Below are 110126 nucleotides of genomic sequence, written 5' to 3' on the forward strand. Positions count from 1 at the left end.
ATGGCGCTATCGGCTACGGGATCGATCGCCCCGCCGTCCTCGTTCTCCGGCTCCAGGCTCCCGCCCGCCGCTCCTCCCGCGCCCGCTCCTCTCGCACCCAGGCCCGCTCGCTCCGCGCTCAGGCCCGCTCGCCCCGCACCCAGGCCCGCTCGCTCCGCGCCCAGGCTCGCTTCCCCCGCACCCAGGCCCGCTCGCTCCGCGCCCAGGCTCGCTTCCCCCGCACCCAGGCCCGCTCGCTCCGCGCCCAGGCCTCCTCGCTCCGCACCTGGGCGCGCTTCCACCGCACCCGGGCTCGCCTCGGACAAATCCGAAATTTCGGGTTCGGGGGACGCATCCGATTCCGCGGGCTTCGTGGGTGTGGAAGGGCGGGGGGAAGCCAGGTCGGCTCGGGCGGCGATCAGGTCGGGGCGGGGGGTCACGGTGCGGGCGGCGGCTAGGCCGGCCGCGACGGCGTTGGTGATCTCTTCGGCGTAGGTGCCGTCGGGGTCGTAGTCGGGGTCGAAGACGGTGATCTCGACGCCCAGGCAGTGCGGCGACTCGACCAGTCCGGCCAGCAGCAGCTCTAGCTCGGGGAAGGCGATGCCACCCGGCGACGGCGCGTCGACCGCGGGCATCACGGCTGGGTCGAGCACGTCCACGTCGACGTGCAGCCAGAAGCCGGCGCAGTCGACCAGCTGGTCGCGGGCCCACTGCGCGCTGCGGGCCGCACCCTCGGCGCGCAGGGCCGGCACCGGGCGGGTCACGATGCCGGCGGCCTGGAGGTCGAGGCGGTATTCGTCCTGGGCGCGCATGCCCAGCACCACCACGTCGATGTCGCGGAAGTAGGGCCGGCGGCCCTCGATCGACGCCAGATCGGCCTGGCCGCGGCCGGTGACCAGCGCGAGGTCCTCCCCCGCCGCGGCGCCCACATAGGACGCGTTGCCGGGGTGGCGGAAGTCGGAGTGACCGTCCACGAAGACCAGCCCGATGCGGCCGCCGACCGCCTCGCCGAGCCGGTGCATGGCCAGGCCCGAGCCGAGCAGGATCGAGCAGTCGCCACCGAGGATCACCGGGAACTCGCCGGCGTCGAGGATCGCGCCGATCCGGTCGGCCAGCTTGCGCGAGTACGCCGCAATCTGCGACGCGTGCGCGACGCCGTCGCCCGGGCGCCAGTCGCCCGGGTCGTACCGGGGCGGGGTCAGGCAGCCGGCGTCGCGCGCGCCGAGCCTGGTGAGCAGGCCGTGGTCGCGAAGCGCTCCGGGCGCCTTGGCGCAGCCCGGCACCGAGGTCGCGGTCGGCGGACGCAGACCGAGATTGGACGGTGCGTCGAGGACTGCGATCCGGCGCACGGAGCCTCCCGTCTAGAAGAGTGCGCTGGCCAGCTGGCGGCGGGCCACGGCCACCGCCGGGTCGTCCGGTCCGGCCACGCTGAACAACGACAGCAGGTGCTTGCGTACGGCGTCGCGGTCGTCCCCCGACGTGCGCTTGACCAGCGCGACCAGCCGCTCGTAGGCCCGGTCGGCCTGACCGGAGAGCACCTCGATGTCGGCCGCGAGGCGCTGGGCGTCGAGGTCGTCGGGGTTGGCCTCGGCCGCGGCCAGCGCGGCCGACGGGTCGTTGCCGCCCACCCGGCGGTAGAGATCGACCTGGGCGAGGCCCGACTCGGCGGCGGCGTCGGCCGGGGACTCGGCGAGGATCTTCTTGTACGCCGCCTCGGCCGCCTCGAGGTCGCCGACCATGAGCGCGTCGTCGGCCGCGTCGAGCCGGGGGTCGGCCGCCGCCTCGACCGTCACGCCGCCGGCCTTGAGCACGGCGTCCACGTACTGCTTGACCTGGTGCTCGGGCAGGACGCCGGTGAAGCCCTCGACGAGCTGGCCGCCCACGACCGCGACCACCATCGGGATGCCCTGCACGCGCAGCGCCTGGGCGAGCCGCGGGTTGGCGTCCACATCGACCTTGCCGAGCACCCAGCTGCCGCCGCCCGCTTCCGCGAGCCGCTCGAGCACCGGGGAGAGCTGTTTGCACGGCTCGCACCAGTCGGCCCAGAAGTCGAGGATGACCGGCGTGCTCAGCGAACGCTCGAGGACGGCGGTCTGGAAGTTGGTCTCGGTGACGTCGATGATCGTCTCGGGCCCGCCGCCCGGGAAGCCCGCGGACGGTGCGCCGCTGTGGGGTGCGCCGCCGCCGGGTGCGCCACCGGCGGGTGCGCCGGTCGAGGCCGGGCGGCTCGGGGCCGGCGCCGGGGTGGAGGCCGGGGTGCGCAGCGCGCTGAGATCGACCGCGCCGCGGGTGAAGATCGACGGAGTGGTCCGTGGGTCGCTCATGGTTACCTAGTCTCGCACGCTGACAAGGCGGTTCGTCGTGCCGCGCGGTGGTCGATATCGGAGGTCACAACAGCACGTCGTTCCCGATACTCAACGCCGCCGCACGGTTATGCAAGATCCCACAAGCGCCCCACGGGTGCCAGATGGCCGACCGGCGCCGAAGTACGCCCTGTCGACCGATTTGCGAGGTTGGCGCGCCGGGGACGGCTCAGAAACGGGCCGGCTCGCGGTAGATGCCCCACTCACCCTTCAGCGCGCCGCAGATCTCTCCGAGGGTCGCCTCGGCCCGTGCCGCCTCGAGCATGACGGAGATCATGTTCTCGTCGGTGCGCGCGACGGACACCAACCGGTCGAGCGCCGCTCTCACGCGTACGGGATCCCGGGAAGCCCGGCGATCACCCAGCTCGCGCCGCTGCACCACCTCGACCTCGTGGGAGACCCGCATGATTTCGAGTTCTTTCGCCACCGTGCCGGTGTGCGCGTTCACGCCGACGATGCGCTTCTCGTCCTTCTCCAGCGCCTGCTGGTAGACGAACGCGGCCTCGGCGATGTTCGCCGTGAACCAGCCGTCCTCGATGCCGCGCAGGATGCCGGCGGTGACGCTGCCGTCGGAGCCGAGCTCGCGGATGCGCGCGAAGATCTCCTCCGCCTCGGCCTCTATCCGGTCGGTGAGCGCCTCCACGTACCACGAGCCGCCGAGCGGGTCGGCCACGTTGACCACGCCGGTCTCCTCCATCAGCACCTGCTGGGTGCGCAGGGCGATCTCGGCCGACTCGTCGGTGGGCAGCGCGAGCGTCTCGTCGAGCGCGTTCGTGTGCAGGGAGTTCGTCCCGCCGAGCACCGCGGCCAGCGCCTCGACGGCGGTGCGCACGACGTTGTTGACCGGCTGCTGTGCGGTGAGGCTGACGCCGGCGGTCTGCGTGTGGAATTTCAGCCAGAGCGCCTTCTCGCTGGTGGCGCCGTAGTCGTCGCGCAGGTGGCGGGCCCAGATGCGGCGGGCGGCCCGGAATTTCGCGATTTCCTCGAAGAAGTCGATGTGCGCATCGAAGAAGAAGCTCAGGCCGGGCGCGAACTGGTTGACGTCGAGGCCCCGGGAGAGACCCAGCTCGACGTAGCCGAAGCCGTCGGCCAGCGTGTACGCCAGTTCCTGCGCGGCCGTCGAGCCGGCCTCGCGGATGTGGTAGCCGCTGACCGACAGCGGCTTGTATTTCGGGATCTCGCGAGCGCAGTACTCCATGAGATCGCCGATCAGGCGCAGGTGCGGTTCCGGCGCGAAGAGCCACTCCTTCTGCGCGATGTACTCCTTGAATATGTCGGTCTGCAGCGTGCCGTCCAGCCGGCTCAGGTCGGCGCCCTGCCGCTCGGCGGCCACGAGGTACATACAGAAGATCGGCACGGCCGGGCCGGAGATCGTCATGCTGGTCGTGACGTCCTGCAGCTTGATGCCGTCGAAGAGCACGTCCATGTCGGCGGCCGAGTCGATCGCCACGCCGCAGTGCCCCACCTCGCCGAGCGACTGCGGCTCGTCGGAGTCGCGCCCCATCAGCGTCGGCATGTCGAACGCGACGCTGAGCCCGCCCCCGCCGGCCGCGAGGATCATCTTGTACCGCTCGTTGGTCTGCTGGGCGTTGCCGAACCCCGCGAACTGGCGGATGGTCCAGGTGCGTCCGCGATAACCGGTGGGATAAAGACCACGGGTGTACGGAAACTCGCCCGGCCACCCGATCCGCGAGAACCCGGGGTAGGCCGCTCCGCCGGGCGGCCCGTACACCGGATCGACGGGCGACCCGGAGAGCGTGGTGAAGTCGGCTTCCCGCTTGCGAGAGGCGTCATAGCGCCGTTGCCAGCGCTCCCGGCCGGCCGCGATGTCGGCAGCATCCATGCAGTCATCGTAGAGGCAGTCCTGAACGATCCCTAAGGCGAACGAGGCTCTTCCCCAAGCCATGCTCTTTCGCGGGCCGCGGGGCGCTGGGAGCATCGGGCCATGGACGCGGCCGAACTTGACGCGCTCGCGGGCGCCGCTCATCACGGGCTGGTGGCGACGCGCCGGCATCTGCACGCGCACCCGGAGCTGTCGAACCGGGAGGTGCGGACGGCCGCCTTCGTCGCCGCGCGGCTGCGCGCGGCGGGGCTCGACGAGGTGCGCACGGGGATCGCGGGGCACGGGGTGATCGGCGTGCTGCGGGGCGGGCTCGGCGGGGACCGGGTCGCGGCCCTGCGGGCGGACATGGACGCGCTGCCCGTGGCCGAGACGACCGGCTTCGACTTCGCGTCGACCGCGGTGGACCGGGACTATCCGGGTGGACCCTTCCCCGTGTCGCACGCCTGCGGGCACGACTGCCACACGGCGACCGTGCTGACCGCCGCCGAGGTGCTCGCCCAGGTGCGGGGCCGGCTGCCGGGGACCGCGCTGTTCGTGTTTCAACCGGCCGAGGAGGGACCGCCGGTCGGGGAGACCGGCGGGGCCCGGGCGATGCTCGACGCCGGGGCCTTCGACGAGCCGGCGCCGACCATGGTTTTCGGGATGCACGTGGGACCGCTGCCCAAGGGCATCGTGGGTTACCGGATCGGCAGCCAGTACGCCGCGTCGTGCCTCGTGCGGATCATCGTCACCGGGCGGCAGGTGCACGGGTCCACGCCGTGGTTCGGCGTCGACCCGATGCCACCGGCGGCCGCGATCGTCACCGGGTCGGCGCAGCTGTATCGGCAGGTGCCCGCGACCAGCGCGGTGACCGTCTCGATCGGGCACGTGGAGGACGTGGGACGTTTCAACATCATCGGGGAACGGGTCACGCTGTGGGGCACGATCCGCTGCCTCGACCAGGGCGACATGGCGACGATGCAGGACGGGCTGCGGCGGATCGCCGAGCACCACGCCGCCGCTTTCGGCGCGACGGCGGATGTCTCCTACCTGCAGCCGGTGCCGCCGGTGACGAACACTCGGGAGTGGATGGAGGCGCTGCTGCCCACGATCGAGCGGGTCGTGGGCGCCGAGCGGGTCGTGGAGATCCCCGGCGTGCTGGGTTACGACGACGTCTCGGTCTTCACCGACGCCTTCGGCGGGGCATATCTGTCTTACGGCGCGCAGGACACCCGCTTTGCCGGGGAGTCGCTGGCGCCGGTCGAGGGTGGACGCGGGCTGGTCATGAACCACCACCCGGGCTTTTACGTCGACGAGGGCGCCCTGCTGGACAGCCTGCGGATCCACCTGCACGTGGCCCACGACCACCTCACCGAGCTGGCCGCGCCGTAGCAGGAGCCGGCCACGCCACAGCACGAGCCGGCCGAGCCGCAGCAGGCGGGATCTCAGACGCGGTGGTCGAGGATCCATGACTGTGGGTTTCCGCGGCGGTAGGCCATCTTGAGGATCGTCGGGAGCATCGCGTCGCGGATGGTGGCGGCGATCGGGCCGGCCGTCTTGCCGCTGCCGTTGCGGCGGCCGACGGCGACCACCTTTTCCACGCGGGGGCGGCGGACCTCCTCATAGGCGGCCAGCGCGCCGGGGACGTCGTCGGGGTGGGTGGCGAGGCAACGGCCGAGGACCACCGCGTCCTCGATGGCCATGGAGGCGCCCTGGCCCGACGACGGGGCGACCGCGTGGGCGGCGTCACCGGCCAGGACGACCCGGGACGAGTGCCAGATCGGGACCCGGCGCAGATCGTCGGTGTTCCACGGGCCGATCGCCGTGCCGGTCGCCCGGATGATCGCGGCGGCGGGGAAGGCCTCGTCGGCGAACAGGTCGATCAGGTGGGAGCGCCACGACTCGGGAGTGAAGTCGCCGGGGCGCACCGGGCGCTTGCTCGGCGGGTTGGCGAACCACCACACCGCGCCGCCGGGGGCGGTGGCCCAGCCGAAGAAGGCACGGCGGCCGAAGGCCATGTGCATGAGGCCGGGCGTGCGGTCGAAATCGGCCTCGACCGGGCGGTCGGTGAAACCGCCGGCGTTGAGCAAGCCCAGGTAGGTGGGGGCGGGACCGCCGGGGTTGAGCACCTCGCGGACCCGGGAGCGCAGGCCGTCGGCGCCCACCAGCAGGTCGCCCTCGGCGGTGGCGCCGTCGGCGAAGGTCACGGTGACGCCGGCGGAGTGCTCGGTGTAACCGGAGAGACGGCGCTCGTACTCGATCGGGATGCCGCGCTCGGCGGCGACGGCGCGGAGGGAGGAATAGAGGTCGGCGCGGCGGATGGTGGTGGTGACCGTGCCGTCGGCGGTGGGGCCGCCGAGCGGGAGCAGCGCCAGGCGGCGGCCGGCGCCGTTGCTCATGGCCAGGGTCGGGGTGGCGAAGCCGGCGGCCAGCACCCGGGCCGGGTCGAGGCCGAGGGCGCGCAGGGCGGTCAGTCCGTTGACCGCGACGGTCAGGAAGGCGCCGCGCTCGTCGGCGACGCCCTCGGGGCGGGACTCGAGCAGTCGCGGCTGCCAACCGGCACGCTGCAGGGCGATGGCGGCGACGGTGCCGGCGATGCCACCGCCGGCGACGAGGGCTTGTTTAGTCATGTTCTGACTATACATACTATGACTATGAATCGTCAAGCCCGTAAGCTGATCAAATGCAGGGAGAACCGCGCCGCTCGACGCTCGGCCTGGTGCTGCTGGCGCTGCTCATCGAGGCGCCCATGCACCCGTACCGGATGCAGCAGGTCATCAAGGAGCGCGGGCAGGACCAGTTGGTCAACGTCGCCCAGCGCAACAGCGTCTACCAGGCGCTCGACCGCCTGGTCCGCGACGGTCTCGTCCGTCCCGCGAGCGTCACGCGCGAGGCGGGGCGGCCCGAGCGCACGGTCTACGAGATCACCGAGGCCGGCGCGGAGACCATGCACAGATGGCTGACCGAGATGCTGCCGGCTCCGGCGCGCGAGTTCCCCGAGTTCCCGGCCGCGCTGGCGTTCCTGCCCGTGCTGGCCCCGGCCCTGGTGCGCGACCTGCTGGTCGTGCGCATCGAGGCACAGGAGGAAAGGCTCGCCGGCATCCACGAGCAGGCGCCGCCGGGCCTGCCCCGCCTGTTCCTGGTCGAGGACGAGTTCCGCGCCGCCATGCTGACCGCCGAGATCGCGTGGCTGCGGTCGCTGGTCGCCGACCTCGAGAACGGCACTCTGACCTGGGACCGCGAGATGATCGAAAAGACCCTGGAGGCGTACGGCTAAAGGCCCTTGATGAGTTCCTCGGCGGCCGCGTAGGGATCGAGCTCACCCGCCGCCACCGACGCGGCGAGCGTGCTCAACGCCGTACCCTCTCGAAGGTCGCCGATGCGGGAACGGAGCGTGCTCAGGGCGATGGCCTCGACCTCCACCGAGGCCCGCCGCTGACGGCGGCGAGTGAGATTGTCCGTCGACTCGAGCCAGGCCCGGTGCCGGCCGATCGCCGCCACCACGTCGTCGATGCCCTCGCCGCGAACGGCCGTGGCCCGCACCACCGGGGGCCGCCAGTCGCCTGCCTCCCGCTCGCCCAGCGCGAGCATCCCCTGGATGTCGCGGTACGTCGCGTCGGCGCCGGGCCGGTCGGCCTTGTTGATCACGAAGATGTCGGCGATCTCGAGCACGCCCGCCTTGACCGCCTGGATCGCGTCGCCCATGCCCGGCGCGAGCAGCACCAGCGTCGTGTCGGCGAGCGAGGCGATCTCCACCTCGGCCTGGCCGACGCCGACCGTCTCGACCAGGATCACCTCGCAGCCGGCGCCCTCCAGCACGCGCACCGCCTGAGGTGCGGCCGCCGACAGGCCGCCGAGCTGGCCCCGGCTCGACATCGAGCGGATGTAGACGCCGCGGTCGACGGTGTGCTCCTGCATGCGCACCCGGTCGCCGAGGATCGCACCGCCGGTGAACGGGCTGGACGGGTCGACCGCGAGCACCCCGACCCGGCGGCCCTCCGCGCGCAGTGCCCGCACCAGCTCGTTGGTCGTGGTCGACTTGCCCACCCCGGGCGAGCCGGTGAGCCCGACGATCTGGGCGTGGCCGGCGTACGGCGCGAGCGCCGCGGCGACCTCGGGCAGTGCCGGGTCGCCGTTCTCGACCAGGCTGATCAGCCGGGCCACCGAGCGGGGATCGCCCTCCCGCGCCCGCGCAACCAGAGTGGGCACATCGGGCCGGCGAATCACGCGGTGGGCACCTCGATGATCAGCGCGTCGCCCTGGCCGCCACCGCCGCACAGGCCGGCCGCGCCGAGGCCGCCGCCGCGGCGCTGCAGCTCGAGCGCCAGGGTCAGGACCAGCCGGGCGCCGGACATGCCGATCGGGTGGCCGAGGGCGATCGCCCCGCCGTTGACGTTGACGATGTCGCCGGAGACGCCGAGCTCGCGCATCGACTGGATGCCGACCTGGGCGAACGCCTCGTTGATCTCGATGAGGTCGAGGTCGGCCACGGTCTTGCCGGCCTTGCCCAGCGCGTGCTTGATCGCGTTGGACGGCTGGGACTGGAGCGAGCTGTCGGGGCCGGCCACGTTGCCGTGCGAGACGATCTCGGCGAGCCAGGTGAGCCCCAGCTCCTCGGCCTTGGCCCGGCTCATCACCACGACCGCGGCGGCGCCGTCGGAGATCGGGGAGGCGCTGCCCGCGGTGATCGTGCCGTCCTTGGCGAAGGCCGGGCGCAGCTTGGCCAGCGAGGCCGCGGTCGTGTCGGGGCGTACGCCCTCGTCGGTGTCGACGACCAGGTCACCGCCGCGCTGGGCGATGGTGATCGGCGCGATCTCCTCGGCGAAGTGCCCGTTCTTCTGTGCGGCGGCGGCCCGCTGGTGGCTCAGCGCGGCGAACTCGTCCTGCTCCTCGCGGGAGATGCCGAGCTTGGCGCCGCTGCGCTCGGTGGACTCGCCCATCGGGATGCCGTCCCACGGGTCGGTGAGGCCGTCGAGCGCCATGTGGTCGCGCACGGTCACGTCGCCGAACTTGACGCCCTGCCGCTGGTTGATCAGGTGCGGCGCGTTGGTCATCGACTCCATGCCGCCGGCCACCACGATCTCGAACTCGCCGGCCCGGATCAGCTGGTCGGCCAGGGCGATCGCGTCGAGGCCGGAGAGGCACACCTTGTTGACCGTCACGGCCGGCGTGGTCATCGGGATGCCGGCGGCCACGGCGGCCTGGCGGGCGGTGATCTGGCCGGCGCCCGCCTGCAGCACCTGGCCCATGATCACGTACTCCACCTGGTCGGGGCGGACGCCGCCGCGCTCGAGGGCGGCCTCGATCGCGTGGCCGCCGAGCGTGGTGGCCGGAAGGGATTTCAGGTTGCCGAGCAAGCGGCCCATGGGCGTGCGGGCGCCACTGACGATTACCGAGGTGGTCACGATGATCGCTTTCGTCCTGAACGGTGGTTCAAGTAAGACTAGTGGCATGACTGAGGCCTCACCTAGCGCCCCTGCGAATGTCACATCCCTCGGCGTCGACCTCCTGCGCATCGATCACGTGGGCATCGCGGTGCCCGATCTCGACGCCGCGAAGGACTTCTATGCCGAGACCTTCGGCATGCGGGTGGTGCACGAAGAGACGAACGAGGAGCAAGGCGTCCGCGAGGCCATGCTCGCGGTCGGCGACGGCACCGGTCCCCGGCTGCAGCTGCTCGCCCCGGCCCGGCCCGACTCGGCCATCGCGAAGTTCCTCGATCGCAGCGGCCCCGGGCTGCAGCAGCTGGCCTACACGGTGGCCGACGTCGAGGCGGCCTCGGCCGCGCTGCGGGCCCGCGGCCTGCGGCTGCTCTACGACACCCCGCGGCGGGGCACGGCCGGCTCGCGGATCAACTTCGTGCACCCCAAGGACGCGGGCGGAGTTCTGGTGGAATTGGTGGAGCCAGCCTGATTGATCCGTCTTACGGGTGAATCATCCTGTCGGACGGCCCGGCGGCCTGGCAGGATCAGGGACATCGAGCGGCGCGACCGCGCCGCCGATCGCCCCGAACCCGGATACAGCAGGTGACGGCCCGGCGAACAGGGATCGCCAGGTGGCTCGCGTTCGCTGCCCGAATGGCCGAGGTCGTCACTCAGCGGCAGCTCAAAGCTGATCTACGTGTCTTTTCTGATGCCGGTCCGCTCTTGCGTGGCTGGTGCGTCTTCGCCAGGATGGCCCAATGCCTCAGCAGCAGGATCAGAATTTGGCATTTTTCGACGGCGCGAACTCCCAGCACGACTTCACCGTCGTCCTGCGCGGTTACGACCGCGGTCAGGTGGATGCGCACCTGGGCCGGCTCATCGCCGCGCTCAACCAGTCCCAGCAGGCCCAGGGCGAGGCCGAGCAGCGGATGAACGACGCGCAGCGCCGTCTGCGCCAGGCCGAGCAGCGGCTCAACGCCGTGGAACAGAAGCTCGCCGACAGCAACAAGCTGCTGGAGGAGAACAACCGGCCGACGCTCTCCGGGCTGGGCACCCGGGTCGAGCAGATCCTGCGGCTGGCCGAGGAACAGGCCAACGACCACCGCAGCGAGGCCAAGCGGGAGTCCGAGGGCATCCTCTCGGCGGCACGGCTCGAGGCTCGCGAGATCACCGACAAGGCGCGCGCCGAGGCCGCCGCCATGAAGGCGACCGCCGAGCGCGAGGCCGGCCAGATGCGCACCCACGCCGAGCGGGAAGCGGCCGAGGCCCGCGTCCAGGCCCGGCGCGAGGCGGACACTCTGCGGTCCGACGCCGACCGCGAGACCAAGCAGTTGCGTACGGTGACCGCCCACGAGGTCGCCGAGCTCAAGTCGACCGTGGAGCGTGAGGTGGCGTCGCTGCGCGCCACCGCCGAGCGCGAGATCACCCAGCTGCGGGCCAAGGCCTCCCGCGAGGCCGAGGAGAAGCGCGCCGAGGCGACCAAGCTGCTCACCGACGCCCGCGACAAGCGCGACAAGGACCTCCAGGCCCTGGCGATGGAAATCGCCGAGCGGCGGGAGAAGGCCGAGCGCGAGGAGTCCCAGCGGCACGCCGCCCAGGTCAGCGCCACGCAGAAGATGGTGGCCGAGGCCGAGCAGCGGGCCAGCGCCGCGGAGGACCGCTCCAAGGAGATCGAGCAGCGCGCCGAGCAGCGCCGGGTCGAGTCCGAGCGCAACGCGATCGAGACCACGGAAAAGGCCCGCGCCCTCGCCGAGAAGACGGTCTCCGAGGCTCGCACCGAGGCCCAGCGCCTGATGAGCGAGGCCCGCACCGAGGCCGAGCTGACCACCCAGGCCGCCAAGCGCGAGGTGGACGACCTCACCCGTCAGAAGGACCAGGTCACCAACCAGCTCGGGCAGATGCTCTCCGGTCTCTCCGGCCTGGTGCCGGGGGTCGGGGGCGCGGCCAAACCGGCCGCCGCCGAGGCCGCCAAGCCGGAGACTCCCGCCCAGCGGGCGCCGGAGCCGGACAAGAACGGCGCCGGCGACAAGCCGGTGGCAGCCAAGACCAACTCCTGAGTCGTTCGCCACTGACCTCTCCGGTTGCGTCATCCTTCCGGGTGCGCGACGGTGGATCGGTCGGCCGCTACATATCGATACGGGCCGTACCGGAGTTTCTCCGGTGCGGCCTGGCTCGTTTTGCGCGCGTAGCCTTGCTTCTGCAGGCCGGCTTCAGACAAATCACAACTAGACGCATACTCCGGCCAGGACGGTGTGTATCCGTCCTTGACGGGACGATGCGTATGTGAGGATGGACAGCATGTCGCACGGCGGTGAAATCTTCGGTCTCGGCGGAGACGCGGCCACCGAGCCCAGCTTCGAGACCGCCCTGCGGGGTTACGAGAAGAAGCAGGTCGAGCGGTACGTGGCTCGTGCCGAGAACGAGATAGCCGCCCTGGCCTCCGAACGCGAACAGGCGTACGCGCAGATACAGGCCATGTCCGCCCAGATCGAGCGCCTCCAGCAGGAGATCACCCAGACCCGCCGACAGGGCGGGATCGGGCCCGAGGTCTCCTTCCGCCACCTGGGCCCGCGGGTCGAGCAGATCCTCGCGCTGGCCGAGGAGCAGGCCGAAGCGATCAAGGGGTCCGCCACCGACGACATCGCCACCCGGCTCGCCGAGGCCGAGCGCATCCGCGCCGAGGCGGAAAAGCACGCCCGCGACGGCGTCCGCGACTTCGAGATCGCCCTGGCCGCCCGCCGTGCCGAGGAGGAGCGGGCCGACGCCGCCAAGCGCTCCGCCGCGGAAAAGGCGCTGGCCGCGACCCGCCAGTCCGTCGAGCAGATGCGCGCCGAGGCGGAAAATGCCCTCGGCCGCGCCCGCGCGGACGCCCAGCAGGTCGGCGAGCAGACCGCACGGGAGGCGCACCGCGTGCGCGCCGAGGCCGACGGCTACGCCCAGTCCACCCGGATGCAGGCCGACCAGGAGAGCAAGGCCCTCCGGGAGAAGACCCAGCAGGAGATCACGGCCCACCGGGCGAACGCCGACCGCGCCCACAATGAGCTGAAGGCCAGTGTGGAGCAGGAGCTCGCGCAGCGCCGCCAGGCCGTCGCGCAGGAGCTCTCCCAGCAGCGCTCGGCCGTCGAGAAGCAATGCGCCGACCTGCGTAGCGAGGCCGACAAGTACGCGGAGGAGGTCCTGCGCCGCTCCGACGACCAGGCCACCGCGGTCCGCAAGGAGATCACCGCCCAGCAGGAGAAGATGGCGCAGGCCGCGGCCGACCTCGAGACCGCGCAGGCCAAGGTCGCCGAGGCCGAGCGGCAGCTGACCGAGGCGCAGGAACGCGCCCGCTCCGGCCGGCAGGAGACCGAGCAGGTCCAGCAGCGCCTCGCCGAGGTGCGCAAGGAGCTCGAGGCCGAGACCGAGCGGGTCGCCGAGGCCAAGCGGGCCGGCGAGGCGGCCGAACGGCACGCCAGCGACGTCCGCCGCCAGGTGCAGAAGGAAGCCAAGCGGGTGGCCGAGCTCGCCGCCGCGGCCGTGCTCGCCGCCGCCGGTCCCCCCGACGAGAGAGACGAGCCCGACTCCGCCGAGGCGGAGGAGGAGAAGGCGGTCGCCGGCGGACCGGTCGGGGCGCACGCGGCGTCCGAGCCGGCCGGCCAGCACGCCGCCGGCGCCGGCAAGGTCACCGCGTCGGCCAAGGTCACGGTGCCGCCCGCGAGCCGGGTAGGCGCCGACGCCGAGTAGCCGGGTGATAGCCTCCGCCGAATAGATCGGCGGGAGGAAATACCCCGGTGGCCGCAGACGACCAGACCAAGCACGAGACCGAGGCGCCCGCCGAGGATTCGATCGAGCAGGACGAGCGCGAGGGCCGGTTCGGCCGCCCCGGGCCGCCGGTCGACCGGCGCAACCCGTTCATGATCGGCCTGCTGGGCGGGCTCGGCGTCATCGTGGCGTACGCGATCTTCCTGGGCGTGCGCAACGCCGCCTCGATCCTCGTGCTGATCTTCATCGCGGCGTTCCTCGCCATCGGGCTCAATCCCGCGGTGAGCTGGCTGCGCCGGCGGGGCGTCCCCCGCGCCGCGGCGGTCGCGATCGTGGCGCTGGTCGTGCTGGGTCTGCTGATCGGCGGTCTGATCGCGCTGATTCCGCCGCTGGTGACGCAGACCAACGAGCTGATACACAACGCGCCCGGCTACCTCCAGCAGCTGCAGCGCAACAAGACCGTCAACGACCTGGTCGAGCGCTACGACATCATGGAGAAGGTCACCAGCGCGGTCAACGCCGGCACGGTCGGCAACGCGGTCGGCGGCGTGGTGGGCGGCGCCAAACTGATCTTCGGCACGATCTTCAACACGCTCACCGTGCTGGTGCTGACGATCTACTTCATGGCGGCCTTCGACCGCCTGCGTGAGGCGGCGTACTCGTTGGTGCCGGCCTCGCGCCGCACGCGGGTCCGGCTGCTCACCGACGAGATCCTGACCAAGGTCGGCGCGTACATGGTGGGCGCCCTGTCGATCGCCGTGGTGGCCGGGTTCAGCTCGTTCGTGCTCGCCATGATCCTCGGCCTCGCGTATCCTTTCGCGCTGGCCGTGGTGGTCGCCCTCTTCGACCTGATCCCGCAGATCGGCGCGACCCTCGGCGCGATCATCGTGAGCCTGGTGGGCTTCGCCTCGTCGCTCACCGACGGGATCATCTGCGTGGCCTTCTTCATCGTCTACCAGCAGGTGGAGAACTACCTGATCTACCCGACCGTGATGCGCCGGTCGGTGAAGGTGAGCGACGTGGCCGCCGTGGTGGCGGCCCTGCTCGGCGTCGCGCTGTTCGGCGTGATCGGGGCGCTGGTGGCGATCCCGATGGTGGCCGGCATCCAGCTGATCATTCGCGAGGTTGTGGTGCCGAGTCAGGAGAGCCGCTGACCAGCGGGCCCGGCACGGGTACGTCGGCGAAGGCGGCGACGGTGCGGTCGGCGTACGCGTTCATGTCTCCGCTGTCCATCGGGCCGTCCCAGGTCCGCGGCAGCGGGACCGGGGCCTCGGGCGCGACGCGCCGCACGATCTCGTCGAGGACGCGTTCGGCGTCGCCGACCCAGAGGTGCTTGGCTCCGTCGACCGTGACGATCTCGCCATAAGAGAACTTTTCGGCCGCCGCGGCCGGGCGCAGATAGTCGTCGAACTCCGGGATCAGGGCGGTCAACGGCTTGCCGCTGTCCTTCCAGGCCGCCAGGTGCTCGGGCGACGAGTACCGGAGCGGCGGCGAGAGCAGGATCGCCCCCACGATCGCCGGGTCGAGGCCGTGCATCAGGGTCAGATCGGTCCCGAACGACCAGCCGAGCAGCCAGATATTCGGCAATTCCGAAAATTCGGCAAATTCTATGGCGGCGGCTACGTCGTACCGCTCGCCCACCGCGCCGTCGAAGGCGCCCTCCGACTTCCCCCGCACACTGCTCGTGCCGCGGGTGTTGAAGCGCAGCACGGCGATGCCGGCCAGCGCCGGAAGCCGCCACGCCGCCTTGCGGAAGACGTGGCTGTCCATCATGCCGCCGTGCGTGGGCAGCGGGTGCAGGCACACCAGCGTGGCGACCGGGTCGCGGTCGAGCGGGCGGGCCAGCTCACCGACCAGGGTGAGGCCGTCGGCGGTGTGCAGCTCGATGTCCTCCCGATCGGCCGGGAGGATCGAGTTGGCACGGATCGGGTTGTTGCTCGGCATCGCGGCCTTCAGTCCTTCTTTGGGTGGCGGGCGGGGCGGTTGGAGGGCTTACCCATAGCGCGGGGCGTTGCGCGAGCGCTCCACCCCGGGGGCACGCCGGTCACGCGCCTTCCAGCAGCCGGTGTGCCAGTGCCGGCGGTCGGTGAGGTCTCCGCTGCCGTCGACCGGCCAGGCCACCACGTGTGCCACGCCCGGGCGGATCTCCTGCATGCAACCCGGGCACCGGTACGTCTTGACGGCCGCCCCGCCGAAGATCGAGCGCACCATCCACTCGCCGTCGCGCCACTGCTGGACGGCCTCGACGCCCTTGCGGACACGCTCGTCCGTCAGCTCGGCGGGCTCGGACGGAGATCGGCGTCGGGGGTTGTTACGGCGGGGCACAGGTTCAAGAGTACGTAGTGACTGAGCAGTAACAAGCGCCGTAGACTCCGCACATGACGGCTACTCGCGTTCCCGGCGTGCCGGTGATCGAAGACGGCGTGCTCATCTCGACGAACCCCGCCACGGGCGAGGAGGCCGGCCGCGTGCCGGTCGCCTCGGAGAAGGATGTCGCCGCCGCCGTCGAGCGCGCGAGGGAGGCCGGCGCCTGGTGGCTGGCCCTCGGGTACGAGGGACGCAAGGACCGTCTGCTGCGCTGGCGCTCGCTGATCGTCCAGCGGATCGAGGAGCTGGGCCGGCTCACCAGCCTCGAGACCGGCAAGCCGGAGACTGACGGGATCATGGAAACGGTCGCCGCCGTCGAGCACCTCGACTGGGCGCCCCGCAACGCGAAACGGGTCCTCGGCCCGCGCCGCGTGCGCACCCGCATCCTGCTCGCCGAGCACTCCGGTCACCTGGAGTACCAGCCGTACGGCGTGATCGGCGTGATCGGACCGTGGAACTATCCGATCGTCACCCCGATCGGCCCGATCAGCGGCGCGCTCGCGACCGGCAACGCCGTCGTCTTCAAGCCCAGCGAGTACACCCCGATCGTCGGCCAGTGGCTGGTCGACACGTTCGCCGAGGTGGTGCCCGAGCAGCCGGTGCTGCAGGCGGTGCACGGCCTGGGCGACGTGGGCGCCGCGCTGTGCCGCTCGGGGGCCGACAAGATCGCGTTCACCGGCTCCACCGCCACCGCGAAGAAGGTCATGGCCGCCTGCGCGGAAAACCTGGTCCCGGTGGTGATCGAGGCCGGCGGCAAGGACGCGCTGATCGTCGACGCCGACGCCGATGTCTCTGCCGCGGCCGAGGCCGCCGTCTGGGGCGGCATGACCAACGCCGGTCAGACCTGCATCGGCATCGAGCGGGTGTACGCGGTGGCCCCCATCTACGACCGCCTGGTGAAGGAGATCGTGGCCAAGGCCGGCAAGCTGCGCACGGGCGAGGAGATCGGCCCGATCACGATGCCCCGCCAGATCGACATCATCCGCGAGCACATCGACGACGCGCTGGCCAAGGGCGGCACGGCGGTGCTCGGCGGGGTCGACGCCGTCCAGCCGCCCTACGTGGCGCCGACCGTGCTGGTCGACGTGCCGGCCGACTCGACCGAGATCCGCGACGAGACGTTCGGCCCGACGCTGACCATCACCAAGGTCGCCGACGCCGACGAGGCGATCCGGCTCGCCAACGACACCCCGTACGGCCTGGGTGGTGCGGTCTTCGGAAAGAGGAACGCGGTCCGCATCGCCCGCCGCCTGCGCTCCGGCATGGTCTCGGTCAACTCCACGCTCACCTTCGTCGGCATGGGCAACCTGCCGTTCGGTGGCGTCGGCGACTCCGGCTTCGGCCGCATCCACGGCGAGGACGGCCTGCGCGAGTTTGCCCGTCCCAAGGCGATCACCGTCCGCCGGGCGCGGTCGCTGCTGCCGTCGACGACCTTCGAGCGCACTCCGGCCCAGGTCAAGCAGATCGTCAAGGCCGTACGGATGCTCTACGGACGCCGCTCGTAAGCTGTCCGGGTGGTAGATCACCCCGCGGTCGAGGTCGAGGACCTGCACGTCAGCTACGGCTCCACGCCCGTGCTCGTTGGCGTCGCGCTGACCGTCCCGGCCGGCACCGGCGTCTGCGTCACCGGCGAGAACGGCATCGGCAAGTCGACGCTGCTGCGCTGCGTGAGCAGCCTCCAGCAGCCCGACTCCGGGGAGATACGGGTCTTCGGCGCCAGGCCGGGCTCGACCCCCGAGTTCTGGCGGGCCGTGGTCACCACCGTCGAACCCCCGACGTGGTACCCCGGACTCACCGTCCGTGAGCACGCCGAGCTGGTCTGCCGCGCCCACGGGCAGGATCCCGAGGAGGCCGGCATCGACGAGGCCCTCGAGCGCTTCGGCCTCGGCGGGCACATCGACGCGATCCCGCCGTCGCTCTCCTCCGGCCAGAAACAGCGGCTCACGCTCGCGATCGCGCTGATCCGCCCCAGCTCGTTGCTGATACTCGACGAGCCCGAGCAGCGCCTCGACCCGGACGGCCGGCAGGAGGTGGCGTCACTGCTCGCGCAGTACGTGGCCGGCGGCGGCTCACTGCTGATGGCCAGCCACGACGACAAGTTCGCGACGGCCTCGGGCGCGCAGGTCACCACGATGGAGTCGCTGAGCGCGGACGCCTCATGACCACGACCACCGTCCCGCTCGCCCCCGTCCGCCGCTGGATCGGCCGCCGCCAGTCGGCGCATCGCGAGCGCGGCGCGACCGCCGGCAACATCTACTTCGCGTTGCTGTTCGTGGCCATCGTCGGCGGCATGGTGCACAAGCAGTTGGCCGTCGTCTTCTGGCCGCACTCGCCGAACGCCTCCCGCTTGGTCGCCGCGTCGCTGGTCCCGGTCCTGTTCGGCCTGCTCTACCTGGCATTGCGCCGCTTCGGCCCGCTCGCGCTGAGCCGTCCGGCGGCGTCCTGGCTGCTGCCCGCGCCGGTGAGCCGTCGCCGTCTGTTGCTGCCGTCGCTGCGACTGACCGCGATCGTCGCCGCGATCGTGGGCGCGCTGGAGGGCATCGCGATCGTCGGGCACGCGGCGCCGCGCACGCTCGGCGGTTCGTCGGTGGCCCTGCTGGCCTCGGGCGCCGGCCTGACCGGCATCGCGCTGCTGCTGGTGGCCCTGGCGGCCCAGGCCGGCGGACGGTGGGGCAATCGGCTCGACGCCGTGGTCTCGCTGCTCCTGGCGGCCGGCCTGGCCGGGCTGGTCACCGACGCGACCACGGACCAGCCGGTCGCGGCGAGTGGGTGGCCCACCACCACGGCGCTGCTTCCGCTGGTGGGTGCCCTCGCGCTGGTCGTCGGCGTCCTCTTCGCCCTGTCCGTACGGGGGTTGGCGCGCACGCCCAACGAACGGATCCTCGAGGCGGCGAAGACGGCCGGCACCCTGTTCGACTCGGCGTTCGGCATGGAGCCGTCCTTCCTCACCGACATGGTCGAACGGCGCTACTGGGCCCGGCGCCACCTGCGCTCGGTCCGCTTCCCGGCCCGCCTGCCCGTCCTGGTCACCCAGGACCTCCTGCTGGTGGCCCGCCGCCGCGGCCGCCTGCTCTGGCTGGCGCTGGCCGCCGCCCTCCCGGTCCTGCTCAAAGACGCCCCCGCCTGGCTGACCGGCGTGGCCATCCTCATCGGCATCCTGCTGGCCGCCGCGACCCCCGCCGGCAACGTGAAGACCGACGCCGGCAACCCCGTGCTGCTGCGCATGCTGGGCCTCAGCTCCCGCCAGGCCATCCTGCAGCGCCTGTGGGTCCCCGGCGTTCTGGCCGCCGTCTGGTCGGCGCTGGCCCTCGGCCTGCTCTCCGCCCTGAACGAGCTGCCGCCCGGCCCGTGGTGGGCGCTCGGCCTCACGCTGGGCCCGGTCGGCGCGGTCGCCGCCGTCCGCCGAGCCCGTGTCGGCTTCGTCCGCAACGAGCTGCTCCCCCTGGACACCCCGATGGGGACGGTCTCCACGGGCCCCCTGGTCAACGCCGCGATCGGCCCCGACGCCCTGCTGCTCGGCCTGCCCGTCCTGGTCCAGATCGCCCAACACCACCCCCTCTCCTGGACAACCGTCCTGGTCCAGGCCGTGGTCGGCGGCGTCGGCGCCCGCGCGTACCTCGTCGGCAGCACCTCACCCGACCGGGTAGAGCTGAACGCCCCCCGCTGAAGCCCTCAGAAGAGGGTGAGCTCGTCTCGGGTCATGCCTCGTAGTTTGTCGTAGTCGACCACTACGCAGCGGATGCCTCGGTCGGTGGCCAGGACCCGGGCCTGGGGCTTGATCTCCTGGGCGGCGAAGATGCCCTGGACCGGGGCGAGCAGCGGGTCGCGGTTCATCAGTTCGAGGTAGCGGGTCAGCTGCTCGACGCCGTCGATTTCGCCCCGGCGTTTGATCTCGACGGCTACCGAACGGCCGTCGGCGTCCTTGCAGAGGAGGTCGACCGGGCCGATCGCGGTCATGAACTCGCGGCGGACCAGGGTCCAGCCGTCGCCGAAGGTCTCGGGGTGTGCGGCCAGCAGCTCCTGCAGGTGGGCCTCGACACCGTCCTTGACCAGGCCGGGGTCGACGCCGAGGTCGTGCGAGGTGTCGTGGAGGATCTCCTCGAGGGTGATCCGCAGTTCCTCGCCGGCCTTGTTCACCACCTTCCACACGCCGGGGGCCTCCTGCAGCTTGCAGGGCGGGCTCATCCAGTTCAGCGGCTTGTAGGCGCGGTCGTCGGCGTGGATCGAGACCGAGCCGTCGGCCTTGACCATCAGCAGGCGGGTGGCCGGGGGCAGATGGGCGGACAGCTTTCCGACGTAGTCGACGGAGCACTTCGCGATGACCAGACGCACCGGACGACAGTAGCGGACGCGAACCGACGAGCGCGTGAGTGCCATGCTGGGTTCGTGCTCGAAGCATTGACCGGCACCGGTCTCGCCGCATCGGCGGGCCTCAATGCCTACATCCCGCTCATGGTGATGGGCCTGCTCGCCCGCTACACCGACGTGATCGACCTGCCGCAGGGCTGGAGCTGGCTGTCCAACGGCTGGGTGCTGGTCATCCTGGCCGTGCTGCTGGCCGTCGAGGTCGTGGCGGACAAGGTGCCGATCGTCGACCACGCCAACGACGTCGTGCAGACCGTGGTGCGGCCGACCGCGGGCGGCCTCGCCTTCGGGGCCGGGTCGGGCGCGCAGACGGTGACCGTGAGCAACCCGGGCTCGTTCTTCGGCTCCCACCAGTGGGTGCCGGTCGCGGCCGGCGTGCTGATCGCGCTCTGCGTGCACGGGGTCAAGGCGGCGGCCCGCCCGGTGGTGAACGTCAGCACGGCCGGCTTCGGCGCGCCGATCGTCAGCACCATCGAGGACATCGGCAGTTTCCTGATGTCCGTCCTGGCCATCCTCATGCCGATATTGGTGCTGGTCGGCATCGGTTTGTTCGTCTGGCTGGCGGTCAGCGTGGTCCGCCGGCGGCGGCGGAAACGTGAACGTGCGGCTTCCGACACGGCACAGCTGTTTGGTTGACTTCTCCGGTGCCCGCCGTCGCCGTCCCCTCGTTCGCCCTCGCTTGGTGGGCGGCCTGCTACCTGATCGGCCGCGACCCGGCCCGAGGTCCCTCCTCACGCACGGCCGCGGCGCTCGGGGCGTACGCGATCGGGGTCTTGACCTGGACGATCGCGCCTGGCTCGGCCATCGCCGAGATTTTGTTCTGCGTGCCCGCGCTGTTCTGGGCGGGCGCGGCGGTGGCGCTGCTGCCGCGCGTGGTGCCGGAACGCCGGCAGATCGACCTCGGCTGGCTGATCCTCGCGGCGCCGTTCCTGCTGATGGTGGTGGCGCTGCCGGCGGTCGGCCGGCTCGTGGTGATCGCACCGCTGGTCGGCGGCGTGGTGCTGCTCTGGCGGTTCCGCGACCAGGTGCAGCCGACCGTGCTGCCGGCCGCGCTGGCGGTGGTGACGGCGCTGTACGCGGCCGGCCTGACCATGCTGCTGATCGTGGACGTGGGCGCGCCCGAGCTGGTGATCGCGGCGATCGGCGTCGACCTGCTGATGCTCGCCTTCCTGGTCGCGGTGGCCGACGCGCTCGAGGTCGGAGAGCGGCTGCGTCCCGACCTGATCCGCTCGATGACCGCGGCGCTGCTCGGTGCGGTGGTCATCGGCGTGCCGACCGTGCTGACCATGCTGGCGGCGCCGGGCAGCAAGACCGTGACCGTGCTGCAGTTCGTGCTGCTCGCCGCCGTGATGACCGGGATCGGGCTGATCGGGCCGCTGCGCCGTGCGCTGGACACGCTCGCGTTCCGGCACGACGAGCGGCTACGGCAGGATCGCGGCGCGCTGATGCTGCTCGCCGAGGCGCTGCCCCGGCACCGCCAGCGGCACCGGCTGATCGGCACCGGCCAGGAGGACTTCCTGCGCTTCACCCGGCAGGCCCTGGACAACTACCGGCATCTCGGCCGGCTCATGCGCAGCCCGTTGACCGACCTGCCCGCGGTCGACCGGCGGCTCACGGGGCTGACCATCGAGCAGCCGTTGGCCCGGGCCATGGAGCTGCGGGCGGTCCTGGCCGAGAGTGTCGAGCGGCTGCGGCCGCCCGGCGGGTTCGCTACCTCGGACGAGTGGCGGCACTACATCGCGCTGCACTACCGCGTGGTGCTCGGGCTCGATCCGTACGCGCGGCGGCAGCGCAACGACGGGCTCGACCGGGAGGCGCGCATGGCGCTCGACTGGATGCGCCGCTACGTGCCCAAACGCATGATGGAGCGCTGGCAGGTCGAGGGCTCGGCGATCGTGGCGCGCCGGCTGTGGGACGAGCTGAGCAACACGGATCCTCAGTGGCTGACCCGGGTCACGACACGCAGCACATAATCGCGGCGTTCGCGGCGAAATAGGTAAAATCCCCCATCGTGAAATGTCGGGGGTCGAGTGGGTAGCCACCGCAACGCGCTGGTCGCCGCCGTCCGGCAGGAGCTCGCCGTGGCCCGCGGTGCGGCCCGTGCGGTGCTGGCGGCGGCCGAGACGGCGCGGGGCGAGGCGCAGCAGCGGCGGCGGCTGGTGCGGGACGCGTACGCGACCTGCCTGAACCAGCTCGCCGAGGCGCGCGACACCGCCCGGCGCGACATTCAGCGACGTTTCCAGTACGAGACCGCGAAGCTGGCCGGCAACGTCCGCCGGCTCGCCGCGCTCAGCGCCACCGGCGCCGCCGCCGCGCCCTGGCGGCTCTGGTCGCCCAGCGAGCCCGAGCGCGGTGTACGCCCCGGCCTGCTGCGGATCGGCACCATCGCCCTCGACGACGCGTCGCCGGTGCCCGCTCTGGTCCCGCTGCTGGACGCGGCCCACCTCGACCTCGACGGGCCGGCCGCGGTGACCGACGGCATCATCACCGGTCTGCTGCTGCGGGCGCTCGGCAGCACCCGGCCGGGCGACGTCCAGCTCACCGTCTACGACCCCGAGCACCTCGGCGGGACGCTGGCGGCGTTCGCCCCGCTCGGCATCGGCTTCGTCGGCCCCGGCGGGCTCGGCGCGATGCTCGACGAGACGGTCGAGCACATCTGCCGGATGAACGAGACGGTGCTGGCCGGCAGCTCCCGCTCGGAGCCGTGGCGGGTGATCGTGCTGCTGGCCGACGTCGACGACCTGACACCGGGCCAGCGCGCCCAGCTCGACCGCATCACGCGGACGGGCGTGGCCTGCGGTGTCCACCTGGTCGCGCGCGGCGTGCGTCTGACCGACCATCAGACCGTCGTACGGATCGACGCCGGGTCCCGGCGATGCGACGTGACGGGCGACCTGGAGATCTCGCTCGACCCGCCACCGCCGGCCGACCGGGTCGTCGCGTTCTGCAAGGCCACCGCCGAGCGGATGCGGGCCGGACCGCCGCCCGCCCAGCTGGCCGACCTCTCCCCCGCGACGTTCTGGGCCGAGTCGTCGGCGCACGGGCTGATAGCGCCGATCGGCGACAGCACCGACGGAAGCCTGATCGACGTGCCGCTCGGCGACGATCCCCCGCACGCGCTCATCGGCGGCCCCTCCGGCTCGGGCAAGACCAACCTCATCTACGCCTGGCTGGCCGCGCTCGCCACCCGGTACGGCCCGTCCGAGCTCGCCCTCTACCTGCTCGACTTCAAGGAGGGCGTGTCGTTCGCCCGGTTCGTGCCCGGGCCACGCGACCCGAGCTGGCTGCCCCAGGTGCGGCTGGCCGGCATCAACGTCAACGGCGACCGCGAGTTCGGCCTGGCCATGCTGCGCCACCTCGGCGAGGAACTGCGCACCCGGGCCCAGGCCGCCAAGCGGCACGACGCCAGCAAGCTCGCCGAGCTGCGCGCCGAGGACCCGGCCGGCGCCTGGCCGCGGATAGTGGCGGTCATCGACGAGTTCCAGGTGCTGCTCGGCGGCCGGGACGCGGTCGCCGACGAGGCCGTCACGCTTCTGGAGGACCTCGCGCGGCGCGGCCGCTCGCAGGGCATCCACCTGATCCTCGCCTCGCAGGACGTCTCCGGCATCGAGGCACTGTGGGGGCGCTCCGGGCTGGTCGGCCAGTTCACGCTCCGGATCGCGCTGCCCAAGGCGCGGCGCATCCTCGCCGACAACAACCTGGCCGCCGCGGTCATCCCCCGGCACCACGCGGTGGTCAACACCGAGTCGGGCACGGCCGGGGCCAATCTGGTCGTCCGGCTTCCGGACGCGGGTGACCGGCTTGTCTGGCGTACGCTCCAGCGGCGTCTCTGGCGGCTGCGGCCCGACGGCTGCGACGAGCCCCGGCTCTTCGACGGCGACGCGGTCCCGGTGCTGCCGGCGACTTGCCGCCCGGCCGGGGCGATTCCGGACGCGAGCGCGCCGGTCGGCTCCTCCCCGGGCGCGGTGCTCGGCGAGCGGATCGACGTGGCGGCCCGGCCCGCGCGACTGCGCCTCGGCCGCATGCCCGGTCGCAACCTGGCCGTGCTCGGCACCCGCACCGACGAGGCTTGCGACGTGCTCGCGGCGGCGGCGCTGTCGCTGGCCGCGCAGGGGCCGGCGCACTTCAGCGTCGTCTGCCTCGATCGCGACGCGGGCGGGGCGGCGGCGCGGCTGATCGCCGAGCTGCCCTCGGCCGACTGGTACGACGAATTGCCCGACCTGGCCGAGCTGGACATCCCGCACTACGTGCTCGGTTACGCCCTCGACGCGGGGGCCGACCAGGGCGCGCTGCGCCGCCTGCTCACCGACGGGCCGGAACAGCGCACGCACGTGCTGGGCTGGTGGCGCTCGGTCTCCCGGCTGCGCGACAGCCTCGGCGGCCCGGCGAGCCGGCTCGACCCGATCGGCGCGTGGGTGGCGCTCGACGTGCAGGGCGCCGACCTCGCGCCGCTCTATCCCCAGCCGGGCGGTCCGGCCTGGTATCCGCGCACACGGCGGGCCCTGTTCTTCGACCGCTCGGTGCACCGCACGCCCGAGGTGATCATCCCGTACGAGGTGAACAGTGACCACACGTGACGGTCAGCCCATCGGCCGCGACTACCAGCTGATGGTCGGCGCCCTCGCCGAGGCGACCCGGCGACGGGAGGCCGAGCTGGGCGGGGCCGAGCAGGCCTATCAGGAGAGCGCCACCCAGGCCGCCGGCGAGCTGGCTCGGGCCGAGGGCGACGCGCTCTCGGCCGACCGGTGGGCCGGGGCCGCGGCGGCGCAGGTGCTCGATGTGGACCGCGAGGCGGAGCGGCTGTGGGACCAGCTGCGGCGGGCCCGCGGCCTGCGGATGCGGACGCTGGGCGAGCTCCCGGATCCGGCGCCGATCGACGCGCTGCCCCAGGTGGCCCTGCCGCGGACGCCGGCGACGGAGACCGGCGAACCGCCCTCCGCGCCCGAGTCGCCGAACGTGCTGCTGGCCCGGGTGGCCGAGCGGATCGACGTGACCGTACGGCCGGCGGGCCGGCGGGCGCTGCCGCGCTGGGCGCTGCCGCTGCTGCCGCTGGTGGGGGCGCTGGGCGCGGCCCTGACCGGTCTGGTGGCCTCCGGCCTGGTGACCATCGGCGGTACGGGAGTCTGGGGCGGTCCCGTGCTGCGCGGCCTCGGCTGGCTCGCCTTCCTCGTCGCGCCCTCGGCCGGTCTGCCGGTGGCGGCGCTGGTCGCGCACCGGCGGCTCGAGGCCAAACTGGACATCGGCGGCATCGGCCTGACCCTGCTCGGCGGCATGATCGCGGCAACCCTGATGTCCCTGGCCTTCGCCGCCACCCACTGACTCAACCGTCCCTTTTGGTGGTCCACCTGAACGTGGTCAGGCACAGGGCCAGAGCCAGCACGCACCACAGGCCCAGCACCAGGCCGACCATCGGCAGGTTGAAAGAGCCGCCCGGCTCGTGGGCGCCGAACGACGCCGGCAGGAAGACCGATCGCAGCCCCTGGCAGAGCCACTTGAGCGGGAACAGGGACGCCACGTTCTGCATCCAGACCGGCAGACTGGTGAAGACGAAGAAGACCCCGGAGATGAACTGCAGGATGAGCGCGACCGGGGTGACCACGGCGGGCGCGCTGCGACCGGTGCGCGCCACCGACGAGAACGCGACCCCGCACAGCGTGCACGCGGTGATGCCGAGCAGCGACACCCAGAGGAACGTGAGCCATTTCGCGGGCGAGTCGGGCAGCTTGAGGCCGAACAGCAGCGACGACACCGCGAGCAGGATGACCGTCTCGAGCACGGCGATGACGCCGACCATCAGCACCTTGCCCGCGAAATAGACCCACTTGGGCATGGGCGTGCCGAGGAACCGTTTGAGCACGCCGCGGTCGCGTTCCATCGGGATCTGGATGGCCAGGGCCTGGAAGCCGGCCGTCATGAGGCCGGTGGCGATCATGCCGGTCACGAAGTACTGCGTGAACTTGACGCCCTCGCCGATCGTGCCCTTGAAGATCGACCCGAAGACCAGAATCATGATCGCCGGGAAGGCCAGCGTGAACACCACCTGTTCCCGGCTGCGCAGGAACTGCCGGACCTCCATGCCGCCCTGCGCGACCGCCAGCTCGACCGCGCCGGCCCGCGCGGTCGTTTCGGTCTCGGTCGTCGTCATGCCGCGCCCCCGATCATTTCCAGGTAGACGTCTTCCAGGGTCGGGCGGGTGACGGTCAGGCCGGGCACCTCGCCGGAGAAACGCGCGGCCAGGTCGGCCACGACGGCCGTCGGCGTCGCGCTCTCGGTGCGTTGCCAGGCTCCCTCGGGCGTCCGCCAGGAGACCGTCGCCAGGGCCGAGTCGCGCCGCCCCAGCGAGCGGGGCGTGTCGACCGCGATCAGCCGGCCGCGCGCGATGACCCCGACCCGATCGGCGAGCGCCTCGGCCTCTTCCAGGTAGTGCGTGGTCAGCAGGATCGTGGTGCCGCCGGCCTGCAGGTCGCGGATCAGCGCCCAGAATTCCCGTCGCGCCTCGGGATCGAACCCGGTGGTCGGCTCGTCGAGGAACAGCAGCTCGGGCCGGCCGATGATGCCGAGCGCCACGTCGAGCCGCCTTTTCTGCCCGCCGGAGAGCGTGTGGGTGCGGGCACGCACCTTGTCGGAGAGCCCGACCCGCTCGATCACCGCGGCCGGGTCGTCGGCCGCCGGGTAGAACCGCGCGAAGTGCCGCACCACCTCGCCGACGCTGAGCTCGTCGAATTCGCCGGTGCCCTGCAGGACGATGCCGACCCGATCGCGCCACCGCTTGGCCTCGGCGCCGGCACCCCGCCGCTGCGCCACCTCGGGATCGACACCGAGCACGCTGACCTCGCCGTCGTCGCGCCGCCGATAACCCTCGAGGATCTCCACTGTGGTCGTCTTGCCGGCGCCGTTGGGCCCCAGCAGCGCGAAGACCTCACCGTGGGCCACCTCGAGGTCGACACCGCCGACCGCGGCGGTGTCTCCATAGGCCTTCCGCAGTCCTCGTACCCGGATGGCCGGCTCGTCGTCCATGCCGAAGACCCTAAGGCCTCGGTACGACAAGACTCCTCAGTGCGGGACGCCGTTGTACGCGATGGTCAGCACCGCGTGCGCGACGAGCACGGCCTCGGTCTTCGACTCGTACGGGCCGACGTGCAGTTCGACGGCGTGCGCCCCGAACAGGGCGCGGACCGTCCAGCTGTCCGGGTGGCGATCATCCTCCCGGCTGTGGTTGACGATCACCTGGGTGGCCGAGCGGATGTTCACCGCCGACCACTTCGTGCTGCCCGTCGGCCAGGCGCGGAACCAGCCGGGCGCCACCGCGAGGGCCTCGCTGCTCGCCTCGGTGATCGCCCAGTGCATCTCCTCCGCGGACGGAGCCGGCCGCGTCATCACGCCTCCCCTCATGACCGAATGAGATCTTAGAAGGGAACGGCGGGACGAGCGGCCGGAATGCGCCAAACGGCCGGTCAGTACGTGTAGAAGCCCTTGCCGGTCTTGCGGCCCAGGTCGCCGGCGGTGACCATGCGCTGCAGCAGTTCCGGCGGGAAGAACTTCTCGTCGGCCGTGTCGCGGTAGATGTTGCCCGCCGCGTTGAGCATGACGTCGAGGCCGGTGAGGTCCACCGTGGCCAGCGGGCCCATGGCGTGCCCGAAACCGAGCTTCATGACCGTGTCGAGGTCAGCCGGCGAGACCACGCCCGACTCGACCAGCTTGATCGCCTCGACCAGCAGGGCGGAGAAGAGCCGGTTCGACACGAAACCGGCGACGTCCCGCTTCACCTCGACGCAGGTCTTGCCGACCTCCTCGGCGAAGTTGCGGGCCAGGGCGAGCGTGTCGTCGGAGGTCTGGTAGCCCCGGACCAGCTCGACCAGTTTCATCATCGGCACCGGCGAGAAGAAGTGGATGCCGACCACCGACTCGGGCCGCTCGGTCACCGTGGCGATCTGGGTGATCGGGATGGCTGACGTGTTGGTGCCGAGGACCGCGCCAGCCTTGCAGATCTTGTCGAGCGCCCGGAAGACCTCGTGCTTGGCCTCGACCTTCTCGTAGATCGCCTCGACCACCACGTCGGCGTCGGCGGCCGCCTCCAGGTCGGTCGTGGGGGTGATCCGCGCGAGGGTGGCCTCCGCCTCCTCCGCGGTGATCTTCTCCTTGTTCACGAACCGGTCCAGGGAGCTCCGGATCGCCGCCATGCCCCGGTTGGTCGCGGCGTCGTCGACGTCCCGCATGGTGACGTGCCAGCCGGCCTGCGCCGAGACCTGCGCGATGCCGGAGCCCATCAAACCGGAGCCGATGACCGCGAGTCGACCCGCCATGTGCCTTCCCCTTCTGCCGATGCCCCCGCCATGCTCACTACGACGGCGAGGCGTGTGCCTCGGCTCACCCTACGGGGTTACTTAACGGAGACTCAGCCAAGGGGTGGGTTCCCGATCGGGGCAATTCCCGCGAAACGGCCGCGCGGCGGTGCCAGACTATGCCCATGGCCTCAGGCAACGGCTGGTACCTCATAGGGCCGCTGGTTGCCGTCGGTCTGGTCGGCCTGCTCGGCGCCGTCTTCTGGCGCATGGGACTGCATTGGACGTTCGCCCGCGAGGACGGGGGCGACCCCTGTGCCGACGGACTCGCCATCTTCGGCGAGCCGGACGACTACGGCCTGCTCTTCCCGGCCGCGGTCACCGACGATCCGGACGTGGCCGACGAGATCCGGCGACTGCTCGGCGACGCCGGCATCCGCGCCACCCAGGCCGTCGACCCCGACGGCCGCACGGCGGTACTCGTCTTCGCCGAAGAGCTCGAGGAGGCCCGCCGCCTGGTCGGCGGCTCCCCCGCTTGGTGAAAGGCCTCAGAAGTCGTACGTCGGCTCCGGTACGTCCGCCCGCTCGACCTCGATTCCCAGCTTGGCCAGGTCGGTGACGAAGTCGGGGTAGCCCCGGTCGATGTGGTGGACCTCGCCCACCTCGGTGACGCCCTCGGCGCACAGTCCGGCGATCACCAGGCCGGCGCCGGCCCGGATGTCGGTGGCGCGTACCGGAGCCCCGGAGAGCCGCTCGCGGCCGTTCACCACGGCGTGGTGCCCGTCGGTACGGATGTCGGCGCCGAGCCGCACCATCTCGTTCACGAACATGAAGCGGCCGTCGAAGATGTTCTCGGTGATCAGCGACGAGCCCTCGGCCACGGCCGCCAGCCCGATCGCCATCGGCAGCAGGTCGGTGGCGAAGCCGGGATAGGGCAGCGTGACGATGTCGACCGCGCGGGGACGGTTCTCCATGCGTACGCGAAACTGGTTGTCACCGGGCGTGACCTGCGCGCCTGCCGTGACCAACTTGTCCAGGGCGATGTCGAGGAACTCGGGGCGCACCCCGTGGATAGTCACGTCGCCGCGGGTCATCGCCGTCGCGAACGCCCACGTCCCGCCCACGATCCGGTCGCCGACCGTGCGATGGGTGACCGGGGCGAGCTCGGTGACGCCCTCGATGGTCAGCGTCGACGTGCCCGCGCCGCCGATGCGGGCGCCCATCGCGGTGAGCATCTCGCAGATGTCGACGATCTCGGGCTCGCGGGCCGCGTTGTCGATCTCGGTGACGCCCTTGGCCAGGACGGCTGCCATCAGCAGGTTCTCCGTGGCGCCGACGCTCGGGAAGTCCAGCCAGATCTTGCTGCCGCGCAGCCCGTGCGGCGCCGAGGCGATCACGAAGCCGTGCTCGCCGGAGATCTCGGCGCCCATCCGGGTCAGGCCGGAGAAGTGCATGTCGAGCCCGCGGGAGCCGATCATGTCGCCACCCGGGAGGGCGACGCGCACGTAGCCCCGGCGGGCCAGCAGCGGGCCGAGCACGCAGATCGACGCGCGCAGCCGCCGGACCAGGTCGTAGTCGGCCTCGCTGCCGGGCTCGGCGGGCACGTCGATGATGGCGTGGCCGCCCTCGAGCGTCACCTGGCAGCCCAGCCGGCGCAGCACCTCGGCCATGATCGCGATGTCGGTGATCCGGGGGACGTTCTCCACCACGCTTCGGCCCTGCGCGAGAAGCGCGACCGCCATCAGCTTGAGCGCCGAGTTCTTGGCGCCGCCGACGCTGACGTCTCCGGTGAGCGGCGCGCCGCCCTGCACCCTGATCACATCCACGCGGGCCATGGTAGGAGCACCGACCCAATCCCGCCTCCGTAGGGTGGCCCTATGGCCGTTCACCTCACCCGCATCTACACCCGTACCGGCGACGCCGGGGAGACCCGACTGGGTAACAACGAGGTCGTCGCGAAGACCGATCCGCGCTTGGTGGCGTACGCGGACACCGACGAGTGCAATGCCTCCCTCGGCGTCGCGTTGGCCCTGGGCAACCTGCCCGACGACGTGCGGGCCGTGCTCACCGCCGTACAGAATGATCTTTTTGATCTGGGTGCGGATCTGTGCAATCCGCTCGCCGAGAACCCGCCCTATCCGCCGCTGCGGATCACCGAGGACTACGTGACCCGGCTCGAGGGCTGGTGTGACGAGTTCAACGAGCGCCTGGAGGCGCTGAACAGCTTCATCCTGCCGGGCGGAACCCCGGGCGCGGCCTTGCTGCATGTGTCACGCACGGTGGCGCGCCGCGCGGAGCGTGCGGCTTGGGCTCTCCTTCAAGACGACCCCGAGCGTACGAGCGATCTGCCGGCGAAATACCTCAACCGGCTCTCCGACCTCCTGTTCATCCTGTCCCGCGTCGCGAACCCGGGCGGTGACGTCAAGTGGGTGCCGGGGGCGGGACGCTAGGCGGCCTGCACCACGTCGAGCTCTGGGTCCCCGACCTGGCCGGCTCGTGCGGCCCGTGGGGCTGGCTGCTGGGCGCGCTCGGCTGGAAACCCTTCCAGGAGTGGCCGGCCGGGCGTTCGTGGCGGCTCGGGGACGTCTACGTCGTGCTGGAACAGTCGCCGGCACTCTCCGGCGGTGTGCACGACCGGCTCGCCCCGGGCCTGAACCATCTGGCGTTCACGGCCGGCGGCCGGGAGGACGTCGATCGGCTGACCGAGGAGGCTCAGGAGCACGGCTGGTCGCTGCTCTTCCCCGACCGGCACCCGCACGCGGGCGGCCCCGACTCCTATGCCGCCTACCTCGAGGACAACTGGGGCTACGAGGTCGAGCTGCAGACGGTCTAGGAGACCAGCAGTTCGCCGTCGATGACCGTGACGGCCCGGCCGGTGAGGTGGGTGCGGTCGCCGGCCAGCGTGACGCGGACGTAGCCGCCGCGCGGGGAGGCCTGGTAACCGGTCAGCTCGGTGCGGCCGCCGAGCCGCGCCGACCAGAACGGCGCGAGCGCGGTGTGGGCGCTGCCGGTCACCGGGTCCTCCCCCACGCCGGCCGCCGCGCCGAAGAAGCGGGAGACGAAGTCGTAGCCGCCGCCGGCCTCGGCCGCCCGGGCGGTCACGACGACGCCGCGGTTCTCCTTGCTCGCGAGCGTCGCGAGGTCGGGGCGCAGGCCCCGCACGGTGGCCTCGTCGCGCAGCTCGACCAGCAGGTCGTCGGTGTTGGGGCCGGTGTGGTGCACGGAGACGATCTCGGCGCCGAGGACGACCGCCAGCCACGGCGGGGTCTCGATCGGGGTGAGCGGAGCGGTCGGGAAGTCGAGCGTGTACCAGCCGTCGTCGGCCGCCGTCGCGGTCAGCACGCCGCTGAGCGTGGCGAAACTGGTCTTGTCCCGGCCCAGGACGTGCGCGGTGGCCAGCGTGGCGTGCCCGCAGAGCGCGACCTCCACGGCGGGGGTGAACCAGCGCAGGGCGAAATCGGCATCCCCACCCGGCGGCAGGGGGTGCAGGAAGGCCGTCTCGGACAGATTGACCTCGGCGGCGACCCGCTGCATCCACGCGGCGGTGGGGAACTCGGAAAGCACGACCACGCCGGCGGGGTTGCCCGCGAACGGCTCGGCGGTGAAGGCGTCGACGATCTGGATGCGCATATCCCGACGCTAGAGGCCGGGACGACGGCGGGACGAGCGGATTCCCGCCAATTTGGGGCCGGGGCCGGTCAGTGGTCGGCGGGCCGGGGACGGATCGTGGGGCGGGGACCGATGCTGCCGGGCTGGCCGGGCGGTGCGGCCTCGAGCCAGGAGAAGAATCCGGTGACGGTCGACTCGGCCATCGCGATCTCGATCTCGCCCGCGTCGCCGTTGCGACATCGCAGCACCGACCAGTGCCCCGGCATCGTCAACCGCTCGGGGCCGTCGGGAGCGCGGTTCTCCTCGACGACCAGGACCGTGCGGTCGAGCACCCGTTTAGGGCGGAAGGCGAGGCTGAACATGCGATGGAAGCGGAGCTCGTCGCCGACGAACTGGCCGACGCCGGAGGCCCAGCCGCGGCCGGGGACGAGAGTGTTCACCCGCACCTGAAGCCGGATCGTGCCGCCACCGACCATGAGCAACCGGCGGCGGAAGAAGAGCAGGAAAAGGAGCGCGAGCAGCGCGACGACGCAGATCCCGAGGAATTCCAGAATCCGCATCGCCGGAGTCAGTGCGACTCGGGCGTGGCCGGGGTGGCGCTCTCGGCGAGGACGGTGACGCCGTCCGCGTCGATCGAGAGGAAGCCGCCGCTCACGTCATAAGTCAACTGCTCGCCGCCGGCGAGCTTGACCCGCACCTGGGACGGCTCCTTCAGCAGGCCCAGAAGCGGCGCGTGACCGGGCAGCACACCGATCTCACCCTCGGTGGTGCGCGCGATGAGCATCTCGGCCTCGCCGGACCACACCCGCTCCTCGACGGCGACAACCTTGACTGCCAGCTGGTTGGCCACGCTGTCTCCCTGTTCAGGCATTACCGATGGGGTGAAGTCTAGACGGCGGGGTTGCGCACCGAGGCCGGGGGTGGCGACCACCACACTCGCGCTAAGAGTTCTTGTTGAAGTACTCAGGGTGTTCGAACAGGAACGTGCGCAGCCGGTCCTGGGTCACCGCGGAGAAGAAGTCGGTGGCGCTCGGGTCGAGGCCCTCGCCGACGTACCTGCCGCCGTCGAAGAGCGACGCCCCGGGCAGCTTGATCAGCGTCATGTCGGTCGAGCGGATGTTCTTCAGCGCGAAGCCCCAGTCGACCACGTCGTGACCGTTGCCGTCGAAGATCAGCGCGCTGCCGGCCGCCTTGAGCACCTTGTCGAGTTTCACCGGGTTGGTGACGACGTCCTTGCTGAGCGCCTGCGAGGCCATGGCCTTGATGAACTGCTGCTGATGGCGCTGCCGGTCGTAGTCGCCCTTGGGCAGGCCGTACCGCTGCCGCACGTAGTCGAGCGCCTGCCAGCCCTGAAGGTGGTACGTGCCGACCTTGTACTCGGCCTGGGGACCGTAGTAGGGGTGCGCGCAGGTGTTGTCGGCGCACCGGGAGTACCGCGGCCGCGGCTTGCCGTTCGGCTGGAGGTGCTCGGACTTCACGTTCTGGTCGATCGTCATGGTGACGCCGCCCATCGCGTCCACGATCTTCTTGAAGCCGCCGAAGTTGATGATCGCGCCGGCGTCGAACCGGGCGATGCCGGTGAGCCGCTCCACGGTCTTGGCGAGCAGCTCGAAGCCCTGCGCCACGTCGTGCTTGCCGTTGCCGACCGCGCTGCCGTACCCCATCGCGGCATTGATCTTGGATCGTCCACCCCGGAACCCGGTCTTGGCGAAGGGCGGGATGTCCACCACCAGGTCGCGCGGGATCGAGAAGAGAAACGCCTGGTCCAACCCGGCCGGGACGTGGACCACGATGATCGAGTCGGAGAGCGGGGTCTGCTCGTCGGTGCGGGGGTCGATGCCCACCAGCAGGATGTTGAGCGGGCCCTTGATGTCCGAGACCTTCTGGGCGGCCGCCTGGTCGCCGAAGAGATCCTTGGTCTGCACGGAGCCGGCGTATCGCGCGAGCACGACCTGACCGGTGATGAGGGCGCCGCCGCTGAGGACCATGAGGACACAACCGAAGATGGCGCAGAGCCGGGCCCACAACGGCGCGCGGCGCTTGGCGGTGGTGGCCACATCAACTCCCCTCCGGCAACAGGCGCATCACAGGGTACCCAACGGCGGGTAGGAGCCCCGGGAAACGGAAGGGCCGCGCTCACCTTGCGGCGAGCGCGGCCCATCGACCTCGGTGAGGTCAGCCCTTCATGAGCTCGTGCGCGTTGCGCTCGAGGTCCTCCAGGCCGCCGCACATGAAGAAGGCCTGCTCGGGGAAGTGGTCGTACTCACCCTCGCTGATCTTCTTGAACGCCTCGATGGTCTCCTTGAGCGGGACCGTCGAGCCGGGAACGCCGGTGAACTGCTCGGCCGCGTACGTGTTCTGCGAGAGGAAGCGCTCGATGCGGCGGGCCCGCTGCACCGTGACCTTGTCCTCCTCGGACAGCTCGTCCATGCCGAGGATCGCGATGATGTCCTGCAGGTCCTTGTACTTCTGCAGGATTCGCTGCACCTCACGGGCGACCGCGTAGTGCTCGGCCCCCACGAACTCGGGCGCGAGGATCCGCGAGCTGGAGGCCAGCGGGTCCACGGCCGGGTAGATGCCCTTGTCCGAGATCGACCGCTCGAGGTTGGTGGTCGCGTCCAGGTGGGCGAACGTGGTGGCCGGCGCCGGGTCGGTGTAGTCGTCGGCGGGCACGTAGATCGCCTGCATCGAGGTGATCGCCTTGCCCCGGACCGAGGTGATCCGCTCCTGCAGCTGGCCCATCTCGTCGGCCAGGGTGGGCTGGTAACCCACGGCCGACGGCATGCGACCGAGCAGGGTGGACACCTCGGAGCCGGCCTGGGTGAACCGGAAGATGTTGTCGATGAAGAGCAGCACCTCCTGGTTCTGGACGTCCCGGAAGTACTCCGCCATGGTCAGCGCGGACAGGGCGACGCGGAGCCGGGTGCCCGGCGGCTCGTCCATCTGGCCGAAGACGAGGGCGGTCTTGTCGAGAACGCCACCCTCCTCCATCTCCAGGATGAGGTCGTTGCCCTCACGGGTGCGCTCGCCGACGCCGGCGAACACCGAGGTGCCGCCGAAGTTACGGGCGACGCGGATGATCATCTCCTGGATGAGCACCGTCTTGCCCACGCCCGCGCCACCGAACAGGCCGATCTTTCCACCGCGCACGTACGGCGCGAGCAGGTCGAGCACCTTGATGCCGGTCTCCAGCATCTCGGTCTTCGGCTCGAGGTCGGCGAACGCCGGCGGCTGGCGATGGATCGTCCAGCGCTCCTGGATGTCCAGGGTCGCCGGGTCGGCGTTGAGCACTTCGCCGAGGGCGTTGAACACGTGGCCCTTGGTCACGTCGCCGACGGGCACCGAGATGCCGGCGCCGGTGTCGGTGACCTCGGCCCCGCGGACCAGGCCGTCGGTCGGCTGCATCGAGATCGCGCGGACCAGGTTGTCACCCAGGTGCTGGGCGACCTCCAGGGTCAGCATCTTCGTGCCCTCGGAGAGGGTCACGTCGACATGCAGCGCGTTGTAGATGTTCGGCATGGCGTCACGGGGGAACTCGGCGTCGACGACCGGGCCGATGACCCGGACGACGCGGCCGACGCCGGTCTCCGCCTTGGTGGGCTCAGCTACAGCAGTCATCACACATCACTTCCCGCCGCGGCCAGCGCGTTGGCGCCGCCGACAATCTCACTGATTTCCTGGGTGATCGCAGCCTGCCGCGCGGAGTTCATCTCGCGCGTGTACCGCTTGAGCAGGTCGTCCGCGTTGTCCGACGCGCTCTTCATCGCCCGCCGCCTCGACGCCGACTCGCTCGCGGCCGAGGACAGCAACGCCGCGTAGATCCGCGTGTTGAGGTACTTCGGCAGCAGCGCGTCCAGCAGCTCGTCGGCGTCCGGCTCGAACTCGTACGCCGGGCGCAGACCCGGCTCGACCTCGCGCTCCTCGACCTGCATGGGGGCCAGGAAGTGCGCCTCCGCGCTCTGGGTCATGAGCGACTTGAACTGGGTGCTGACGATGTGCAGCTCGTCGACGCCTTGGATGCCGTCCGGGCCGTAGTGCGCGTCGGTGTCGTCCGCGCCCGCGATGAACGCCTCCAGCAGCGCGTCGCCGATCCTCTTCGCGTCCGGGAAGGACGGACGCTCGGAGAACCCGGTCCAGCTGGCCTCGATCGGCCGGTTACGGAACCGGTAGTAGCCGACGCCCTTGCGGCCGACCACATAGAGCACCGTGTCCTTGCCGTCCGCCTTCAGCTTCTGGATCAGCTGCTCGGCGGTACGGATGGCGTTGGCGTTGTAGGCGCCGGCCAGACCGCGGTCACTGGTGATCAGCAGGACGCCCGCCCGCCGGACCCGCTCGCGCGGGACCAGCAGCGGGTTGTCGATCGTCGCGTTGGACGCCAGAGCGGTCAGGACCTGGGTGATCGCCTCCGCGTACGGCTTGGAGGCGGCCACCCGCTCCTGGGCCTTGGCGATGCGGCTGGTCGCGACCAGCTCCTGCGCCTTGGCGATCTTCTTGGTCGACCGGACGGTGCGGATGCGCCGCCGGAGAGCCTGTACCTGACCGGCCATGACTACTTCTCGTTCGCCGGACGGGTGACCTCGCGGGTCACCGTCTCGTGGGTCTCGCGGCCCTCGGCCATCGCCTCGGCGTCGGGCTCGTTGAGCTTGATGCCGGTCTCGCCCTGCTTGAAGAGCTCCTTGAACTCGTTCAGGCCGGACTTCAGGCTCTCGACGTTGTCGTCGGACAGCTGCCCGGTCGACTCGATCGAGGTGAGCGTGTCGGACCGGTGCCGGTGCAGCCACTGCAGCATCTCGCCCTCGAAGCGGCGGATGTCGCCGACCTCGATGTCGTCGAGCTGGCCGGTGGTGCCCGCCCAGATCACGATGGTCTCGTCGACCACCGAGTAGGGCGAGTACTGCGGCTGCTTGAGCAGCTCGACCAGGCGTACGCCCTTGTCCAGCTGGGCGCGGGAGGCCCGGTCCAGGTCGGACGCGAACGCCGAGAACGCCTCCAGCTCACGGAACTGGGCCAGGTCGAGGCGGAGCCGGCCGGAGACCGAGCGCATCGACTTGACCTGCGCCGACCCACCCACCCGGGACACCGAGGTGCCGACGTTGATCGCCGGGCGGACGCCCGAGGCGAACAGGTCGCTCTCCAGGAAGATCTGGCCGTCGGTGATCGAGATGACGTTCGTCGGGATGTAGGCCGAGATGTCGTTGGCCTTGGTCTCGATGATCGGCAGGCCGGTCATCGAGCCGGCGCCCAGCTCGTCGGAGAGCTTCGCGCAGCGCTCGAGCAACCGGGAGTGCAGATAGAAGACGTCGCCCGGGTAGGCCTCGCGGCCCGGCGGGCGGCGCAGCAGCAGCGACACCGCGCGGTACGCCTCGGCCTGCTTGGTCAGGTCGTCGAAGACGATCAGGACGTGCTTGCCGGCGTACATCCAGTGCTGGCCGATGGCCGAGCCGGTGTAGGGCGCGATGTACTTGAAGCCGGCCGGGTCGGAGGCGGGGGCGGCGACGATGGTCGTGTACTCCATCGCGCCCTGCTCCTCGAGGGTGCCCTTGATCGAGGCGATGGTGGTCGCCTTCTGGCCGATCGCCACGTAGATGCAGCGGACCTGCTTCTCCGGGTCCCCCGAGGCCCAGTTGGCCTTCTGGTTGATGATCGTGTCGATGGCGACCGTGGTCTTGCCGGTCTTACGGTCACCGATGATCAGCTGGCGCTGGCCGCGGCCGATCGGCGTCATGGCGTCGATCGCCTTGATGCCGGTCTGCAGCGGCTGCTTCACCGGCTGCCGGGCCATGACGTTCGGCGCCTGCAGCTCGAGCTCGCGGAAGCCCTCGCTGACGATCTCGCCACGGTCGTCGATCGGCCGGGCCAGCGGGTCGACCACGCGACCGAGGAACGCGTCGCCGACCGGGACCGAGAGGACGCGGCCGGTGCGCTTGACCTGCTGGCCCTCGTCGATGCCTTCGAACTCGCCCAGAATCACGACACCGATCTCACGGACGTCGAGGTTCAGGGCGACACCCAGCGTGCCGTCCTCGAATTCGAGCAGTTCGTTCGCCATGGTCGAGGGCAGGCCCTCGACGTGCGCGATTCCGTCGCCCGCATCGGAGACGATGCCGACCTCCTCGCGGGAGACCTCGGGCGTGTAGGACGAGACGTAGCGCTCTAGCGCCCCCCGGATCTCGTCCGAGGAGATGGTCAGCTCGGCCATCCTCTGCCTTCTCTGTCTAGCTCGGGACGTCGCCGCCACCGAGGGGCCTGCTCGATCAGCGTCGCCGCGGACCGAGTTCAAAGTTCATCGAAGTACGGCGAAGCCGTTTCAGCAACGCTGCAAGGATCTATTTCGCGAACGCCTGGCGTGCCGCGTTGAGCCGCCGCAGGATCGTGCCGTCGTAGAGGTCGGAGCCGACACGAACGGCGACGCCGCCGATGACCGCGGGATCCACGTCCACCTTGAGCGAGACCGGCCGGTCGTAGATGCCGGACAACTTCGCAGCCAGCGCCTGCTCGTCGGCGTCGCTGAGCGGCTTGGCCACCGTCACGTACGCGACCTCGCGATCGCGTTTCGCGGCGGTCAGCTCGACCAGCCTGGTCAGCGAGGAGTCGAAGTTGCGGCCGAGGAAGCCCTCGAGCGCCAACTCGACGAGCCGGAGCGTCGCCGGCTGGGCCTTGCCCTTGAGCAAGTCCTCCACCAGCTTAGCCCGGCGCGACGTGGGCGCACCCGGGTCACTCAGCGTGACGGCAAGCTCGGCGTTGCCGGAGACGATCTGCCCGAAACGGAACAGCTCGTCCTCGACGTCGGCGAGGGTGCCCGCCTTCTCCGCCGAGCGCAGCACGACCTCGGCGCCGAGACGCTCGGTGACGTCGAGCAGCTCGCTCGGCCGGCTGAACCGGCCGCCCACCAGCGTGGTGAGCGTGTCGACGGTCGTCTCGGCCAGCTTGCCCGCCAGCAGCGAACGCAGCAGCTCGGCCCGCTCGGCCCCGGACCGCGACGGGTTGGTCAGCGCCCGGCGCAATGCGGGCTGGGCCCGCAGCAGGCCGGCCGCCGACAGGATCTCGTCGGCGACGGTGGCCAGCTGCGCGGCCGTGGCCGAGCCGGTCTCGGCGGTCAGCTTCTCCACCGCCGAGTTGTAGGCCTGCTGGCTGACGCTCGACGCCATCAGCGGCGCCCGTTCGTCGAACCCGCCGAGTCGAGCTCGGCGATGAACCGCTCGACCGTGCCGCGGCTGCGTGCCTCGTCGGCGAGGGACTCTCCGACGATCCGGCCGGCCAGGTCGACCGCCAGCGTGCCGACCTCGGAACGCAGGTCACGCACGATGCTCTCGCGCTGGGCGGCGAGCTGCTCGCGGCCGGCCGCGATGATCCGGTCGGACTCCTCACGGGCCTTGGCCAGGACGTCCTGTCGGATGCCCTCGGCGTCGGCACGAGCCTCGTCGCGGATCCGGGCGGCCTCGGTCCGGGCCTCGGCCAGCTGCGCGCGGTACTGCTCGAGCAGCTGGTTGGCCTCGGCCTGAGCGGCCTCGGCGCGCTTGATGCCGCCCTCGATCGCGTCGACCCGCGCCGCGAACGTCTTCTCCATCTGCGGGAAGACGAACTTCATCAGCACGTAGCAGAGGATGACGAAGGCGATGCCGCCGACGACGATCTCCTGCCAGATCGGCTTGATCGGGTTGTGCTCGGTTTCCGCGGCGAGCACGACAAGAGAGTTGACCATTTAACAGGACCTCCTTCGAGGCGGAGGAGTGGTGCTCAGCCGGCCCAGATGAAGCCGAAAGCGATGCCGAGAAGCGCCAGCGCCTCGACAACGGCGAAACCGATCCAGACGTACGGGAGGGTCAGGCGAGAGGACTCGGGCTGACGGGCGGTGGACTGGATGTAAGCGGAGAAGACGAGGCCGACGCCGATGCCGGGGCCGATGGCGGCGAGACCGTAGCCGATGGCAGCGGTGCTACCGGTGACTGCAGCGATGTCCAACATGTGTTCAGTTCCTCCAGGTATCTCGCGTGAATCGGATTTCACGCGGGACGACAACGGGGTGTTACTGGCGGTGCAAAGGGGGTGGTGCTCAGTGCTCGTCGGCGAGCGCGCCCTGGACGTAGCTCGCGGTCAGCACCGTGAAGACATAGGCCTGGAGGCAGATCACCAGGAACTCGAGGAAGGTCAGCGCGATGGTCATCGCCCACGACACCAGCGAGAACGGGAGGAACCAGGCATTGGCGTTCAGCATCGCGAAGCCGCCGAGCGTGAACACCAGCAGCAGCATGTGGCCGGCGAACATGTTCGCGAAAAGTCGGACGGCGAGCGAGAACGGCCGGACCAGGAAGGTCGAGAAGAACTCGATCGGAATCAGCAGCGGCAGGATGAACCAGGGCGCCGGCGGGATGAGCGAGACCTTCATGTACTTGACGAAGCCGTGGTGCCGGATGCCGACCCAGATGAACATGACGTAGCTGACGGCCGCGAGCATCGCGGGGAAGGCGATGTGCGAGTTCGGGGAGATCTGCACGAACGGCACGATGCCCCAGAAGTTGTTCAGCAAAATGAAGGTGAACAACGTGGTGAGGTACGGCGCGAAACGCACACCGGCCGGCCCGATCATCTCGACCGCGACGTTGTTCCGCACGAAGCCGTAGACGCTTTCCGCGATCCACTGCTTCTTGGTCGGGACGAGCTGCGGCTTCCGGTAGGACACCAGGAAGAAGATGATGATCAAAGCAGTGGTCAGCCAGACCAGCGCGGTGATCTTGGTGAACCAGTAGTTGTCGTGCTCGCCCCACGGCAGGATGCTGGGCAGGTAGAAGTCCTCGACGCTCGGCGGGAACGGAACGTCTGCGAGGACCATCGATTGAACGGCCACCGAAGCCCTTTCCTGTCAGGCGCCCAGACGGCGCACGATGAGGTAGACACCGCCGGCCATGCCAACGACCGCGCCGATACCGGCGAAGATGCCCCTGGTCCCCACCCAGTGGTCGACCAGCCAACCGATCCCGCCCCACACCAACATGCCCGTTAAGAGGTAAGCGACGGCCGTCATGCCCATGCCCGTATCGGGCGGTGTTGGACCGTCGTCCCCACGGGGATTCTTGGGAGGTTCCTGACCGGTCATGACGGCCCGAACGATATCAGCAGGAAACACGAGGCTAAGCGGGACCCCCCGCACAACCGCAGTTGTCCAGGCGTCAGGGGTCTCGCAACTGGAACGACACGGTACTCCCCCTCCGCCATAACCGGACACGCCACGTGCGTTCACGTCACCGTTTCGTGGTCAACAAACCACGAATGGGACGTTTGCCGAGGTAGAACGGCGTGTAAAAGATCACTTTGGGGGACGCACGGCGGTGAACCACCACGCCTGCACCGCGGTCCACACGACCACGGCCGCCGCGATCGCCCAGCCCAGCGCCACCTTCCCGGTCCAGTCGGTGGAGAGGCCGTAGACGAGCACCACGCCGAGAAGGCTGTATTTCAGCACGTAGGCGCCGAGCCCGAGCGGCAACACCAAGGCCGGTCGTACGGTGTCGGCCCACGCCACGACCAGTGTGGACATCGTGTAGCTGACGGTCACGATCAGCACGCCGAGCGCGGCGCCGAACGCCGAAGGCGTACCGCCGGTGAGGTATCCGACCGAGGCGGCGCAGAGCAGCACGGCCACCGACACCGCCGTCAGGAACGGCAGGTGCGCCACCCGCCAGCGCGGATCGGCCGGTAGCGTCGGTGTCTCAGTCTCGGTCATGCCATCACTTTCTGCCGGGCGTACGCGGGAAATTGTCCCACCAGCCCCAGCACCTCGTCCGCGACCTCGGCCAGGCGGGAGGCCCCCGCCGATGTCGCCGGATCGCTGCGCACCGCCGAGCCGATCAATCGGCCGATGCGGCGCATCTCGCCCTCGCCCATCCCCTGCGTGGTCACGCCCGGCGAGCCCACCCGGATGCCGGACGTCACCGCCGGTCGCTGTGGATCGAAGGGTATCGCGTTCTTGTTCAGCGTGATGCGGGCCAGGTCGCACCGCGCCTCGGCGTCGCGGCCGGTGATCCCCAGCTCGCGCAGGTCGGCGACCACCAGGTGGGTGTCCGTTCCGCCGGCTACCGGCCGCATCCCCTCGGTGGACAGCGACAGGGACAGCGTTCGTGCGTTGTCGACGACCTGCCGGGCGTACGCCCGGAATGGGGAACCCGAGGCCTCCCGTAACGCGACCGCCTTGCCGGCGATGGCGTGCATCATCGGACCGCCCTGCAGGAACGGGAAGACGGCCTTGTCGACACGCTGCGCGAGCTCCGCACGACACAGGATCATGCCGCCTCGCGGCCCGCGCAGCACCTTGTGGGTGGTGCAGGTGACCACGTCGGCGTACGGCACCGGCGACGGGACGGCCCGCCCGGCCACCAGCCCGATGAAGTGCGCGGCGTCGACCAGCAGGTACGCGCCCACCTCGTCGGCGATCTCCCGGAACAGCGCGAAGTCGATGAGCCTCGGGTACGCGGTGGCGCCGCAGATGATCAGCTTGGGCCGATGGGCGAGCGCGAGATCGCGTACCTCGTCGTAGTCGATCTCCTCGGTGTTCGGGGTGACGCGATACCCGATCGGATGGAACCACTTCCCGGAGAAGTTGACCCGGCTGCCGTGGGTGAGGTGCCCGCCGTGCGGCAGCTCCATGGCCAGCACGGTGTCGCCGGGCTCGGCCAGCGCCGCGAACGCCGCGAGGTTCGCCGAGGCACCCGAGTGCGGCTGAACGTTGACGTGCTCGGCCCCGAACAGGCTCTTCGCGCGCTCGACCGCGAGCACCTCGGCCCGGTCGGCCTCGTCGCATCCGCCGTAGTAGCGATGACCCGGGTAGCCCTCGGCGTACTTGTCGTTGAGCGTCGAGCCGAGCGCCGCCAGCACCGCCGGAGAGGTGAAGTTCTCGCTCGCGATCAGCTGGAGGCCGCCGCGCTGCCGGGCCAGCTCGTCGAGGAGGACGCGGGCGATCTCCGGATCGTCGCGCTCGAGATGCGCGAAGTCCGGGCCCCAATAGGTGTCCACGTGCCCTCCCCCGATAGGCAGCGCCCCTTGAAAGGCAGCATATGGCTTCAAAGCTCTGCCAATGGGCACACTCTGCGGTTATGAGGTGCTTGGTGACCGGAGCGACCGGGTATATCGGCGGCCGGCTCGCGCCCCGGCTGCTCGACGCGGGCCACGAGGTGCGCTGTCTTTCCCGCAGCGCGGCCCGGCTGCGGGACGTGCCGTGGCACGCCCGGGTCGACGTGGCCGAGGGCGATCTGACCGATCCTTCGTCGCTGGGGCCGGCGCTCGAGGGCATCGAGGTCGCCTACTTCCTGGTCCACTCGCTGGGCCGGCGCGACTTCGAGTCGGTCGACCGCCGGGCCGCCTCGTGTTTCGCGGCGGCGTGCGCCGCGGCCGGGGTGCGGAAGATCGTCTACCTCGGCGGCCCGGACCCCGGTTCGAGGGCGTCGGCTCACCTGCGCTCGCGCACCGAGGTGGCCCGGATCCTGCACGACAGCGGCGTGCCCACGGTCGTGCTGCGCGCCCCGGTGATCATCGGCTCCGGTTCGGCGTCGTTCGAGATGCTGCGCTATCTCACCGAGCGGCTGCCGGCCATGGTCACCCCGCGCTGGGTGGACAACCAGATCCAGCCCATCGCCGTACGGGATGTGCTCGCGTACCTGATCGCGGCGGCCTCGCTGCCGGCCGGGTCGTACGACATCGGCGGTGCGGACGTGCTCAGCTACGCGGAGATGATGCGCCGGTACGCCCGGGTGGCCGGCCTGCGACGCCGGATCATCGTGCCGACCCGGGTGCTCAGTCCCGCGCTGTCCGCGCACTGGGTCGGCCTGGTCACGCCGGTGCCGAACAGCATCGCCCGGCCGCTGGTCGCGAGCGTCGTACACGAGGCGGTGGCCGACGACCGCGAGATCCGCCGGCTCGTGCCGCAGGTCTCCCCGGTCGGCTTCGACACGGCGGTCCGGCTCGCCCTCTGCAAGATCCGCAACGCCGACGTGGAGACCCGCTGGTCGAGCGCGGCCGGCGGGGACGCGGCGGCCGAGCCACTGCCCAGCGACCCGGACTGGTCGGGCGGGACCGTCTACGTCGACGAGCGGTGCCGCGAGGTGGACGCGCCGGTCGAGGCGCTGTGGCGGGTGATCGAGGGCGTCGGCGGCGAGAACGGGTGGTACTCGTTCCCGCTGGCCTGGTCCGTACGGGGGTGGCTGGACAAGCTGGTCGGCGGCGTCGGCCTGCGGCGGGGTCGGCGCGACCGGCACCGGCTGCGGGTGGGCGAGGCGCTCGACTGGTGGCGGGTCGAGGAAATCGTGCCGGGGTCGCTGTTGCGCTTGCGAGCGGAGATGCGCGTGCCGGGGCGGGCGTGGCTGGAGATGCGCGCGACGGCGTCCGCGGGCGGGGGCAGCGTTTATCGGCAGCGCGCCGTGTTTCTGCCCCGAGGGCTTGGCGGGCATGCGTATTGGGCCTCGGTGCTGCCCTTCCACGGCGTCGTTTTCAGCGGGATGGCCCGAAACATCGCGTCTCGGGCCGCCGCGCTTGGCAAGGGCGCGTAGGGCTTGGCGGTGGGCGTGGCTGCCGGCGCGGTGGGTGTCGTAGTAGGTGCGGGCGCCGGGCGAACGTGAGAGGGCGGCGAGAACCGGTCCCAGGCCGGGCTGGGAGCGCAGGATCTCGGCGCCCGGGTGCCGCTCAAAATGGGCCGACCATCGGCGCGACTCATACGCGGCGGTTATCCGCTACTTGGCGGAGGCACGGCCCAGGCGATCGCGGATGGCGAGCCAGTCCTCGGATTCCGGGGGCTGCTGCACGAGGATCGTCTCGACGCCGGAGTCGTCCAGCCGGTGCAGGGCCGCGTAAAGGTCGGCGGCGTACTCGCGCGGCTCGGCGGACAGGATCTCAGCGCCCGGGACGGCGACCCCCTCGTACGTGAGAACGCCGGTTTTCTCGGGAATGTCGACGGCGCGCACGTCGGGCACCAGATGCAGCACCGCTCGCGGCGCGTAATGCCGGCGGCTCATGCCGGGTGACGGGCGGCCAACCCCGTCCGCGGTCTCGGTCGCCGGCAGGGCAATCGCCCCCGTCACGTCACGGAGGGCACGCAGCCCCAGCGCCCCCGGCCGCAGCAGGGTCGGCACCGGAGTGGTCAGGTCCAGCACCGTCGACTCGATGCCCCACGAGCTCGGCCCGCCGTCCAGTACGAGCGGAACGTCGGGGAGGCTGCGCAGCACGTGCTCGGCGGTGGTGGGCGAGATGCTCTCGGAGCGGTTGGCGCTGGGCGCGGCCAGCGGCAGGCCGACGGCCGCGAGCAGGCGCAGGGCCACGTCGTGCGCGGGGATACGAAGGGCGATCGTGTCGTTGTCGGCGCCGACGCCGGTCAGGTGGCCGGCTCGGCGCACGACCAGGGTGAGCGGGCCCGGCCAGAACGCAGCGGCCAGTCGGTCGGCGGCGGCCGGCCACTCGGCGGCCAGTTTGCGGGCGGCGGCCACATCGGCCACGTGGACGATCAGCGGGTTCCACGACGGGCGGTTCTTGAGTCGGTAGACCTCGCCGATCGCCTTGCGGGAGAACGCGTCGGCGCCCAGGCCGTAGACGGTCTCGGTGGGGAAGGCGACCACCGACTCGGCGCGCAGCAACTCGACGGCGGCGGCAATTCCGGCGGCGTCCGGCGGAACGATACGGCCGGTCACGAAAGCAGAAGCTTGGCGAACGGGACCGTCGTGTCCTCGATCTCGTCGCCGATGCGCTGGAACGTCTGGTCGCCGCGGCCCCACGGATCGTCCAGGTCGTCGCCGGGCAGTGGGCCGTCGGAGCCGCGCAGCCGGTTGATCGCCTCGACGATCGCGACGCCGCGGGCGTGCACCGCGTCGGCCTCGTCGCCCGCGGGCGGCAGAGCCGAGGTGTCGACGCTGCCGAGCAGGCGGCGGAACTCGCCCATCACGAAGGTGCGCTCGGCCGCGTCGGGGCGCAGCGCCACCACGTAGTCGTACTGGTCGGCGGTCGCCGTGAAGATCAGGTCGGCCTCGTCGATGAAGTCGCCGCGCAGCTTGCGGGCCTCGAAGCCGTCGGTCGATCCGCCCCGGGCCAGCACCTGGCGGGCGGCGGGCGGGTTCATCTCCTCGCCCTCGTGCCAGCCGCCGGTGCCGGCGCTCACGCTGCGGACGAGCTGGTCACCGGCCTCGCCGGCCCGGTCGCGCACGGCCCGGGCCAGGAGCCGCTCGGCCATCGGCGAGCGGCAGATGTTGCCCATGCACACGTGCAAGATCGTGAAAGGCGCCACCTCACGCCTCCGGCGCCAGGATCTCGGGCACCACGTCTCGCAGTTTCTCCAACGGGATCGCGCCGGCCCGCAGCACCCGCGGTACGTCGCCGGTCACGTCGACGATCGTGCTGGGCGCGGGGTCGTGCGCGGGGCCGGCCTCGAGGTAGACGCGGACCGAGTACTCCAGCTGGTCGCGGGCCTCCTCGGCGGTCGTCGGCGCGGGCTGGCCGACCTTGTTGGCCGTGGTGACGGCCATCGGGCCGACCTCGCGCAGCACCTCGAGCGCCACCGGGTGCAGCGGCATGCGCACCGCGACGTTGCCGCCGGTCTCGCCCAGGTCCCACTGGAGGCTGGGCGTGTGCTCGACGTACAGAGTCAGCGCCCCCGGCCAGAACGCGTCGGCCAGCTCGCGCGCCGCCTTGGACAGCGAGTAGGTCAGGCCGTCGAGCGTGTGCCGCGAGCCGATCAGCACGGGCGGGGGCACGCGGTTGGTGACCCCACGGGCGTGGTGCAGGGCGGTGATGGCGTGCGGGGTGAAGGCGTCCGCGCCGATGCCGTACACCGTGTCGGTGGGCAGCACGGCCAGCTCGCCGCTCTTGACCGCCTCGACGGCGGCGGCGATTCCGCGATCGCGGTCCGCGGTGGTACGGCAGTCGTAGAGCATCACACCGTGCAGTCTGCCATGTGGCGGCGCGCACTCATCAGGTACGCCGGGCGGTCGCGAAGCGAGGCCGGCCGGTCAGGTCGCGATGGGCCGTCACCTCGGCGAACCGGCCGTCCTCGCGGAGCAGCGCGGGCACCGCGTCGCCGTGCACGTCGTCATGCTCAATTCCGACATGTCCCCCGGGTTTCAGCAGCCGCGCGGCCAGCGCGATCACCGGCCGGATCACGTCGAGGCCGTCGGCGCCGCCGAAGACCGCCTCGGCCGGGTCGTGCTCGGCCACCTCGGGCGGGACGGGGGTGCCGTCCGGGACGTACGGCGGATTGCAGAGCACCACGGCCACCCGGCCGGTCAACTCCACCAAAAGCCCCGGTTTGGTCACGTCGCCGGCCACGACGGAGACCGCGGGATACCCGGCCGCGTTGCGCCGCAGGTACTCCAAGGCGATCGGCGACCGCTCCACGGCGTACACATCAATGGTTTTGATCTCGTCGGCGAGCGAGAGCGCGATAGCCCCGGTGCCGCTGCAAAGATCGACCACGATGTCGCCCGAACGGGCAAGCTCGATGCCCCAACCCGCCAGCAGCTCCGTCTCGGGGCGGGGCACGAAGACACCGTCCCCGACCGACAGCTCGAGATGGCGGAACGCGGCCGTGCCGAGCAGGTGCTGCAACGGGATCCGGCGGGCCCGCTCGCCGACCAGCACCCGGAAACGGCGCAGTTCGTCCTCCCGCATCGCGTCCACCAACAACAGACGGCCGCGCGGTATCTCCAGCACGTGCGCGGCCAGCAGTTCCGCGTCCACCCGCGGCGACGCCACGCCGGCCGCGGCGAGCTCGGCGACCGCCTCGGCCAGCGCCGGACCGATGGGCGTCCGTACCAAACGTCGGGAGGGGTGTTCGTCGTCCGGGTCCACGGCATAATCATCAAACGTCACGTGCGACGCCGGCCGGCCGGGTCGGCGGATCGACGCGGGACACGCGGTGGGAGGCGCCCGGTGAGTTGGTTGGACCAGCTCCCTGAAAACGTCGAGGAACTGAAGCGGGCCGGGCGGCTGCAACAGAACGGGCGGTCGGCCGAGGCGCTTCCGATCCTCGATCAGGTGCTCGCCATCGCCACCGACCCCACCACCCGGGCGTACGCGCTGGTGCAGCGCTTCGGGGCGCTGATCAACCTCGGTCGGGTGGCCGAGTTGTCCACGGCGATGACGGCCACCGCCAACGCCGTACGCGAGATCCCGGATCCCTATCTGCGCGGCCAGATGCACGCCTTCGCGGCGCTCGGGTCACACCTGCAGAGCAACATCGACCGTGGCGTCACCCACCTCGTGCAGGCCTCCCGGGCGCTGGCCGCGGTGCGGGCCAACGACTCGGAGACGGCGTGGGGCTGGCACGACCTCGCGATGGCCTACTCGTACCTCGGCTTCCACGGGCACGCGCTGACCGCGATCGAGCAGGCCCGGCAGGTCGGCGCGGCGGTCGGCCTGGCTCCCGAGATCTTCGCGGCGCCCGGCATCCGGCTGCGCAACGCGGTCTCGCTCGACCACCAGGGCGACACCGACGGCTGCCTGCGGGTGCTGCGCGACATCGACGCCGAGCTGACCCGCTACGTCGCGATCGGCGCCGACCAGATGCGTCCGGGCAGCCGGGCCTCGTACGGGTACGCCCTGGCCCGGCGGGCCGCTCTCGGCGAGGAGACCGAGGCGGACGCGGCGCAGTGGCTGACCGGCGGCGGTGACAGCGTCCGCACCCGCGACCTGCACCATCTCGGCCACGTGTGCCTGACGATCTCGGCCGGCAAGCCGGAGCGGGCACTGGCCATGCTGGACGCCGTGCCGGTCTCCCCCGAGATCCTCGGCGCGGCCGAGCCGGCCCGCCTGCGCAGCATCTGCCACGCCGCGGCCGGCGACCACGCGGCCGCGCACACCGCCGACCGCTACGCGTTCCGCCTCGCCGCCCAGCGCATCGACCGGCTCCGCGACGGCTATCTGGACGGGGTCGCGGCCCGGCTGGATGCCCAGGAGACCCAACGCGACTCCGGCCGGTACGGCGACGAGACGCTCACCGACCCGCTGACCGGCCTGCCCAACCGCCGCCAGCTCGAGCGCTACGTCGGCGCGATGCTCGACCGGGGTGAGCGGGCCGCGATCGGCGTCTGCGACCTGATCGGCTTCACCGCGGTCAACGTGCGGCACGGCCGGCACTGCGGCGACCTCGTGCTGCAGCGGATAGCGGGCGTGCTGAACCGGGTGATGCGCCGCGGCGACTTCGTGGCCCGGTTCGCCGGTGACGAGTTCGTGGTGGTGCTGCCCGGCGCCGGCCAGGCGCAGGCGGCCGAGGTGTCCCGCCGCATCACCGCGGCGACCAACGCGGAGAACTGGCAGGTCCTGGTGCCGGGCACCCCGATCAGCCTGGCGGCGGGCTGGTCCGAGGTCGGCACCAACGGGCGCACGCTCAGCGCCGCCCTGGCGGCCGCCGCCGCCAACCGCGCGCCCACCCGATGAGCACGATCGAGCTCGGTGAGGTCTCCTCGGCGCCCGGCGCCGAGCCGGCCGCCGAGTTCGATCTCCGGCTGGTACGCAAGCTCGCGCTCGCCGCGTCGCTGCTGCTCTGCCTGGTCTGCGCGGGCGGGTCGGCCCGGCCGGGGCAGAACGGCGTACGTCCGTTGTGGAGCGTGCCGATCGCCGAGAGCGACGGCACCACGCTCGGCGGCGACACCCTCTACCTGCACCGCGGATCCGAGCTCACGGCGTACGACCTGGCCACCGGCGCGGTACGGTGGCGCACCGCGATCAGCGACACGCTCGGCTACGCCCAACTGGCCGGCGACCTGCTCCTGCTGCCCGCCGACCCGCAGACCGGCCAGCAGGGCGACGTGTTCACGCAGTTCAGCCGCTCCACGGTGGCGATCGACGCGCGGACCGGCGCCCGGCTGTGGAGCGCCTCCGGCGAGCCGATGGTCGTCGCCGGCGGCACGGTGCTGATGGCCGACCACAACGACAAGGCCGGGCTGTCCGGGTTGCGGCTGATCCGCCTCGACGACCGGGAAACGGTCTGGCGGCGCGACGCCACCGGGGTCACCGCCGTCGCGTTCGCCCTCGTCGGCGACGAGCCCGCCAAGGTCATCACGGTGACCGACGACGGGCTCGCCGAGGTGCTGCGCTTCGCCGACGGCGGCCTCGAGGCGCAAGCCCGCATCGACTGGGCCCGGTCGCAGCCGCAGCGCGGCCAGTTCAACGACATTGCGGCCAGCGGCGATCATCTGGTGGTGAACCGCAACGATCAGGGGACCGCCGTGCTCAGCGTCTACCGCCTCGACACGCTCGCGCTGCGGTGGCGGACCGATGGGACCGACGGGTACGCGTTCCCCTGCGGCCCCGGCGTCTGCCTCAGCAACGCGCGGGGGCTGACCTCGTACGACGCCGACTCCGGGCGGGAGCGATGGCGGGTGCCCGGCACCGGCAACGGCTGGTCGCCGACGCCCGACCGGGTGGTGGTCGACGAGCCGGGCGAGGTCGGCGAGCAGTACCTGATCGATGCGAACACCGGGGCGCGGGTCGGGCAGGTCAGCCCGGGCGAGACCGTCTGGAACACCGAGCCGGACGAGGCGCTGCTCGTGCTCAAGCCGACCGATACGCCGCCGCAGCGCACCTCGATCACCCGATGGGACCTGGCGACCGGGCGGCGCGACCTGCTCGGCTCGATCGAGCGCATCGTGGTGAACCGCTGCCAGGCCGTCGCGCACTACCTCGGCTGCTACCAGAACGACGCGTACACGATCACGGCGGTGGGTTGATGACGGTGATCGACCTCGGCGAGGTCACCCACCAGGACGCCGGGCCGTCGATCCCGGTCAACTACCGGCGGGTCCTGCGCGTGCTGCTCGCGGCCCTCACCGTGGTGGGCGTGCTCGCGGTGGCGGGCTCGGCCCACGGGACCCGGCCCGGTCTCCGCACGCTGTGGATCACGCCGTACTCGCAGGACACCATCGCCCTCGACGCGCGCACCGTGTACGTCGCCCAGGCCGGCGACGACGGGCAGCAGAGCCTGGCCGCGTACGACCTCGCGACCGGCGCGCGGCGCTGGTCGGCGGCGGTTCAACCGAGCGAGTTCGCGTCCCGGCCGGCCGGGGACACGGTGCTCGTGCCCACCGACACGATCACGGTCACGCACGAGGAGCCGAACGGCGACACGTACTACTACATCACGGCCGGGACGACGATCGCCCTGGACGCGGCCACCGGCGCGGAGCGGTGGCGGGTCAAGGGCGACGCCAGCCCCTTGCCCGCCGGGACCGCGCTGGTCACCGAGCACGACTGGCGCAACCGGGTGGTCGGCCTGCGGCTGCTCGCGCTGCACGACGGCGCCGAGCGCTGGAAGCTCGCCCTGCCGCCGCTGGCGGGCTTCACGCTGCTGCCCGGCCCCGAGCATCCCGAGGCGGTCGCCACGGTCGGCGAGGACGGCACCGCCGCGATCTACGGCTTCGCCGACGGCAAGGTACGCGCGACCGGCCGGGTGCCCTGGGATGCCACGGCCGCCCTCACGGTGAGCCTGATCCCGGCCGGCCGCGGCTTCGCGGTGGTTCGAGCCCAGCCCGACGGCGGCAGCCTCACGACCGTCTACAGCGCCGACACGCTCCGGCCGCTCTGGCAGGCCGGATCCGTCACCTCGTGCGGGGAGCTGATCTGCTCGACCGGCCTCGGCGGCGTCGCGGGCCACGACCCGGCGACCGGCCGGGTCGTCTGGACCCTGCCCGACACCTTCGACGGCTGGGCGATCAGCCCGGACCGCATGGTGACTTTGGCGAACGGGGACAACACCGAGTTCCAGCTGGTCGACAGCCGCACCGGGAAGCGCCTCGGTGAGCCGATCGCCGGCATGCTGGCCAGCAGCTCCAACGTCGCCGGCGTCCCGCCGACCGGCAACACCGACGGGACCATGCTGGCGACGCGCCCGAGCCGCGATCCGGCCGGGCAGCTCGTGGTCAGCCGGATAGACCTCGCCGACGGCGCACAGACGCCGCTGGGGCGGTTCGGTCCGAGCGGAGAGCAGGCGCTCTGCTTCACCTCGCCCGGCTACCTGGCGTGTCCGCGCTACGACGGCCTGCACATCATGGCCGTCCGGTCTAGGGACGGCGGCTGATCTCGGACTCGCCGGAGAGGCGGGCCTGCCGGTCGGCCTCGCCGAGGGCGTCCAGCACGCCGTCCAGGTCGCCGCCGAGCACCAGATCGAGGTTGTACGCCGTGTAGCCGATCCGGTGGTCCGTGATGCGGTTCTGCGGGAAGTTGTACGTCCGGATCCGCTCCGAGCGGTCGACCGTCCGCACCTGCGCCTTGCGGGAGTCGGAGGCCGCCGCGTCCGCCTCCTCCTGGGCGATCGCCAGCAGCCGGGACCGCAGGATGCGCAGCGCCGACTCCTTGTTCTGCAGCTGGCTCTTCTCGTTCTGGCAGCTCACCACGGTGCCGGTGGGCAGGTGCGTGATGCGTACGGCCGAGTCGGTGGTGTTTACCGACTGGCCGCCGGGGCCGGACGAGCGGAACACGTCGATCCGCAGGTCGTTCGGGTCGATCTGCACGTCGACGTCCTCGGCCTCGGGGAGCACGAGCACGCCCGCGGCCGAGGTGTGGATGCGGCCCTGCGACTCCGTCACGGGGACGCGCTGCACCCGGTGGACGCCGCCCTCCCACTTGAGGCGGGACCAGACGCCGTGACCGCCCTCGGGAACGCCCTTGGTCTTGACCGCCACCGAGATGTCCTTGACGCCGCCCAGGTCCGACTCCTGCGAGTCGATCACCTCGACCACCCAGCCGTGGCGCTCCGCGTACCGGGTGTACATGCGCAGCAGATCGCCGGCGAACAGGGCCGACTCCTGGCCGCCCTCGCCCGCCTTGATCTCGACGATCACGTCCTTGGCGTCGTTGGGGTCGCGCGGGATCAGCATCTCGCCGAGCTTCTCCTCGAGCGGGGGCAGCACGGCGGCGACCGCCTCCACCTCGGTGCCGAACGCCGGGTCCTCGGCGGCCAGCTCCTTGGCGGCGGCCAGGTCGGCGCGGGCCGCCTCCAGCTCGGCGTGCGCCGCGTAGATCGGCGCCAGCTCGGCGAAACGACGGCCGACCCGGCGTACGACGGCCTGGTCGGCATGGATGGAGGGGTCCTCCATGCGCTTCTCCAGTTCCGCGTACTCCTCGAGAAGCGTGGTCAACCTGTCGTTACTCACAGTATTTTCTCCCCACGCGAACGGCGCCCGCCCCCTGTCGGAACAGGATGGCGGGCGCCGTCGAAGCAGTTACTTCTTCTTGGCCGCGTTCACCTTGGCGTACTTGGCCTGGAACTTCGCGACCCGGCCGGCGGTGTCCAGAACGCGCTGCTTGCCGGTGTAGAACGGGTGGCAGGCGCTGCAGGTCTCGACGCGGATCTCGGCGCCCTTGGCCGTGCTGCGGGTAGTGAACGTGCTGCCGCAGGAGCAGATGACCTCGGTGGTCGTGTACTCCGGGTGAATGCCGCTCTTCATGTTTCTCGGTCTCCTCGCTGGTCTGGTCGCCGGGTCGCTGTCTGCACCGCGCCGCCCCGCCAGGGCAGTGGGCTCGGGCGTGAACCGGAACCTTTAGTGGCCGATGGACCAGTCTGCCATGTGACATGGCCTCGCGAGAAATCGAGGCGACTTTCCTGATCCTGTCTGGTTAACGTGAGCGGCCCTCACGGCATTCCCCCGACCAGGAAAGGAACGTGTCATGACGCTGCTCGCCGACGTCCTCGATCCGGCCGAACTGGCCATCGCGGTCGAAAAGGGCCTGGTGCGGACGCAGCGCCACCCCACGCGGTCGCCACCCGCGGCTCGTTCACCTCGGATCAGGCGCTGCACGCCACCGCGATCCTGAACAGCCGATATGGTGGATTTGCTCCGCCGGCCGGCCGGACCGTGCTCGTGGAGATCATTTACCCCGGGAACCGGATCGTGGTCGACTACGAAGGCCTCGACGACCTCGTCCTGCTCGGCGCGGTCGACATCGCGACGGGCCGCACCTACGGACCCGGCGCGGTACCGGACTGGCCGGGCCCGGTGGTGGAGTCGTTCGCGTACGCGTCCCTGCCCGACGAGTTCCACGCCTGGGTCCGCGGCGTCGCTGCCGAGCTCACGGCGACGGTCGACGCCCGCGCGGCCGAGATCGAGGCGGCCTACGCGTCGATCGTGGCGGGCCTGCCGGACGGCTGGGGCCGCAAGGAGTTCGCCGCCCGGGCGGTGCGCAGCGAGCACAAGTTCGCGCTGTTCCTGCGGCTCGACGGCAAGGACTACCGTTCCGCGCTGTGGCAGCATGCCCGGCCGGCGGCGGACGCGACGATGCACGGAACCAAGGTGACCGAGGAATGACGAGACTGCTGATCACCCGCGGGCTGCCGGCGTCCGGGAAGACGACGTTCGCCCGGAAGCTGCAGCCCCGGGTGGTCCGGGTCAACCGGGACGACCTGCGGCGCATGCTGCACGGCGACCGGCTCTACACCCAGTGGGCCGAGTCGCAGGTCACGCACGCCCAGCGGGCCACCGTCGAGGCTTTGTTGCGCGCGCACGCCGACGTGATCGTCGACGACACCAACCTGCGCAACAAGACCGTGCGGGACTGGGCCGAGCTGGCCGCCCGGCTCGGTGCGCAGTTCGAGGTGCACGATTTCACCGACGTCCCGCTGGAGGAGTGCATCCGGCGCGACGCCGAGCGCCCTTCGGCCGACCAGGTCGGTGAGGAGGCGATCCGGCGGATGCACGCCCGCTATCTCGCCGGCCGCAACCTCCCGCTCCCCATTCCGTATATTCCCGAAATTTCGGTTAATGTCTACGAGCCCGATCTCGACCTGCCGGCCGCCGTGCTCGTGGATATCGACGGGACCGTGGCGTTGATGGGCAACCGCAGCCCCTACGACTGGCACCGGGTCGGCGAGGACCTGCCGAACCCGGCGGTGATCACGGCGGTGCGGGCCATGCACGCGGCCGGAAACGCGATCATCTTCTGCTCCGGGCGGGACGCCGAGTGCCGCGCCGAGACCGAGGCCTGGCTCGAGCTGTACGTCGGGGTGCCGTACGAGGCGCTGTTCATGCGGCCCGAGGGCGACGGCCGCAAGGACGCCGTGGTCAAGCGCGAGATCTTCGACCGGGAGATCCGGGACGTCTGGCGGATCGTCGGGGTTTTCGACGACCGTCAACAGGTGGTACGTATGTGGCGGGCGCTCGGCCTCACCGTGTTCCAGGTCGCGGAGGGAGACTTCTGACCTTGAAGTATCCGCGCACCTTCCACCTGCCCGACTCGCCCGGAGCCACCGCCGACGACAAGATTCAGCAAGATCTGTCCTGGCTGGACGGTGAGCTGGTGGTGACCGAGAAACTCGACGGCGGCAACCTCACCTTCACCCGCGACGCGATGTACGGCCGGTCGCTCGACTCCGGCACGCAGCCGTGGGACCGCCCGGCGAAGGCGCTGTGGGCCATGACGGCCTATCGGATTCCGGACGACTGGCGGGTGTGCGGCGAGTCGATGTGGGCTCGCCGCAGCATCGCCTATTCCGACCTTCCGGGAGTCTTTATCGTCTTCGGCATCTGGGACGAGACGGACACGCTGCTGGGCTGGGACGACACGGTCGACTGGGCGCGGCGGCTCGAGCTTCCGGTGGTGCCGGTCCTCTATCGCGGCGGCAGTCTCTCCGAGGCGCGCGCCGCCTGGGCGGCGCAGCGCACGCCGGACAATTCCGAGGGCTTCGTGGTGCGTGCGGCCGGCCGCATCCCTTCCGCCGAGTTCTCCCACAAGCTCCTCAAGTGGGTACGCGCGGAGCACGTGCGCACCGAGGCGGCGTGGCGGCACCGCGACGATTTCGCCGTCAACGAGTTCGCCTGACGGCCCGCGCCCTCTCGACCGCGGTCAGCTCGTGGCGGCCACCTCGTCCTCGCTGCGCAGGATGCAGAACTCGTTGCCCTCGGGGTCGGCGAGCACGACCCAGCCCCGGCCGTCGGAGCGCCGCAGGTCGTCGATCGGCTTGGCGCCGAGGTCGACCAGGCGCGCGAGCTCCTCTTCCCGCGTGCCCTCGGTCGGCCGCAGGTCGAAGTGGATCCGGTTCTTGACCTGCTTGACGTCGGGCACCTCGATGAACAGCACCTTGTGCGTCCGGTCCCGCGACATGATCAGGCATTCCTCGTGCCCCGGCAGGTTGGGGTCGTCGGGGTCCTCGATGTAGTCGAGCACCCCCTGCCACCAGCGCGAGAGCGTATAGGCGTCGGCACAGTCAACGGACGTGTGCGAGATGTACGAAGTCACCTCGGCATGATCCCAGAGTCAATGGCCGAACGGGCATCGCGTGCCGTCGCGGGCCAGCGAGATCGCCTCGTCGTCGAGGTAGAAGGCCGGCCGCAGGTCCAGCTCCTCGTAGTAGCGGTGGAAGACGCCGGTGAGGGAGCCGGACATGGGCGGGACGATCCAGGTCCAGTCGGCCGGGACCGGGCGGCCGGCCTCCTCCTCCCGGCGCAGGTGGGTCAGGAAGCGCTGCGACTCGGTGTGGTGGTCGCTCATCTTGACGCCGGCCTGTTCGAAACTGAACAGGACCGCGCGGTTGAGCTCGACCAGGGCCCGATCGCGCCACAGCGTCGACTCGCGGCTGGTGTCCAGTCCCATCCGGTTGGCGACCGTGGGCAGCAGGTCGTATCGGTCGGCGTCGGCGAAGTTGCGGGCGCCGATCTCGGTGCCCATGTACCACCCGTTGAACGGCGCGAGCGGGTAATGCACGCCGCCGATGGTCAGCCGCATGTTGGAGATGGCGGGAACGGCGTGCCAGCGCAGGCCCAGCTCGGTGAACCAGGCGAACTCGGGATGGGTGATCGGCACCTCGCGGACCGCGCGCTCGGGAAGCTCGTACAGGCGCACCCCCTCGGCCGGTGTCTCGATCGCCAGCGGGAGCACGTCGAAATGGTCGCCCTTGCTCCGCCACCCGAAACCGCGCATCGCCTCGGTGAAGCCCACCTGGCGCGCGTCGCCGACCACGCGGCCGTCCTCGCCGCGGTACCCGGCATAGCGGACGAGCTGCTCGTTCCACACCCGGGCCACGCGCTGGCCGGGCTGCGCCGCGGCGAAGATGCTGATCACCGGGCGGATCTGGTTCTCGCCGGCGACCTGGAGGTGGTGCACGAGCAGCGAGAAGATCTCGTCGGCGGTCCGCGCCCGGCGGCGGTCGAGCACCGTCAGGCTCTTCCAGTAGAGACGCCCGATGCAGCGACTCGAGTTGCGCCAGGCCATCTTCGCGCCGTGGGTGAGCTCCTCGGTGGTGTGCACGTAGGAGCCGGTCGCCGCGATCTGCGCCCGGACTATGGCCAGCCTCGGTTCGACCGGTCCGAGCCTCGGGCTCTCGAGGTAACAGCGGCGCAGGAAGTCCTCCGCCTCGGCGGGGTCGACCGGTGCGACCGGATCCCACCGCTCGGTCGGGTGGTCCCGGTACCCGGGCACGATCATCGAAGCGCCTCCCACGGGTGAATCGACGTGTCCTCGGAGGTTGCCCGCCTCCCGGGTCCGCTGATCACACACCGTGTGCGACAAAAAGGACGCGGCCCCGTCGTGGAGACGGGGCCGCGTCCGAAAGCCGGTTACTCGCCCGGCGTCGACTTCGCGATCTGCATCAGGAACTCGACGTTCGTCCGGGTCTGCTTGAGCCGGTCGAGCAGCAGGTCCAGGGCCGCGCCGGAGTCCAGCGAGTGGAGCACCTTGCGCAGCTTGTGGATGATCGCCAGCTCTTCCTTGCCGAGCAGGATCTCTTCCTTACGCGTGCCGGACGGGTCGATGTCGATCGCCGGGAAGACGCGCTTGTCCGCGATCTTGCGGTCGAGCTTGAGCTCGGCGTTACCCGTGCCCTTGAACTCCTCGAAGATCACCGTGTCCATCATCGAGCCGGTCTCGACCAGCGCGGTCGCGAGAATGGTGAGCGAGCCACCGTTCTCGATGTTCCGCGCCGCGCCCAGGAACCGCTTGGGCGGGTAGAGCGCGGTCGAGTCGATACCACCCGACATGATCCGGCCGGAGGCCGGCGCGGCCAGGTTGTACGACCGGCCGAGACGGGTCACCGAGTCGAGCAGGACGACCACGTCGTGGCCGAGCTCGACCAGCCGCTTGGCCCGCTCGATGGCGAGCTCGGCGACCGTGGTGTGGTCCTGCGGCGGACGGTCGAACGTGGCCGCGATGACCTCGCCCTTGACCGAGCGCTGCATGTCGGTGACCTCTTCGGGCCGCTCGTCGACCAGCACGACCATCAGGTGGCACTCGGGGTTGTTGTGGGTGATCGCGTTGGCGATCGCCTGCAGCACCATCGTCTTACCAGCCTTCGGCGGCGAGACGATCAGGGCGCGCTGGCCCTTGCCGATCGGCATGACCAGGTCGATGACCCGGGTGGTGAGGATGTGCGGCTCGGTCTCCAGCCGCAGGCGCTCCTGCGGGTAGAGCGGCGTGAGCTTGTAGAACTCGGGGCGGCGCCGGGCCTCCTCGGGCTCCATCCCGTTGATCGTGTCCAGCCGGACCAGCGGGTTGTACTTGTCGCGCCGGTTGTCGCCGCCGCTGTCGCGCGGGGTCGCCCGCACGGCGCCGGTGACCGCGTCGCCGCGGCGCAGGCCGTACTTCTTGACCTGCGACATCGACACGTACACGTCGTTCGAGCCGGACAGGTAGCCGGTGGTGCGCACGAACGCGTAGTTGTCGAGCACGTCGAGGATGCCGGCCACGGGGACCAGCACGTCGTCCTCGCTGACGTGCGGCTCGCGGCCGCCGTCCCGCTGACCGTCGCGCTGATTGTCCCGCTGGCCGCCGTCGCCGTCCCGGTCGCGGCCGCGACGACGGTCCCGGAAGCGGCTGCGCCGGCTACGGCGGCCGCCCTCGCCCTGGTCGTTGTCGTCGTCATCGTGACCTTGGTCACCGCTGTTGCGGGGGCCGCGGTCGTCGCGCTGGTTGCGGTCGTCGCGCGGGCCGCGGTCATCGCGCGGGCCACGGTCGTCCCGGGGTCCGCGGTCGTCACGCGGGCCACGGTCGTCGCGCTGGTTGCGGTCGTCCCGCTGGCCCTGGTTCCGCTGCCGGTCGCGGTTGCGCTCGCCCCGTTCCGGGCGCTCGGTGCGCTCGGCGGTGCCGGCGACGGCCTCGGGCTGGGCGGCAGCGGCGACCGGCTCGGCGGCCGGAGCCGACTCGCGCGGGGCCGACTCGCGCGGCGCGGACTCACGGGAGTCACGGCGCTCGCGACGCTGCCGGCTGCCACCCTCGGTGGCCGGTGCGGCCTCCGGCTGCACAACGGCGATCTGCGGGGCCTCGACCGGCGCGGCGGCGGGGGCCTCGACCGGCGCCGCCTTCTCGACGACCGGCGCGGCCGATACTGCGCTGGGGCGCTGACGCGGTGCGGCCTCGGCCGCGGGCGCGCCACCGCTCTGCCGCTCGGAGATCGCGGTGATCAGCTCACCCTTGCGCATGCGGGCGGTGCCCGAAATACCCAGGGACGCGGCGAGGCTCTGCAGCTCGGGCAGCAGCATCGCGGACAGCCCGGTGCCGCCTCGGCGGCGCTTCGTGGCGGTCGCGGTGGTGCCGGCGCCGTCAGCGACGTCAGAAACACCCGACGTCACGTCGGTGGTGTCGCTCAATGGATTCCTTCCGTCGGAAAAATCCCGAGACGCCCGGTCTGCAGCCTGGTGGCCGGGTGGCTCGGATCCCGCCTCGCCGAGGCGACGCGGAGGTTGTGCAGCACGGCAGCTCGACGGTGTCCCTGCCCGTCTTACGTTGACGAGTAGGTCTCGGCGAGTGCAGAGCGACCTGGGAGACTGCTGCTCGGCGTTTTGCCTTGCTGAGAATGAGACGACCTGCCAGGAGGTCACTAGGTCTCTGGGGGTGCGCGCCGAACCGCAAAAGGATCGCTTGCTTCGCGGCTGTGCTTGGTCTTGAGCGTAGTCAACTCGTGCGACCTGCGGCAACAGGGCCCCGCTAGGCGAGTTCCACCATACTCCCTTTGACAAGAGCACCGCGCGCATCCACGCCCAACGTCTCGACGCGCCATTCTGTTCCCGGATGGAAATCGGCCGGGACCTCGGACAACGCCAGGACGGCCGGTCCCGCGCCACTGACCACGGCGGCGACGCCGACCGATCGCAGCGACGCCACGAGCGACGCGGTGCCCGGCATCGACTCGGCGCGGTACCCCTGGTGCAGCCGATCCTCGGTGGCCGGGAAGAGCAGCGTGGGATCGCCGGTGATCGCGTGGGTCAGCAGGGCCGCCCGACCGGCGTTGAAGGACGCGTCGGCGTGGGGGACACCCGGCGGCAGCGCGGCCCGCGCCGAGGCGGTCAGCCCACGCTCCGCCGGAACAAAAACCTTGGGGCGTACGCCTTCGTGGGCCCCCAACCGCACGGCCCGCGCGCCCGCCCCCTCGGTCCAGGCGATCGTGAATCCGCCGAGCAGGCAGGGCGCCACGTTGTCGGGATGGCCCTCGAGCCGGGCCGCGATGCGCAGCGCGTCCGCGTCGTCGATCAGACTCATGCCGTCCTTCACCAGCCCGCGCGCCAGCTGGATGCCGCCGACGATGGCCGCCGAGGACGAGCCTAGGCCGCGCGCCTGCGGGATGCGGTTGACGCACTGGACGGCCAGGCCGGGCGGCCGCTCGCCGAGCGCGTCGAAGGCCGCCAGCATCGCCCGCACCACCAGGTGCTCCTCGTCGCCGGGCAGTTCGCCGGCACCCTCGCCGCGCACGGCCACGGTGACGCCACCGTCGGCGACCCGGGCCTCGAGATCGTCGTAGAGGGTCAGCGCGAGGCCGAGGGCGTCGAAGCCAGGGCCGAGGTTGGCGCTGGTGGCCGGCGTGCGCACGGAGACCGGGTCGGTCACGAAGGTCAGGCCCATCGGCACATGCTAAGCGTTGATCCCCGTCCAACCGCCCCGCCACCGCCCTTGACCGGACTGAAGACCGCTCATTCACCGGGATGTCGCACCCGACCGGTACGGTCTGCGGCGTGATCTCGGTAGGCACGTTTCTCGGGATAAGCGTGGTGCAGCTGCCGGTCTTCGCGGTGCTGATCGTGGGCCTCATCCTGCTCGCCGGCCAGGGCGACCGGCTGCCGCCGCGCAGCCGGCTGCTGGCCCGGGCCGGGCTGGCGGTGATGCTGGCCGAGAGCCTCGCCTCGATGACCTGGTCGGCCCTGCTGCCGCAGCTGCTCTCCCAGCTCGATTTCGACAGCGGCATCATGCACACGTACGCCTTGGCCAGCGCGCTTGTCGGATTTCTGCTGGCGGTGCTGTTCGCGACCGGCATCGGGCTGCTCGTGGGCGCCCTGATGGCGGCGCGGCAGCCGCCGTTCAGTCCCCCGGGCCCGCCGGGGCCTCGGCCAGAGTGAGGCGGCGGGTCGCTATCCGCCACCCGATGGCGTACGAGAGCGTGATCAGGCCGCAGCCGGCCAGGATCAGGCGGTCGTCGACGTGGTCGACGACCGAGGTGGCGATCAGCTGGCTCACCGTGATGGCCAGCGTGGCGAGCATGAGGTCGGTGGCGAAAACCCGGCCGCGCAGCTGGTCGGGCACCGCGCCCTGCAGGGCGTAATTCGACAGCGTCCAGTTCGTGCCGCCGGCGAAATGCGCCACGAAGACGAGCACGAGCACCATCGGAAACCAGGGCGTCACCGAGACGGCGAGGTACCCGGCGCCGTAGAGCGCCATCGACAGCGCCAGGCTCGGCAGCAGCCACCCCGGCCGGTGCAGCACGGGACGCAGCGCGAACGGGCCCACCAGCGCGCCCAGGCCGCGCACGGCGAAGAGGAGCCCGGCGCCGAGCGCGCCGACGCCGTGCATCGCGGCGATCAGCGGAAAGACGATCAGCACGCCGTTGCCGAGCCCGGCCGCCGACTTGACCGTGACCAGCGCCCGGATCCGCGGGCGGGCGCCGATGTAGCGCAGCGCCTCGATCAGCGCGTGCCAGGTCTGCGCGGCGACCTCGCCGTCGGCCCGGGCCGCCTGCAAGGGCCGGCGGACGGAGGAGTTGAGCACGGCCGCGACGAGCAGGCAGGCGGCGGTGACCGCGAAGCTCCAGTACGGCCCGGCGGCCGCGCCCACGACGCCGCCCAGCGAGGCGCCGACGATCGTCATGGTGCCCCAGGCCGAGCCCGAGATCGCGTTGGCCGCCGGCAGATCGGCCGGGTCGACGACGTTGGGCAGGGCGGCCGTGGCGGCCGGGGTGTAGAACGCCTTGGCCACCGACATCGCGCCGATGGCGACCAGGGCGAGCGGCGCCGTCGCGGCCGACCGGACGGCGAACAGCAGCAACGCCGCGAGAAACGCGCAGACGTTCGCGGTGACCAGGATCTTGCGCCGGTCGAAGCGGTCGGCGATGGTGCCGGTGAACGGCAGCAGCAGGGCGTTGATGCCGGTGTCGGCGGCCAGGACCAGACCGCCCCAGACGCCGCTGCCGGTGAGCTCGGGCAGCAGCACAAGCAGCGGCACCATGACGAACCAGTCGGCGCCGAAGACGACGAGTTCCGCCCCGAGCAGGCGGCGGAAGTCCCGATTACGGCCGACGACCGCGAATGTTGCTGCCACGTAAAGGAATCTAACCGGTGGCGGGGCCGGCCAAGATCAGCCGACCCCGCCGACGATCACTTCGACTCGTGGGGACGGCGGGTGACCTTCAGCACCTCGAACTGGTCGGTGTAGCCGCGCAGCGCGCCGCTCGGCGTCGCCGGCTGGGCCTCGTGGGCGCCGCCGCTGGTGTCGGGGGCCACGCCGACCGGGACGTCGGCGCCCGGGTCGTCGGCCGCGTGCTTGGGCTCCTCGACCGGGAGGCCCCTGGCCGCTCGCTTCGCGGCCCGCTTGGCCCGCCGCTTCTCCTTCCGGTTCTCGACCATCGTGTAGAGCGTCGGGACCAGCACCAGGGTGAGTAGCGTCGAGCTGACCAGACCACCGATGACCACAATGGCCAGTGGCTGGGAGATGAACCCGCCCTCGCCGGTGAGGCCGAGCGCCATCGGCAGCAGCGCGAAGATGGTCGCGATCGCGGTCATCAGGATCGGCCGCAGCCGGTGCCGGCCACCCTCGATCACCGCCTCCTGCACGCCCATGCCCTGCGCCCGGTAATGGTTGATCAGATCCATCAGCACGATGGCGTTGGTGACCACGATGCCGACGAGCATCAGCACGCCGATCAGCGACGGCACGCCGAGCGCGGTGCCCGTGACGAGCAGCAGCACGATCGCGCCGGTCGCCGCGAACGGGATCGAGACCAGCAGGATCACCGGCTGGATCAGGCTGCGGAACGTCGCCACCATGATGATGAAGACGATCGCGATGGCCGCCAGCACGGCCAGGCCGAGCTGCTTGAACGCGTCCGCCTGGTCCTGGCTGACGCCGCCGAGCGAGTACGACGCGCCGGCCGGCAGGGTGAGCGCGTCCAGTTTCTTCTTCAGATCCGCGGTCGCGGCGCCGAGGTCGGAGCCGGTCGCGGTGCCCTTGACCGAGGCGCTGCGGTTGCCGTCGACGCGGGTGACCTGCTCGGGGCCGGCGACCTGGTTGACGTCCGCGACCTGGTCGAGCCGGATCACGCCGCGGGGCGTGCTGACCGGCATGGCCTTGAGCGCGCTCGGGTCGGCCGGGGCGTCGCCGTAGGAGACGACGACGTTCTCGCTGACCCCGTCGACCGTGATCGAGCCGGCCGGAGCGTCCCGGAACGCGGCGGCCACGGTCTGCCCGATCTGGGCCTCGGTGAGGCCGTACTGGGCGGCCACGTCGCGCTTCACCGCGACGTCCAGGCGCGGGACGCTGGCGGCGAGCGTGGTGGTCACGTCGCTGACGCCCGCGGTCCCGGTCATCGCCTGCTGCACCTGCTGGACGGCCTGCTCGAGGACGGGCTGGTCGGCGGCCTGCACGTCGACCGAGATCTCGTTGCCACCCAGGCCCGAGTTGTCGTTGCCGACCGTGATGTCGCCGACGTCGGTCATCTTGTCGAACTGCGCGCGCAGGTCGTCGGAGACCACCTCGGCGTCGGCATCGGAGTTGAGGCCGACCTGGAAGTTCGCGGTGCTGGCTCCGGAGGCGCCCGCGAACGGGTTGAACTCGCCGTTGCCGACCGTGACCTGGTACGTCTTCACGGCCTTGTCGCCGGCGAGCACCGCCTCGACCTTCTTGGCCGCGTCGTTGGTGGCCGCGAGGCTGGTGCCGACCGGCAGTTCCTGGGTGATGCTCAGCGAGTCCTGCCCCGACTGGTCGAGGAAGTTGGTCTTCAGCTGGCTGCCGAGACCGAGCGTGATGATCAGGACGACCACGCCGATGGCCACCGTGGTCCAGCGCCGCTTGGTGGCGAACCGGATCACCGGCAGGTAGCCGCGCTGCAGCGGGCTGCGCAGTTCCTTCTGCTCGGCGGCGCGGCGCACGGCCTCGGAGTCGGATCCGGCCGGTGGCGGCTTGAGGAACCAGTACGCCAGCACGGGCACCACGGTCAGCGCCACGAACAGCGAGGCCAGCAGCGCGACGGTCACGGTGATCGCGAAGGACGAGAAGATCTGCCCGACGAGCCCGCCGACCAGGGCGATCGGCAGGAACACGGCGACGGTCGTGAGCGTCGAGGCGGTGACCGCACCGGCCACCTCCCGGACCGCCGCGATGATCGCGTGCCCCTTCTCCTCGCCGTACTCCAGATGTCTCTTGATGTTTTCCAGCACGACGATCGAGTCGTCCACGACGCGGCCGATGGCGATGGTGAGCGCGCCGAGCGTGAGCAGGTTGAGTGTGTAGTCGCCGATCCAGAGCGCGATCAGCGCGACCAGCACCGACAGCGGGATGGAGACGGCGGTCACCAGCGTCGAGCGCACCGACATCAGGAAGATCAGGATGACGATCACGGCCATCAACAGGCCGAGCAGGCCCTCGGTGGTGAGGCTCTTGATCGACCGTTCGACGTACGGCGCCTGGTCGACCACGACGGTGAGCTTGGCGCCCGAGTCCTTCTCGAGCTGGGCGAGCTTGTCGCGGACCTCGCGGGAGATCTGCACCGGATTACCGTTGGGCTTCGCGGTGACCTGGACGCCGAGGCTGTCGACGCCGTCGGTCCGGGTGTACGACGTCGGGTCGGGCAGCTTGCTCTCGACCGCGGCGACGTCACCGAGCTTGACCGGGCCGCGGCTGCCGGTGAGGTAGAGGCCCTTGAGGTCGTCGACCGAGGTGATCGGGTTGCCGACCTGCACGTTGAGCGACTTGTCGCCGTCGACGACCGAGCCGGCCGGGATGCTGATGCCGTTCGCCTGCAGGACCGTGGCGATCGACTGCGGGTTGGCGCCGGCCGCGGTGAGTTTCGCCAGGTCGGGCGTGATCACGACCTGCTTGGCGCGGGCGCCGGTCACCGTGGTGTCGCGGACGCCCTCGATCCCGTTGAGCTCGGGCACCACGGTCTGGTTGAGCTTGGTGAGCAGGTCGCTCTCGTCGGTGCCGCCCGAGGCGGCGAGGACGATCGCCGGGATGTCGTCGGTGCTGCCCGCGAAGATCTGCGGCTCCACGCTGTCGGGCAGCGTCGGCTGAATCCGGTTGACCGCGGTGGTCAGCTGGTTGACCGCCTGGTCGAGGTCGGTGCCGTAGACGAACAGCACGGTGACCGTCGCCGAGCCCTCGGACGTGGTCGAGGTGACGCTCTCGATGCCGTCGACGCCCTTGACCGCGTTCTCGATCGGCTCGGTGACCTGGTCCTGGATGATCTCGGGACTGGCACCGGGCAGCGAGGCCCCCACGAACGCGGCGGGGAACTCGATCGACGGGAACAGCTGTTGCTTCAGCGATGGGATGGCGAACAGCCCGAAGCCCGTGATCACGACGGCGATCAGGGCGACGAGGCTTCGGTTGGCAAGACTGAGCCGGGTCAGGAATGACATGGGCGCTCCCCCCGTAATAGTTCGGCCTGCATGAATAGTTTGCCTGAAGCGAACAAATGGTTTTTCACCGGGGGGCGCTGGTACCGTCCGGCCATCAGGGCGTCATGGAGAAGGGTCGGCTTTGACCGGGAACGAACAGCTCATCGCGGACATTATGGGCGCCCAGGAGCGGCTCCAGCAGATGTTCGGGTACGACCGGTCGGATCCGCTGTTCTCGTCCCACCTGACACTGTCGCAATTCAAGATCCTCATGCTGCTCGCCCGGCACGGCAATGTATCGGGTGGCGAGCTGGCCCGACTGCTCGGAGTCGGCCTCGCGGCGCTGAGCGGCATGATCGATCGGCTCGTGCAGCAGGACCTCGTGACACGCACCGAGGACCTGCGCGACCGGCGGGTGCGCCGGATCGGCCTCACGAGGAAGGGCGGCGAGCTCATCGGGAGCATCTTCAACGCCGGTGAGGCGAGAATGCGTGCGATCCTCAGCCGGCTCTCAGACGAGGAGCTCGACCTTGTGGCGCGCGCGTCGCAGCTGCTGGTGAAGGCGGCCGAAGAGGAGTCAGGCCAGGCCTAGCTCGCGGGCCGCGATCAGCACGTCGTTCTGAATGGTCGTCGGGGACGGCGCGGTCGAGATCGCCCATTCCGGGTCCTTGAGGCCGTGACCGGTCACCGTGCAGACCACGGTGGCGCCGGCCGGCACCCGGCCCGCCTGCGCCTGCTGGAGCAGGCCCGCCACGCTGGCCGCACTGGCGAGCTCGACGAAGACGCCGACCTCGCGGGCGAGCAGGCGGTAGGCGGTGAGGATCTCCCGGTCGGTGACCGCCTCGATCAGGCCGCCGGACGCGTCCCGGGCGTCGAGCGCCTTGGTCCAGCTGGCGGGGTTGCCGATGCGGATCGCGGTGGCGATCGTCGACGGCTCGGGGACGACCTTGCCGTTCACGATCGGGGCGGCGCCGGAGGCCTGGAAGCCGTACATCTTGGGGAGCTTGGTGGCGTTGCCGGCCTCGTTGTCCTCGAGATAGCCCATCCAGTACGCCGAGATGTTGCCGGCGTTGCCCACGGGGAGGCAGTGGATGTCGGGGGCGTCGCCGAGCGCCTCGACGATCTCGAAGGAAGCGGTCTTCTGCCCGTGCAGCCGGAAGATGTTCACCGAGTTGACCAGCGAGACCGGGAAGTCCTGCGAAAGCTTGGCCGCGAGCGCGAGGCAATCGTCGAAGTTGCCGTTGACCTGCAGCAGCTTGGCGCCGTGCACGAGGGCCTGGGCCAGCTTGCCGAGCGCGATCTTGCCCTGCGGCACGAGGACGGCGCAGGTGAGGCCCGCGCGGGCCGCGTACGCCGCGGCCGACGCGCTGGTGTTGCCGGTGGAGGCGCAGATGATCGCCTTGGAGCCGTCCTCGACCGCCTTGGACACGGCCATGGTCATGCCGCGGTCCTTGAACGAGCCGGTCGGGTTGGCCCCCTCGACCTTGAGGTAGACGTCGGCGCCGACCCGCTGGGACAGCACCGGCGCCGGCACGAGCGGCGTGTTGCCCTCGTGCAGCGTGACCACCGGGGTGGCGTCGGTGACCGGCAGACGGTCCCGATAGCGCTCGATCAAGCCCCGATACATGGTCGACTCCTCCGGTTTCACTGCGGGCCGGGTCCCAGGGTGCCGGACGGCACCGAATCTTGGGACCGAATGCCCACTACTCGGGACGGTGGCTCACGGCCTCGACGTTGTTGCCGTCCGGGTCGCGGACGAACGCGCCGTAGTAGTTCTCGTGGTACTCCTCGTGGACCCGGGGCTCGTGCAGCACCTCGGCGCCGCTCGCGACGGCCGCCTTGAAGAACGCGTCCACCTCGGCGCGCGACGAGGCCACGAACGCGATGTGCGACTCACGGAAGCCGTCGCCCTCGTTCAGCTCGCCGATCCAGAAATCCGGGTGGTCAGTCGACCCGTACCCGATGGCGACCTTGAAGTCCATCAACCGGCTGACGCCCAGCGGGGCCAGTGCGGCGTCGTAGAAGGCCGCGCTCGCGGCCAGATCGGAACACTGGAACCCCACGTGGTCGAGCACGGCTCAGACCCCTCCCTCGACGCGCAGCACGCTCGCGATGGACCGGACCATCTCCAGTTGCGACAGTGAGTCGACGGTAGCGGCCAGATTGGCGTCCGGTGCGCCGTGGGTCACGATGACCAGCTTCGCGTCCTCCTCGCGGCCCGACTGGCGGACGGTCGCGATCGACACCTCGTGCCGGGCGAAGACCCCGGCCACGGTGGCCAGCACGCCCGGCCGGTCGTCCACGTCGAGGTTGATGTGGTACCTCGTGACGGCCGCGCCGATCGGGCGGATCGGCAGGTGGGCGTAGTTGCTCTCGCTCGGTGCCCGGGTGCCGGAGAGCCGGTTGCGGGCTGCCGCCACGATGTCGCCGAGCACGGCGCTCGCGGTCGGCGTGCCGCCCGCCCCACGGCCGTAGAACATGAGCTGACCGGCCGCCTCGGCCTCGACGAAGACCGCGTTGAACGCGTCGCCGACGCCGGCCAGCGGGTGGCTGCGCGGGATCATCGCGGGGTGCACCCGCACGCTGACCGACTCGACGCCGGCCTCGTCCGGGCCACGCTCGGCGATGCACAGCAGCTTGATCGTGCAGCCCATCTCCTGGGCGCTGGCCATGTCGCCGGCGGTCACCCCGGTCATGCCCTCGCGGAACACGTCGGCGGCGGTGACCCGGGTGTGGAAGGCCAGGGAGGCGAGGATGGCCGCCTTGGCCGCGGCGTCGAAGCCCTCGACGTCGGCCGTGGGGTCGGCCTCGGCGTACCCCAGCTCGGTGGCCTCTTCCAACGCCTCGCTGAAACCGGCGCCGGAAGCGTCCATCGACGAGAGAATGAAGTTGGTGGTGCCGTTGACGATGCCGGTGACCCGGGTGACCCGGTCGCCGTGCAGCGACTCGCGCAGCGGGCGCAGCAGCGGGATCGCGCCGGCGACCGACGCCTCGTAGTAGAGATCGGCGCCGCCCTCGGCCGCCGCGTCGTGCAGCGCGGCGCCGTCCTCGGCGAGCAGCGCCTTGTTCGCCGTGATCACGCTCTTGCCACCGCGCAGCGCCTCGACGAGCCAGGTGCGGGCCGGCTCGATGCCGCCCACCACCTCGACCACGACGTCGACGTCGTCGCGCTTGACCAGACCGAGCGCGTCGGTGGTGAACAGGTTTTCCTTGATGGGAAGGTCACCGCGCTCGCGGCCGAGCCGCCGGACCGCGACGCCGACGATCTCCAGCGGGGCGCCGATCCGGGCCGTCAGGTCGTCAGCCTGATGGTGCAGCAGGCGGACGACTTCCGTGCCGACGGTGCCGCAGCCCAGGAGGGCCAGGCGGATCGGTTTACTCACGCTCATCCAACATCCAATGCGAGCAGGTCGTCCTCGGTCTCCCGGCGCACGATCACGCGCGAGGCGCCGTCGCGCACCGCCACCACCGGCGGCCGAGGCACATGGTTGTAGTTGCTGGCCATGCTCCGGCAATAGGCGCCGGTGCCCGGCACGGCAAGAAGATCTCCGGGCCGCACGTCCGCGGGCAGGAATTCATCCTTCACGACGATGTCCCCGCTTTCACAATGCTTTCCCACGACGCGGGCCAGCATCGGCTCGGCGGGACTGCGCCGGCCGGCGACCGTGGCCGAGTAGGAGGCGTCGTAGAGCGCGGTGCGGATGTTGTCGCTCATGCCGCCGTCGACGCTCACGTACGTGCGGATGCCGTCGACGTCCTTGACCGTGCCGACCTCGTAGAGGGTGAACACGGCCGGCCCGACGATCGCGCGGCCCGGCTCGACGGAGAGCCGCGGCTTGCGCAGGTTCGCCAGGTCGCACTCGCCCTCGACGATCTTGTTGATCCGTTTGGCCAGGTCACCGGCCGTGGAGGGGTCGTCCTGGGTGGTGTACGCGATGCCGAAGCCGCCGCCGAGGTCGAGTTCATCGAGCTCCACGCCGCGGGCGTCGCGGATCTGCGCCTGCAGTTCCAGCACACGGCGGGCCGCGACCTCGAAGCCGGATGTGTCGAAGATCTGCGAGCCGATGTGGGAGTGCAGGCCGCGCAGGTCGAGGACGCCCTCGTCGAGGATCTTGACGGCCGCCGCGAAGGCCGCGCCGCCGGCCAGCGAGAAGCCGAACTTCTGATCCTCGTGGGCGGTCGCGATGAACTCGTGCGTGTGAGCCTCGACACCGACTGTCACGCGTACGAGAACCTTTGGCCTTTTGTTTGATTTTTTCGACAAATCGGTCAGGCGGGTTATTTCGTCGAAGGAGTCGACGACGATGCGACCCACGCCGGCCTCGAGCGCCCGGGACAGTTCGGACACCGACTTGTTGTTGCCGTGGAAGCCGATCTTTTCCGCCGGGAAGCCGGCTTTGAGCGCCACCGCCAGCTCGCCGCCCGAGCACACGTCGAGGAAGAGGCCCTCCTCCTGGATGATCCTGACGACCGCCTTGCACAGGAACGACTTGCCCGCGTAGTAGACGTCCGCGTCGCCGAACGCCGCCGCGAACTCCCGGCAGCGCGACCGCAGGTCGTCCTCGTCGAGGAGGTAGGCCGGCGTGCCGTGCTCCTGCGCCAGATCGGCGACGTTCACGCCGCCGATCTCCAAAGACCCGGCCTCGGTGCGACTCACGGTGCGTGGCCACAGTTGCGGCACGAGGGCATTGACATCCTCGGGCGTACGCAGCCAGGCCGGCCCCCGGTAACCGAGGTCGCCGTGCAGCGCCCCGGCCTCATGAGCTCGCATGCCCTACATCCTTTCGGGGGCCGAGACCCCGAGCAGGCCCAACCCGTTAGCGATCACCGTACGGGTGGCGTCGTTGAGCCAGAGCCGCGCCCGCTGCAGGTCCGTGATCGGCTCGTCGCCCTGCGGCAGCACCCGGCACTTGTCGTAGAAGCGGTGGTACGCCCCGGCGACCTCCTCCAGGTACCGCGCGACGTGGTGCGGTTCGCGCAGCTCGGCAGCCCGGGCGACCACCTCCGGGTACTCCCCCAGCGCCTTGAGGAGGTCGTTCTCCTTCTCGTGGACGAGCAGCGACGGGTCGAACTTGCCGTCTTTTGTGAGGCCGACCTCGGCGGCGTTGCGGGCCACGTTCGCCGTACGGGCGGCGACGTATTGCACGTAGTAGACCGGGTTGTCGTTGCCGGCCTTGGTCCAGACGGCGATGTCGAGGTTGATCGGCGAGTCGGACGAGTAGCGGGCCAGCGCGTACCGGGTGGCGTCCACGCCGAGCGCGTCGACGAAGTCCTCCAGCGTCACGACCGTGCCGGCGCGCTTGCTCATCCGTACCGGCTCGCCGTCGCGGACGAGGTTGACCAGCTGGCCGATGAGGATCTCGAGGTTGCGCTCGGGGTCGTCGCCGAAGCACGCGGACATCGCCTTCATCCGGCCGATGTACCCGTGGTGGTCGGCGCCCAGCATGATCACGACCCGGTCGAAGCCGCGCTCGCGCTTGTCCAGGTAGTAGGCGCAGTCGGCGGCGAAGTACGTCCAGTCGCCGTCGGACTTGCGCAGCACCCGGTCCTTGTCGTCGCCGAACTCGGTCGTGCGCAGCCAGGTCGCCCCGTCGGCCTCGAAGATGTGCCCCTGCGCGCGCAGCCGGTCGAGCGCCTCCTGCAGCTCGCCCCGCTCGTGCAGGTCCTTCTCGTTGAAGTAGACGTCGAAGTGCACGCCGAACTCGTCCAGCGACTGCTTGATCTCGGCGAACATCAGGTCGACGCCGACCCGGCGGAACGTCTCGAGCGCCTCCGGCTCGCCCAGCTCCAGCACGTCGGGGGCCTCGGCGCGTACGGCCGTGGCGATCTCCGCGATGTAGGCGCCGCCGTACCCGTCCTCCGGAGCCGGTTCGCCCTTCGCGCTCGCGTACAGCGACTTCGCGAAGCGGTCGATCTGCGACCCGGCGTCGTTGAAGTAGTACTCCGTGCCCACCGTCGCTCCGGCCGCACGCAGGAGCCTCGAAAGGGCGTCGCCCACCGCGGCCCACCGCACACCACCGATGTGTACGGGTCCGGTGGGGTTCGCGGAGACGAACTCCAGATTGATCCGGTCACCGTGCAGCGTGTCGGTATGTCCGTAATTTGCACCGGCGGTGACGATGTCGCGGGCCAGGATGCCCACCGCGGCCGCGTCGACCCGGATGTTCAGGAAGCCGGGACCGGCGATCTCCACCGACTTGATGCCCGGCTGCCGGCCGAGCTCCGCGGCCAGCGCCGTGGCCAGCTCACGCGGGGCCACCCCGGCCTTCTTGCCCAGCTGCAGGGCGAGCGTCGAGGCGTAGTCGCCGTGCTCGGGGTTGCGCGGTCGCTCCACGGTCGTTGTCTCGGGCAGCGCGGAAACATCGAGGCCGCGTGTCTCGAACACGGCACGAGCAGCTGAGAGAACGGTGGCAGCAAGGTTGGCGGGAGTCACCCATCCATGCTATCGGGGGTAGACTTTCGCACTCGGCGGCCACCCGAGCCCCGCCCTTCCGCTTATAACGAATCGACGAGGCACGATGAGCATGAGTACGCCGGGTCCCGAGCGGGTCCCGTCGACAGTCAAGGCCGGCAAAACCACCGGTCAGGGCAAGCCACCCTCCGGCGCCAAGAAGACCGGCCCCGCCGCCAAGAAAACCACGCCCGCCAAGAAGGCCGCCGCCGGTGGTAAGGGCCGCAAGCCCATCACGCCGGTCAAGGTCGGCGGCGGCCGCCCCTGGGGCCCGATCATCGTGATCGGTGTGGTCGCGCTGGTCGCCCTCGGCATCATCGGCTTCGGCGTCTTCAGCGTCGTCCAGGGCTCCCGCAGCTGGGAGGACAAGGTCGCCGACATCAAGGGCGTGGTCAACTACCGCGCCCAGAAAAACCCGCAGATCGACGCCCGCGACCACAAGGACGGTACGCTCAGCTACGTGACGAGCCCGCCGGTCGGCGGCGCTCACAACGCCACCCCGCAGAACTGCACGGGCGACGTGTACGACGCGCCGATCGCCAACGAGCACGCCGTGCACAGCCTCGAGCACGGCGCGGTCTGGATCACGTACAAGCAGGGTCTCCCCGCCGACCAGGTCGCCACGCTGGCCAAGAAGGTGCAGGGCAAGGACTACGAGTTCATGTCGCCGTACGCGGGCCTCGACAAGAACGTCTCGGTCCAGGTCTGGGGCTACCAGCTCAAGACCGACGACGTGAACGACCCGCGGATCGACGAGTTCATCAAGGACACGCGGATCGTGGCCGCCCTCGAGCCCGGCATCTCCTGCTCGGGCGGTAACACCACCACCGGCCCGGTCACCGCGGCCGCCAACGGTACGAGCATGGGCGGCTCATGACGCTCTCCACCGACTCGGAAGCGGCGGCCGAGGTCGCCGCTTCCGAGGACGTCCCGGTAACCGGCCGCGGCCGGCGCGGCTGGATCCTGCTGATCGCGGCGCTGCTGGTCGGCGCCCTGCTGGGCCTGGGCCTGGGCCTGGTGATCCCCCGCCTGTCCACCCCCGGCGACGACTCGGTGGAGGCCGGCTTCCTGCGCGACATGTCGACCCACCACGCCCAGGCCGTCGAGATGTCGATGATCGTCCACCAGAACTCGGACGACCCCGAGATCGTCTACCTGGCCTCCGACATCGCCCTGACCCAGCACGGCCAGATCGGCTACATGCAGGCTTGGCTGCGCGACTGGGACCTCAGCCCCACCAGCTCCCAGCCGCCCATGGCCTGGATGCCCGACTCGGCCGGCTCGGTGGTCAACGGCCTGATGCCCGGCATGGCGACCCCCGAGCAGCTGGCGGCCCTGCGCAAGGCCACCGGCAAGGACCTGAACGTCCAGTACCTCACGCTCATGCGCCAACACCACCTGGGCGGCATACACATGGCCCAGGAAGCGGTGAGGCTCTCCCACAACAAGGACGTGAAGTGGCTGGCCGGCACGATGGTCACCTCCCAACAGGGCGAGATCACCGTGATCGACAACCTGCTCAAAAAGCTCCAGGGCACGCAGTAGGTCGGTTGGCGGTGGTTCCTGGCGGCCTGCTAGGCTCTGGAACCACTGAGCCCCCGTAGCTCAGGGGATAGAGCGTCGCCCTCCGGAGGCGAAAGCGCAGGTTCGAATCCTGCCGGGGGCACAAGATTTCACCAGCACTTTCAGGCCGCTGACCTGCCCAGACAGGGACAGCGGCCTTACTCGTGTGTCCGGCTGTGTCCGGCTGTCACCGGCCCTCAACGGCCGTCCGCGGCAAATACGCGGCCAAGTTCACGGCCGTGACGCGAGCCGGCTTGCCGGGAGCCTCGCGGACCAGCCCGAGCGCGTCTTCGACCCTCCGCCGCATGGTGGCCTTCTCGCCGTCAAGGCACTTCGCGTAGATCCGCAACAGGACCTCGATCGACTGACCCGCCCACTCGGCGACCTGGGTCGACGGCACTCCCCCGTTGAGCCACGTCGAGACCGCGGCGTGACGTAGGTCGTAGGGCGTGCCGGCGAGCGGAGAGGCGCATACCTCATCGGTGAACACGTAGGCCCGCGTCCATCGCCAGATCCGGTGAATCGTGCCCACCGGTAGCTCTCGCTTGTTCCGCTCGCCCACGAACAGGCGCCCACCCGGCCCGGCTCCGAACCGATCGAGGTGTTCGTTGAGGAGGTCGGTCAACGGCGGCGGGATGGGCACAGTTCGCGACTCCCCGTGCTCCCGCTGTTTGAGCTGACGACGGTCCCGATTCTCGCCGCTGTTCGTCCAGTGCTTCCCGGCGTGCGGCTCGGCCGATTCGAACGTCATCGACCCCCACCCCTTGGCGGGCAGATCCACCAGATTCGACAACGTTAGTGGAATTCCCTCTTCTGGCCGCAGTCCGGCGTAGTACAGGCAGCCGTAATACGCCTTCATTCTCGGGCCAATCCGCCCTTGTTTTCCGACTCCCTCTATCAGGGTTCCCGCTTGCAGCGGGTTCGCCACAACCCTCCGGTCAATGCTGCCCGACAGCTTGCGGGCAACCTTCGTCGCCTTCAGGGAGTCGAGCGGATTCTTTCCCAGCAGTTTTCGTTCTACGCCGTATTGCAAGGATGTCCTGAATATCTTGCGGCGGCGGCCCGCCACGCTTGAGGCCAACGGGTCGCCGTCGATCTTCTGCCCAATACCGCTCACGACCGGTCGGAGGGTATCCGGGTTCGCCAGCACGGATACCGGTCGGCTGTTCCTGCGCGCCCAGGTGAGAGCAGACCGGATATCCTCAGGCATCTCAGGATCGGCACGCTTGACGGTGTTGAAAGCCCACACTCGAAGCGCAGTGCGCATAAGGCGCTCGTCGGGCATGCCGCGAGTGGAAGCGAACAGCAGCATGGTCGCTGCGGTCATGGCCTCGGCGTGCGTTCGCCGGGTTGTGGCCGCAACGTCCGGCCATTTCATGTCCACAAAGGCGCACGCGTGGTCGTACCACTTCTCGGTGTGGTCGATCCGGTCCATGGAAATCGGGCGACCGGTTGCGATAAAGAATGCCTCGCCCCGCCGGGCCGCCGAGGTCAGATCGGATCGGAAGCTTTCCGCCAAAGCGCTATTGGCGAAAGGCTCCTTCCATTCCTTGCCTGCGACGATCCACCGGACGTAGTAGGTCGTCTTGCGCGCACCGCGATAGACCTTCGTTTTCCACATGCGGACGTCGTAGGTGGTTTCCAACTAGACAGCCTCTTCCAGGGAATCGAGCCACTTGTCAAATTCGGAGCGACGGATGCGGAGTTCACCGTTCGGCAGCTTGATGCACCGAGGTGCCCGGCGCTTCGCTCGCCAGTCGTAGAAGGTTGATCGGCCGATTCCGACTTCCTGGCAGAACTCGACGATGGTCAGGTGCGCACGGGTTGCCACACCTACCTCCTCACGGGTGCGACGGGCCGCGCAGAACGGCCCTACGCGCCCGTTCTGCGCATGAGGGGTGGTTCGGGTGAGGGCGGCGCGGGCGCCGCCGTGGAGACCTTTAGAGCGACCCGCTGAGAGGCCCGTAGAGGCAAGATCCCGGCGTGGTTGGTATGACGGGATGCACCAATGTCTCTGCGGGCTTCTCAGCGGGTCGCCGCTTTGGGTCGTCGGGTAGGTCGCGTATGGGCCTGCGCGTGCCCCGGTTTGGGGGTCAAGCCGTACAAGCCGTACGCGATCTATGTTTTGGCTGCTCAGGGTGCGTACGGCTTTTTCGCATGCGTACGGCTAAGCCGTACGCGGGTCGGGCTGGTTGGTGTTTGTGCTGGTGGTGGGGTGTACGACTTCGGTGGTGCGGGGGTGGAGAAGCCGTACGCCGTCGGGCCGGGTGGTGTATGGCTGGTAGGGCTCGGCGGCCGGGTCGTCCTCGGGCGGGCAGTAGCGTTGCCACGCGTCGCTGAGCGCCGGCTGTCGGCGGAACCCCTTCACTCGTCCGACCGGTGCCTCGAAGGTGATGTTCTCCGAGTAGATCTCGTACTCCTTGAGCAGGACGCCGAGTTTCATCGGGGTCAGCCCGGCCCCGTTGTTGTACTCGGCCCATGGCGACTCGGGGAGGGCTTTGAGCCGTTCCAGCAGCGCCGCGGAGGGCATCGCGTCGAAGCGGCCGAACACGGTGCGGCAGTCAAGCAGCAGGCGTAGCCGGTCGGAGTACTCGGTGTCGCCGTCGCGGGCGGCGGTGAGCGCGAGCGCGGCTTCCCGGGCAAGCGCGGGCCAGTTGCCGCCGGCGAGGTCAGCGACCGCGATCAGGGGTTCCCAGGTGTCGGCGGCCCGGTCTTCCAACGGCATGGCCGGTACGGCGTTCTCCAGGTCGGCGAGGTTTCCACGTATCCAGGCGTTCAGCTCGGCTGCAAGCTTCTTCAGAGGCGGGCCGTCGCGGCGCTGGCGGAACGGGTCCACTTTCTCGGTCCGGGTCCGCCGCCGGATCTTGATCACGACGGCGCGGTCCTCGATGGTGTCGGGCATCGAACCGATCCCGGCGAGCGCGGCCATCGCGAAAGTAGCCATCTCTTCGAGGGCGTTCTTGTTGTGATTCCACCGGAGGGCGGGTCGGCCGCGTTGGTGGCCGGCGTTGAGCAGGCCGCGGAGGTCTTCGTTGGCCTCGGCCTGTTTCCCGCCGAAGAACGTGTCGGCTTCGTCGAGCAGGATCGTGGGCGGGTCGTCGGTGATTGACCGGAAGATCGCCGCGGTGGACGCGTTGACGGTCATCAACGCCCGGTAACAGATCGCGTCGATGAGGTCGAGCAGGCGGGACTTCCCGCACCGCTTCTCCGGTGCTTTGATCACCAGCCGGGGGGCGTGCGTCCAGGCGGGTTGGGCGTGGGTCGCGGCGATCCAGAGCACGACAGCGACGAACATCTCCGGGCTGGGCAGGATCACGTACCGAGTGAGGACCGCGTGCACACGGTCGAGGATCGCCGCGCCCTCGGCGTTCGGCGGTGGGTCGGTCATGTCGCCTCCGTTGCTGGGCGTGGCGGGATTGCTGGACGACGTGCCGCGGTGGTCATGCCGGTAGCCCTTGCAGGGCAACGGATTCCGCGCGGAATCCGCCCCTGATCGCGGTGGTGATGTTGTAGTGAGACTGCTCGGCTCGCTGGCCGGCGGCGTAGAGCGCGGCGTAGGCGTCCTGCGGTGTGATGGCCCCGGCGGCGACCATCCGGGCGACGCCGCGGGCAGCGCCGTAGAGCGTCACGCGGCGGCGGCCGGTGGGGGCGCGGTCGACAGCGCGTAGGTGTGCGGCGAGCAGGGCGGCAGGGTTTGAGATGAGCCCGCCGATTGTCGTGGGAGTCGGGGCCGTGGGGCGGCTCGCGGCCGGCGGCGGGTCGGCGGGCCGGCAGGCGGCGAGCAGCGGCAGGCTCATCTCAATCACTGGCCGGTCCCACGCCCACCGGTACGGGCGTCGGGTGCCGGGGTGGATCGAGGGCGGGGCGACGACGTAGCCGCCGTCGGCCTTGACGTCGATGCCGGGATGTCCGCGGTGCTTGAGGTCTTTGGCGAGCGGTCCGCCGGGGTGCCGGTAGTACAGGTGCCAGCCGTCCGAGCCGGTCAGCACGCATCGGGTGGGCGGCATCAGCTCGGGCAGCAGCCGGCCGCCGTTGCGCGGGTCGATGTCGATCACCGCGAGATCGGAGACGGTGCCCGTGCGGATCGCGAGCAGGCCGCCGGGGACGGCGGCCTGCATGGCGCGGATGCGGTCGGGGTCGCAGGTGGCGGCGTAGAAGCCGTGACAGGTCAGGTGCCCGCAGGAAGCGCGGTCGTGGTCGGGGTCGTCGGTGGGGCAGGAAGGGCAGTTGGCGACCGGTCGTTTGGTGCGGCCGAGCCAGAACACCGGGAGGCCGTCGTGGGCCAGGTCGAGCGCCGCCCTCAGCAGCGCCCGCCGGCCGAGGGCCGGGTCGGGCATGGGACTCTCCTTGCGGGCGGTGTACGGCTTAGCCGTACAGGGCCGAAAAAGCCGTACGCGGTCTGAACTGCGGATACAGAGATCGCGTACGGCTTGTACGGCTTAGGCGCGGAACGGGCCTGGCCTGTGTTTGCTCAGGCGGCGACCGGCAGCGTGGCCCCGGTGTGCAGTGGGACCACCTCAGCGATCTGACCACCCCAGCGGGCGCCGATGATCTCGGAGTCGGCCTCGATCGGCACCCCGCGGAACGAGGTCGTCATCGCGGTGTGCAGCGCCCGGCGGGCGTCCTCGGCCGCCGCTGCGGGAACCTGCAAGACGATCTCGTCGTGGATGATCGCCCACAGGTACGGGTGCCAGCCGTCTAGCGCGCACAGCCGGTAGAGCGACTCGACCAGCAGGTCCCGGGCGGTGGACTGGATGGCGTAATTCGAGTTGGCGTAGGTGCGGGCCGGGTCGGCGGGGATCCGGCGGCGGGCGGCGTTGCGGACCGGGTCGCGGTCGCACATCGCCTGCCCGAACGCGGTGATCCGCGGGTAGGCGCGCTTGAACCGCTGCACGACGTCACGAGCGGTCTCGACCGATACCCCCGTCTGTTTGGCCAGGCCAGGCGCTCCGCCGCCGTAGATGGTGCCGAACGTGGCCCGCTTGCCGAGCGTGCGTTGAGCCTTCGTCCAGCCCGGCCCGAACATCAACCGGGCGGTGTTGTCGTGGATGTCCGTCCCGGCCCGGATGACCTCGATCAACCTCGGTTCGTTGGCCAGCGCGGCGGCGACCCGGACCTCGACGGCCTTGAAGTCGCAGCCGACCAGGACCATGCCCGGCTCGGCGACGAAACACCCCCGCAGCCGGGGATCGTCCTTCTTGAAGGTTTGCATGGCCGGCCACTTCACGCTCATCCGGCCGGTGTGCGCCGCAAGGATGCGGTAGTCCGGATGCACCCTGCCCTGCGCGTCGGCGAAGCCGGGGAACCGGGCCAGGTTGGTGGCGAAGTTCCCGGTCTCGGCCATCCGAGCCGTGAGCACGAGCATCCGGCCGACCTCTCCGCCAGGGTAGCGGGCGAGCAGGTCGGGTAGGGCGTCCTTGCTGGACAGTGACGGCCGTCCGGCGTCGGTGAAGTGCTCGAACTCGACGCCACGGGCGGCGAGCCAGTCGACGCGTTTCGGGCTGGTCGCCTTGCACCCCATCAGTGCTTCGAGGTCGCCGCGGGCCGCGGTGTTGGCCTGCTCGAACTCGCGGCGTAGGGCGCGGGTGTGGTCGAGGTCGAGGCGGATGCCGCGGATCTGCAACGCGGTGGTCTGCGCGGCAAGCCACAGCTCGACCGCGGGCAGATATCCCAGGTCAACCAGGTCACCGAGCAGCACATCGAGCAGCCTGCGCACGTATATCGCGTCGAGGCCGGCGTAGACGACGTACGGTTCCGCGTCGATGGGCACGTGCGACCACCCGTACGTCGTCGGCCGGCCACCCGCGCGCTGCCCGACCGGGGCCAGCGCCCGGAACAGTGCGAAGAGGTCGTCCTCGGCCCGCCGTAGTCCCGAGTCCAGGTGCCGCTCGGTCAGCGACTTGAGGCCGTGGTCGGCGGTCACGCCCGGTTCGAGCAGGCAGGCGAGCACGTGCGTGTCGATGGCGCGCAGGCCGAGCGGGATGCCGAAGGCGGCCCACACGGCGAGGACGTCGAAGTTGGTGTGCGTGACGAACCGGCACCCCGGGTCGCCGAGCAGGGTTTCGATCATCCGGCGTTGTCGCGGGTCGGCGGCGCGCAGCACCATCGCCTGATCGGCGGTGGCGACCTGCACGAGCCGCACCCCGAAGTCGGGGCCGAAGAACCGCGGCCCCGACTCGTCGACTGGCGTCGTTTCCACATCCAGGCCGAACAGATCTGCCGAGGCGGCGAACCGGGCGAACTCGGCCGGCTCGGGGTCGGCGACGATCCGCACCGGCCGGCCGCACACCTGCCGGGTGTAGACGGTGCTCACGCGATCACCTCGGCGGGGAAGCAGACCGGGCAGGCCAACACGAACCCGGCCGGCTCCCGATACACATGCACGGTGCCGCACCGCACGCACGGTGGCGGCGGGGTCGGCGCGAGCAGGCCGAGCAGCCAGCCCAGTCCGCCCGCTACGGCGTCGTTGACCGGCCCCGGGTCGCGCAGCACGGCGACCACCGCATCGGCGGGTGGCCGTTCCGGCTCGGGCTCGGGCAGCTCGAACAGCGCCAGCGTTTCGACCGTCGCCGCGGACATCACGCCGCCCGCGTCCCGGCCGGCTCCGCCTCGATCGCAGCAAGGACGCCGACGGCGCGCCGCAGGTCGGCGGTCACCTGCGGGAAGTTGTTACCGGCCTGCTCGAACGCGGTGACGATGTGCTGTTTCAGGGTCCAGGGGGAGCCGCCGTCGGTGTCGAAGGACCACCAGTGCCGGTTGAGCATGCGGCCGAACAGGTCCTCCCAGCCGGCCAGCACGGTCCGGGTTCGACTGGTCAGTACGGCCAGGCTGCGGGCCTGATAGAGCGCATGCTGGGCGTCCAGCGAGGCCGGCAGCGGATCGAGGCCGGTGCTCAACAGCCGTTCGGCCTGGCGGGCGTGGCGGGAGAGGTCGGTGTCCAGCGCGGGGATCGGGCTGACGCTTTCCGGGTTGACGCAGGTCAGCAGGTGGCCGCCGCGGACCGGGTGCAGTTGCAGGGTCAGGCCGCGGTCTTCGCAGTCCACGCAGATGCACGGGCCGTCGATGCCGTAGCGGCCGTGCTGCGGTTTGAGGCTGCCGTGGTACTCGACGATCTCACCGTCGCGGATCAGCCGATGGCACCGGCCGGCGGCGCTGTTGAGCAGGTGCTCGGCCCTCTGAGCGCCGGTGGCCGCGTGGTCGAGGTGCGTCGCCACGGTCCGCCAGCGGCGATCCCCGCCGGCCCGCCGCCGTGCCGACAATGGCGGGTACACCTTGTCGGCCAGAACGGTTGCGGCCATCGCGAGCCCGCCGACCACACCCGCGAGAGCGTGGATCACGGCTTGCCGGGCCAGCGCGGTGCCCAGCAGATCCGGGTCGGCGGTCATGGCGGTGAGCAGGGACATCACGGATCGGGTGTGCAGTGTGGACATGCGGATCGAAGCTCCGATCAACTCGGGTTTCTTCGGGAAGCGGCACGCAGTGGGCGAGTAAGCCGCGGCCGTGGTGCGTGCGGCTATTGATCTGCCGGGGTCACCCGATCGGTGGGTGATCGCCTATCGTGCCGGGATGGTCACGCAGCTTGGGCAGTGGTACCGGCGGTGGGAGCAACGCGGACAGCGGAGGCTGGCCGGGTGGTCGGTCGGCCGCCGATGGGCCGTCCTGGTCCTGCTGCCGACGGTGTTGTTCGGGTGCGGCGGCGCGGTCGTCGCCGTCCCGGTGGCGCTGTTCGCGAACGCGACGATCGCGGCGGGCCGTGGTGCCCCGTCGCCTGACGCCGCCGCGGACTCGTTCCTGATGGCGCTCGGGTACGGCCAGGAAGAGGGTTTGTTGCCGCTGCTGGACGACGAGCACCAGGACGACCTGCTCGCGCATTGGCGGGCATACCGGGCCGCGATGCAGGGCACGGACCCGCCGCCGTCACGGTTGAACGTCGGGCCGCTGACGGTAGGGCCGATCAGCGAAGGCCGGGCCGAGGTCACGACGGACGTGTCGGCGACGTGGTGGAGCATCGACCGGCCGGGCAGCGGCCTGTCCTACCAGAGCCAGGCGTACCCGTGGCGGATCCGGACCCGCGAGGATGACGGGTGGCGCGTGTCGGGCGTCGAGGCGCCGCCGTGGTGCGGCGGGTATGTGCTGGCCTCGAAGTGCCGGACCCGCTGAAAGAATGCCCCTAGCCTTTTCCGAGCAGATCGAGCTGTTCATTGTCGGCGCGATCTGTTCTGGGCGGAGGGAGGCTGCGGATGACTTCTTGCAGCCGCCGCCTGTTCGGCACAGGGATACCGCCTTTGTCCAGCAGGATTCGGTTACCGGGCGGGGTTGACCCATCGAAGTCCAGGACCAGGACCGGGCGCCCGCTGGATAGCGCACCCTCGCCGGCGGCGAGTGTGCCGCCGCGCTCACCGGCTTCTATGACGACCAGGGCGGAACCCAGACCGTAGATGACTTTGTTTCGTGTCATGGCGGCACCGGCGGTCCAGGGTTGCCGTGGGGCGAACTGGGATACGACGAGAACGTTCTCCTTGCGGAACAGCTCACGGGGGAAGTCGCGCTTGATCCTGAACCCGTCTATTCCCTCGGGAAGGACGATGACCGTCGTCCCGCCGCTGTTCAAGGCGGCAAGGTGGGTCTCGGTATCTACTCCTTTGGCGTAGCCCGAAACGACCGTGATGCCGGACGCGGCGGCTTCTTCGCCGCACAATCCGGCGGCCTTCAGGCCGAGTTCTGTTGCTTTTCGTGAGCCGCACATGCCGATACCGGGAGCGCCGAATAGTTCCGGGTTTCCCCAGCAGAAGAAGACCGGGCTCGACGAGGCCAGCGGGCCGAGCTGGCGCGGGTAGCCCGGATCCCCGAGCAGGACGGCGTATATGCCCTTGCCGGACAGCTCCTCGGCCTTGGCGAGCACGTCGGTACGCGCCTGCTCGGGCAGGGCAGCGAACCGGCGCTTTAGGCCGTCCCGTCCCTCGTGCTTCAAGACGGAGAAGATGCGCGCGGGCGTCCGCGGATCGACGAACGCAGAGACGGCAAGGGTAAGCGACTCGTCTGGGTACGTCCGCGGGTTATTCATCGTCAGTTCCTCATAGTTCGTGCGCCTACGATGGCCAGAACCATTTGTGCTCCTGCATGACGAGCGGCATAGGCTGTCGCCCGGATGGAGCCACCGCTCTGGTACACGTCGTCAACGATTATCGTCGTGCCGTAAAGTCTTTGTGGGATGATCATTGTGCCCATCAGATATGACGAACCCGACTGCTTGGCGGACGTCCTCGGGCCGAGTGTGGACCCGGTTTGGATGAGCGGAAGTCCTCTGCGTGCGGCAACGTCCGCTGCAACTTTCTCGCCGAAACTATTTCCGTCGTTGTCGTGGCCGGGGATCGACAGAATGCTCTGGGCTGTTGCGTAGAGCGGGTGTCGGCTGATCAGTTCCGCCAGGGCGCTGCCAAGCTTGTATTTCGCCGCCTCATCCCCACGGTATTTACCCTGGTTCACGATGTTGCCGGCCTCCGTATTTCTCCAGTGATACGGGTCGACACCTTCCTCGGGGATCTTGTACCACTGTGCCGCAACAGCAACGTCGACATATGCGGTCTGGGTGAGCGTGAGCCAGGACTGCAAGAATTGGATGAGGGTCATGAACCCGGGCGGGATGGGGCCGGCGAACCACAGCCGGTGTGTCCAGTCCTGCTCGCGTTCGGCGGGCAGGCGGACCTGGCGGACGGCCTCGGGGAAGGCAAGCTCGATCTGCGTGATGGCTTCGTCTGGGCCGCACAGGTCGACCCAGCTAGGCATGCCGTTCACCTCGCCCCCAAACTCGTACGCCTTCAAGGTGTTGGCCCGACTGTCGCGCTCGAACGGCGGAAGCTGGAACCTCATCGGTCGTGCACTCCAAGTTCGTTGATGGCCCGCTTACTTGAAGCCACCTCAATATCACTCCGAGTCGCCCCCTGTCCGATCAACGAAAAGTGGGCGATTCCGGACACCGTTGGCCTCTGAGCACATCATCGAACATGGGTACGACATTTTTGCCCCAGTCGATCAGTGTGCACGCTACGCCGGGATGACGGGCGCCACATCGGGAGACCAGCCCAGGGGGTGACCACGGGGTTGTCACGCGGCCCGGAGGGCCGCCGGTGGCGCGACGGTGAGGCGATGCACACTGCCGCCGCCAGCGAGGAACGTCCGGCCGATCCACGCGGTGTAGGCGGGTGGGATGGCCTCGGTGAGTTCCTCCCGGACGTCGGTCCAGTCGATGCCGAGCGCATGCCGCATCTCGAGCACGGTGGCCTTGCCGCCGCCGTTGCCGTACGGGGCCACGTACTGGCCGTCGCGGAAGAACCCGGGCCGGTCGCCGCTCTTGCCGCGGTAGCCGCGCACATAGCCGCGGTGCCCGCGGACCGGGCCGGCCGGATGCTCCGGCTGCTCGACGGTGAAGCCGTGGATCTCGAAGTCCCGGTGGCGTTGCACCCACGGCGGCGGGCCGACGTCGAACATATCGGTGCACAGCGTCAGATCGTTGCGGATCAGGCCGGCGTGGTTGCTGGGCTGCTCGATGTAGAACGGCGCCCCCGCCTTCAGCAGCAGTTCCCGGGTCGGCGGTACGAGCTGCGGGTGCTCGCGTCCCCACCCGCGGGCCAGGTTGGTGCCGCGGCGCAGCGTGCAGCGTTCCTGGCACGGCGGCGATGCCCCGACCAGCGCGAACCGGTGGATCTCCCCGGTCCGGATGATCTCCCGGAGGTAGGTGAGTGCGTCGGCCTGCACGAACGCGTCGCCGCAGTAGTTCGGCCGCGGCACGCTGTCGACACCGGTCACCCGGAACCCCGCCTGTTGCAGCCCTTTGGTGGCGCCACCGGCACAGCAGTAGAGGTCGAGCGCCTCGAACCGGCCGGTCACGACGAAGCCTCGCGTGCCGGGTAGTCGGCGGACGGGAACGCGACGCCGCGGACCGGGCGGACCGTGATGCCGTTGTCCTCCAGGTACGTGATGAGGTTCTGCTCGGCCTCGGCCTGCACGAAACGGCGCGCCCGAGTGCGGCGGCACGGCTCGACAGCGGCCAGCTCGCACAGGGCGGCGATGCTGTCATCCGGGACGTCGAGCGCGAAACTGACGGCGATCCTCATCGCAGCCACCAGATCGCGGCGCCGAGGAACCCGGCGAGCCCGATGAGGATGGACGCGACAGCGAGTCGGGGCAGCCCGGCCCGCAGCTCCCACCGGTAGCGGTAGGCGAGCCGGGTGAGAACGATGAGGGAGCCTGCGATGGCGGTCAGGGCGAGGATCCGCGGCATCCACCACGCCGCGGTGCGCACGGCGACCCAGACGGCAACGGCGAGGGCGGCGAGGATCAGCAGGGTCGGCAGGACCCGGCGGACGAACCAGCGGAAGATCTCGAAAACGGTGAACCAGCGCCAGAGGCGCCGGCCGAACTCGTAAGCGGCGCCGCGGCGGGCGAGCCCGAGCCATGACGACATGTGACATCACTTTCTGTGTATGGTCGAGGGACTTCACGGACTTCACTTCACGGACTTCACGGAGGCTTGCGCGCGCGCACGCGCACGCATAGACGCACGTCGCGGGCGTGCGCGTGAAGTCCGTGAAGCGCGTGAAACGCGTGAAGTGCACGCCCGCACGCGTCACGCACAGTGACACGTGCGGCCTGCGGGCGTGTGTGGGTCAGACGTTGCTGACGCAGCGGCGGCAGCCGGGCGCGCCGGGCCGGAACAGCCGGGGTGGGCGCCATTGTTGGCAGTACCGGCAGCGGATCTTCACCACGCGCGCGGCCGGCGGGTGGCCGGGCCGCCACGCGGCGACCCGGCGCAACCGTGCGGTGAGGATCGAGCCGGTCATGCGGCTCGGGCCAGGGCCGTGCCGGGGTCGCCGTCGCCGGGCGGCAGGATCTCGTAGACGCCGCGGTCGTTCTTGCGTAGCAGCGGCGTCGGTCCCTGGCAGAACTCGCCGAGGATCTTCGCGAGGGTGGGCGGCTTGAGCCCGTTCTCGCCGACGATCCCGACGAGCGGGGCGAAGTTGGACGGGCGGACCTGGCGCCGGCCGTTGCCGTAGGCGGTGACGATCGCCTGTCGGATCATGGCGCGGATCTCCGCTGGGCTGTACTGCCGCTCGGTCTCGGGGTCGAGGTCGAGCGGCACCCGCGGCCGGTTCGGGACCGTGATCGGCTCGTGCGGGTCGGCGCCGTCCTCATCGGGCGGGCAGTCGGGGTCGATCGGCGGCGGGGCGCACTCGACGTCCTTGTCGGCGTCCGGATCGTCATCGTCGCCGTCGGCGCGGTGGGTGACCGGGGCGGCCGAAGTGGGCGCGGGGGTGCGCGTAGCCGCCCGTACCGGCGGGCTGGCCGGGGCCTCGTCGATGGTGGCGAGGTAGTCGGCCAGTTCGCCGATGACGCCGTCGCGGTCCGGCTTGAAGGTGCGGCCGGGCAGCGACCAGTCGTCGGGGTCGGTGCCGGGTAGCTCGGCGTAGAGGGCGCCGGGCTTGCGGTTCTTCCACCCGGGGTCGGCGCCGGCCTCGATGGTCTCTTCGGACAGGACGCGGGCGCCCTCGCCGATGTCGCGGACGCCCATGCAGATCACGCCGCCGACGGTGGTGCGCACGCTGGTGGGCATGCGGTCACCGGTGGCGCGCTGCAAGCCGAGCAGGACGAAGATCCCGACCGAGCGGACCGATTCGGCCAGCTCGACGAGCGTGTCTTCGGACTCGACGAACTTGGACGCTTCGTCCACGATCACCACCCGGAACTTAGGGCATTTCGTGCAGCCGGCGGTCCACTGTTCGTGGCCGTGGCCGCCGATCTGGCCGGCGCGCTTGGCGACCTCGGGGATCAGCCCGTCGAGGTACCGTTCGCCGTCCTCGGCGTTGGTGATCATGACGTGCATGGCGTCGCGGAACGCCTTGGGCAGTTGCAGGCCCTTGCGGCCGTCGATGTAGACGACCTCGGCGTCTGTCCGCGACCGGGCCTCGGCGGCGAGGGTGAGCTGTAGCTCTGTCTTCCCGGAGCCGGCCTGGCCGAGCAGGATCAGCACGCCGATCGCGTTGCGTCCGGCCTGGCTGTCGCCGGGCAGCAGCAGAGGGATCGGTGCGCCGGTCTGGTAGACCGCGATCCGCAGTGGCTGCCCGATCGAGCCGCCGGGAGCGGACAGGCCGGGCCAGGCGGGCGGGTGTTCGAGCATGTCGACCGGGGAGATCTCGATCCGGCCGGTGCGTGGGGTGTTGCGGTCACGGATCATCCGCACTCCTCCCGGAGGCACATCCAACGCTGAGGCGATCCCCGTGCGCACCTCGGGCTTGGCCAGGCTGTTGAAGTCGGCGCCAGGCAGCATCTCGGCGCGGGCGACGAGCCGGCCCTCGATCTGCTTGGGCTTGCTGGTCTTGCCGATGTCCTGCAACTCCTTGACCCGCTCGGACAGCTCGCCGAACATGCTGGCGCGGGCGTCGTCGCCCTTGCCGTGCAGCAGTTTCGTGACGGCGAGCATGATCGACGCGGTGACCATGATCAGCAGATAGGTCATGATCTTGTCGAAGGACCAGCGGGTGAAGGTCAGCACGAACAGGCCGCCGCACGCCGCGGTCGACATGAGCATCGACGCGGCCCGTAGCGGGGTCTGCCGGGCGCGGCCGACCGCGTAGGTGCACCACACGATCGCGGCCGAGCAGGCCAGGATCAGCGCGGCGCGCCAGGCGGCCTGCCACACGGTGGGGTGGGCGTAGGCGCCCCACAGCCGCGACAGGACGCCGGCGAGGATGAGGTTGCCAATCGCGGCGACCGGCGGGATCACGTACGGCAGCGGGTTGCCCTTGACCTCGTACGAGGCGCCGCGGGCGGCGTCCATGCCGCCCGCGTACCTCCGAGTCTGGCGGGCCATCAGGCCGCCCGCCGACGGTTGTCGCGCCCGCGGACGGTGAAGTCCGTGTTGCTGGGCTTCTCGTCGTCGAGGGCCACGAGGAACGCCTCGAACCGGTTGCGGCACACCCGCGCGTACGCGGCGACCGCGAGGAACTCGTCGGCGGCGCGTACGAGCGGCCGGGCTACCGTCCGGCCCCAGAACTTCGCTCGCATCCGGTTCAGGCCTTGGTGACGGCCGTAGCGCTCGATCTTCATCCGGATCAGGCCGGCCAACTCGTCGACCTCGTCGTGGGCGGCGATGCCGACCGTACGGATCCCTTCGAGCAGTTTGAGCAGGTCTTCGTCGTCCTTGATCTCGACGTCGGGCATGAGGCGGCGAGCCATCACGGTCCTTTCACGAGTGGGGTTGGCGCATCCGCGCCGGGCTTGCTGGGTTGGTGAGGCGTCGTGCCCGCCGGCGGACGCGACGCCTCACCCACGGACAGGTGGTCAGTAGCGCTCGACGTAGAGCTGACCGGCCTTGGTGGTCCGGACGATCACGGCGTTGGTCCACACCTCGCCGCCGCCGGACAGGACCACCTTGGAGCTGCCTGCCCAGCGCTGACGCGCGTTGGCGAGGTCGATCGTGTCGTCTTCGGTCAGGGCGTAGATCAGGCCCTCGCGAGCCAACTCGACCAGGTCATCAAATCCGACCATGCCGAGCAGGAAGGTCAGGCTCAGGCCGTGCCGGGACCGGCCGGGCGAGCGCAGCACGCGGTGCGCGTCGTTCCAGATGTAACTCTCACCGGCCTTGGACCGGGTCAGGAACATCTTCCGGCGGTAGGTCTTGATCAGTCCCGGCGTGAGGTCGTCGACCTCCTCGCCGTTGAGCTTGACCACGATCAGGCCACGCTCGGCCAGATCGCAAACAGCCTCGGGGCTGACGTCCTGCTGCTTGAGCACGGTGTCGAGCCGTGCCCGGTCGCCGCACAGGGAGATCAGGTGTCCCATGACACGCCACTGCTCGGGTTCGAGGGTCCTCATCAAGGGGTGGGCTCTCCGATCGGTGTGTTCGGGCTGGTAACCAGGGGTGGATCGGCCGCGGCGACGGCGCCGCGGCCGACCAGAACGGGCTAGAACGGCGGCTCGTCGGCCGCGGCGCCGACCGTCACCGGCTCGCGCTGCGCCGCCGGCGCGCCGACGGACCACGGGTCATCCAGCGAGCCGCCGCGCGGCGCCGCCGCGGTGGCGCGGCCGGGCTCGGTCTGGCGGGTCATCTTCATGACCTTCGCGGTGGCGTAGCGCAGGCTCGGGCCGATCTCGTCGACTTCCAGCTCGAAGACGGTGCGCTTCTCGCCCTCGCGGGTCTCGTACGAGCGCTGCCGCAGCCGGCCGGTCACGATGACCCGGGTGCCGCGCTTGAGCGTCTCGGCGACGTGCTCGGCAGGGTCGCGCCAGATGTTGCAGGCCAGGAACAGCGGGTCGCCGTCGCGCCACTCGCCGGACTGCCGGTCGAGGTAGCGCGGGGTCGAGGCGATCCGGAAGTTCGCGACCGCGGCGCCGGACGGGGTGAACCGCAGTTCGGGGTCGTCGGTGAGGTTCCCGACGACGGTGATGGTGGTTTCGCCGGCCACGATGGGTGGCCTCCTTCGTGCTCGGGTTACGACTGCCAGGGCTGGCAGCCGCCGCACGGAACCCGTTACCGGGCAACGGATTCCGCACGGTGGCGGTCAGCGGCGACCGCGCCGGAACGCACCCTCGGCGCGGGCCTGGCGGGCGTCTCGGGCACGGTCGTAGCCGGCGTGCGGGTCGGTGTAGGGCCGCGACTCGGAGGCGACGGTGGCCAGCAGCCGCGCGGCGTCGATGCCGGGCGGGTTGGCCGGGCGCCGGGTCGGGTTGTCCGCGGGCCTAGCCACGGCGCTGGTGTCCGGCCTGACCGCGGCGGGCCGCGCCGTGCTGCGGCGCGCTGGCCGCTTCGTACCCGGCCGGCATCAGGTGGCCGCGGCCGGCGTCGTAGACCGGGCGGCCGTCGGCGATGACGGTGCCCGAGGCGTTCTGCGTGCTGCCGGAGGGGTTCGAGGTGGCGTTGGATGCCATGATGAGGTCGCTCCCTATGCAGGAGTGACGGGTGGCCCCTGATAGCTGTCCAGGCGGAAGGGGCTGCCCGTGCCGCCGTTCTGGCGGTCACCGCGTAAGACCGACCGGTTGCCCGGTCGGTCCTCACGGTCGCCGTCCTACGGCGCTACTGTGCTGCGGAATCGCCTTCGAAGAGCACCGCGCGCAGCATGATCGACGCGCCCTGGTAGTCCTTGACGGCGGCCCGCAGCGTGGTGATCCGGACCTCGACCTGCGGCGCCCAACGGGCAGCGCCGAGCACGTCAGCCCAGCCTTCAAAGGCGGCCCGCCGCCCGGCGTCGTCGGTGGCGGAGTACGGCTCGCCGGCGATGCCGAATGGGGTGACGGTCCAGATCATGACGGGCAAGTCGTGATCGCGGATCAAGGTCTCGATGACCGTCAGGTTCCGCAGTTGCCATCGGCGTCGGTCGGTGTTGTCGATGTTCATGGCGGGGCCGCTCAGTGCTGCTCGGCGTGCATCAGGTGGGCCAAGGCGGCGCCCATGCCGAGCACGGCGACGGGGATGCAGGCCACGACCGCGGTGATTCCCCACGGGGCGTGGTCCCAGCCGGCCGAGGCCATCAAGTGATACGTGATCTGCCCGAGGCCGCCGAGCACGAGCGACGAGATCGCCGAGGCGCGGGCGAACCGGCGGGCGGTCTCGTTCACCCGGCCGGACAGCCACACGTAGAGCGCGTACGCGGCGTAGGTCTCGACGCCGATCGGCAGGGTGATCGCCGTGTCGAGCTGGAAGTCGGAGATGCCGGGCAGCAGCGTGACCCGGCCGAACCCGGTCAGGCGCCCCATCTCGACCCAGCCGCCCCAGATCGCGACGAACGCGGGCAGGCACAGAATCAGCACCGGCCACACGACCGGCTTGCGCCGCGACGCGGGCTCCACCGTGACGGCGGCAGGCTCGACGGCGGCAACGGCCGTGACCGGGTCTACGACCGGGGTGTCCTGCGGCGCTGTCGTGGGCGCCGAGGGGTCGTCGAGCACGTTGTGGGCCGCGATGACCTCGGCGAGGTCGATCTCCGGACCCGGGTCCGCGGTGGGCTCGTCGAGCGGCGCGGACGGGTCCGCCGGGGGCGGCGGGGTGATCGCGTCGAGCAGCGCACGGGCCTTCGGGGCACCGACGCGGAAGGTGGTCTTGAGCTGGTTGCGCGACGGCAGCCGGCCGAGCTTGTCGGCCAGCTCGCGGGCGTGCGGGATCAGGTCTTCGACCGCCGCCGGGTAGACGCGGTCAGGGCTGGTGACGGTCATGCGGCGACCTCCGAGGGTGCGCAGGAAAGGCACTCGCCGAACGAGCGCGGGATGACGTAGGGCCGCACGTGGCGGCAGGTGGGACAGGTCCGCCGGGCGCGCATCGCCTTGGCGAGCGCCGCTCGAACGGCGGGCGTGGCGGTCCGCTTCGGCCGGGCCAGGTCGAGCCGGTACAGATACGCCGCTCGCTCGCCGCCCACGCCGCGCCAGAGGATCTGCGCGGCGATCGGCTGACCGCCAGGGCACAGGCCGCGAGCGCGAAGCTGTCGGCGGGTGGCGTAGCCCTCGGGCGCGCCGCGCCACCAGAACGTAGGAAGGCCGTACAGGTCGCCCTCGGGGTCCCAGTACGCGGCGCGGATCCGGGACATCAGGCCGCGGGCCGCAGCCCGCTAGTCGGGCGCACCGGGCGGACCGCGGTGCGGGTGAGAGCAGCCTCGCTACGGCGCGTACGCCGCCAGTCCAGCTCGCTCGGCCCGCCGTGGTCGGTCAGGTACAGGGCTCGGATCTCGGCGTTCAGCGCGTCGAGATCAGCCTCGATCTGCGGCCACTCGGCCTCGATCGCAGCCAGGTCACTCGACGACGGCCCGTCGGGCTCGGCGTCGGTCTCGAAGTCGATCGACATCGGTCGTTGAGTCCTTCCGGTCATGCCGCGTGGCAGGCCGGCCGGCGAAACGACGCGGGCTGCGTCTTCTGTCGGCACGACGTGCAGTGCGTCTGATTGGGCGCCAGCGGTGCGAGCACGTCACATCGGCGGCAGCGCCGCCAGACTGCGCTCTGGCCAGCAGAAACGGTGACGAGCGATGCGAGAGAGGCCATGTCCAACTCCCATTTGATCGATCGTTTAGATAGAGAATTTGGTGCGGTGAATCCCCCTTGCCGGGCCAGCCCGACGAAACGGGCCAGCCCGGCGGAAGAGATCGGCAAGCAGTCGACGTGCGACAACACAGCACGAGCCACATACGGGGAAGATCGGCGCGATATCCGCCCTTGACCGGCGCCCGCTCGCCCTGGGATCGCCAGGGGTCGACCACCTCCGCGGGTGGCTCAATGCGGCGACGCGGGTTCCACCCCAACGCCGGCCCCTTCGCGACAAGGTGCACACACTCGCCGCCAAGAGACGCTCAACCGGAGGACGATGCCTCAACGCCTGTTGCTGACGCCGCCTGGTCTGTTCCCCGCTTCCCAACGGGAGGTAGGACGCCTGACCGGTTCGCACTTCGCAGTTCGGTCAACACTGCCTCTGTGGAGTTCTGCGGCCTACAGTACTAACTAAGCTAGTACTGCGCAACAGCGACCACTCCCCCTCTTCGGGTCTGTGATCTCGGTGGTGGGCCGTTGCACCTAGCTTGTCCGCTGCTAGCCGCTCCGGTCAGAGGACGGCAGGGGACTCGGGGGGACTCGTCCGCCGTGCGCCAGGCTGCCATCATTGCGGTAAGACGCATCGTGACTCGACGATGACCGGGAGCCGTCGATGATGGACGCAACCGACCTGCCGCGCCTCTGTGAACAGCGCGGATGGAAGCATCGCGCCCGCCTGATGCTCGAACTACGCGCCGCAGCTCGCCGAACCAACTACGGTGCTCTGCCAGACGACGACAGCCTGAAGCGGATGATCCGGGAGTGGATTCACGGGCGGCGCGGCTTGTCAACCGAGTACGCCGATCTCTTCGCAGAGGTGTTCGCAGTGCCGTTCGCTGTGGGCAAGCCAAGCGGAACGCAGTTGATGACACCGATCAATAGCGCGGATCTTTCCGCACGGCTGAACGCCGCGGAAACACTTGACGGTTCGCTAATTGCGCTGCTTGAAGCGCAGACGGACTCCTTCCGCGCGCTCGATCGGCAGCTCGGAGCGTCCCGTCTGTTGCAGCAGACCGAGGCGCACGTTGATCAGATGACGGACCTATGGCGCTATGCGCTCCCCGGCCCGCATCGCTCGGCGCTGGCCGCCGCTGTGGCCGAGGCTTCCGCGCTGGCAGGGTGGCAGGCGCTCGATCTAGGCGATCCGCATAAGGCGTGGTCTCTCCACGAGACTGCGAAGTCAGCAGCTCGGGAGAGTGAAGACCGCGCGATCATCGCTCACGTCACTGCCCAGCAGGCGTACGCGCTGCTTGACCTTGACCGACCACAGAACGCCGTGGCCCTGATTCAGCACGCGCGCACCGACGCGGACGGGTACATACCGGCAATGCTTCGGTCGTGGCTGTGGGCCGCCGAGGCCGAGGCGCTGGCCGCCACGGGAGCGGCGAGCCCGGCACAAGACGCGCTCGACGAAGCAGGCCGCGCCTTGCCGGACCAAGGTTGTAGCGACAGCCTGCCGTACCTGTTCTTGAACGACGTGCACCTCGCGCGTTGGCGAGGGCATTGCCTCGCCCGGCTTGGGAAAGCCGAGGCGATACAGGAGCTGACGGACGCCGTGGGGCGCCTCGATCCAACGTTCACACGCGCCGCGGCCGGACACCGGTGCGACCTCGCTTTGGCCTACTCGGTGCGTGGCCAGCACGAGGAAGCGCGGGCCGAGGCTCGCGCGGCCGAGGCACTGGCCACCCGAGCCTCATCTGTCCGGCAACGCCGTCGCATTGCCCAATTGCTCACGAGCGGCGCCGCGCCGTCGGGCCACTGATCGCGAGCACGTGCAGCAACGCAACCAACGTTCCTGAGTTGCTGACCTGCCCCTGCTCGATGAGGCTCGGCACCTGCGCGAGCGGCACCCACTCCATGCGCTGCATCTCGGTCTTCTCGGTTGGTTCACCTACCCGCTCGGCGCCTCGGGCAATGAACACGTGGTGAGGCGTGTTGACCATGCCAATCATCGGCTCGAACGTCACAAGGTGCTCGATGTTGCGGGGACGGTAACCCGTCTCTTCTTCGATCTCTCGTGCTGCGGTCTGGGCCGGCTCTTCCCCTTCATCTACGAGACCGCCGGGCAGTTCCCAATTCCACAGGTCCGGCACGAACCGATGCCGCCACAACAGCAGTACGTGGGTGAGATCGTCGTTCAGCATGGCAGTCATCGCCGCCGAGGGCATCCACACCGTGTGGTGCTCGAAGCGCTGGCCGTCCGGCAGCTCCACATCGGTCATGTAGAGCTTGATCCACTCACTCTCGTATAGCGGCCTGCTCCCATGCACAACCCATCGGCTGACATCGTCCGGCGTCGGTGTGTCGATCTCGGCAAGATCGGCGGTTGGGGACTTGCCGCTGCCGCGGGGCCGACCACCGACCCCCGCACGTACACGCGACTCCTGCCAGCTAGTGATCCTGACCGGCTGCCAGAGATGGGTACGGCTGCCGATCGTTTGATCAGGCGCTGGCATTTGGCCACGCTTCCGGTAAGTGCTGACGGCAGCCGGCTCGATGCCGAGATACGCCGCAACGTCTTTGGTCGTCCACCACTCGGCTTCCGGATCTGGCTGCGCAGTCGTCGTCACCGGCTCATTCTCTCTGATCGAGCGACGCTCAACCACGCCCACGCTCGCCACGCTCACTCCGCCTCCAGTCGGCATGTTGGCATCTGGCTCGAAAGGCGGTACGACCCGTAGAGAAACCAGGCCAAGTGCTGCTCCAATCGAAGAAGCTCGCTGCAGCGCGCCTCGCTGCGCCGGTCACGTGTGTTGTAGATCTTGGAGGTATGACGGGATGGGCCGTTTCTGGAATGCCGCGACAGATCAGGCGGGCCGGGAATTCGGCGCCCGTCACTACCGCTGGTTCGCCGGCGCCCGAATCGCCCGTGGCGTGGCTCCGGCGCTCTTGACCGTGCTCGGCGCTGTCGGAGTCGTCGTCGCCCTCATTGCTGGCTACCGCTGGCTGTCTCCGGACTGGTCCGCAGTTGGCACCCGTATCGGCAACTGGGGATCGGTTGCCGGCGTCGGAGCCCTATGGATCATCGGAGGGATCGCCGCCGCGGCTGCCATGATCGTTCTTCTACGTTATGTCGTGCGGAACTGGTGGCGCGTTTCGCTCTTCAGGCCGATGCGACTACGCCGGCCGATGTGGTGGTTCCGGAGGTTCTAGCGACAGCGGCCGAGGGCCGACCCGAAGACCCCCTCATCGCCGAGGGTCACTGCCGCCTCGACGCGTACCGTCCCATCGGCGCCGCGTATCCAGGACGTCTCCCAACGCTACGTGCAGCTCGCGGAGCACTTCGACATCGGCTCGGGTCCATTCACGTACATGGCCGGATCGGCCTGGGTCGAGCGGAACGCCAACAGCAAGCACTGATGCGAACGCTTCCGTAAATCGCCGAGCCGCAGCGAAGTACGCCGTCCGCGCCTGCGCTGCCTCTCGTTCCAGGTTCGTGCCGCCCACTCGCCGATAGTACGCATGTTCGATGAACGACCGCCCCCGTAAAGCCACGGATCGTCGAGGAGCGCCGCGCCCAAATCCCAGCGGCCAGCCAGAACGTCGGCACTTGATCCACCAGCCTGCCGATCCGCGGCAACCGTAGCCCGTGCTGCCGACGCGCGTCGCCAACCCCGTCCCGATAGGCTTCTCGGCTAGCTATGACAGCTCGGCCTGCGCGCCGGGCGGCCGACGGGCGTTAGGCATCGAGGCCCCCGACCCGGTCTGACGAAGGGTTGCCGATGGGGATCATAGACGAATATTGGACAGGAACCCTCCAGCGGTTACAAGCGGAGGTCGAGGTGTTCAACCGTCTGATCGCACACCAGGCCGAGCGAGGTCGCGAAAACGAGCTGTCACTGGCACGCTTGCTGGAAAACCTTATCCCCGGGCGATTTGGCATCGGCACCGGTTTGCTATTCGACGGTAGGGGGAAATATTCCAAGCAAATGGATCTACTACTCTTTGATCGCATCGACTCACCGACCATCCTTGCACAGACGAATCAACTTCTATATCCAGTCGAAGAAATCCGCCTCTGCATCGAGATCAAGAGTCGTCTTGTAAAGGCAGGCGTTGAGGATGCAGCAAAGAAGAAGGACTCTGTGCAAGCCCTGCAACCGGCAGAGCAATATCGGAGCCCTACATTTGCGCTCTTCGCCTACGACGCCGACACTGCACCTGAAACCGTCGGACAGCACCTGGCCTCACTGGCCGATGCTCGCAAGCCTGACTTGACCTGCGTCCTGGATCCTGGAATTCTGGCAGGCCAGCGTCGGCTACTTGACCCGTCTTCGGACGACAGCTCACACATGTGCGGACTAACGCTGCTGCATGAGCTGGACCCGGACGGTGCAAGAATGCGCGGAAGGTACGTCGTAGCCGATCCCACAAAGGGCTACGATCGACAGGCACACAATGGCTCCGTATATCCGGTTGTCGACTTCAATGGCCAGCAGGTTTTGAGTGATCCGTCGCGCGCATTGCTCCTATTCTGCGAAGCATTCATACGCCTACTTGCCGAGCAAGAAAGTCGCCCTCGGCCCGTTTTAAGCCACTACCTCGACGCCCCATATCGGGACATTCAGCCAGTATAGGAAATTAGGCCATCAAAGGCTTTATTACGGCCTTAACGAAGTCCATCGGAGTAACCGTATCTACGCCCAGCTTGCCACAGACCTCGCCAAGCGGCGCGCGGCCGGGGCGCGAACGGAAGTCATTGGTGATCACAGTGCATGTCAGGCCGCTTGCCGTGAGTTCCATGACGTAGCCAACAACTGCAACGATGCAGGTTCCCTGCCGACCGTCGACCACCGGGTCAAGTCCCTCGGGGTAACCGTTGGCCTGCGCCCATCCTTGCGCTTTACGTTTCGCTCCCCAGGAAATCGTGCAATCCATGCTGGCACGGATAGCATCCATCCAGATACACAAGCGGGCATCGGCTTCGAGGTCTGCCTTCCTCTTGACGTCGTCGCAGACTTCCGGCGGGAATCGCAAGGTACGGTCAACGACAAGCACACCCATGGTCTCGCACAGTGCGACGTGCTGATTCGAGGGTGTCATCTCCAAAAAGGAGAAGAAGGCGCGGTCGTCCGGCAGATAGATTGGCGAACTCACTCCGATGCGCCCTCGGAGTAGATCTTACGCAGTTCCTTCAGATCAGCGCGGGAGAGACTAAGGATGTCGATCAAGTCTGCGGGATCAAGATCTCCAGCTTGCTCCGCATCAATAAGACGTCCTACGTACCCGCGGCCATAGCGTTGAAGTCGGACGCGGGCTCGCGTCTGCCGCGGGCCGCCTACAGCGAAGCCGCGCCTAGACTCCTTGGACGCCACCTGGTCAATTAGCTGGTATAGGCCTTGCGCAGCCAGTCCGATAAGCTCCAAGCGGTAGGCCATGGCGCGTAGACTGACGCTGAATCGATTCGCAGCGCGTCGAACCTGCTCAAACGTGCTAACACTGACTTCACCAAATTGCTGCGCCACGTATGTTCGCAGCGTTGGCCCTGGCATCAAGAAGGCGCCGGCGACCGCATCACACCAGCGCTCGACTTGACTCCCGGGGACGACATCACATATTGATTCGTCGCCCAGCATGAGATGGGAACATTCGTGAGCATATGAGAATGTTCGTGCGCGAGTGTCATCCCGAGTGTTGATCGCCAATATCGGAGCGACCATGTCGGGCAGCGAGAACCCGCGGAAGCCCCCCTCACTAAGCGTGACATTCAGCGCGACGACACCGTTGGCCTCAATGCGCTCCCTCAGGAGCTTCGGAACCTCAAACTCTGTTGCCTTGATCTGATCCGTGGTCGACCAGCTAAGCCACGCTCTCATCCTGTCCGCAACGGCTTCTGGCTGATCTTTTAGAGCCGCAGGTGGCACGAACGCGTGTTTGTCGCTCGTCTCGGCAAGCCAACGAGAAACCCGCTGCAGACTCTGCGCGAGTTTGACAGCCTTCAAGTCGTCAGGCGATGGCTCATGAACACGGGCACCGCCGGCCGAGCCGCGAAAGCGAGCAGTGCTCGCAGAAGGCGGTGGTGGTGATGCCAAGAAGAAGAACGACTCGGGTCGATCAAGCAGCCGGATGAGCCGATCAAAGTTGGTCTTGTTTGGCTCCGCCGCTCCGGCCACCCAGCTCTTCACCGTGGTCACTGGCACGCCGAGCCGGGTCGCAACCTCCGTGTCGGTGAGGCCCGCTTCGCGAATCGCCCAGGCCAGCACCGACCCGTTGATTGGGATCAAGACGGCGGCCATGCACCGATTGAATCACTGCCGCTACGCAGGGTCGAGACTAGGACCCCATCTGTCAGATAGTGGCGTATGACTAGTGCTGATCAAGTTGGGACCGCTTGTGGCGATGCGCCCGACAGGGGTCGTCACAGTGGACTGGCGGAAGAGGGGGGCGTGCGTCTGCCGAGTCGGGCCGGGCGGCCGGCCAACGCCCCCGTTGGAGGGCTGGATCCGCCGGACGCGGCAAATGAGCGGCCAAGTTCAGGAGGTTTGCGGACTCGCTGCGGCGTTCGTCCTGGTCAGTGGCCTGAACCATCTGGCACGACCGTCGCCCTCCGGAGGCGAAAGCGCAGGTTCGAATCCTGCCGGGGGCACCAGTTTGGGCGAGGTTTGCTCGCGGAAAGCGCGAGCCATCAACTGGTGCTATTTCTCCTGGGGCCCGAGCCCCAGACCCCACGCCGGGGGCAAGCCCCCGGACCCCACGCGTTTACGGTCTGCGGGTCGGGCTGATGCTCGCGTCGTCGCCGCTCCCCTTCGCCGGGCATTGATACGCCAGGGCGTCGCTGGAAAGATGGCCTTCGATATCGTCGTCTTTACGGGGGTAAAGAATGAGACGCGTTCGATCCGTCATCGCAGCGGGCTTGGCCGGTCTTGCAGTGGTGGTGCTCAGTCCGGGCATCGCGCGGGCTGCCGCTCCGTCCACCGGCAGGTGGTACACGTTTGAAAACACGGCCACCAACTACTACGCCGCCGTCGCTGGTAACAGCACCGTCAACGGGGGCAAGGTCATCCAGTGGGACGGTCCGTACGTTCCGGGCAACCCTGGCACGTACCGCACCGAGCAGGAATGGCAGGTCTACGACCCGGACGGCGACGACTGGTTCTTCCTGATCAACGCCAACAGCCAGAAGGTCATGGGAGTCAGCGGCGGAGCGACGGCCAACGGCTCGGGAGTCATCCAGTGGGATCGCCAGAACGGCAACACCGACCAGCAGTGGACGTTCGTCGCTCAGGGCGCATCCCCGTCCTCGACGACCAACATCCCGACCTCGTCGTTGAACTACCTGAAGAACCGTAAGAGCGGCCGGTGCCTGGCGGTCGCCGGGGGCAACGACGGCAACGACGTTCGAGGCCAGCAATTGATCCTCTTTGACTGCGACATGGCCCACCACCAGACCGGCACCGACGACCGGATCTGGTACGCCTTCCGCACGGTCTGAGACCGGGCGCCGACCGCCCACGCGGCACAGTCCGGGGGCACGACCCCCGGACTGTCACGGCCGGTCGGCTGGTCAGGCGCGGCGCAGCTGCGCCAGGAGCGGAAGCGATCGAAGCGGGTTCTCGTCGAAATGCCAGAAGACGTGGCCGACGCCCAGCTTCGCGGCCTTCTCCAAGTCGGCCGCGACCTGCTCGGGCGAGCCGAGCAGCGGTCCGGGCTCGCGTACCGGATCTTCGGTGACGTTGCCGTTCACCTGCAACATTATCGGCAGCGCATCCGGCTCGTGACCGGCGGCGCCCGCCGCCGCCCGGAACGTCGCGATGCTTTCGCTGACCGTGTTCCAGTCGAAAATCACCAGCGTCAGTCCCAGACCGAGCCGTCCCGCGCGTTGAAGCGCCGACGGAGCGCCGGCGCCCACCACCACGCCGGGGCCACCCGCGCGTACCGGCTTCGGGCCGATGTCGGCTTCGGGAATGCGGTAGTGCCGGCCCGCGAAACTCACGGGATCGGGTCCCCAGACCGCACGCATGGCCAGCAAGTGCTCCTCGAATCCCGCGCCACGCGTGCTCATCGAGACGCCCGCGGCCTCGAACTCCTGCGCCATCCAGCCCTGGCCGATGCCGGCGATGAGCCGACCGCCGCTGAGCCGGTCGAGGGTGGCGAGCCGGCGAGCGAGGATGACCGGGCTCTGGAAGAGTGCGTCCAGCACACTGGTCCCCAGACTGATTCGGCTCGTGCGGGCCGCGACATAGGTCAACGTTTCGATCGGGTCGTACACCGACGCGAAGTCGTCCGGCGCCTCCATGACCGGCCCGCCCGGGCCGCCCATGGCGATCGGCACCGTCGGCCGCATCAGACGATCCCAGGACCAGACCGAGTCCAGCCCGATACGCTCGGCCTCCTCGGCGACCTCAGCAATGCTCGCCGGTGACGCGACCTGCCCCGCCACCGGCAGATGCACGCCCAACTTGATCGACGTCATGTCGTCCTCCCATGGTCTCTGCCTGGGTAGACCGGCTCAGTCGCGCGTTCTCATCGGTCGCCGCGGCGAAGGGCTCCGGGAATCCACCAGATCGAAACCGCACGGACGTGCGGAATTGGCCGTCCCGGGACCAATTTCGGATGGCACGCGTATCTGGCCACCTAGAGTCAGGGGGACGAGGAGGGGTCATGGCTGGGGGGACCAAGGAAGATCCGTGGGTGTTGCGGACACCGCCCGGGTCGTCGGAGTACACCATGTATCGCGACGAGGCCGCCGACCCGCCCGCGCTGGTCTGCCAGGTCGGGTCGACCCGGCTCACCTACCGGCTGCGGGCGGTCGAGGATCTGCACGCGTGGCTTCGGGAGAAGGGCGACTGGGTGCCGCTCGGCGCCGCCGACGAGAACAAGCCCGCGGGCGACGGCACGGTTGAGGCGTGGGGGCGCTCGCCGGACAATCCGGTCGGCGGCTGGTACGGGTTGCGCAAGGGATACCGCGGCCGGTTCGGCATGTACCTGCCGCCGCTGCTGGAGGAGCTTCGGCTGGCCGAGGTGACCCACGAGGCCCGCAACAATCGTGTTCGCGCGCTCTGACATCGGCTCAGCGCAGCGAGCCGAAGAACTCGCGGATGTCGCCGACCAGCAGATCCGGGGCCTCCATCGCGGCGAAATGCCCGCCGCGGCCGAACTCGGACCAGTGCACGATGGTGTGTTCGAGCTCGAGGGTCCGCCGGATCGATACGTCAAGCGGGAACACCGCGACCCCGGTCGGCACCGTGGACCGCTCGCTCGCGCCCCAGGCTCCGGCATGCGCCGTCTCGTAGTAGCTGTTCGCCGATGACCCGGCCGTTCCGGTCAGCCAGTACAGCATCACGTTGGTGAGCAGCAGGTCCCGGTCCACCGCGTCCTCGGGCAGCTCGGCGGCCGGGTCGGTCCACTCCTTGAACTTCTCCACGATCCACGCCAGCTGCCCGGCCGGGGAGTCGTGCAGCCCGTGTGCCAAGGTCTGCGGCCGGCTGATCTGCATCATCACGTAGCCGGACTGCTCGGATCTCAGGTACTCCATGCGCTTCAGCCGGGCCTGCTCGGCCTCGGTCAGCTCGCCCATCTCGTCCGGGTTGACGTCGGAAAACGCGGACACCCCGTTCACGTGCACGCCGACGACCTTGCCGGGGTTGAGTCGGCCGAGGCCCGGCGAGACGACCGCGCCGGTATCGCCGCCCTGCGCGCCGTAGCGTTCGTAGCCGAGCCGGTCCATAAGCTCGGCGAACGCCCTGGTCACCCGATTGGTGTCCCAGCCGGCCTCGCCGGTCGGGCCGGAGAGTCCGCTGCCGGGGATCGACGGGATCACCAGGTGGAACGCGTCCGCCGGGTCACCGCCGTGGGCGCGGGGGTCGGTCAGCGGGCCGATGACCGGCAGGAACTCCACGATCGAACCCGGCCACCCGTGGGTCAAGATCAGCGGCAGCGCGTCCGGCTCGGGCGAGCGTACGTGCAGGAAGTGGATGTTCTGCCCGTCGATCTCGGTGGTGAACTGCGGGTACCCGTTCAGCTCCCGCTCGTGGACACGCCAGTCGTACCCATCGCGCCAGTACTCGGCCAGCCCTCTGAGGTAGCTCACCGGCACGCCGCGACTCCAGCCGACACCGGGCAGGTCCGTGGTCCACCTGGTCCGGCCGAGCCGATCCCGCAGATCGTCCAGGTCGGCCTGGGCAATGTCGATGGTGAAGGGCCGAATCTCGCTGTTGTTCTCCATACCGAGAACGCTACGAGCCGGTTAGGTCAGGTTCAGTCCTAGGCGAATGACAGACTTCGAACCATGTGGGAAACCTCGGCACGACTACTGCGGCTGCTGTCGCTCCTGCAGACCCGGCGCGACTGGTCCGGCGCCGAGCTGGCCGAGCGGTTGGAGATTACGCCGCGCACCGTGCGCCGGGACATCGACCGGCTGCGCGCCCTCGGCTATCCCGTGCTGGCCACCGCGGGCACCGCCGGCTACCGGCTCGGCGCCGGGGCGGATCTTCCACCGCTGCTGCTCGACGACGACGAGGCGGTCGCGGTGGCGATGGGCCTGCGTACGGCCGTCGGCGGTTCGATCACCGGCATCGAGGAGACCTCGGTACGGGCCCTGGCCAAGCTGGAACAGGTTCTGCCGTCCCGGCTGCGCCACCGGATCAACAGCCTACGGTCGGCGACGGTGCCGATGATCGACACCGGCCCGACCGTCGACCCGAGCACCCTCACCGCGATCGCCGCCGCCTGCCGCGACTCGCTGCGCTTGCGCTTCGACTACCGCAGCCACGACGGCACCAGCAGCATCCGTGCGACCGAGCCGCACCGGCTCGTCCACACGGGCCGGCGCTGGTACCTCATCGGCTGGGACGTCGACCGCCAGGACTGGCGTACCTACCGCGTGGACCGCCTGGACCCCCGCACACCCCACGGCCCCCGGTTCACTCCCCGTACCCCACCGGACCCTGACCTCAGCGGCTACACCTCGCGGGCAATCTCCACTTCGGCCTACCGCTACCAGGCCCGGTTCACCCTGCATGTCAGCGCCGAGACCGCGGCCGAGCGGATCACGCCCACCACCGCAGCGCTGGAGCCGATCGACGACCACAGCTGCACCCTGCGGGCCGGCTCCAACTCACTGGATGAGCTGGCCATCTACGTGGCCGGCAAGGGGTTCGACTTCCAGGTCCACGAGCCCCCGGAACTCATCGACCACATCAGGAAGCTGGTAGCCCGCCTCGCCGCCGCGACGAGCTAGGACCAGCCGGGCGAAAGCCGCTCCGAGAAATGGGCGAGGATCCCGGTGAATTGCGGCTCGCGCGCGTATCTATACAGGGAGAGGAGGGACTGTGGCGGACGAGACGGGGTTCGCGGAGGCGGCGGAGCCGCTGCGGCGGGAGATTCTGGCGCACTGCTACCGGATGCTCGGTTCGGGCGCCGACGCCGAGGACGCGGTTCAGGAGACGTACCTGCGGGCGTGGCGGGGCTTCGACGGGTTCGAGGGCCGGGCCTCGATGCGGACGTGGCTGCATCAGATCGCCACGAACGTCTGTCTGCGGTCACTCGAGCGAGCGCAGAAAGGCCGTCGCGTGCTGCCGGCCGGGCTGGACGACCCGACCACCGACTGGGTGGCACGGGCCCGGCCGGCGCCCGCCGAGACCCGCTGGGTGGGGCCGCTGCCGATCGATCCGGCGGACGCGGCCGGCACGCGCGAGCAGGTGCGCCTCGCCTTCGTCGCCGCACTGCAGCACCTGCCGGCGAAGCAGCGGGCGGCTCTGCTCCTGCGGGACGTCGCGGACCTGCCCGCCGAGGAGGTGGCCGAGGCCCTCGGCATGACCCGGGTCGCGGTGAACAGTGCCCTGCTGCGCGCCCGGGAGCGGATCTCACGGGAGGCGCCCGAGCCAGACGAGCTCAGCGAGCCCGGCGACGCCGGTCTTAAGGCCAAATTGATCCGGTACGTCGACGCGTTCGAGCGCGCGGACGTCGGCGCCCTCGCGGCGGTGCTGCGCGAGGACGTCACGCTGGAGATGCCGCCGCACGCCACCTGGTTCGCTGGGCGCGACGCGGTGCTCGGTTTCCTGGGCGGGCACGTGCTGCTCGAGCCGGGACGGTTCGCGATGCGTCCGGTGACCCCGACCGCCAACGGCCAGCCCACGTACGCCATGTATCTGAACGGCGAGGCGCACGCCCTGCAGGTCCTCGACCCGGACCGCGGCGGCATCCGGCGGATCCACATCTTCCTGCAGCCGGAGTTGCTGCCGATTTTCGGGCAGCCGGTGACTCTGCCCGCCGGGCCGGATCTCCATAGCTGACATCAGCTCACTGGAGGAAACGATGACAGCAATGGCAGGAAAGTCCGTGGTCGTGGTCGGCGGCACCCGCGGCCTGGGGCTCGGCGTCGCCCGGGCCGCCCGTGACGCCGGGGCGCGGGTGACGGTGGTCGCCCGCCGGGTCGAGCCCGACCAGGGGATCCAGGGCGACGCGACAGACGAGACCTTCGCCGAGAAGGTGCTCGCCGACCGGAACCCCGAGTTGCTGGTCGTGACGGCGGGCGCGGTCCCGGCGATGGGGCCGCTGACCGGGCAGACCTGGGAGACGTTCTCGACCAACTGGCACACCGACGTCCGGATCGCGTTCTCCTGGCTACGGGCCGCGCTGCGGACTCCGCTCGCGCCCGGCTCGCGGGTCGTCATCTTCGGCAGCGGCGCCGAGCTGCGCGGCTCACCGCTCAGCGGCGGTTACGCCGGCGCGAAGGCCACCGTACGGCTGATCACCGGCTACGCGGCGGGCGAGGCCCGGGACCTGGGCATCGCGATGACGACGGTGCTGCCGCTGATCACGCCCGGCACCGCGGTCGGCGAGGCCGCGGTCGAGGCGTACGGGAAAAAGGATCCGGAGCAGTTCCGCGCGGGTCTGACGTCGACCCCGGAGTCCGTGGGCGCGGCGATCATGGGCCTGGCGACCGCGTCCGACCCGATGGCGAGCGCCTACGTCGTCGACGGCGCCGGCCTGCGAACGCTGGAGAACCGGCAGTGACCGCCCGGCGAAACGTATAGCCTTTTCGGTGTGGTTCCACCGGTTTGCGTGTGTATCCCGGCCTACCAGGCGGGGCGGTACATCCGGGGCACGGTGGAGAGCGTGCTGGCGCAGACGTTCCGGGACTTCGAGGTCGTGGTCCTGGAGAACGGGCTGACCGACGACACCGGTGAGATCGTGGCCGGTTTCTCCGATCCACGGGTGCGGCTCGAGCGGAACGAGACCGTGCTGCCGATGCCGGAGAACTGGAATCGGGTGGTCGCGCTCACCGGTTCGCCGCTGGTCAAGGTGCTGTGCGCGGACGACATGATCTATCCGCGCTGCCTGGAGACGCAGGTCGCGGCCATGCGGGTCGCGCCGTCGGCGGCGCTGGTCGCCTGCCGGCGGGACCTGATCGACGCCGAGGGCGGCACGATCGACACCGGCGGCGGCCTGCGCGGGCTGATCGGGCGGCGCACCGGCGGCGAGGTGGCGCGCGCGATCGTGCGGCACGGGGGCAACCCGATCGGCGAGCCGGGCTCGGTGCTCTTCCGGCGCACGGCCTTCGAAGCCACCGGCGGCTTCTCCGGCGACCAGCGGCTGCTCATGGACCTCGACATGTGGGTACGCCTGCTCGACCACGGTGAACTGGTCGGGCAGGCCGAGAGCCTCGCCGCGTTCCGGCTGCACGACGCCTCGACCACGAGCCGGGTCGCGGTGGAGCAGAAGGCGGCCCAGGCGGCGCTGGTCCACCAGATCGCGGCCAGCCACAGCGTGCCCGCCGCCGACCGGCTGATCGGCGCCGTGATGGCCAGGGTGGGCCGCCTCTACTGGAACCACCTGCAGTCCAAGGCCGGCACTTGACCCCGCCTCAGCTCGCCTGGGACTCCTTCTCCCGCAGAGCCTTCTCGACGGCCTCCTTGACCCGGGCGTCCTCACGGTCCTTGCGGTGGGACCGCGTACGCCGGGACAGGTACACCGCGCCGACGATCAGCGCGACCAGAAGCAGGACGACCACGAGCAGCGTCCACGGCACGACGAAGCCGTGCACCGTGGTGCTCACCTTGTCGAGCGAGGTCGTCGAGCCCGAGGCGTCGGTCAGCAGCGGAGTCAGCGACGCGGTGACCGCCACGTCGAAGGCCGGGGCGACGCTCTTGACCGGGACCGAGACCTTCCACGACTCGCCCGGGAGCAGCTCGGGCGGCGCGGCGATCGTGGCGGCGCCGGTCTTCAGCCAGCCGAACGGCCCCTCCACGGTCACCGCCTGCTGCGCCGAAAGCGTCGCGTTGCCGGTGTTGTGGATGGTGTACGAGACGATGGCGTGACCCTTGGCGAACGGGTTGAACGTTCCCGCGTAGTCGAGGTGCAGGTCCTCGACCGTCAGCGCGGGCTTGAGATCCCCGCTCACTCGGAGCTTGATCCGGATGCCGAGGCGGCGCTCGACGTTGATGCCGGCCGCGTCGTCGGGCTGGGTCAGCGTGGTGACGATGCCGCCCACGTAGTCGCCGGGCGTGGCGTTCCGCGGGACGGTCACCGCGAACGGCACCTCGGCCGTCTTGCCCGGCTGGACCGCGATCGTGGCCCGGCTGCCCTTCACCCAGGCGCCGATGCCGGTCTGCTTGTCGGTCCGGCCGCGCAGGTCGAGTTGGCCGGTGGCGGTCGTGTAGCCGTCGGCCGTGTAGACGCCGAGGTTGAGCGGGGTCTTGCCGCGGTTGGCGACGACCAGGGCGTCCTGGACCGTGCCGCCCGGGTTCACCGAGTAGCTGTAGCTGGAGCGGTCGGTGCCGAAGGCGTTGGAGGCCGTGCGGACGGTCCAGGTGACGTCACCCTCGTCGGCGAGGGCCGGCACGGGCGACGAAAAAGCCGCCACGGCGGCGAGCAGGGCCGCGGCGGCGGTGCGAACGAGGGTGGTCTTCATCGTGGGGTCCTCGGGGCGATGCGGTGGGGCAGGCGTTCGCGTGAACGCCTGCCCCGGGAACAGAATCAGCTGCTCAGCGCAGTGATCGTGAGGGTGGCGCGGTAGTTGCCCTTGTCGACGCTGTCCGGAACCTTCAGGTCCAGGTCGGCGCCCAGCTTGGCGGTGCCGCGGTCGTGACCCTGGGCCGCGAAGCCGAGGCCACGCGAGACCGACAGGCCCTGACCCTGGTCGTCGAAGCCGGAGGCCACGGCCGGACCGGCCGTCGCGCCCGCGCCCGCGTAGGACACGACCGGCGACCAGCCGAGGTACGAGCCCGGGAACGACTTGGCGCCGTCCTTGAAGTCGCCGACGCTGGCCGAGATCGACCACGGGGCGAGCGAGCGGCGGCTGTCCGACACGACGATCGGGTTGATCGACCCGGTCGACGCGAAGTACTGGCCGTTGCGCTCGGACGCGGTGCCGAGGTCGACGAGGCCGTTGTAGCCGTCGATCGTCCAGCCGAACTCGCCCGGAGCCGGGTTCGGCACGTTGACCTGGATGTCCTGGCCATCGGCGTGGTACGGGTGGATCGTCACCTTGTCCACGATGGAGCCGACCGCCTGGCCGGTGTCGGCGCACGGCGACCGGCCGAGCTCGACGGCCGCGTTCGGGGCGGCGCAGGTGCCACTGCGGAGGTCCTGGACGACCAGCTTGTCGTTGCGGACCTCGACCTTGACGTAGGAGCGGACGTGCTCCTGGTTCTGCACCGAGTTGTACCAGTAGTTGCCCGGGTCCAGCGGGTCGGCGCCGTTGCCCGCGCCGCTGGTGCCGCTGTTGTCCGGAGCGGTGATGTCGTAGTACTTCGAGCCGGAGGCCGAGTTCGCCGTCACGTAGATGACGCCGCCCGGGCCGGTGTACACGTCGGCCTGGCCCGGCTTCTCGTCCGGGTTGGCCTTCGCGCCGTTCTTGATCTCGTAGCTACGCGAGTAGCTGTGGTCGTGGCCCTGCAGGACCAGGTCCACGCCGAGGTTCGAGAACGTGGTCGGGAAGTCGACCCGGCGCACCTTGTTGTCAGCGTCCTTGGCGTGGTCGGCCGGCGAGTAGATCGAGTGGTGGTAGACCAGCACCGTCCACTTCGCCTCGCCGTCGTGCGCCTTGATGGTGTCGGTGACGTACTGGACGTGCGCAGCATCGCCGCCACCGCCGGAAGTGGTGGTGTAGCTGTTGCTGTTCAGGTCGATGAACAGCGTGTCCTTGTAGATGAACCAGTAGTCGCCACCGGACTGCGCGCCGGTCGGAGCGCCGTTCGCGTAGAACGCGGCGGACCGGTCGGTGTTCGGCGTGTAGAGGTGCTGCTCGTACGCCTTGCCGCCGACGTCGTGGTTACCGATGGTGGCGACCCACGGGTACTGACGCAGCTGCTCGGGGGCGAGGAACGCGTTCCACTGCGCCTCGGTGTTGGCCGTCTCGACCTGGTCGCCGCCGGACACCAGGAGCTCGGCGTTCGGGTTGGCGGCCGTCGACACGTTTACCGTGTCCACCCAGCCGGCCTGGTCGCGGGCGACGTCGCCGGACGAGCCGATCTGCGGGTCGCCGTAGAACAGGAAGTCGTAGTCGCCCTCGAAGTCCTGCGTCTTGAACGCGTACGTCGAGGACCAGTTGCCCTCGGAGCCCACGCGGTACGAGTACCCCGTGCTCTCCTTCAGGCCGGTGATGGTGGCGTGCCGGTTGAACCCACCGCTGGTGGCGATGTTGGCGGAGCCGGCCGCGGCGAAGGTGATCGCCGACGCCGGGAACTCGCCGTTCACGAGCTCGGCGGTCGGCGCGACCTGGATCTGCTGGGCGGTGTCGGCCGAGGAGTACCAGGTGACGATCCGCTGGGACTCGTTGGCGCCCACGCCGAGGATGACGCTGGACAGCGTGGCGGTGTCGGCGGCGAGGGCGGGAGCGGCCAGCCCACTGCCGAGGGCCACACCGAGACCCAGGAACGCCGCGGTGGCCGTCGCGACCATCCGGCGGCGTACAAGGCTCGTTCTCATCGGTTTCTGTTCCTCTTTTCCGATTGAGATGAGAGGGATGAAGCAAGATCAAGCTGTCGGCAGCCGGTGAACCAGGCGTGAATGATCACGTAGCTATGCATGTCCCTTCCAGGAAACTCACAGGCCGAACACGCGCTGGACGAACCAGATCAGCCCCATAAGGGACACGCCCGCGGAAATCGCGCCGGTGGTCCAGAGACCCGCTCGCGGCGAACGGCGGCGCAGCACCACCAAAAGCGGGAAAACCATCGCGATGAGCGTCAACTGAACGACTTCGATGCCGACGTTGAAGACCAGCAGCGACCACAGCAGGGTCCAGGACCACGCCTCGTTGATGCCGAGCGCGCCGGCGAAACCGAGACCGTGCACGAGTCCGAAGCAGAACACCACGCCCAGCCGGGTCCAGCCCGCCCGGTCCAGGCTGAAATGGCTGCCACCGGCGGTTTCCAGGTCGGTGGCGTGGTCGCCGCGACGCCAGACCCGGAAGAGATACCAGGCGGCGACCACGGCGATGGAGAGCGCGATGACCGGCTCGACGACCCGGGCCGGCACCTGGACGACGCCGAGCGCGGCGAGCATGAACGTGACGGAATGCGCGAGCGTGAAGCTGGTCGCGGCCAGCACGATCTCCCGTGGACGCCGGGAGCCGGCGATCAGCGCCAGCAGAAAGAGAATGTGGTCGATTCCGGTGAGCAGGTGCTCGGCGCCGAGGCGGAAGAACTCCCAGAAACGCTCGTACCAGGTCTGAGCGGTGGAGAACGACGGCGTGTTCGTGTCGAGCGCCGCGCTTCCGGAATGACCGTCTATCTCGTACGTGACAATGGTTTTGGTGCCTTTGACGTAACCTTCCCCGTCCGGGAAGAGACCGCTGCGCACCTCGTGCTGGTCCGCCCCCGAAGGGCAGGACCAGTCGAGCAAAAGCGTCGTGTAGGGCACGCCTTCCCGCCGGCCCATCGTGAAGTCGCCCGTACGCGTGGCGGTGCAGGCCTTGCCGCCGGAAGTGACCGTGAACCGCTGGGTGACGTACTTGACGGCCTGGTCGGCGTGTTTGTCGAGGGCGGCGGCCATCGCCCCGTCGTCCTGACCGTCGAAGGCGTCGGTCCCGGCACGGAAGAGCGGATCGTCCTTCTCCGCGTCCGCGGTGGAGACCACGAACAGGTCGTACTCGAGACCCAGCGTGGTTCGCACCTTCCCGCCGTCACCCTTGGCGACGTCCACGTAGACGGTCGAGCTGAAACCGTGTGCGAGGGCCGGCCCGGCGTCGAAGAGGGTGATCCCCAGGAAGACGGCGAGGAAGAGGGCCGAGCGGACGGGGCGTGGCATGCGACTCCTTCGGTAAGCCAGTGCACGCTGCACGCCGTGGGTGAACATCAGTCGGACCGGGAGCGAACCGCCGGAAGCAGGCGGCCAAGATCAGGAAGCATGGGCTCGGATCGGGGCTGAACTGGGATAAGAAGGAGCG

114 protein-coding genes and 2 tRNA genes are annotated in these 110126 nt (G+C 70.1%); 40 read left to right on the forward strand and 76 right to left on the reverse strand.

What is annotated here, in order from left to right:
• From A3CQ_RS53660 to icmA, 3 genes are all read right to left on the reverse strand, one after another.
• On the reverse strand, positions 1-1328 hold a 1328-nt coding region (locus A3CQ_RS53660), incomplete at its 3' end, for an arginase family protein (protein ID WP_020513195.1).
• A gap of 12 nt (positions 1329-1340) precedes the next feature.
• The gene (locus tag A3CQ_RS0122430) at positions 1341-2303 is read right to left on the reverse strand and encodes a tetratricopeptide repeat protein (RefSeq protein ID WP_020513196.1); all 963 of its coding nucleotides are present in this window, start codon (positions 2301-2303) and stop codon (positions 1341-1343) included.
• 208 nt (positions 2304-2511) lie between these two features.
• Positions 2512-4185: a coenzyme B12-dependent isobutyryl-CoA mutase large subunit gene (gene icmA / locus A3CQ_RS0122435; protein WP_020513197.1), complete on the reverse strand. Its 1674-nt coding sequence runs from the start codon at positions 4183-4185 to the stop codon at positions 2512-2514.
• 102 nt (positions 4186-4287) lie between these two features.
• On the opposite strand from icmA, the gene A3CQ_RS0122440 reads away from it, so the two are divergent.
• Positions 4288-5556, forward strand: a complete 1269-nt coding sequence (locus A3CQ_RS0122440; RefSeq protein ID WP_020513198.1) for a M20 metallopeptidase family protein — start codon at positions 4288-4290, stop codon at positions 5554-5556.
• 53 nt (positions 5557-5609) lie between these two features.
• On the opposite strand, the gene A3CQ_RS0122445 is transcribed toward A3CQ_RS0122440, so the two are convergent.
• Positions 5610-6794: an FAD-dependent oxidoreductase gene (locus A3CQ_RS0122445; RefSeq protein ID WP_020513199.1), complete on the reverse strand. Its 1185-nt coding sequence runs from the start codon at positions 6792-6794 to the stop codon at positions 5610-5612.
• A gap of 53 nt (positions 6795-6847) precedes the next feature.
• Between A3CQ_RS0122445 and A3CQ_RS0122450 the strand changes: the two genes are divergently transcribed.
• Positions 6848-7441 carry a PadR family transcriptional regulator gene (locus A3CQ_RS0122450; protein ID WP_020513200.1) on the forward strand — a complete coding sequence of 198 codons (594 nt, stop codon included), beginning with the start codon at positions 6848-6850 and terminating at the stop codon, positions 7439-7441.
• On the opposite strand, the gene meaB is transcribed toward A3CQ_RS0122450, so the two are convergent.
• Positions 7438-8391, reverse strand: a complete 954-nt coding sequence (meaB, locus tag A3CQ_RS0122455; protein WP_020513201.1) for a methylmalonyl Co-A mutase-associated GTPase MeaB — start codon at positions 8389-8391, stop codon at positions 7438-7440. The two genes, A3CQ_RS0122450 and meaB, sit on opposite strands and share 4 nt — an antisense overlap.
• A complete protein-coding gene (locus A3CQ_RS0122460; protein WP_051115316.1) occupies positions 8388-9617 on the reverse strand; it encodes an acetyl-CoA C-acetyltransferase in 1230 nt (409 codons plus the stop codon). Before A3CQ_RS0122460 ends, meaB begins: the two co-directional genes overlap by 4 nt.
• Here A3CQ_RS0122460 and mce point away from each other — a divergent pair.
• The 4 genes from mce (at position 9616) to A3CQ_RS0122480 (ending at position 14482) form a co-directional block, all read left to right on the forward strand.
• On the forward strand, positions 9616-10077 hold the full coding sequence (mce, locus tag A3CQ_RS0122465) for a methylmalonyl-CoA epimerase (protein WP_026206039.1): 462 nt from the start codon (positions 9616-9618) through the stop codon (positions 10075-10077). The genes A3CQ_RS0122460 and mce overlap by 2 nt on opposite strands.
• A gap of 268 nt (positions 10078-10345) precedes the next feature.
• Entirely contained in the window at positions 10346-11644 is a 1299-nt protein-coding gene (locus A3CQ_RS0122470) for a DivIVA domain-containing protein (protein ID WP_020513204.1), read from the forward strand.
• A 232-nt stretch (positions 11645-11876) separates the two neighbouring features.
• Complete coding sequence (locus A3CQ_RS0122475) at positions 11877-13310, forward strand: coiled-coil domain-containing protein (protein WP_026206040.1); 1434 nt, start codon at positions 11877-11879, stop codon at positions 13308-13310.
• A 47-nt stretch (positions 13311-13357) separates the two neighbouring features.
• Positions 13358-14482, forward strand: a complete 1125-nt coding sequence (locus tag A3CQ_RS0122480; protein WP_020513206.1) for an AI-2E family transporter — start codon at positions 13358-13360, stop codon at positions 14480-14482.
• On the opposite strand, the gene A3CQ_RS0122485 is transcribed toward A3CQ_RS0122480, so the two are convergent.
• Positions 14442-15272 (reverse strand): alpha/beta hydrolase, encoded by an 831-nt coding sequence (locus tag A3CQ_RS0122485; RefSeq protein WP_020513207.1) that lies wholly within the window; start codon positions 15270-15272, stop codon positions 14442-14444. The two genes, A3CQ_RS0122480 and A3CQ_RS0122485, sit on opposite strands and share 41 nt — an antisense overlap.
• Positions 15273-15320: 48 nt before the next feature.
• The gene (locus A3CQ_RS0122490; RefSeq protein ID WP_020513208.1) at positions 15321-15653 is read right to left on the reverse strand and encodes an Rv1322 family protein; all 333 of its coding nucleotides are present in this window, start codon (positions 15651-15653) and stop codon (positions 15321-15323) included.
• A 53-nt stretch (positions 15654-15706) separates the two neighbouring features.
• Here A3CQ_RS0122490 and A3CQ_RS0122495 point away from each other — a divergent pair, with 53 nt between their 5' ends.
• From A3CQ_RS0122495 to A3CQ_RS0122505, 3 genes are read left to right on the forward strand one after another with little or no spacing between them, the layout of a single operon-like run.
• Complete coding sequence (locus tag A3CQ_RS0122495) at positions 15707-17200, forward strand: aldehyde dehydrogenase family protein (RefSeq protein WP_026206042.1); 1494 nt, start codon at positions 15707-15709, stop codon at positions 17198-17200.
• A 9-nt stretch (positions 17201-17209) separates the two neighbouring features.
• Positions 17210-17857: an ABC transporter ATP-binding protein gene (locus A3CQ_RS0122500; protein ID WP_020513210.1), complete on the forward strand. Its 648-nt coding sequence runs from the start codon at positions 17210-17212 to the stop codon at positions 17855-17857.
• Complete coding sequence (locus tag A3CQ_RS0122505) at positions 17854-19362, forward strand: DUF6297 family protein (RefSeq protein WP_020513211.1); 1509 nt, start codon at positions 17854-17856, stop codon at positions 19360-19362. Before A3CQ_RS0122500 ends, A3CQ_RS0122505 begins: the two co-directional genes overlap by 4 nt.
• Before the next feature lie 5 nt (positions 19363-19367).
• Here the strand turns inward: A3CQ_RS0122505 and nucS are convergent, their stop codons facing one another.
• The gene (nucS, locus tag A3CQ_RS0122510; protein WP_026206043.1) at positions 19368-20027 is read right to left on the reverse strand and encodes an endonuclease NucS; all 660 of its coding nucleotides are present in this window, start codon (positions 20025-20027) and stop codon (positions 19368-19370) included.
• 54 nt (positions 20028-20081) lie between these two features.
• Between nucS and A3CQ_RS0122515 the strand changes: the two genes are divergently transcribed.
• From A3CQ_RS0122515 to A3CQ_RS0122530, 4 genes are read left to right on the forward strand one after another with little or no spacing between them, the layout of a single operon-like run.
• Entirely contained in the window at positions 20082-20696 is a 615-nt protein-coding gene (locus tag A3CQ_RS0122515; RefSeq protein ID WP_026206044.1) for a DUF4126 domain-containing protein, read from the forward strand.
• An 8-nt stretch (positions 20697-20704) separates the two neighbouring features.
• On the forward strand, positions 20705-22033 hold the full coding sequence (locus tag A3CQ_RS0122520; protein WP_020513214.1) for a hypothetical protein: 1329 nt from the start codon (positions 20705-20707) through the stop codon (positions 22031-22033).
• A gap of 57 nt (positions 22034-22090) precedes the next feature.
• A complete protein-coding gene (locus A3CQ_RS0122525; RefSeq protein WP_020513215.1) occupies positions 22091-24637 on the forward strand; it encodes an FtsK/SpoIIIE domain-containing protein in 2547 nt (848 codons plus the stop codon).
• Positions 24624-25379, forward strand: a complete 756-nt coding sequence (locus A3CQ_RS0122530) for a hypothetical protein (protein WP_020513216.1) — start codon at positions 24624-24626, stop codon at positions 25377-25379. The genes A3CQ_RS0122525 and A3CQ_RS0122530 overlap by 14 nt, the downstream gene beginning before the upstream one ends.
• 1 nt (position 25380) lies before the next feature.
• Here A3CQ_RS0122530 and A3CQ_RS0122535 read toward each other — a convergent pair whose 3' ends face one another.
• From A3CQ_RS0122535 to A3CQ_RS0122550, 4 genes are all read right to left on the reverse strand, one after another.
• Positions 25381-26205: an ABC transporter permease gene (locus A3CQ_RS0122535; RefSeq protein ID WP_020513217.1), complete on the reverse strand. Its 825-nt coding sequence runs from the start codon at positions 26203-26205 to the stop codon at positions 25381-25383.
• A complete protein-coding gene (locus A3CQ_RS0122540; RefSeq protein ID WP_020513218.1) occupies positions 26202-27077 on the reverse strand; it encodes an ABC transporter ATP-binding protein in 876 nt (291 codons plus the stop codon). Before A3CQ_RS0122540 ends, A3CQ_RS0122535 begins: the two co-directional genes overlap by 4 nt.
• 36 nt (positions 27078-27113) lie before the next feature.
• Entirely contained in the window at positions 27114-27437 is a 324-nt protein-coding gene (locus tag A3CQ_RS0122545; RefSeq protein ID WP_020513219.1) for a hypothetical protein, read from the reverse strand.
• A 77-nt stretch (positions 27438-27514) separates the two neighbouring features.
• Complete coding sequence (locus tag A3CQ_RS0122550; RefSeq protein WP_020513220.1) at positions 27515-28363, reverse strand: 3-hydroxyacyl-CoA dehydrogenase family protein; 849 nt, start codon at positions 28361-28363, stop codon at positions 27515-27517.
• 164 nt (positions 28364-28527) lie between these two features.
• On the opposite strand from A3CQ_RS0122550, the gene A3CQ_RS0122555 reads away from it, so the two are divergent.
• Positions 28528-28884: a hypothetical protein gene (locus A3CQ_RS0122555; protein WP_020513221.1), complete on the forward strand. Its 357-nt coding sequence runs from the start codon at positions 28528-28530 to the stop codon at positions 28882-28884.
• Between the two features lie 6 nt (positions 28885-28890).
• Here the strand turns inward: A3CQ_RS0122555 and murA are convergent, their stop codons facing one another.
• Positions 28891-30177, reverse strand: a complete 1287-nt coding sequence (gene murA / locus A3CQ_RS0122560; protein ID WP_020513222.1) for a UDP-N-acetylglucosamine 1-carboxyvinyltransferase — start codon at positions 30175-30177, stop codon at positions 28891-28893.
• A 42-nt stretch (positions 30178-30219) separates the two neighbouring features.
• Between murA and A3CQ_RS0122565 the strand changes: the two genes are divergently transcribed.
• Positions 30220-30792, forward strand: coding sequence for a cob(I)yrinic acid a,c-diamide adenosyltransferase (locus tag A3CQ_RS0122565; RefSeq protein ID WP_020513223.1), 573 nt, complete (start codon positions 30220-30222; stop codon positions 30790-30792).
• Positions 30768-31175, forward strand: a complete 408-nt coding sequence (locus A3CQ_RS0122570) for a VOC family protein (RefSeq protein WP_020513224.1) — start codon at positions 30768-30770, stop codon at positions 31173-31175. Before A3CQ_RS0122565 ends, A3CQ_RS0122570 begins: the two co-directional genes overlap by 25 nt.
• On the opposite strand, the gene A3CQ_RS0122575 is transcribed toward A3CQ_RS0122570, so the two are convergent.
• From A3CQ_RS0122575 to glyA, 14 genes are all read right to left on the reverse strand, one after another.
• On the reverse strand, positions 31172-31972 hold the full coding sequence (locus A3CQ_RS0122575) for a PhzF family phenazine biosynthesis protein (protein WP_020513225.1): 801 nt from the start codon (positions 31970-31972) through the stop codon (positions 31172-31174). The genes A3CQ_RS0122570 and A3CQ_RS0122575 overlap by 4 nt on opposite strands.
• Before the next feature lie 68 nt (positions 31973-32040).
• Complete coding sequence (locus tag A3CQ_RS0122580) at positions 32041-32511, reverse strand: DUF2550 domain-containing protein (RefSeq protein WP_020513226.1); 471 nt, start codon at positions 32509-32511, stop codon at positions 32041-32043.
• An 8-nt stretch (positions 32512-32519) separates the two neighbouring features.
• Positions 32520-32801: a F0F1 ATP synthase subunit epsilon gene (locus A3CQ_RS0122585; protein WP_020513227.1), complete on the reverse strand. Its 282-nt coding sequence runs from the start codon at positions 32799-32801 to the stop codon at positions 32520-32522.
• A 91-nt stretch (positions 32802-32892) separates the two neighbouring features.
• Positions 32893-34008: an LCP family protein gene (locus A3CQ_RS0122590; protein ID WP_020513228.1), complete on the reverse strand. Its 1116-nt coding sequence runs from the start codon at positions 34006-34008 to the stop codon at positions 32893-32895.
• A gap of 118 nt (positions 34009-34126) precedes the next feature.
• Complete coding sequence (atpD, locus tag A3CQ_RS0122595) at positions 34127-35569, reverse strand: F0F1 ATP synthase subunit beta (protein WP_020513229.1); 1443 nt, start codon at positions 35567-35569, stop codon at positions 34127-34129.
• Positions 35569-36498 carry a F0F1 ATP synthase subunit gamma gene (locus tag A3CQ_RS0122600; RefSeq protein ID WP_020513230.1) on the reverse strand — a complete coding sequence of 310 codons (930 nt, stop codon included), beginning with the start codon at positions 36496-36498 and terminating at the stop codon, positions 35569-35571. Before A3CQ_RS0122600 ends, atpD begins: the two co-directional genes overlap by 1 nt.
• Positions 36499-36500: 2 nt before the next feature.
• Complete coding sequence (atpA, locus tag A3CQ_RS0122605) at positions 36501-38150, reverse strand: F0F1 ATP synthase subunit alpha (protein ID WP_020513231.1); 1650 nt, start codon at positions 38148-38150, stop codon at positions 36501-36503.
• Between the two features lie 127 nt (positions 38151-38277).
• On the reverse strand, positions 38278-39099 hold the full coding sequence (locus tag A3CQ_RS0122610) for a F0F1 ATP synthase subunit delta (protein ID WP_020513232.1): 822 nt from the start codon (positions 39097-39099) through the stop codon (positions 38278-38280).
• On the reverse strand, positions 39099-39653 hold the full coding sequence (locus tag A3CQ_RS0122615) for a F0F1 ATP synthase subunit B (protein WP_020513233.1): 555 nt from the start codon (positions 39651-39653) through the stop codon (positions 39099-39101). The genes A3CQ_RS0122610 and A3CQ_RS0122615 overlap by 1 nt, the downstream gene beginning before the upstream one ends.
• Before the next feature lie 35 nt (positions 39654-39688).
• Positions 39689-39913 (reverse strand): ATP synthase subunit C-like protein, encoded by a 225-nt coding sequence (locus A3CQ_RS0122620; protein WP_026206045.1) that lies wholly within the window; start codon positions 39911-39913, stop codon positions 39689-39691.
• 91 nt (positions 39914-40004) lie between these two features.
• A complete protein-coding gene (atpB, locus tag A3CQ_RS0122625) occupies positions 40005-40781 on the reverse strand; it encodes a F0F1 ATP synthase subunit A (RefSeq protein WP_020513235.1) in 777 nt (258 codons plus the stop codon).
• 30 nt (positions 40782-40811) lie between these two features.
• Positions 40812-41045 (reverse strand): AtpZ/AtpI family protein, encoded by a 234-nt coding sequence (locus tag A3CQ_RS60960; protein WP_026206046.1) that lies wholly within the window; start codon positions 41043-41045, stop codon positions 40812-40814.
• A 210-nt stretch (positions 41046-41255) separates the two neighbouring features.
• Entirely contained in the window at positions 41256-41672 is a 417-nt protein-coding gene (locus A3CQ_RS0122635; protein ID WP_020513237.1) for a hypothetical protein, read from the reverse strand.
• Positions 41669-42958 carry a serine hydroxymethyltransferase gene (glyA, locus tag A3CQ_RS0122640; protein WP_020513238.1) on the reverse strand — a complete coding sequence of 430 codons (1290 nt, stop codon included), beginning with the start codon at positions 42956-42958 and terminating at the stop codon, positions 41669-41671. The genes A3CQ_RS0122635 and glyA overlap by 4 nt, the downstream gene beginning before the upstream one ends.
• Before the next feature lie 80 nt (positions 42959-43038).
• Here glyA and A3CQ_RS0122645 point away from each other — a divergent pair, with 80 nt between their 5' ends.
• Positions 43039-44487, forward strand: a complete 1449-nt coding sequence (locus A3CQ_RS0122645) for an SDR family oxidoreductase (protein ID WP_026206047.1) — start codon at positions 43039-43041, stop codon at positions 44485-44487.
• Positions 44488-44667: 180 nt separating this feature from the next.
• Here the strand turns inward: A3CQ_RS0122645 and A3CQ_RS0122650 are convergent, their stop codons facing one another.
• Genes A3CQ_RS0122650 through prmC form a run of 4 tightly spaced genes read right to left on the reverse strand, consistent with a single transcriptional unit; the run spans position 44668 to position 47767 of the window.
• A complete protein-coding gene (locus A3CQ_RS0122650) occupies positions 44668-45618 on the reverse strand; it encodes an L-threonylcarbamoyladenylate synthase (RefSeq protein ID WP_020513240.1) in 951 nt (316 codons plus the stop codon).
• The gene (locus A3CQ_RS0122655) at positions 45615-46208 is read right to left on the reverse strand and encodes an arsenate reductase/protein-tyrosine-phosphatase family protein (protein WP_026206048.1); all 594 of its coding nucleotides are present in this window, start codon (positions 46206-46208) and stop codon (positions 45615-45617) included. Before A3CQ_RS0122655 ends, A3CQ_RS0122650 begins: the two co-directional genes overlap by 4 nt.
• Position 46209: 1 nt before the next feature.
• Complete coding sequence (locus A3CQ_RS0122660) at positions 46210-46854, reverse strand: L-threonylcarbamoyladenylate synthase (protein WP_020513242.1); 645 nt, start codon at positions 46852-46854, stop codon at positions 46210-46212.
• Between the two features lie 37 nt (positions 46855-46891).
• On the reverse strand, positions 46892-47767 hold the full coding sequence (prmC, locus tag A3CQ_RS0122665; RefSeq protein WP_020513243.1) for a peptide chain release factor N(5)-glutamine methyltransferase: 876 nt from the start codon (positions 47765-47767) through the stop codon (positions 46892-46894).
• Positions 47768-47848: 81 nt separating this feature from the next.
• On the opposite strand from prmC, the gene A3CQ_RS0122670 reads away from it, so the two are divergent.
• Genes A3CQ_RS0122670 through A3CQ_RS0122680 form a run of 3 tightly spaced genes read left to right on the forward strand, consistent with a single transcriptional unit; the run spans position 47849 to position 51992 of the window.
• Entirely contained in the window at positions 47849-49354 is a 1506-nt protein-coding gene (locus tag A3CQ_RS0122670) for a GGDEF domain-containing protein (RefSeq protein ID WP_026206050.1), read from the forward strand.
• Positions 49351-50646 carry an outer membrane protein assembly factor BamB family protein gene (locus tag A3CQ_RS0122675; protein WP_020513245.1) on the forward strand — a complete coding sequence of 432 codons (1296 nt, stop codon included), beginning with the start codon at positions 49351-49353 and terminating at the stop codon, positions 50644-50646. Before A3CQ_RS0122670 ends, A3CQ_RS0122675 begins: the two co-directional genes overlap by 4 nt.
• A complete protein-coding gene (locus A3CQ_RS0122680; RefSeq protein WP_020513246.1) occupies positions 50646-51992 on the forward strand; it encodes an outer membrane protein assembly factor BamB family protein in 1347 nt (448 codons plus the stop codon). The genes A3CQ_RS0122675 and A3CQ_RS0122680 overlap by 1 nt, the downstream gene beginning before the upstream one ends.
• Here the strand turns inward: A3CQ_RS0122680 and prfA are convergent.
• Together prfA and rpmE are read right to left on the reverse strand one after the other, a co-directional pair.
• Entirely contained in the window at positions 51976-53067 is a 1092-nt protein-coding gene (prfA, locus tag A3CQ_RS0122685; RefSeq protein ID WP_026206051.1) for a peptide chain release factor 1, read from the reverse strand. The two genes, A3CQ_RS0122680 and prfA, sit on opposite strands and share 17 nt — an antisense overlap.
• A 69-nt stretch (positions 53068-53136) precedes the next feature.
• On the reverse strand, positions 53137-53361 hold the full coding sequence (gene rpmE / locus A3CQ_RS0122690) for a 50S ribosomal protein L31 (RefSeq protein WP_020513248.1): 225 nt from the start codon (positions 53359-53361) through the stop codon (positions 53137-53139).
• Between the two features lie 220 nt (positions 53362-53581).
• On the opposite strand from rpmE, the gene A3CQ_RS61710 reads away from it, so the two are divergent.
• From A3CQ_RS61710 to A3CQ_RS0122705, 4 genes are read left to right on the forward strand one after another with little or no spacing between them, the layout of a single operon-like run.
• The gene (locus A3CQ_RS61710; protein WP_169516297.1) at positions 53582-53728 is read left to right on the forward strand and encodes a hypothetical protein; all 147 of its coding nucleotides are present in this window, start codon (positions 53582-53584) and stop codon (positions 53726-53728) included.
• A gap of 47 nt (positions 53729-53775) precedes the next feature.
• Positions 53776-54219: a hypothetical protein gene (locus A3CQ_RS53665; RefSeq protein ID WP_051115317.1), complete on the forward strand. Its 444-nt coding sequence runs from the start codon at positions 53776-53778 to the stop codon at positions 54217-54219.
• Positions 54216-55109, forward strand: coding sequence for a phosphatase domain-containing protein (locus tag A3CQ_RS0122700; protein WP_020513251.1), 894 nt, complete (start codon positions 54216-54218; stop codon positions 55107-55109). The genes A3CQ_RS53665 and A3CQ_RS0122700 overlap by 4 nt, the downstream gene beginning before the upstream one ends.
• Before the next feature lie 2 nt (positions 55110-55111).
• Positions 55112-55729, forward strand: coding sequence for an RNA ligase family protein (locus tag A3CQ_RS0122705; protein WP_020513252.1), 618 nt, complete (start codon positions 55112-55114; stop codon positions 55727-55729).
• 24 nt (positions 55730-55753) lie between these two features.
• Here A3CQ_RS0122705 and A3CQ_RS0122710 read toward each other — a convergent pair whose 3' ends face one another.
• The 4 genes from A3CQ_RS0122710 to thrB form a co-directional block, all read right to left on the reverse strand.
• Complete coding sequence (locus A3CQ_RS0122710) at positions 55754-56146, reverse strand: VOC family protein (protein ID WP_020513253.1); 393 nt, start codon at positions 56144-56146, stop codon at positions 55754-55756.
• Between the two features lie 18 nt (positions 56147-56164).
• Positions 56165-57331 (reverse strand): nitric oxide synthase oxygenase, encoded by a 1167-nt coding sequence (locus A3CQ_RS0122715; protein ID WP_020513254.1) that lies wholly within the window; start codon positions 57329-57331, stop codon positions 56165-56167.
• Between the two features lie 131 nt (positions 57332-57462).
• Entirely contained in the window at positions 57463-59487 is a 2025-nt protein-coding gene (gene rho, locus A3CQ_RS0122720) for a transcription termination factor Rho (RefSeq protein WP_020513255.1), read from the reverse strand.
• 337 nt (positions 59488-59824) lie between these two features.
• Positions 59825-60736, reverse strand: a complete 912-nt coding sequence (gene thrB / locus A3CQ_RS0122725) for a homoserine kinase (protein ID WP_020513256.1) — start codon at positions 60734-60736, stop codon at positions 59825-59827.
• 110 nt (positions 60737-60846) lie between these two features.
• Between thrB and A3CQ_RS0122730 the strand changes: the two genes are divergently transcribed.
• Positions 60847-61227 (forward strand): hypothetical protein, encoded by a 381-nt coding sequence (locus A3CQ_RS0122730; protein WP_157296177.1) that lies wholly within the window; start codon positions 60847-60849, stop codon positions 61225-61227.
• Here the strand turns inward: A3CQ_RS0122730 and A3CQ_RS0122735 are convergent.
• Together A3CQ_RS0122735 and A3CQ_RS0122740 are read right to left on the reverse strand one after the other, a co-directional pair.
• Entirely contained in the window at positions 61190-62422 is a 1233-nt protein-coding gene (locus tag A3CQ_RS0122735; protein ID WP_020513258.1) for an MFS transporter, read from the reverse strand. The two genes, A3CQ_RS0122730 and A3CQ_RS0122735, sit on opposite strands and share 38 nt — an antisense overlap.
• 56 nt (positions 62423-62478) lie before the next feature.
• Positions 62479-65736, reverse strand: coding sequence for an efflux RND transporter permease subunit (locus A3CQ_RS0122740; RefSeq protein ID WP_020513259.1), 3258 nt, complete (start codon positions 65734-65736; stop codon positions 62479-62481).
• Between the two features lie 154 nt (positions 65737-65890).
• Here A3CQ_RS0122740 and A3CQ_RS0122745 point away from each other — a divergent pair, with 154 nt between their 5' ends.
• Entirely contained in the window at positions 65891-66307 is a 417-nt protein-coding gene (locus A3CQ_RS0122745) for a MarR family transcriptional regulator (protein ID WP_084699179.1), read from the forward strand.
• On the opposite strand, the gene thrC is transcribed toward A3CQ_RS0122745, so the two are convergent.
• From thrC to argS, 5 genes are all read right to left on the reverse strand, one after another.
• The gene (gene thrC, locus A3CQ_RS0122750; RefSeq protein ID WP_020513261.1) at positions 66293-67342 is read right to left on the reverse strand and encodes a threonine synthase; all 1050 of its coding nucleotides are present in this window, start codon (positions 67340-67342) and stop codon (positions 66293-66295) included. The genes A3CQ_RS0122745 and thrC overlap by 15 nt on opposite strands.
• Before the next feature lie 76 nt (positions 67343-67418).
• Positions 67419-67790 (reverse strand): VOC family protein, encoded by a 372-nt coding sequence (locus A3CQ_RS0122755; protein ID WP_020513262.1) that lies wholly within the window; start codon positions 67788-67790, stop codon positions 67419-67421.
• Between the two features lie 3 nt (positions 67791-67793).
• Positions 67794-69104, reverse strand: a complete 1311-nt coding sequence (locus tag A3CQ_RS0122760) for a homoserine dehydrogenase (RefSeq protein ID WP_020513263.1) — start codon at positions 69102-69104, stop codon at positions 67794-67796.
• Complete coding sequence (lysA, locus tag A3CQ_RS0122765; protein ID WP_020513264.1) at positions 69101-70486, reverse strand: diaminopimelate decarboxylase; 1386 nt, start codon at positions 70484-70486, stop codon at positions 69101-69103. Before lysA ends, A3CQ_RS0122760 begins: the two co-directional genes overlap by 4 nt.
• Before the next feature lie 3 nt (positions 70487-70489).
• Entirely contained in the window at positions 70490-72148 is a 1659-nt protein-coding gene (gene argS, locus A3CQ_RS0122770) for an arginine--tRNA ligase (protein WP_026206053.1), read from the reverse strand.
• A gap of 85 nt (positions 72149-72233) precedes the next feature.
• Here argS and A3CQ_RS0122775 point away from each other — a divergent pair, with 85 nt between their 5' ends.
• The 3 genes from A3CQ_RS0122775 to A3CQ_RS0122785 all read left to right on the forward strand — a co-directional run bounded on the left by A3CQ_RS0122775 (position 72234) and on the right by A3CQ_RS0122785 (position 73832).
• Positions 72234-73043 (forward strand): thioredoxin-like domain-containing protein, encoded by an 810-nt coding sequence (locus A3CQ_RS0122775; protein WP_026206054.1) that lies wholly within the window; start codon positions 72234-72236, stop codon positions 73041-73043.
• Positions 73040-73711: a DUF305 domain-containing protein gene (locus A3CQ_RS0122780; RefSeq protein WP_020513267.1), complete on the forward strand. Its 672-nt coding sequence runs from the start codon at positions 73040-73042 to the stop codon at positions 73709-73711. Before A3CQ_RS0122775 ends, A3CQ_RS0122780 begins: the two co-directional genes overlap by 4 nt.
• Before the next feature lie 49 nt (positions 73712-73760).
• Positions 73761-73832 (forward strand) — tRNA-Arg (locus A3CQ_RS0122785).
• Between the two features lie 84 nt (positions 73833-73916).
• On the opposite strand, the gene A3CQ_RS0122790 is transcribed toward A3CQ_RS0122785, so the two are convergent.
• The 7 genes from A3CQ_RS0122790 to A3CQ_RS0122815 all read right to left on the reverse strand — a co-directional run bounded on the left by A3CQ_RS0122790 (position 73917) and on the right by A3CQ_RS0122815 (position 81159).
• Entirely contained in the window at positions 73917-75374 is a 1458-nt protein-coding gene (locus A3CQ_RS0122790) for a tyrosine-type recombinase/integrase (protein WP_020513268.1), read from the reverse strand.
• Positions 75375-75560, reverse strand: coding sequence for a helix-turn-helix transcriptional regulator (locus A3CQ_RS59275; RefSeq protein ID WP_084699180.1), 186 nt, complete (start codon positions 75558-75560; stop codon positions 75375-75377).
• Between the two features lie 336 nt (positions 75561-75896).
• Positions 75897-77117, reverse strand: a complete 1221-nt coding sequence (locus A3CQ_RS0122795) for a DUF3631 domain-containing protein (protein WP_040432714.1) — start codon at positions 77115-77117, stop codon at positions 75897-75899.
• A gap of 52 nt (positions 77118-77169) precedes the next feature.
• Positions 77170-78066, reverse strand: a complete 897-nt coding sequence (locus tag A3CQ_RS0122800) for a bifunctional DNA primase/polymerase (RefSeq protein ID WP_020513270.1) — start codon at positions 78064-78066, stop codon at positions 77170-77172.
• Between the two features lie 134 nt (positions 78067-78200).
• Entirely contained in the window at positions 78201-80042 is a 1842-nt protein-coding gene (locus A3CQ_RS0122805; protein WP_020513271.1) for a DNA polymerase, read from the reverse strand.
• Entirely contained in the window at positions 80039-80308 is a 270-nt protein-coding gene (locus A3CQ_RS61715; RefSeq protein ID WP_020513272.1) for a hypothetical protein, read from the reverse strand. Before A3CQ_RS61715 ends, A3CQ_RS0122805 begins: the two co-directional genes overlap by 4 nt.
• On the reverse strand, positions 80308-81159 hold the full coding sequence (locus A3CQ_RS0122815; protein ID WP_020513273.1) for a hypothetical protein: 852 nt from the start codon (positions 81157-81159) through the stop codon (positions 80308-80310). The genes A3CQ_RS61715 and A3CQ_RS0122815 overlap by 1 nt, the downstream gene beginning before the upstream one ends.
• Positions 81160-81295: 136 nt before the next feature.
• Between A3CQ_RS0122815 and A3CQ_RS0122820 the strand changes: the two genes are divergently transcribed.
• Complete coding sequence (locus A3CQ_RS0122820) at positions 81296-81889, forward strand: hypothetical protein (protein ID WP_020513274.1); 594 nt, start codon at positions 81296-81298, stop codon at positions 81887-81889.
• 10 nt (positions 81890-81899) lie between these two features.
• Here A3CQ_RS0122820 and A3CQ_RS57630 read toward each other — a convergent pair whose 3' ends face one another.
• From A3CQ_RS57630 to A3CQ_RS0122900, 16 genes are all read right to left on the reverse strand, one after another.
• Entirely contained in the window at positions 81900-82793 is an 894-nt protein-coding gene (locus A3CQ_RS57630; RefSeq protein WP_020513275.1) for a DNA-processing protein DprA, read from the reverse strand.
• A 2-nt stretch (positions 82794-82795) separates the two neighbouring features.
• Entirely contained in the window at positions 82796-83599 is an 804-nt protein-coding gene (locus A3CQ_RS0122830; RefSeq protein ID WP_020513276.1) for a phosphoribosyltransferase, read from the reverse strand.
• 234 nt (positions 83600-83833) lie between these two features.
• Positions 83834-84616, reverse strand: coding sequence for a DNA cytosine methyltransferase (locus A3CQ_RS0122835; RefSeq protein WP_020513277.1), 783 nt, complete (start codon positions 84614-84616; stop codon positions 83834-83836).
• A complete protein-coding gene (locus A3CQ_RS0122840; protein ID WP_020513278.1) occupies positions 84613-84843 on the reverse strand; it encodes a hypothetical protein in 231 nt (76 codons plus the stop codon). Before A3CQ_RS0122840 ends, A3CQ_RS0122835 begins: the two co-directional genes overlap by 4 nt.
• Positions 84840-85193 (reverse strand): hypothetical protein, encoded by a 354-nt coding sequence (locus tag A3CQ_RS0122845; RefSeq protein ID WP_020513279.1) that lies wholly within the window; start codon positions 85191-85193, stop codon positions 84840-84842. The genes A3CQ_RS0122840 and A3CQ_RS0122845 overlap by 4 nt, the downstream gene beginning before the upstream one ends.
• 202 nt (positions 85194-85395) lie before the next feature.
• Positions 85396-85569, reverse strand: coding sequence for a hypothetical protein (locus tag A3CQ_RS60965; RefSeq protein WP_157296182.1), 174 nt, complete (start codon positions 85567-85569; stop codon positions 85396-85398).
• Positions 85566-87596 (reverse strand): hypothetical protein, encoded by a 2031-nt coding sequence (locus tag A3CQ_RS0122855; protein WP_245577305.1) that lies wholly within the window; start codon positions 87594-87596, stop codon positions 85566-85568. The genes A3CQ_RS60965 and A3CQ_RS0122855 overlap by 4 nt, the downstream gene beginning before the upstream one ends.
• Positions 87596-87961, reverse strand: coding sequence for a hypothetical protein (locus tag A3CQ_RS0122860; RefSeq protein ID WP_157296184.1), 366 nt, complete (start codon positions 87959-87961; stop codon positions 87596-87598). The genes A3CQ_RS0122855 and A3CQ_RS0122860 overlap by 1 nt, the downstream gene beginning before the upstream one ends.
• Before the next feature lie 105 nt (positions 87962-88066).
• A complete protein-coding gene (locus tag A3CQ_RS0122865) occupies positions 88067-88600 on the reverse strand; it encodes a hypothetical protein (RefSeq protein ID WP_157296186.1) in 534 nt (177 codons plus the stop codon).
• A gap of 89 nt (positions 88601-88689) precedes the next feature.
• Positions 88690-89190: a single-stranded DNA-binding protein gene (locus A3CQ_RS0122870; protein ID WP_020513283.1), complete on the reverse strand. Its 501-nt coding sequence runs from the start codon at positions 89188-89190 to the stop codon at positions 88690-88692.
• Between the two features lie 96 nt (positions 89191-89286).
• Positions 89287-89472: a hypothetical protein gene (locus A3CQ_RS0122875; RefSeq protein ID WP_020513284.1), complete on the reverse strand. Its 186-nt coding sequence runs from the start codon at positions 89470-89472 to the stop codon at positions 89287-89289.
• Positions 89465-89653, reverse strand: a complete 189-nt coding sequence (locus A3CQ_RS0122880; protein ID WP_020513285.1) for a hypothetical protein — start codon at positions 89651-89653, stop codon at positions 89465-89467. The genes A3CQ_RS0122875 and A3CQ_RS0122880 overlap by 8 nt, the downstream gene beginning before the upstream one ends.
• A 145-nt stretch (positions 89654-89798) precedes the next feature.
• Positions 89799-90119, reverse strand: coding sequence for a hypothetical protein (locus tag A3CQ_RS0122885; RefSeq protein ID WP_020513286.1), 321 nt, complete (start codon positions 90117-90119; stop codon positions 89799-89801).
• 11 nt (positions 90120-90130) lie between these two features.
• Entirely contained in the window at positions 90131-90934 is an 804-nt protein-coding gene (locus tag A3CQ_RS0122890; RefSeq protein WP_020513287.1) for a hypothetical protein, read from the reverse strand.
• The gene (locus A3CQ_RS0122895; RefSeq protein WP_020513288.1) at positions 90931-91302 is read right to left on the reverse strand and encodes an RRQRL motif-containing zinc-binding protein; all 372 of its coding nucleotides are present in this window, start codon (positions 91300-91302) and stop codon (positions 90931-90933) included. The genes A3CQ_RS0122890 and A3CQ_RS0122895 overlap by 4 nt, the downstream gene beginning before the upstream one ends.
• A complete protein-coding gene (locus A3CQ_RS0122900; protein ID WP_020513289.1) occupies positions 91302-91556 on the reverse strand; it encodes a DUF6284 family protein in 255 nt (84 codons plus the stop codon). Before A3CQ_RS0122900 ends, A3CQ_RS0122895 begins: the two co-directional genes overlap by 1 nt.
• Positions 91557-92405: 849 nt before the next feature.
• Here A3CQ_RS0122900 and A3CQ_RS53675 point away from each other — a divergent pair.
• Positions 92406-93554, forward strand: coding sequence for an NsdA family TPR-like regulatory protein (locus tag A3CQ_RS53675; protein ID WP_211216663.1), 1149 nt, complete (start codon positions 92406-92408; stop codon positions 93552-93554).
• On the opposite strand, the gene A3CQ_RS62935 is transcribed toward A3CQ_RS53675, so the two are convergent.
• Positions 93523-94404, reverse strand: a complete 882-nt coding sequence (locus A3CQ_RS62935) for an NUDIX domain-containing protein (protein WP_245577306.1) — start codon at positions 94402-94404, stop codon at positions 93523-93525. The genes A3CQ_RS53675 and A3CQ_RS62935 overlap by 32 nt on opposite strands.
• Positions 94405-94570: 166 nt before the next feature.
• Between A3CQ_RS62935 and A3CQ_RS53680 the strand changes: the two genes are divergently transcribed.
• Positions 94571-94945: a hypothetical protein gene (locus A3CQ_RS53680; RefSeq protein ID WP_040432715.1), complete on the forward strand. Its 375-nt coding sequence runs from the start codon at positions 94571-94573 to the stop codon at positions 94943-94945.
• 569 nt (positions 94946-95514) lie between these two features.
• Positions 95515-96369 (forward strand): DUF6602 domain-containing protein, encoded by an 855-nt coding sequence (locus tag A3CQ_RS60970; RefSeq protein ID WP_157296188.1) that lies wholly within the window; start codon positions 95515-95517, stop codon positions 96367-96369.
• 4 nt (positions 96370-96373) lie between these two features.
• On the opposite strand, the gene A3CQ_RS0122920 is transcribed toward A3CQ_RS60970, so the two are convergent.
• Both A3CQ_RS0122920 and A3CQ_RS59280 read right to left on the reverse strand, forming a co-directional pair.
• On the reverse strand, positions 96374-96889 hold the full coding sequence (locus A3CQ_RS0122920; RefSeq protein ID WP_020513293.1) for a hypothetical protein: 516 nt from the start codon (positions 96887-96889) through the stop codon (positions 96374-96376).
• On the reverse strand, positions 96886-98028 hold the full coding sequence (locus tag A3CQ_RS59280; protein WP_040432716.1) for an XRE family transcriptional regulator: 1143 nt from the start codon (positions 98026-98028) through the stop codon (positions 96886-96888). The genes A3CQ_RS0122920 and A3CQ_RS59280 overlap by 4 nt, the downstream gene beginning before the upstream one ends.
• 272 nt (positions 98029-98300) lie before the next feature.
• On the opposite strand from A3CQ_RS59280, the gene A3CQ_RS60975 reads away from it, so the two are divergent.
• Positions 98301-98381 (forward strand) — tRNA-Arg (locus A3CQ_RS60975).
• Between the two features lie 264 nt (positions 98382-98645).
• Positions 98646-99224: an RICIN domain-containing protein gene (locus A3CQ_RS0122925; RefSeq protein WP_157296190.1), complete on the forward strand. Its 579-nt coding sequence runs from the start codon at positions 98646-98648 to the stop codon at positions 99222-99224.
• A gap of 72 nt (positions 99225-99296) precedes the next feature.
• On the opposite strand, the gene A3CQ_RS53690 is transcribed toward A3CQ_RS0122925, so the two are convergent.
• On the reverse strand, positions 99297-100205 hold the full coding sequence (locus A3CQ_RS53690; protein WP_020513295.1) for an LLM class flavin-dependent oxidoreductase: 909 nt from the start codon (positions 100203-100205) through the stop codon (positions 99297-99299).
• Between the two features lie 188 nt (positions 100206-100393).
• Between A3CQ_RS53690 and A3CQ_RS0122935 the strand changes: the two genes are divergently transcribed.
• Positions 100394-100795 carry a DUF6855 family protein gene (locus tag A3CQ_RS0122935; protein ID WP_026206059.1) on the forward strand — a complete coding sequence of 134 codons (402 nt, stop codon included), beginning with the start codon at positions 100394-100396 and terminating at the stop codon, positions 100793-100795.
• A 7-nt stretch (positions 100796-100802) separates the two neighbouring features.
• Here the strand turns inward: A3CQ_RS0122935 and A3CQ_RS0122940 are convergent, their stop codons facing one another.
• Positions 100803-101957, reverse strand: coding sequence for an epoxide hydrolase family protein (locus A3CQ_RS0122940; RefSeq protein WP_020513297.1), 1155 nt, complete (start codon positions 101955-101957; stop codon positions 100803-100805).
• Between the two features lie 63 nt (positions 101958-102020).
• Here A3CQ_RS0122940 and A3CQ_RS0122945 point away from each other — a divergent pair, with 63 nt between their 5' ends.
• From A3CQ_RS0122945 to A3CQ_RS0122960, 4 genes are all read left to right on the forward strand, one after another.
• Positions 102021-102971, forward strand: a complete 951-nt coding sequence (locus tag A3CQ_RS0122945; RefSeq protein WP_020513298.1) for a helix-turn-helix transcriptional regulator — start codon at positions 102021-102023, stop codon at positions 102969-102971.
• A 91-nt stretch (positions 102972-103062) separates the two neighbouring features.
• Positions 103063-104025, forward strand: coding sequence for an RNA polymerase subunit sigma-70 (locus A3CQ_RS53695; RefSeq protein WP_020513299.1), 963 nt, complete (start codon positions 103063-103065; stop codon positions 104023-104025).
• A 31-nt stretch (positions 104026-104056) separates the two neighbouring features.
• Complete coding sequence (locus A3CQ_RS0122955; protein WP_020513300.1) at positions 104057-104749, forward strand: SDR family oxidoreductase; 693 nt, start codon at positions 104057-104059, stop codon at positions 104747-104749.
• Positions 104750-104779: 30 nt separating this feature from the next.
• Positions 104780-105592: a glycosyltransferase family 2 protein gene (locus A3CQ_RS0122960; RefSeq protein ID WP_026206061.1), complete on the forward strand. Its 813-nt coding sequence runs from the start codon at positions 104780-104782 to the stop codon at positions 105590-105592.
• A 7-nt stretch (positions 105593-105599) separates the two neighbouring features.
• On the opposite strand, the gene A3CQ_RS0122965 is transcribed toward A3CQ_RS0122960, so the two are convergent.
• From A3CQ_RS0122965 to A3CQ_RS0122975, 3 genes are all read right to left on the reverse strand, one after another.
• Complete coding sequence (locus A3CQ_RS0122965; RefSeq protein ID WP_020513302.1) at positions 105600-106646, reverse strand: COG1470 family protein; 1047 nt, start codon at positions 106644-106646, stop codon at positions 105600-105602.
• A 65-nt stretch (positions 106647-106711) separates the two neighbouring features.
• Positions 106712-108664 (reverse strand): purple acid phosphatase family protein, encoded by a 1953-nt coding sequence (locus A3CQ_RS0122970; protein ID WP_026206062.1) that lies wholly within the window; start codon positions 108662-108664, stop codon positions 106712-106714.
• A gap of 117 nt (positions 108665-108781) precedes the next feature.
• Positions 108782-109987: a HupE/UreJ family protein gene (locus A3CQ_RS0122975; protein WP_020513304.1), complete on the reverse strand. Its 1206-nt coding sequence runs from the start codon at positions 109985-109987 to the stop codon at positions 108782-108784.
• Positions 109988-110126: the final 139 nt, after the last annotated feature.

It is taken from the genome of Paractinoplanes globisporus DSM 43857, assembly GCF_000379645.1.
GTDB lineage: Bacteria > Actinomycetota > Actinomycetes > Mycobacteriales > Micromonosporaceae > Actinoplanes > Actinoplanes globisporus.

What these genes read in the sequence shown, in the direction of transcription:
- A3CQ_RS0122430 (WP_020513196.1), bottom strand. Translation starts at nt 2,303, where the DNA reads ATGAGCGACCCACGGACCACTCCGTCGATCTTCACCCGCGGCGCGGTC.
- icmA (WP_020513197.1), bottom strand. Translation starts at nt 4,185, where the DNA reads ATGGATGCTGCCGACATCGCGGCCGGCCGGGAGCGCTGGCAACGGCGC.
- A3CQ_RS0122440 (WP_020513198.1), top strand. Translation starts at nt 4,288, where the DNA reads ATGGACGCGGCCGAACTTGACGCGCTCGCGGGCGCCGCTCATCACGGG.
- A3CQ_RS0122445 (WP_020513199.1), bottom strand. Translation starts at nt 6,794, where the DNA reads ATGACTAAACAAGCCCTCGTCGCCGGCGGTGGCATCGCCGGCACCGTC.
- A3CQ_RS0122450 (WP_020513200.1), top strand. Translation starts at nt 6,848, where the DNA reads ATGCAGGGAGAACCGCGCCGCTCGACGCTCGGCCTGGTGCTGCTGGCG.
- mce (WP_026206039.1), top strand. Translation starts at nt 9,616, where the DNA reads ATGACTGAGGCCTCACCTAGCGCCCCTGCGAATGTCACATCCCTCGGC.
- A3CQ_RS0122460 (WP_051115316.1), bottom strand. Translation starts at nt 9,617, where the DNA reads ATGCCACTAGTCTTACTTGAACCACCGTTCAGGACGAAAGCGATCATC.
- A3CQ_RS0122470 (WP_020513204.1), top strand. Translation starts at nt 10,346, where the DNA reads ATGCCTCAGCAGCAGGATCAGAATTTGGCATTTTTCGACGGCGCGAAC.
- A3CQ_RS0122475 (WP_026206040.1), top strand. Translation starts at nt 11,877, where the DNA reads ATGGACAGCATGTCGCACGGCGGTGAAATCTTCGGTCTCGGCGGAGAC.
- A3CQ_RS0122485 (WP_020513207.1), bottom strand. Translation starts at nt 15,272, where the DNA reads ATGCCGAGCAACAACCCGATCCGTGCCAACTCGATCCTCCCGGCCGAT.
- A3CQ_RS0122495 (WP_026206042.1), top strand. Translation starts at nt 15,707, where the DNA reads ATGACGGCTACTCGCGTTCCCGGCGTGCCGGTGATCGAAGACGGCGTG.
- A3CQ_RS0122505 (WP_020513211.1), top strand. Translation starts at nt 17,854, where the DNA reads ATGACCACGACCACCGTCCCGCTCGCCCCCGTCCGCCGCTGGATCGGC.
- A3CQ_RS0122535 (WP_020513217.1), bottom strand. Translation starts at nt 26,205, where the DNA reads ATGACGACGACCGAGACCGAAACGACCGCGCGGGCCGGCGCGGTCGAG.
- A3CQ_RS0122540 (WP_020513218.1), bottom strand. Translation starts at nt 27,077, where the DNA reads ATGGACGACGAGCCGGCCATCCGGGTACGAGGACTGCGGAAGGCCTAT.
- A3CQ_RS0122545 (WP_020513219.1), bottom strand. Translation starts at nt 27,437, where the DNA reads ATGACGCGGCCGGCTCCGTCCGCGGAGGAGATGCACTGGGCGATCACC.
- A3CQ_RS0122550 (WP_020513220.1), bottom strand. Translation starts at nt 28,363, where the DNA reads ATGGCGGGTCGACTCGCGGTCATCGGCTCCGGTTTGATGGGCTCCGGC.
- A3CQ_RS0122555 (WP_020513221.1), top strand. Translation starts at nt 28,528, where the DNA reads ATGGCCTCAGGCAACGGCTGGTACCTCATAGGGCCGCTGGTTGCCGTC.
- murA (WP_020513222.1), bottom strand. Translation starts at nt 30,177, where the DNA reads ATGGCCCGCGTGGATGTGATCAGGGTGCAGGGCGGCGCGCCGCTCACC.
- A3CQ_RS0122565 (WP_020513223.1), top strand. Translation starts at nt 30,220, where the DNA reads ATGGCCGTTCACCTCACCCGCATCTACACCCGTACCGGCGACGCCGGG.
- A3CQ_RS0122575 (WP_020513225.1), bottom strand. Translation starts at nt 31,972, where the DNA reads ATGCGCATCCAGATCGTCGACGCCTTCACCGCCGAGCCGTTCGCGGGC.
- A3CQ_RS0122580 (WP_020513226.1), bottom strand. Translation starts at nt 32,511, where the DNA reads ATGCGGATTCTGGAATTCCTCGGGATCTGCGTCGTCGCGCTGCTCGCG.
- atpD (WP_020513229.1), bottom strand. Translation starts at nt 35,569, where the DNA reads ATGACTGCTGTAGCTGAGCCCACCAAGGCGGAGACCGGCGTCGGCCGC.
- A3CQ_RS0122600 (WP_020513230.1), bottom strand. Translation starts at nt 36,498, where the DNA reads ATGGCCGGTCAGGTACAGGCTCTCCGGCGGCGCATCCGCACCGTCCGG.
- atpA (WP_020513231.1), bottom strand. Translation starts at nt 38,150, where the DNA reads ATGGCCGAGCTGACCATCTCCTCGGACGAGATCCGGGGGGCGCTAGAG.
- A3CQ_RS0122610 (WP_020513232.1), bottom strand. Translation starts at nt 39,099, where the DNA reads ATGGCGTCGAGCGTCAGCCAGCAGGCCTACAACTCGGCGGTGGAGAAG.
- A3CQ_RS0122615 (WP_020513233.1), bottom strand. Translation starts at nt 39,653, where the DNA reads ATGGTCAACTCTCTTGTCGTGCTCGCCGCGGAAACCGAGCACAACCCG.
- atpB (WP_020513235.1), bottom strand. Translation starts at nt 40,781, where the DNA reads ATGGTCCTCGCAGACGTTCCGTTCCCGCCGAGCGTCGAGGACTTCTAC.
- A3CQ_RS60960 (WP_026206046.1), bottom strand. Translation starts at nt 41,045, where the DNA reads ATGACCGGTCAGGAACCTCCCAAGAATCCCCGTGGGGACGACGGTCCA.
- A3CQ_RS0122635 (WP_020513237.1), bottom strand. Translation starts at nt 41,672, where the DNA reads ATGACCGAGACTGAGACACCGACGCTACCGGCCGATCCGCGCTGGCGG.
- A3CQ_RS0122645 (WP_026206047.1), top strand. Translation starts at nt 43,039, where the DNA reads ATGAGGTGCTTGGTGACCGGAGCGACCGGGTATATCGGCGGCCGGCTC.
- A3CQ_RS0122660 (WP_020513242.1), bottom strand. Translation starts at nt 46,854, where the DNA reads ATGCTCTACGACTGCCGTACCACCGCGGACCGCGATCGCGGAATCGCC.
- A3CQ_RS0122675 (WP_020513245.1), top strand. Translation starts at nt 49,351, where the DNA reads ATGAGCACGATCGAGCTCGGTGAGGTCTCCTCGGCGCCCGGCGCCGAG.
- A3CQ_RS0122680 (WP_020513246.1), top strand. Translation starts at nt 50,646, where the DNA reads ATGACGGTGATCGACCTCGGCGAGGTCACCCACCAGGACGCCGGGCCG.
- rpmE (WP_020513248.1), bottom strand. Translation starts at nt 53,361, where the DNA reads ATGAAGAGCGGCATTCACCCGGAGTACACGACCACCGAGGTCATCTGC.
- A3CQ_RS61710 (WP_169516297.1), top strand. Translation starts at nt 53,582, where the DNA reads ATGACGCTGCTCGCCGACGTCCTCGATCCGGCCGAACTGGCCATCGCG.
- A3CQ_RS0122700 (WP_020513251.1), top strand. Translation starts at nt 54,216, where the DNA reads ATGACGAGACTGCTGATCACCCGCGGGCTGCCGGCGTCCGGGAAGACG.
- A3CQ_RS0122715 (WP_020513254.1), bottom strand. Translation starts at nt 57,331, where the DNA reads ATGATCGTGCCCGGGTACCGGGACCACCCGACCGAGCGGTGGGATCCG.
- thrB (WP_020513256.1), bottom strand. Translation starts at nt 60,736, where the DNA reads ATGGGCCTGACCTTCGTGACCGACCCGGTCTCCGTGCGCACGCCGGCC.
- A3CQ_RS0122740 (WP_020513259.1), bottom strand. Translation starts at nt 65,736, where the DNA reads ATGTCATTCCTGACCCGGCTCAGTCTTGCCAACCGAAGCCTCGTCGCC.
- A3CQ_RS0122745 (WP_084699179.1), top strand. Translation starts at nt 65,891, where the DNA reads ATGGGCGCCCAGGAGCGGCTCCAGCAGATGTTCGGGTACGACCGGTCG.
- thrC (WP_020513261.1), bottom strand. Translation starts at nt 67,342, where the DNA reads ATGTATCGGGGCTTGATCGAGCGCTATCGGGACCGTCTGCCGGTCACC.
- A3CQ_RS0122760 (WP_020513263.1), bottom strand. Translation starts at nt 69,104, where the DNA reads ATGAGCGTGAGTAAACCGATCCGCCTGGCCCTCCTGGGCTGCGGCACC.
- lysA (WP_020513264.1), bottom strand. Translation starts at nt 70,486, where the DNA reads ATGCGAGCTCATGAGGCCGGGGCGCTGCACGGCGACCTCGGTTACCGG.
- A3CQ_RS0122775 (WP_026206054.1), top strand. Translation starts at nt 72,234, where the DNA reads ATGAGCATGAGTACGCCGGGTCCCGAGCGGGTCCCGTCGACAGTCAAG.
- A3CQ_RS0122780 (WP_020513267.1), top strand. Translation starts at nt 73,040, where the DNA reads ATGACGCTCTCCACCGACTCGGAAGCGGCGGCCGAGGTCGCCGCTTCC.
- A3CQ_RS0122795 (WP_040432714.1), bottom strand. Translation starts at nt 77,117, where the DNA reads ATGACCGACCCACCGCCGAACGCCGAGGGCGCGGCGATCCTCGACCGT.
- A3CQ_RS0122800 (WP_020513270.1), bottom strand. Translation starts at nt 78,066, where the DNA reads ATGCCCGACCCGGCCCTCGGCCGGCGGGCGCTGCTGAGGGCGGCGCTC.
- A3CQ_RS61715 (WP_020513272.1), bottom strand. Translation starts at nt 80,308, where the DNA reads ATGTCCGCGGCGACGGTCGAAACGCTGGCGCTGTTCGAGCTGCCCGAG.
- A3CQ_RS0122815 (WP_020513273.1), bottom strand. Translation starts at nt 81,159, where the DNA reads ATGTCCACACTGCACACCCGATCCGTGATGTCCCTGCTCACCGCCATG.
- A3CQ_RS0122820 (WP_020513274.1), top strand. Translation starts at nt 81,296, where the DNA reads ATGGTCACGCAGCTTGGGCAGTGGTACCGGCGGTGGGAGCAACGCGGA.
- A3CQ_RS57630 (WP_020513275.1), bottom strand. Translation starts at nt 82,793, where the DNA reads ATGAATAACCCGCGGACGTACCCAGACGAGTCGCTTACCCTTGCCGTC.
- A3CQ_RS0122830 (WP_020513276.1), bottom strand. Translation starts at nt 83,599, where the DNA reads ATGAGGTTCCAGCTTCCGCCGTTCGAGCGCGACAGTCGGGCCAACACC.
- A3CQ_RS0122840 (WP_020513278.1), bottom strand. Translation starts at nt 84,843, where the DNA reads ATGAGGATCGCCGTCAGTTTCGCGCTCGACGTCCCGGATGACAGCATC.
- A3CQ_RS0122845 (WP_020513279.1), bottom strand. Translation starts at nt 85,193, where the DNA reads ATGTCGTCATGGCTCGGGCTCGCCCGCCGCGGCGCCGCTTACGAGTTC.
- A3CQ_RS60965 (WP_157296182.1), bottom strand. Translation starts at nt 85,569, where the DNA reads ATGACCGGCTCGATCCTCACCGCACGGTTGCGCCGGGTCGCCGCGTGG.
- A3CQ_RS0122855 (WP_245577305.1), bottom strand. Translation starts at nt 87,596, where the DNA reads ATGGCCCGCCAGACTCGGAGGTACGCGGGCGGCATGGACGCCGCCCGC.
- A3CQ_RS0122860 (WP_157296184.1), bottom strand. Translation starts at nt 87,961, where the DNA reads ATGGCTCGCCGCCTCATGCCCGACGTCGAGATCAAGGACGACGAAGAC.
- A3CQ_RS0122865 (WP_157296186.1), bottom strand. Translation starts at nt 88,600, where the DNA reads ATGAGGACCCTCGAACCCGAGCAGTGGCGTGTCATGGGACACCTGATC.
- A3CQ_RS0122880 (WP_020513285.1), bottom strand. Translation starts at nt 89,653, where the DNA reads ATGGCATCCAACGCCACCTCGAACCCCTCCGGCAGCACGCAGAACGCC.
- A3CQ_RS0122885 (WP_020513286.1), bottom strand. Translation starts at nt 90,119, where the DNA reads ATGAACATCGACAACACCGACCGACGCCGATGGCAACTGCGGAACCTG.
- A3CQ_RS0122890 (WP_020513287.1), bottom strand. Translation starts at nt 90,934, where the DNA reads ATGACCGTCACCAGCCCTGACCGCGTCTACCCGGCGGCGGTCGAAGAC.
- A3CQ_RS0122895 (WP_020513288.1), bottom strand. Translation starts at nt 91,302, where the DNA reads ATGTCCCGGATCCGCGCCGCGTACTGGGACCCCGAGGGCGACCTGTAC.
- A3CQ_RS0122900 (WP_020513289.1), bottom strand. Translation starts at nt 91,556, where the DNA reads ATGTCGATCGACTTCGAGACCGACGCCGAGCCCGACGGGCCGTCGTCG.
- A3CQ_RS53675 (WP_211216663.1), top strand. Translation starts at nt 92,406, where the DNA reads ATGATGGACGCAACCGACCTGCCGCGCCTCTGTGAACAGCGCGGATGG.
- A3CQ_RS53680 (WP_040432715.1), top strand. Translation starts at nt 94,571, where the DNA reads ATGGGCCGTTTCTGGAATGCCGCGACAGATCAGGCGGGCCGGGAATTC.
- A3CQ_RS60970 (WP_157296188.1), top strand. Translation starts at nt 95,515, where the DNA reads ATGGGGATCATAGACGAATATTGGACAGGAACCCTCCAGCGGTTACAA.
- A3CQ_RS59280 (WP_040432716.1), bottom strand. Translation starts at nt 98,028, where the DNA reads ATGGCCGCCGTCTTGATCCCAATCAACGGGTCGGTGCTGGCCTGGGCG.
- A3CQ_RS53690 (WP_020513295.1), bottom strand. Translation starts at nt 100,205, where the DNA reads ATGACGTCGATCAAGTTGGGCGTGCATCTGCCGGTGGCGGGGCAGGTC.
- A3CQ_RS0122935 (WP_026206059.1), top strand. Translation starts at nt 100,394, where the DNA reads ATGGCTGGGGGGACCAAGGAAGATCCGTGGGTGTTGCGGACACCGCCC.
- A3CQ_RS0122940 (WP_020513297.1), bottom strand. Translation starts at nt 101,957, where the DNA reads ATGGAGAACAACAGCGAGATTCGGCCCTTCACCATCGACATTGCCCAG.
- A3CQ_RS0122945 (WP_020513298.1), top strand. Translation starts at nt 102,021, where the DNA reads ATGTGGGAAACCTCGGCACGACTACTGCGGCTGCTGTCGCTCCTGCAG.
- A3CQ_RS0122955 (WP_020513300.1), top strand. Translation starts at nt 104,057, where the DNA reads ATGGCAGGAAAGTCCGTGGTCGTGGTCGGCGGCACCCGCGGCCTGGGG.
- A3CQ_RS0122965 (WP_020513302.1), bottom strand. Translation starts at nt 106,646, where the DNA reads ATGAAGACCACCCTCGTTCGCACCGCCGCCGCGGCCCTGCTCGCCGCC.
- A3CQ_RS0122970 (WP_026206062.1), bottom strand. Translation starts at nt 108,664, where the DNA reads ATGAGAACGAGCCTTGTACGCCGCCGGATGGTCGCGACGGCCACCGCG.
- A3CQ_RS0122975 (WP_020513304.1), bottom strand. Translation starts at nt 109,987, where the DNA reads ATGCCACGCCCCGTCCGCTCGGCCCTCTTCCTCGCCGTCTTCCTGGGG.